General features: G+C 57.1%; 102 protein-coding genes and 3 pseudogenes (2 of these 105 running past the window's edge). 67 read left to right on the plus strand and 38 right to left on the minus strand.

The features are described 5' to 3' along the window. On the plus strand, nt 1–45 hold the 3' portion of the coding sequence (gene rnk / locus AP059_RS21065; protein WP_059766014.1) for a nucleoside diphosphate kinase regulator. It extends 369 nt beyond the left edge of the window; only the last 45 of its 414 coding nucleotides appear in the window; its start codon lies beyond the left edge, outside the window; its stop codon occupies nt 43–45. A gap of 3 nt (nt 46–48) precedes the next feature. Here rnk and AP059_RS21070 read toward each other — a convergent pair whose 3' ends face one another. Continuing rightward, nucleotides 49–2,898 (minus strand): class I adenylate cyclase, encoded by a 2,850-nt coding sequence (locus tag AP059_RS21070; protein WP_059766017.1) that lies wholly within the window; start codon nt 2,896–2,898, stop codon nt 49–51. A 183-nt stretch (nt 2,899–3,081) separates the two neighbouring features. Beyond that, on the minus strand, nt 3,082–3,351 hold the full coding sequence (locus AP059_RS21075; RefSeq protein WP_059766019.1) for a TIGR02647 family protein: 270 nt from the start codon (nt 3,349–3,351) through the stop codon (nt 3,082–3,084). Between the two features lie 402 nt (nt 3,352–3,753). Between AP059_RS21075 and oscA the strand changes: the two genes are divergently transcribed. From oscA to AP059_RS21110, 7 genes are all read left to right on the plus strand, one after another. Continuing rightward, the gene (gene oscA / locus AP059_RS21080) at nt 3,754–3,936 is read left to right on the plus strand and encodes a sulfur starvation response protein OscA (protein ID WP_047278876.1); all 183 of its coding nucleotides are present in this window, start codon (nt 3,754–3,756) and stop codon (nt 3,934–3,936) included. A gap of 66 nt (nt 3,937–4,002) precedes the next feature. Further along, on the plus strand, nt 4,003–5,016 hold the full coding sequence (locus AP059_RS21085) for a sulfate ABC transporter substrate-binding protein (RefSeq protein WP_059766021.1): 1,014 nt from the start codon (nt 4,003–4,005) through the stop codon (nt 5,014–5,016). Between the two features lie 91 nt (nt 5,017–5,107). Then, nucleotides 5,108–5,926 carry a sulfate ABC transporter permease subunit CysT gene (cysT, locus tag AP059_RS21090; RefSeq protein WP_048363803.1) on the plus strand — a complete coding sequence of 273 codons (819 nt, stop codon included), beginning with the start codon at nt 5,108–5,110 and terminating at the stop codon, nt 5,924–5,926. Between the two features lie 13 nt (nt 5,927–5,939). Next, nucleotides 5,940–6,812 (plus strand): sulfate ABC transporter permease subunit CysW, encoded by an 873-nt coding sequence (cysW, locus tag AP059_RS21095; protein WP_048363802.1) that lies wholly within the window; start codon nt 5,940–5,942, stop codon nt 6,810–6,812. 3 nt (nt 6,813–6,815) lie between these two features. Next, a complete protein-coding gene (locus AP059_RS21100; RefSeq protein WP_059766023.1) occupies nt 6,816–7,805 on the plus strand; it encodes a sulfate/molybdate ABC transporter ATP-binding protein in 990 nt (329 codons plus the stop codon). Between the two features lie 238 nt (nt 7,806–8,043). Then, on the plus strand, nt 8,044–8,508 hold the full coding sequence (locus tag AP059_RS21105; RefSeq protein WP_059766026.1) for a hypothetical protein: 465 nt from the start codon (nt 8,044–8,046) through the stop codon (nt 8,506–8,508). Between the two features lie 3 nt (nt 8,509–8,511). Continuing rightward, the gene (locus AP059_RS21110; RefSeq protein WP_059766028.1) at nt 8,512–9,012 is read left to right on the plus strand and encodes a hypothetical protein; all 501 of its coding nucleotides are present in this window, start codon (nt 8,512–8,514) and stop codon (nt 9,010–9,012) included. 54 nt (nt 9,013–9,066) lie between these two features. Here the strand turns inward: AP059_RS21110 and AP059_RS21115 are convergent, their stop codons facing one another. Both AP059_RS21115 and prlC read right to left on the minus strand, forming a co-directional pair. Continuing rightward, a complete protein-coding gene (locus AP059_RS21115) occupies nt 9,067–9,345 on the minus strand; it encodes a YheV family putative zinc ribbon protein (protein WP_048363798.1) in 279 nt (92 codons plus the stop codon). Continuing rightward, nucleotides 9,342–11,393 (minus strand): oligopeptidase A, encoded by a 2,052-nt coding sequence (gene prlC / locus AP059_RS21120; RefSeq protein ID WP_059766212.1) that lies wholly within the window; start codon nt 11,391–11,393, stop codon nt 9,342–9,344. Before prlC ends, AP059_RS21115 begins: the two co-directional genes overlap by 4 nt. A gap of 102 nt (nt 11,394–11,495) precedes the next feature. On the opposite strand from prlC, the gene AP059_RS21125 reads away from it, so the two are divergent. Both AP059_RS21125 and AP059_RS21130 read left to right on the plus strand, forming a co-directional pair. After that, nucleotides 11,496–12,044 (plus strand): gamma carbonic anhydrase family protein, encoded by a 549-nt coding sequence (locus AP059_RS21125; protein WP_059766031.1) that lies wholly within the window; start codon nt 11,496–11,498, stop codon nt 12,042–12,044. 22 nt (nt 12,045–12,066) lie between these two features. Beyond that, the gene (locus tag AP059_RS21130) at nt 12,067–12,711 is read left to right on the plus strand and encodes an HAD family hydrolase (protein ID WP_059766034.1); all 645 of its coding nucleotides are present in this window, start codon (nt 12,067–12,069) and stop codon (nt 12,709–12,711) included. Between the two features lie 57 nt (nt 12,712–12,768). Here the strand turns inward: AP059_RS21130 and AP059_RS21135 are convergent, their stop codons facing one another. Together AP059_RS21135 and AP059_RS21140 are read right to left on the minus strand one after the other, a co-directional pair. After that, on the minus strand, nt 12,769–13,248 hold the full coding sequence (locus AP059_RS21135; protein WP_059766036.1) for an Mpo1 family 2-hydroxy fatty acid dioxygenase: 480 nt from the start codon (nt 13,246–13,248) through the stop codon (nt 12,769–12,771). A 108-nt stretch (nt 13,249–13,356) separates the two neighbouring features. Then, nucleotides 13,357–13,776, minus strand: a pseudogene (locus tag AP059_RS21140) (ATP-binding cassette domain-containing protein); the annotation flags it as partial. Between AP059_RS21140 and AP059_RS21145 the strand changes: the two are divergent. Next, nucleotides 13,774–14,346: pseudogene (locus AP059_RS21145) on the plus strand (TauD/TfdA dioxygenase family protein); the annotation flags it as partial. The pseudogenes AP059_RS21140 and AP059_RS21145 sit on opposite strands and share 3 nt — an antisense overlap. Nucleotides 14,347–14,506: 160 nt before the next feature. On the opposite strand, the gene betT reads toward AP059_RS21145, so the two are convergent. The 5 genes from betT to hemF all read right to left on the minus strand — a co-directional run bounded on the left by betT (nt 14,507) and on the right by hemF (nt 20,006). Further along, a complete protein-coding gene (betT, locus tag AP059_RS21150) occupies nt 14,507–16,510 on the minus strand; it encodes a choline transporter BetT (RefSeq protein WP_059766038.1) in 2,004 nt (667 codons plus the stop codon). A 390-nt stretch (nt 16,511–16,900) separates the two neighbouring features. Further along, nucleotides 16,901–17,317: a hypothetical protein gene (locus tag AP059_RS21155; protein WP_059766041.1), complete on the minus strand. Its 417-nt coding sequence runs from the start codon at nt 17,315–17,317 to the stop codon at nt 16,901–16,903. A 515-nt stretch (nt 17,318–17,832) separates the two neighbouring features. After that, on the minus strand, nt 17,833–18,159 hold the full coding sequence (locus AP059_RS21160) for a DOPA 4,5-dioxygenase family protein (protein WP_048363793.1): 327 nt from the start codon (nt 18,157–18,159) through the stop codon (nt 17,833–17,835). 88 nt (nt 18,160–18,247) lie between these two features. Then, complete coding sequence (gene aroE, locus AP059_RS21165) at nt 18,248–19,069, minus strand: shikimate dehydrogenase (RefSeq protein WP_059766042.1); 822 nt, start codon at nt 19,067–19,069, stop codon at nt 18,248–18,250. 22 nt (nt 19,070–19,091) lie between these two features. Continuing rightward, nucleotides 19,092–20,006, minus strand: coding sequence for an oxygen-dependent coproporphyrinogen oxidase (hemF, locus tag AP059_RS21170; protein ID WP_048363791.1), 915 nt, complete (start codon nt 20,004–20,006; stop codon nt 19,092–19,094). 161 nt (nt 20,007–20,167) lie between these two features. Between hemF and AP059_RS21175 the strand changes: the two genes are divergently transcribed. Beyond that, the gene (locus tag AP059_RS21175; RefSeq protein ID WP_059766044.1) at nt 20,168–21,145 is read left to right on the plus strand and encodes an NADPH:quinone reductase; all 978 of its coding nucleotides are present in this window, start codon (nt 20,168–20,170) and stop codon (nt 21,143–21,145) included. 53 nt (nt 21,146–21,198) lie between these two features. Here AP059_RS21175 and AP059_RS21180 read toward each other — a convergent pair whose 3' ends face one another. Together AP059_RS21180 and dprA are read right to left on the minus strand one after the other, a co-directional pair. Next, the gene (locus AP059_RS21180; RefSeq protein ID WP_059766047.1) at nt 21,199–21,756 is read right to left on the minus strand and encodes an L-threonylcarbamoyladenylate synthase; all 558 of its coding nucleotides are present in this window, start codon (nt 21,754–21,756) and stop codon (nt 21,199–21,201) included. A gap of 36 nt (nt 21,757–21,792) precedes the next feature. Beyond that, entirely contained in the window at nt 21,793–22,899 is a 1,107-nt protein-coding gene (gene dprA, locus AP059_RS21185; protein WP_059766049.1) for a DNA-processing protein DprA, read from the minus strand. Between the two features lie 566 nt (nt 22,900–23,465). Between dprA and def the strand changes: the two genes are divergently transcribed. From def to AP059_RS21210, 5 genes are all read left to right on the plus strand, one after another. Next, nucleotides 23,466–23,972 (plus strand): peptide deformylase, encoded by a 507-nt coding sequence (def, locus tag AP059_RS21190; RefSeq protein WP_059766052.1) that lies wholly within the window; start codon nt 23,466–23,468, stop codon nt 23,970–23,972. Nucleotides 23,973–24,203: 231 nt separating this feature from the next. Continuing rightward, on the plus strand, nt 24,204–25,169 hold the full coding sequence (gene fmt, locus AP059_RS21195; protein WP_059766055.1) for a methionyl-tRNA formyltransferase: 966 nt from the start codon (nt 24,204–24,206) through the stop codon (nt 25,167–25,169). Beyond that, nucleotides 25,166–26,476, plus strand: a complete 1,311-nt coding sequence (gene rsmB, locus AP059_RS21200) for a 16S rRNA (cytosine(967)-C(5))-methyltransferase RsmB (protein WP_059766058.1) — start codon at nt 25,166–25,168, stop codon at nt 26,474–26,476. The genes fmt and rsmB overlap by 4 nt, the downstream gene beginning before the upstream one ends. Nucleotides 26,477–26,497: 21 nt before the next feature. Beyond that, the gene (trkA, locus tag AP059_RS21205) at nt 26,498–27,874 is read left to right on the plus strand and encodes a Trk system potassium transporter TrkA (RefSeq protein ID WP_048363784.1); all 1,377 of its coding nucleotides are present in this window, start codon (nt 26,498–26,500) and stop codon (nt 27,872–27,874) included. A gap of 12 nt (nt 27,875–27,886) precedes the next feature. Continuing rightward, a complete protein-coding gene (locus AP059_RS21210) occupies nt 27,887–28,201 on the plus strand; it encodes a hypothetical protein (protein ID WP_059766061.1) in 315 nt (104 codons plus the stop codon). 68 nt (nt 28,202–28,269) lie between these two features. Here AP059_RS21210 and AP059_RS21215 read toward each other — a convergent pair whose 3' ends face one another. Together AP059_RS21215 and AP059_RS21220 are read right to left on the minus strand one after the other, a co-directional pair. Next, nucleotides 28,270–29,157, minus strand: a complete 888-nt coding sequence (locus tag AP059_RS21215; protein WP_048364277.1) for a lysophospholipid acyltransferase — start codon at nt 29,155–29,157, stop codon at nt 28,270–28,272. A 149-nt stretch (nt 29,158–29,306) separates the two neighbouring features. Continuing rightward, complete coding sequence (locus tag AP059_RS21220; protein ID WP_059766063.1) at nt 29,307–29,864, minus strand: DNA-3-methyladenine glycosylase I; 558 nt, start codon at nt 29,862–29,864, stop codon at nt 29,307–29,309. Between the two features lie 81 nt (nt 29,865–29,945). Between AP059_RS21220 and glyQ the strand changes: the two genes are divergently transcribed. The 4 genes from glyQ to AP059_RS21240 all read left to right on the plus strand — a co-directional run bounded on the left by glyQ (nt 29,946) and on the right by AP059_RS21240 (nt 34,341). Further along, nucleotides 29,946–30,899, plus strand: a complete 954-nt coding sequence (gene glyQ / locus AP059_RS21225; protein WP_019828634.1) for a glycine--tRNA ligase subunit alpha — start codon at nt 29,946–29,948, stop codon at nt 30,897–30,899. Continuing rightward, complete coding sequence (glyS, locus tag AP059_RS21230) at nt 30,896–32,950, plus strand: glycine--tRNA ligase subunit beta (RefSeq protein ID WP_048402121.1); 2,055 nt, start codon at nt 30,896–30,898, stop codon at nt 32,948–32,950. Before glyQ ends, glyS begins: the two co-directional genes overlap by 4 nt. A gap of 9 nt (nt 32,951–32,959) precedes the next feature. After that, the gene (gmhB, locus tag AP059_RS21235) at nt 32,960–33,493 is read left to right on the plus strand and encodes a D-glycero-beta-D-manno-heptose 1,7-bisphosphate 7-phosphatase (RefSeq protein WP_059766066.1); all 534 of its coding nucleotides are present in this window, start codon (nt 32,960–32,962) and stop codon (nt 33,491–33,493) included. Nucleotides 33,494–33,570: 77 nt separating this feature from the next. Beyond that, nucleotides 33,571–34,341 carry a lysophospholipid acyltransferase family protein gene (locus AP059_RS21240; protein WP_059766068.1) on the plus strand — a complete coding sequence of 257 codons (771 nt, stop codon included), beginning with the start codon at nt 33,571–33,573 and terminating at the stop codon, nt 34,339–34,341. A gap of 214 nt (nt 34,342–34,555) precedes the next feature. Here AP059_RS21240 and AP059_RS21245 read toward each other — a convergent pair whose 3' ends face one another. Both AP059_RS21245 and AP059_RS21250 read right to left on the minus strand, forming a co-directional pair. Continuing rightward, a complete protein-coding gene (locus tag AP059_RS21245; RefSeq protein WP_059766070.1) occupies nt 34,556–36,178 on the minus strand; it encodes an MFS transporter in 1,623 nt (540 codons plus the stop codon). Nucleotides 36,179–36,268: 90 nt separating this feature from the next. Further along, complete coding sequence (locus AP059_RS21250) at nt 36,269–37,930, minus strand: GMC family oxidoreductase (RefSeq protein WP_059766072.1); 1,662 nt, start codon at nt 37,928–37,930, stop codon at nt 36,269–36,271. Between the two features lie 137 nt (nt 37,931–38,067). On the opposite strand from AP059_RS21250, the gene AP059_RS21255 reads away from it, so the two are divergent. The 3 genes from AP059_RS21255 (at nt 38,068) to AP059_RS21265 (ending at nt 45,300) form a co-directional block, all read left to right on the plus strand. Further along, on the plus strand, nt 38,068–38,955 hold the full coding sequence (locus tag AP059_RS21255; protein WP_059766214.1) for a LysR family transcriptional regulator: 888 nt from the start codon (nt 38,068–38,070) through the stop codon (nt 38,953–38,955). Nucleotides 38,956–39,187: 232 nt separating this feature from the next. Then, complete coding sequence (eprS, locus tag AP059_RS21260; protein WP_371260644.1) at nt 39,188–42,121, plus strand: autotransporter serine peptidase EprS; 2,934 nt, start codon at nt 39,188–39,190, stop codon at nt 42,119–42,121. Nucleotides 42,122–42,195: 74 nt separating this feature from the next. Next, nucleotides 42,196–45,300 carry an autotransporter serine protease gene (locus AP059_RS21265; protein ID WP_082706850.1) on the plus strand — a complete coding sequence of 1,035 codons (3,105 nt, stop codon included), beginning with the start codon at nt 42,196–42,198 and terminating at the stop codon, nt 45,298–45,300. Between the two features lie 72 nt (nt 45,301–45,372). On the opposite strand, the gene gyrB is transcribed toward AP059_RS21265, so the two are convergent. The 4 genes from gyrB to dnaA are packed head-to-tail and all read right to left on the minus strand — an operon-like array spanning nt 45,373 to nt 51,574. Next, nucleotides 45,373–47,790, minus strand: coding sequence for a DNA topoisomerase (ATP-hydrolyzing) subunit B (gene gyrB, locus AP059_RS21270; RefSeq protein WP_059766218.1), 2,418 nt, complete (start codon nt 47,788–47,790; stop codon nt 45,373–45,375). Between the two features lie 5 nt (nt 47,791–47,795). Further along, the gene (gene recF / locus AP059_RS21275) at nt 47,796–48,899 is read right to left on the minus strand and encodes a DNA replication/repair protein RecF (RefSeq protein ID WP_059766077.1); all 1,104 of its coding nucleotides are present in this window, start codon (nt 48,897–48,899) and stop codon (nt 47,796–47,798) included. 21 nt (nt 48,900–48,920) lie between these two features. Then, nucleotides 48,921–50,024 carry a DNA polymerase III subunit beta gene (gene dnaN / locus AP059_RS21280; RefSeq protein WP_048363774.1) on the minus strand — a complete coding sequence of 368 codons (1,104 nt, stop codon included), beginning with the start codon at nt 50,022–50,024 and terminating at the stop codon, nt 48,921–48,923. A 38-nt stretch (nt 50,025–50,062) separates the two neighbouring features. Then, the gene (gene dnaA / locus AP059_RS21285; protein WP_059766080.1) at nt 50,063–51,574 is read right to left on the minus strand and encodes a chromosomal replication initiator protein DnaA; all 1,512 of its coding nucleotides are present in this window, start codon (nt 51,572–51,574) and stop codon (nt 50,063–50,065) included. A 563-nt stretch (nt 51,575–52,137) separates the two neighbouring features. Here dnaA and rpmH point away from each other — a divergent pair. The 24 genes from rpmH (at nt 52,138) to cfaB (ending at nt 76,899) form a co-directional block, all read left to right on the plus strand. Then, on the plus strand, nt 52,138–52,272 hold the full coding sequence (gene rpmH / locus AP059_RS21290; RefSeq protein ID WP_003213577.1) for a 50S ribosomal protein L34: 135 nt from the start codon (nt 52,138–52,140) through the stop codon (nt 52,270–52,272). A gap of 16 nt (nt 52,273–52,288) precedes the next feature. Next, the gene (rnpA, locus tag AP059_RS21295; RefSeq protein ID WP_203302153.1) at nt 52,289–52,690 is read left to right on the plus strand and encodes a ribonuclease P protein component; all 402 of its coding nucleotides are present in this window, start codon (nt 52,289–52,291) and stop codon (nt 52,688–52,690) included. Further along, nucleotides 52,683–52,928 (plus strand): membrane protein insertion efficiency factor YidD, encoded by a 246-nt coding sequence (gene yidD, locus AP059_RS21300; protein WP_048402126.1) that lies wholly within the window; start codon nt 52,683–52,685, stop codon nt 52,926–52,928. Before rnpA ends, yidD begins: the two co-directional genes overlap by 8 nt. A gap of 2 nt (nt 52,929–52,930) precedes the next feature. Beyond that, nucleotides 52,931–54,616: a membrane protein insertase YidC gene (gene yidC, locus AP059_RS21305; RefSeq protein ID WP_048363771.1), complete on the plus strand. Its 1,686-nt coding sequence runs from the start codon at nt 52,931–52,933 to the stop codon at nt 54,614–54,616. Nucleotides 54,617–54,696: 80 nt separating this feature from the next. Then, entirely contained in the window at nt 54,697–56,064 is a 1,368-nt protein-coding gene (gene mnmE, locus AP059_RS21310; RefSeq protein WP_059766082.1) for a tRNA uridine-5-carboxymethylaminomethyl(34) synthesis GTPase MnmE, read from the plus strand. Nucleotides 56,065–56,873: 809 nt separating this feature from the next. Further along, on the plus strand, nt 56,874–58,766 hold the full coding sequence (gene mnmG, locus AP059_RS21320; protein ID WP_048402128.1) for a tRNA uridine-5-carboxymethylaminomethyl(34) synthesis enzyme MnmG: 1,893 nt from the start codon (nt 56,874–56,876) through the stop codon (nt 58,764–58,766). Continuing rightward, entirely contained in the window at nt 58,763–59,407 is a 645-nt protein-coding gene (rsmG, locus tag AP059_RS21325) for a 16S rRNA (guanine(527)-N(7))-methyltransferase RsmG (RefSeq protein WP_048402129.1), read from the plus strand. Before mnmG ends, rsmG begins: the two co-directional genes overlap by 4 nt. 18 nt (nt 59,408–59,425) lie before the next feature. Beyond that, a complete protein-coding gene (locus AP059_RS21330; RefSeq protein WP_048363768.1) occupies nt 59,426–60,217 on the plus strand; it encodes a ParA family protein in 792 nt (263 codons plus the stop codon). Between the two features lie 9 nt (nt 60,218–60,226). Then, on the plus strand, nt 60,227–61,099 hold the full coding sequence (locus AP059_RS21335) for a ParB/RepB/Spo0J family partition protein (RefSeq protein ID WP_048363767.1): 873 nt from the start codon (nt 60,227–60,229) through the stop codon (nt 61,097–61,099). Nucleotides 61,100–61,246: 147 nt separating this feature from the next. Beyond that, nucleotides 61,247–61,654, plus strand: a complete 408-nt coding sequence (locus tag AP059_RS21340; RefSeq protein WP_003437994.1) for a F0F1 ATP synthase subunit I — start codon at nt 61,247–61,249, stop codon at nt 61,652–61,654. A gap of 16 nt (nt 61,655–61,670) precedes the next feature. Beyond that, nucleotides 61,671–62,540, plus strand: a complete 870-nt coding sequence (gene atpB, locus AP059_RS21345; protein WP_047279004.1) for a F0F1 ATP synthase subunit A — start codon at nt 61,671–61,673, stop codon at nt 62,538–62,540. A gap of 120 nt (nt 62,541–62,660) precedes the next feature. Further along, nucleotides 62,661–62,918: a F0F1 ATP synthase subunit C gene (gene atpE, locus AP059_RS21350; RefSeq protein ID WP_002555987.1), complete on the plus strand. Its 258-nt coding sequence runs from the start codon at nt 62,661–62,663 to the stop codon at nt 62,916–62,918. Between the two features lie 57 nt (nt 62,919–62,975). Beyond that, a complete protein-coding gene (locus tag AP059_RS21355; protein ID WP_047279006.1) occupies nt 62,976–63,446 on the plus strand; it encodes a F0F1 ATP synthase subunit B in 471 nt (156 codons plus the stop codon). A 12-nt stretch (nt 63,447–63,458) separates the two neighbouring features. Then, the gene (locus AP059_RS21360; protein WP_059766085.1) at nt 63,459–63,995 is read left to right on the plus strand and encodes a F0F1 ATP synthase subunit delta; all 537 of its coding nucleotides are present in this window, start codon (nt 63,459–63,461) and stop codon (nt 63,993–63,995) included. 21 nt (nt 63,996–64,016) lie between these two features. Further along, a complete protein-coding gene (gene atpA, locus AP059_RS21365; protein WP_048363764.1) occupies nt 64,017–65,561 on the plus strand; it encodes a F0F1 ATP synthase subunit alpha in 1,545 nt (514 codons plus the stop codon). Between the two features lie 50 nt (nt 65,562–65,611). Further along, nucleotides 65,612–66,472: a F0F1 ATP synthase subunit gamma gene (gene atpG / locus AP059_RS21370; RefSeq protein ID WP_059766087.1), complete on the plus strand. Its 861-nt coding sequence runs from the start codon at nt 65,612–65,614 to the stop codon at nt 66,470–66,472. A gap of 27 nt (nt 66,473–66,499) precedes the next feature. Further along, the gene (gene atpD, locus AP059_RS21375; protein WP_019828667.1) at nt 66,500–67,879 is read left to right on the plus strand and encodes a F0F1 ATP synthase subunit beta; all 1,380 of its coding nucleotides are present in this window, start codon (nt 66,500–66,502) and stop codon (nt 67,877–67,879) included. Between the two features lie 45 nt (nt 67,880–67,924). Then, a complete protein-coding gene (locus tag AP059_RS21380; RefSeq protein ID WP_059766089.1) occupies nt 67,925–68,350 on the plus strand; it encodes a F0F1 ATP synthase subunit epsilon in 426 nt (141 codons plus the stop codon). A gap of 115 nt (nt 68,351–68,465) precedes the next feature. Then, nucleotides 68,466–69,833 (plus strand): bifunctional UDP-N-acetylglucosamine diphosphorylase/glucosamine-1-phosphate N-acetyltransferase GlmU, encoded by a 1,368-nt coding sequence (gene glmU / locus AP059_RS21385; protein ID WP_059766091.1) that lies wholly within the window; start codon nt 68,466–68,468, stop codon nt 69,831–69,833. Between the two features lie 266 nt (nt 69,834–70,099). After that, nucleotides 70,100–70,867, plus strand: a complete 768-nt coding sequence (locus AP059_RS21390; RefSeq protein WP_059766094.1) for a DeoR/GlpR family DNA-binding transcription regulator — start codon at nt 70,100–70,102, stop codon at nt 70,865–70,867. Nucleotides 70,868–70,876: 9 nt separating this feature from the next. Continuing rightward, nucleotides 70,877–72,712, plus strand: a complete 1,836-nt coding sequence (glmS, locus tag AP059_RS21395; RefSeq protein WP_059766096.1) for a glutamine--fructose-6-phosphate transaminase (isomerizing) — start codon at nt 70,877–70,879, stop codon at nt 72,710–72,712. Between the two features lie 125 nt (nt 72,713–72,837). Continuing rightward, complete coding sequence (locus AP059_RS21400; protein ID WP_256209974.1) at nt 72,838–73,719, plus strand: LysR family transcriptional regulator; 882 nt, start codon at nt 72,838–72,840, stop codon at nt 73,717–73,719. A 257-nt stretch (nt 73,720–73,976) separates the two neighbouring features. Beyond that, the gene (locus tag AP059_RS21405) at nt 73,977–75,305 is read left to right on the plus strand and encodes a serine hydrolase domain-containing protein (RefSeq protein ID WP_059766101.1); all 1,329 of its coding nucleotides are present in this window, start codon (nt 73,977–73,979) and stop codon (nt 75,303–75,305) included. A gap of 406 nt (nt 75,306–75,711) precedes the next feature. Beyond that, nucleotides 75,712–76,899 (plus strand): C17 cyclopropane fatty acid synthase CfaB, encoded by a 1,188-nt coding sequence (gene cfaB, locus AP059_RS21410; protein ID WP_059766104.1) that lies wholly within the window; start codon nt 75,712–75,714, stop codon nt 76,897–76,899. Nucleotides 76,900–76,957: 58 nt separating this feature from the next. Here the strand turns inward: cfaB and cls are convergent, their stop codons facing one another. Further along, the gene (gene cls / locus AP059_RS21415; protein WP_059766106.1) at nt 76,958–78,397 is read right to left on the minus strand and encodes a cardiolipin synthase; all 1,440 of its coding nucleotides are present in this window, start codon (nt 78,395–78,397) and stop codon (nt 76,958–76,960) included. A gap of 136 nt (nt 78,398–78,533) precedes the next feature. On the opposite strand from cls, the gene AP059_RS21420 reads away from it, so the two are divergent. Next, nucleotides 78,534–79,052 (plus strand): DUF3617 domain-containing protein, encoded by a 519-nt coding sequence (locus AP059_RS21420; RefSeq protein ID WP_059766108.1) that lies wholly within the window; start codon nt 78,534–78,536, stop codon nt 79,050–79,052. 45 nt (nt 79,053–79,097) lie between these two features. Here AP059_RS21420 and folE2 read toward each other — a convergent pair whose 3' ends face one another. Continuing rightward, entirely contained in the window at nt 79,098–79,994 is an 897-nt protein-coding gene (gene folE2 / locus AP059_RS21425; protein ID WP_059766110.1) for a GTP cyclohydrolase FolE2, read from the minus strand. 146 nt (nt 79,995–80,140) lie between these two features. Here folE2 and zigA point away from each other — a divergent pair, with 146 nt between their 5' ends. From zigA to AP059_RS21440, 3 genes are read left to right on the plus strand one after another with little or no spacing between them, the layout of a single operon-like run. Beyond that, entirely contained in the window at nt 80,141–81,349 is a 1,209-nt protein-coding gene (zigA, locus tag AP059_RS21430) for a zinc metallochaperone GTPase ZigA (protein ID WP_059766112.1), read from the plus strand. Nucleotides 81,350–81,375: 26 nt separating this feature from the next. Next, on the plus strand, nt 81,376–81,999 hold the full coding sequence (locus AP059_RS21435) for a DUF1826 domain-containing protein (protein ID WP_371260642.1): 624 nt from the start codon (nt 81,376–81,378) through the stop codon (nt 81,997–81,999). Nucleotides 82,000–82,039: 40 nt separating this feature from the next. Next, nucleotides 82,040–83,011 (plus strand): CobW family GTP-binding protein, encoded by a 972-nt coding sequence (locus tag AP059_RS21440; protein WP_059766220.1) that lies wholly within the window; start codon nt 82,040–82,042, stop codon nt 83,009–83,011. A gap of 260 nt (nt 83,012–83,271) precedes the next feature. On the opposite strand, the gene AP059_RS21445 is transcribed toward AP059_RS21440, so the two are convergent. After that, nucleotides 83,272–83,679, minus strand: coding sequence for a DUF3301 domain-containing protein (locus tag AP059_RS21445; RefSeq protein WP_059766117.1), 408 nt, complete (start codon nt 83,677–83,679; stop codon nt 83,272–83,274). 113 nt (nt 83,680–83,792) lie between these two features. Between AP059_RS21445 and pdxY the strand changes: the two genes are divergently transcribed. Next, the gene (gene pdxY, locus AP059_RS21450) at nt 83,793–84,665 is read left to right on the plus strand and encodes a pyridoxal kinase PdxY (protein ID WP_048402659.1); all 873 of its coding nucleotides are present in this window, start codon (nt 83,793–83,795) and stop codon (nt 84,663–84,665) included. 207 nt (nt 84,666–84,872) lie between these two features. Here the strand turns inward: pdxY and AP059_RS21455 are convergent, their stop codons facing one another. Then, the gene (locus tag AP059_RS21455; protein WP_059766119.1) at nt 84,873–85,358 is read right to left on the minus strand and encodes an acyl-CoA thioesterase; all 486 of its coding nucleotides are present in this window, start codon (nt 85,356–85,358) and stop codon (nt 84,873–84,875) included. 289 nt (nt 85,359–85,647) lie between these two features. Here AP059_RS21455 and AP059_RS21460 point away from each other — a divergent pair, with 289 nt between their 5' ends. Then, nucleotides 85,648–87,408, plus strand: a complete 1,761-nt coding sequence (locus tag AP059_RS21460; protein ID WP_059766122.1) for a cation:proton antiporter — start codon at nt 85,648–85,650, stop codon at nt 87,406–87,408. Nucleotides 87,409–87,463: 55 nt separating this feature from the next. Here AP059_RS21460 and AP059_RS21465 read toward each other — a convergent pair whose 3' ends face one another. The 3 genes from AP059_RS21465 to uvrD form a co-directional block, all read right to left on the minus strand. Further along, nucleotides 87,464–87,871 (minus strand): SMI1/KNR4 family protein, encoded by a 408-nt coding sequence (locus AP059_RS21465; protein WP_048402655.1) that lies wholly within the window; start codon nt 87,869–87,871, stop codon nt 87,464–87,466. Nucleotides 87,872–88,004: 133 nt separating this feature from the next. Next, a complete protein-coding gene (locus tag AP059_RS21470; protein ID WP_048363745.1) occupies nt 88,005–88,856 on the minus strand; it encodes a Tim44 domain-containing protein in 852 nt (283 codons plus the stop codon). Nucleotides 88,857–89,198: 342 nt separating this feature from the next. Continuing rightward, the gene (uvrD, locus tag AP059_RS21475) at nt 89,199–91,382 is read right to left on the minus strand and encodes a DNA helicase II (RefSeq protein ID WP_059766124.1); all 2,184 of its coding nucleotides are present in this window, start codon (nt 91,380–91,382) and stop codon (nt 89,199–89,201) included. 424 nt (nt 91,383–91,806) lie between these two features. Here uvrD and AP059_RS21480 point away from each other — a divergent pair. The 3 genes and pseudogenes from AP059_RS21480 to AP059_RS21490 form a co-directional block, all read left to right on the plus strand. Further along, nucleotides 91,807–93,483, plus strand: a pseudogene (locus tag AP059_RS21480) (putative bifunctional diguanylate cyclase/phosphodiesterase); the annotation flags it as partial. Nucleotides 93,484–93,639: 156 nt separating this feature from the next. Next, the gene (gene hexR / locus AP059_RS21485; protein WP_059766125.1) at nt 93,640–94,506 is read left to right on the plus strand and encodes a transcriptional regulator HexR; all 867 of its coding nucleotides are present in this window, start codon (nt 93,640–93,642) and stop codon (nt 94,504–94,506) included. A gap of 170 nt (nt 94,507–94,676) precedes the next feature. Further along, nucleotides 94,677–94,889, plus strand: a complete 213-nt coding sequence (locus AP059_RS21490) for a PA3496 family putative envelope integrity protein (protein ID WP_059766127.1) — start codon at nt 94,677–94,679, stop codon at nt 94,887–94,889. Here AP059_RS21490 and AP059_RS21495 read toward each other — a convergent pair. Continuing rightward, a complete protein-coding gene (locus AP059_RS21495) occupies nt 94,831–95,793 on the minus strand; it encodes a LysR family transcriptional regulator (RefSeq protein ID WP_059766129.1) in 963 nt (320 codons plus the stop codon). The genes AP059_RS21490 and AP059_RS21495 overlap by 59 nt on opposite strands. A 190-nt stretch (nt 95,794–95,983) precedes the next feature. Between AP059_RS21495 and AP059_RS21500 the strand changes: the two genes are divergently transcribed. The 4 genes from AP059_RS21500 (at nt 95,984) to AP059_RS21515 (ending at nt 100,103) form a co-directional block, all read left to right on the plus strand. Next, complete coding sequence (locus AP059_RS21500; RefSeq protein ID WP_019412168.1) at nt 95,984–97,399, plus strand: acetyl-CoA carboxylase biotin carboxylase subunit; 1,416 nt, start codon at nt 95,984–95,986, stop codon at nt 97,397–97,399. Nucleotides 97,400–97,410: 11 nt separating this feature from the next. Then, entirely contained in the window at nt 97,411–99,219 is a 1,809-nt protein-coding gene (gene oadA / locus AP059_RS21505; protein WP_059766131.1) for a sodium-extruding oxaloacetate decarboxylase subunit alpha, read from the plus strand. A gap of 222 nt (nt 99,220–99,441) precedes the next feature. Beyond that, nucleotides 99,442–99,831 carry a hypothetical protein gene (locus AP059_RS21510; RefSeq protein ID WP_059766133.1) on the plus strand — a complete coding sequence of 130 codons (390 nt, stop codon included), beginning with the start codon at nt 99,442–99,444 and terminating at the stop codon, nt 99,829–99,831. Beyond that, complete coding sequence (locus tag AP059_RS21515) at nt 99,828–100,103, plus strand: helix-turn-helix domain-containing protein (RefSeq protein WP_059766135.1); 276 nt, start codon at nt 99,828–99,830, stop codon at nt 100,101–100,103. The genes AP059_RS21510 and AP059_RS21515 overlap by 4 nt, the downstream gene beginning before the upstream one ends. 56 nt (nt 100,104–100,159) lie before the next feature. Here the strand turns inward: AP059_RS21515 and AP059_RS21520 are convergent, their stop codons facing one another. Both AP059_RS21520 and AP059_RS21525 read right to left on the minus strand, forming a co-directional pair. Further along, nucleotides 100,160–100,840, minus strand: coding sequence for a GNAT family N-acetyltransferase (locus AP059_RS21520; RefSeq protein WP_059766137.1), 681 nt, complete (start codon nt 100,838–100,840; stop codon nt 100,160–100,162). Between the two features lie 14 nt (nt 100,841–100,854). Continuing rightward, nucleotides 100,855–101,307: a GNAT family N-acetyltransferase gene (locus tag AP059_RS21525; RefSeq protein WP_059766139.1), complete on the minus strand. Its 453-nt coding sequence runs from the start codon at nt 101,305–101,307 to the stop codon at nt 100,855–100,857. A gap of 134 nt (nt 101,308–101,441) precedes the next feature. Here AP059_RS21525 and pdxR point away from each other — a divergent pair, with 134 nt between their 5' ends. Further along, nucleotides 101,442–102,989, plus strand: a complete 1,548-nt coding sequence (gene pdxR, locus AP059_RS21530; protein ID WP_059766141.1) for a MocR-like pyridoxine biosynthesis transcription factor PdxR — start codon at nt 101,442–101,444, stop codon at nt 102,987–102,989. A 105-nt stretch (nt 102,990–103,094) separates the two neighbouring features. Here the strand turns inward: pdxR and AP059_RS21535 are convergent, their stop codons facing one another. From AP059_RS21535 to aspA, 6 genes are all read right to left on the minus strand, one after another. Further along, nucleotides 103,095–104,195, minus strand: a complete 1,101-nt coding sequence (locus tag AP059_RS21535; RefSeq protein WP_059766144.1) for a polyamine ABC transporter substrate-binding protein — start codon at nt 104,193–104,195, stop codon at nt 103,095–103,097. A gap of 13 nt (nt 104,196–104,208) precedes the next feature. Continuing rightward, nucleotides 104,209–105,240, minus strand: coding sequence for a histone deacetylase family protein (locus AP059_RS21540; RefSeq protein WP_059766147.1), 1,032 nt, complete (start codon nt 105,238–105,240; stop codon nt 104,209–104,211). 201 nt (nt 105,241–105,441) lie between these two features. Continuing rightward, entirely contained in the window at nt 105,442–106,434 is a 993-nt protein-coding gene (locus tag AP059_RS21545) for an AraC family transcriptional regulator (protein WP_059766149.1), read from the minus strand. 90 nt (nt 106,435–106,524) lie between these two features. Then, nucleotides 106,525–107,529: an asparaginase gene (locus tag AP059_RS21550; RefSeq protein WP_059766152.1), complete on the minus strand. Its 1,005-nt coding sequence runs from the start codon at nt 107,527–107,529 to the stop codon at nt 106,525–106,527. A gap of 57 nt (nt 107,530–107,586) precedes the next feature. Further along, nucleotides 107,587–109,008: an alanine/glycine:cation symporter family protein gene (locus tag AP059_RS21555; protein WP_048363731.1), complete on the minus strand. Its 1,422-nt coding sequence runs from the start codon at nt 109,006–109,008 to the stop codon at nt 107,587–107,589. Nucleotides 109,009–109,458: 450 nt separating this feature from the next. Further along, complete coding sequence (gene aspA / locus AP059_RS21560; RefSeq protein WP_048363729.1) at nt 109,459–110,883, minus strand: aspartate ammonia-lyase; 1,425 nt, start codon at nt 110,881–110,883, stop codon at nt 109,459–109,461. A gap of 179 nt (nt 110,884–111,062) precedes the next feature. Between aspA and AP059_RS21565 the strand changes: the two genes are divergently transcribed. Next, nucleotides 111,063–111,968 (plus strand): LysR substrate-binding domain-containing protein, encoded by a 906-nt coding sequence (locus AP059_RS21565; protein ID WP_048363728.1) that lies wholly within the window; start codon nt 111,063–111,065, stop codon nt 111,966–111,968. A gap of 46 nt (nt 111,969–112,014) precedes the next feature. On the opposite strand, the gene AP059_RS21570 is transcribed toward AP059_RS21565, so the two are convergent. After that, nucleotides 112,015–112,584, minus strand: coding sequence for a M12 family metallo-peptidase (locus AP059_RS21570; RefSeq protein ID WP_059766154.1), 570 nt, complete (start codon nt 112,582–112,584; stop codon nt 112,015–112,017). Nucleotides 112,585–113,004: 420 nt separating this feature from the next. On the opposite strand from AP059_RS21570, the gene purE reads away from it, so the two are divergent. The 4 genes from purE to AP059_RS21590 all read left to right on the plus strand — a co-directional run. Beyond that, nucleotides 113,005–113,496 carry a 5-(carboxyamino)imidazole ribonucleotide mutase gene (gene purE / locus AP059_RS21575; protein WP_047279087.1) on the plus strand — a complete coding sequence of 164 codons (492 nt, stop codon included), beginning with the start codon at nt 113,005–113,007 and terminating at the stop codon, nt 113,494–113,496. A gap of 10 nt (nt 113,497–113,506) precedes the next feature. After that, nucleotides 113,507–114,592, plus strand: coding sequence for a 5-(carboxyamino)imidazole ribonucleotide synthase (locus tag AP059_RS21580; protein WP_059766156.1), 1,086 nt, complete (start codon nt 113,507–113,509; stop codon nt 114,590–114,592). Nucleotides 114,593–114,698: 106 nt separating this feature from the next. Beyond that, complete coding sequence (locus AP059_RS21585; protein WP_048363725.1) at nt 114,699–114,947, plus strand: GlsB/YeaQ/YmgE family stress response membrane protein; 249 nt, start codon at nt 114,699–114,701, stop codon at nt 114,945–114,947. 82 nt (nt 114,948–115,029) lie between these two features. After that, on the plus strand, nt 115,030–115,343 hold the 5' portion of the coding sequence (locus AP059_RS21590; RefSeq protein WP_059766158.1) for a DUF3299 domain-containing protein. It continues 223 nt past the right edge of the window; the window shows 314 of its 537 coding nt (coding positions 1–314); it begins with the start codon at nt 115,030–115,032; its stop codon lies beyond the right edge, outside the window.

Raw genomic sequence — 115,343 nt, forward strand, 5'->3', positions numbered from 1 at the left:
GCTGTTGAAGACCAGCCCAAAGACGGCGGCCCTTTCCCGGCCTAAGCCTCAGACCTGCGCCAGCGCCTCGTTGAGCGCCTGCTCCAGATCCGCCTTGTAGCGCAGGTATAGATGGCTCGGGCTGTGGCTTTCGCCCAACAGCCCCGACAAATCCAGATCAGTGATGTAACAGCGGTAGCGCTCGGTTTCGCGGCGCTGCCCGATAATCTCTCGCGCCACCGCGCCATACAGCTGATCGCCATGGTCCATTTGGCTGAACTCACGCTGATTGCAATACAACGTGACCCATTGCCCACCATGAGCGCCCTTGCCGATGATCGCCTGCACCTCGTAATAGGCGCTGTTCGCCGGGCTGACCGGTGCGCGCCGGGCTTCGATGCTACGCGCACGGCCAGTGCCTGAAGGCAATATCTGGTAATACAACACCTCAAGTGCAGCCACTGGGTTGTCCTCCTCAAGCGGTTGGCAGGCTTCACGGCGAAACAACAACGCTTGCACGAACCGTTGCAGCGGCACCAACAAGCTCAATTCGTCATGGAAAGGGACTGTTTGCTGCCACACCACATTGCACTCATCGAGCACGGTCAACTCGGCACGCCCGTCATTGAGCCGGTAAAACACCTGAATCGCGCCAGGTTTTGCTTTGGGCAGCATCAACCCAAGGTCATGCTCGCCCAACGCCATCGCATCCAGATGCACAGCCCGATAAGCCGGCACGCTCTGGCTCAAATACCCCACCAGCGCGGCGCTGTCGGCCAGCGCCACATGGCGCACTTCGCCTCTCGTCAGCTCCATGACGTGAAAACGCTGCTCCACTTGCACCACATAACTCACGGCGCGCCCGCTCAAACGCAAGGCTTGCGCCGTATTGAAGACGCCCTCCACCCGATGCGCGATAAATTGCGCACGGTTATGGCACACACAACGCACCCGCAACTCAGGCGTTTCACGGCCGTGCGGCTGGGCGTTGAGGTAATCGCTCAGGCAGTCGAACAATGCGTGCTCGCCGTCGAAGCGGCTGACGATCACTTCATTCCAGCTGTTGAGCGTGACTTGATCCAGCGTCAGCACCAGGTTTTCGCGCACCCCGGCGTAACTCAGCGAGTCGGTACGCTCGGTGGTCATCACAATGTTCATTTCCCGGTGGTGCTTGAGCGGGTCAATCCCGACGTTAACCACGATCAGCACCTGCGCCGGGATGCTGGGCCGCAGCAATTGCGTTTCATCGACCGCTGCCAGCGGTAAGACGATCAGCTGCTGCAAGCAGCCCAACAGGTTAAACAGCTCATACTCAGTAACATCCGTACTGCCCGGGTTCAACGCCAAGCGGGTGCTGCTGTCGATCACCCCATTGCGATGGCACCAGGCAAGCAACTCCAGCAGCGCAGGGCTGCGCCGGATGGCGGGCGTATGTTCCCACTCATGCACCGCCAGATTGCCGCGATACACCCCCCAATGGTGCTCACCGGGTTCTTTTTTATTGGGGGAGTGCACCAGCGTCAGCAGGTCTTGCGCCAGGTTGGGCGCGATACCCGGATTGATGTGATCAACCTTGCCCGCCTTACGCTCAAACGCGGCATACAACCGGCGGCCCAACACATTCAAGTCACGCTTATTGGTCAAGCCTGCCGCCTGTTCATCACGGGCAAACTGGCTTAAAAACCGATAGCTGTAATTCAACTCATGCACCAACGCCCGGCGCTCGTGAATGGCCTGCTCGGCCTTCCACAGGGGACGACTGTCGAGCCACGCCAATTGGCGCTGATCCCAGCCCCATTCTGTGGTCAATCGCGCCAGTAACTGGCGCTGCCACTGTGTGCCGCGCTGGGCGATGCTGGCGGTCAGCTTACGGTTCACTTTCAAGTACAGGCTGCGGCGCACCAGCTCCAGCCGATCCACATCGCCACGCGCCTTGAGGTACTGCTCAATGCGCCGGTACACCACCACGTAGGGGTCCAGCTCATCGAGGTCTAACTGATTGGCGTACACCGATTGTTTGAAACGCAGGCTCAGGCACTCAACCTTCGGGTGTTCGCTGGCATACACCTCAATCAGCAGCAGCTTGAGCACCGACTTGTAGGGTGACTCAATGCCTTTGAACAACTGCCACAAGCCAGCACCGACGAATTCCCCCGGCGGAATGCGCGCCAAATGCCCAAGATCGACGGCCTCATCGGCTCGAATAAAGCGCTTGGAGAGCAACGTGTGAGTGAATTGCGCGTAGTGTGATTCTTCACACGCGGGCACCCACCACCACATTGGCGTACGGCCCGCGAGCCAGATGGCGGTGCGATAAAACTCATCCAGCAGCAAGTAATGCTGCGTCGTACCGCAGTCATCCGTGCTTAAGCGGGCATCACGCTCACCGAGCGCAAAGCGTTGCCCGTCAATCAAAAAGAAATGGGCATCCGCCCCCAGCCCCGCCGCCCATGCCTCCAGCAATTGGCATTTTTTACGCAACTCATCGAGCGCCGACTCGCCAAGGTCCGGCCCATGACAGACCCACACATCCATATCACTCTGATCGGTCTGGGCCAGCGTGCCGAGGCTGCCCATCAAAAACAGGCCATGAATCGGCAACGCCGTCGTGGGCGTGCGCGCTTTATATGAAAAGGAGCGGGTCAGGCGCTGGGCTTCGGCGAGGCTGAGTGTGTCTGGCTCATAACCGGCCACCCCGGCAGGGGTGCTACCGGACACATAACCGGGCAATAAGGGATGGTTCACATGGAAAAAAAGAGGCAGCAGGCTTAAAACCGTTTGCTGACGCGGGGTCAAACCTTCCAGTGCGCGCAGCAGTCGCCCCTGATTGACGCGCAGAAACCTCTCGCGCAAATGAGTGAGTGTCTGCCGATCTATACCTTCATTCAGATTGATCTGAATTTCCTGGGTGCGCGTCATATCGAACTCAAACCGGCTCGCCAGGCGAGAAAGAGGAGGGAGGCAACGTAGGAAGGAGTCTACAGCGAGAGGGCGAAAAACCTTAGGAGGAAAGCTCTTTTGGCGTCAGATTTTTTGCTTACTCAGAAGGTATGCCCGCGGAATCATTCATGAGCAGAGCGATTCCGTGGGCGATCAGTGGCGTCAGGCAAGCTCTGCCAGTCGAACGGCAACAAAAGGCTTGGAGGTCAGAATGGACAACAGCGTTTGTACATGCTCGACAGCATCACGCCCCAGACTGGTGAGGTAACCGCCGTCAGCTTGAGTGATGAGGTCTTTTTCGTGGAGGCGTTTGGCGGCTGCAATCAGGTTCTTGTCAGCATCTTGATGGACTTTCAGACCCTCTTGAGTGCTGTTCAGATCAAACAGTGCAAGGACTTCCAGTTCGGCAACCAATTCAGGGGTAAACGACATAAGGACTCCAGACTATGCAGGAAGAGACGACAACGGCTCTAAGGTGAGCTTAGTTGGGCGGTCTGTCCAGTGGCAGTTCTCGCCATGATGGACCCGCGGGGGCAGTGAGAGCCTAGACGTAACCTGTAGTCGTTGCACGGACACGCCGGCTGCGATAGCGCGCCCAAGCCGCACTTGAGCCTGCTCTCTGAACCGCTCTGCCACTTCCAACGGTTTGATTTACAACCGCTTTGCCGCCGATCGCAGCCTGCGTGCCCGTGCAGCAACGAGCGAGCCAGATGAAAAATGACATTTCAGTTATATAAACATTCTTAAATAGTATTTTTAAGAATAATCGCGCCTCACTACTATTGCCTTCACGCCAGCACCCCCTCGGCACCCCCTATTTTCAGGAGCACCACCATGAGCGCATCTCTGCGTAGCGTTGACGGCCAGGACGAAGCCACCATTCTGCGGGAAATCCAGAGCGCGCTACGAGACCTGCGCTTCGGTGCCGTTGAAATCACAGTGCACAACGCACAAGTGGTTCAGATCGAACGTAAAGAAAAATTCCGCCTGCAAAACCCCGGTCAAAAAAATAGCTGAACCCCGTAGCGCTCATTTGAGCCACCCATAACAACTAAAAACACACGCAGTTTTGGAGCCTCACCTATGTCCCTACGCCGTTACGCTTTGGCCGCGCTGGCCAGTGCCATTTTTGCTGGCTCCGCTGTGGCCAAAGACTACGAGTTGTTGAACGTCTCCTACGATCCAACCCGTGAGCTGTATCAGGATTACAACGCCGAATTCTCCAACTTCTGGAAGCAAAGTCATCCGGGCGACACCGTCAAAATTCAGCAATCACACGGTGGTTCGGGCAAGCAAGCGCGTGGCGTGATTGATGGCCTGCGTGCTGATGTTGTGACCCTGGCGCTGGCCGGTGACATCGACGAAATCGCCAAACTGAACAAAGGCTTGCTCCCGGAAAACTGGCAAACCCGCCTGCCGGATGCCAGCACCCCGTACACCTCAACCATCGTGTTCCTGGTGCGCAAGGGCAACCCCAAAGGCATCAAGGACTGGGGCGACCTGACCAAAGACGGCGTATCGGTGATTACCCCGAACCCCAAAACCAGCGGCGGCGCGCGCTGGAACTTCCTCGCAGCCTACGCTTATGGCCTCAAGGCTAACGGTGGCGACGAAGCCAAGGCCAAAGAGTACGTTCAAACCCTGTTCAAACACGTCCCGGTGCTGGACACCGGCGCACGCGGCTCGACCATTACCTTCGTCAACAACGGTCAGGGTGACGTGCTGCTCGCATGGGAAAACGAAGCGTTCCTGGCCCTGAAAGAAGACGGCGGCGCTGACAAGTTCGACATTGTCGTGCCTTCACTGTCGATTCTGGCGGAGCCTCCTGTGGCCGTGGTCGACAAAAACGCCGACAAGAAGGGCAATGCCGAGATCGCTAAAGCGTACCTCGAACACCTGTACAGCCCGGCCGGACAAGAAATTGCTGCCAAAAATTTCTACCGCCCGCGTGATGAAAAGGTCGCGGCCAAATACGCACAACAGTTTCCCAAGCTGGAGCTTGTCACTATCGACAAAGACTTCGGCGGCTGGAAGACTGCTCAACCGAAATTCTTCAATGACGGTGGCGTGTTCGACCAGATCTACCAGGCGCAATAACCTGTGGGGCGGGGCCATTTGGCATCGCTGAAAGCTAGAACATTAAGCCCGCAATTGGTTTGCGGGCTTCGTGCGTTAAACAAGGACTTTTATGTCGCGTCGTATCTCCCCCGTCATACCCGGCTTCGGGCTGACACTGGGCTACACCTTGGTGTACCTCAGTCTGATTGTGCTGATCCCGCTGGCCGCCATGTTCGTACATGCCGCGCAACTGACCTGGGACCAGTTTTGGGCCATCATCAGCGCACCTCGCGTGCTGGCCGCGCTCAAATTGAGCTTCGGCACCGCCTTTGTCGCGGCGCTGATCAACGGCATCATCGGCACCGTGCTGGCCTGGGTCCTGGTGCGTTACACCTTCCCCGGGCGCAAAGTGATCGACGCGATGATCGACCTTCCTTTCGCCTTGCCGACCGCCGTGGCCGGGATTGCTTTGACGGCGCTCTACGCCCCCAATGGCTGGATCGGCCAGTTTGCTGCCGACCTGGGCTTTAAAATCGCCTACACCCCGATGGGTATCACCCTGGCGCTGACCTTCGTCACGCTGCCGTTTGTGGTGCGCACCGTGCAACCGGTACTGGCCGACATCCCGCGTGAAATCGAAGAAGCCGCCGCCTGCCTCGGCGCCAAGCCGCTGCAAGTGTTCCGCTACATTCTGGTGCCCGCCCTGCTACCTGCCTGGTTGACCGGTTTTGCGCTGGCCTTTGCCCGTGGCGTCGGCGAGTACGGCTCGGTGATTTTCATTGCGGGCAACATGCCGATGAAAACAGAAATCCTGCCGTTGCTGATCATGGTCAAACTCGACCAATACGACTACACCGGCGCCACCGCCATTGGCGTGATGATGCTGGTGGTTTCCTTCATTTTGCTGCTGCTGATCAACCTGATTCAGCGCCGCATCGAAAAACCGTGAAGGAGGCCTGACCATGTCCAACTCCATTTCGAGCACGTCCTCGGTCGCCAACGCGGCGCGCCGTGGCAGCCCGCGCTCACGCCGCCTGTTGATCGGCTTCGGCTGGTTGTTTTTCACCGTGTTCCTGCTGCTGCCATTGCTGATCGTGGTGTCCCAGGGCCTGAAACTGGGCTTCGGGGCGTTCTTCGACGCGATCCTTGAACCCGATGCCCTGTCGGCCTTGAAGCTGACCATCATCGCCGTGGTCATCTCGGTGCCGCTCAACGTGGTGTTCGGCGTCAGCGCGGCCTGGTGCGTGAGCAAATACAGCTTTCGCGGCAAAAGCATCCTCGTGACCCTGATCGACCTGCCATTTTCGGTGTCACCGGTGATTGCAGGTCTGGTCTACGTGTTGATGTTTGGCGCGCAGGGTTTTATCGGCCCGTGGCTGCAAGACCACGACATTCAGATCGTATTTGCGTTACCGGGCATCGTACTCGCCACCATCTTCGTCACCGTGCCTTTCGTGGCCCGTGAACTGATCCCGCTGATGCAAGAGCAGGGCACCCAGGAAGAAGAGGCCGCACGCCTGCTGGGCGCCAACGGCTGGCAGATGTTCTGGCACGTCACCGTGCCCAACATCAAATGGGGCCTGATCTACGGCGTAGTGCTGTGTACGGCGCGGGCGATGGGTGAATTCGGTGCAGTTTCGGTGGTGTCCGGGCACATTCGCGGGGTGACCAACACCCTGCCGCTGCACGTCGAGATCCTCTACAACGAATACAACCACGTCGCCGCCTTTGCTGTGGCCACCCTGTTGCTGATCCTGGCGCTCTTCATCCTGCTGCTCAAGCAGTGGAGCGAATCCCGTATTAACCGCCTGCGCGCCAGCGCCGCGGAGGAATAAACCATGTCGATCGAAGTCCGTAACGTCAGCAAGAACTTCAATGCCTTCAAGGCGCTGAACAGCATCAACCTGGACATCCAGAGCGGCGAGCTGGTGGCCCTGCTTGGCCCTTCGGGCTGTGGCAAAACCACCTTGCTGCGCATCATCGCCGGCCTCGAAACCCCGGACGAAGGCAACATCGTGTTCCACGGCGAAGACGTCTCCGGGCATGACGTGCGCGATCGCAACGTCGGTTTTGTGTTCCAGCATTACGCGCTGTTTCGCCACATGACGGTGTTTGACAACGTTGCGTTCGGCCTGCGCATGAAGCCGAAAAAAGAACGCCCAAGCGAAACCCGCATCGCCGAAAAAGTCCACGAACTGCTGAACATGGTGCAACTGGACTGGCTGTCGGATCGCTACCCCGAGCAGCTTTCGGGCGGGCAGCGCCAGCGTATTGCCCTGGCTCGCGCCTTGGCCGTAGAGCCTAAAGTGCTGCTGCTGGACGAACCGTTCGGCGCCCTCGATGCCAAGGTCCGTAAAGAGCTGCGCCGCTGGTTGGCGCGCCTGCACGAAGACATCAACCTGACCTCAGTGTTCGTGACCCACGACCAGGAAGAGGCGATGGAAGTGGCCGACCGCATCGTGGTGATGAACAAGGGCGTGATCGAGCAAATCGGCTCACCGGGGGAGGTGTACGAAAACCCGGCCAGCGATTTTGTGTACCACTTCCTGGGCGACTCTAACCGCCTGCACATTGGTGAAGACCAACATGTGCTGTTCCGTCCGCATGAGGTGTCGTTGTCACGTCATGAGATAGAGGACCATCACGCCGCGCAGGTACGCGACATTCGCCCATTGGGCGCGACCACCCGGGTGACATTGAAAGTTGAGGGTCAGAGCGAGCTGATCGAAGTGGAGGTGGTTAAAGACCACGACAGCCTCACCGACCTGGCACGGGGCGAGACGTTGTTCTTCAAGCCCAAGGTGTGGCAAAAACACGCCAGCGTGTAATCGTCGACAGTGACAAACAGGCCTGACGTCTTACGACGCTCAGGCCTTTTTATTGAACAACTCGCCGGTGAACAGACTTAAGTCACTGTTTAAACCTGCGCACTTATAACCCTTTGCGATTACGCCTGCCCCCCTGTCAATGTTGACAGTAGGCAACGCGACGCTCCGTTAATACGCTGTGGGCATGGCGCTGTTTGAAGTGCACCGATTCATTGACTGTCGCAAAGGCACACACCTGATGAACACTGATCGATATGATGATTCAACTGTTCTTCTACCGGCTACCGGCAACGTACAGGCCGAGATAAGCCTGGACGGCACCACTTACGCCTTTACTTCGGATTCAGTCACGCACTTCTATAACCCCAGCACCTCGCACTTCGGTATGTCTGGGGTATGTAACGAGTCCGATAGCGCCATTTTGCTGTGGATAAAAAAGGGCATACCGAATGGCGCTTATGCCTTGGGCCAAGCGAATCAGGATGTCTACATGAGCATTCGTTATCAACTGGCACAAACAAGAGCCACCGGGGGTCAAGTCGATATCACGGTGGATGTCACGCCTGAACGGCACCATTTCCAGGCGACCTTCGATTTTGTTGCGGGCCAACAAGATCAATTCAGAGTGACGAAAGGGACGCTTGATATTTCAAGGGACTTCGAGCCGGCCACAGGATTGATCGTGCCCGCGCAGAGGAAATAAACCATGTCCGAGCACATCGTTTTAATTCCAAAAACACCTGCCACTCACGCCCATGAGGGGGACTTTGAATGGGCGTTCGATGAGGAGAACATTCGCGCCACAGCCAACACTTTCTATTTGAGTGACTGGGGCACGGGAGAGGAACCGCTGTGGGTATTCTCCGGTTCAATAGGCGAAGTCGTTACCGATAACTATGTCGGCTTCTTATTCATGATCCCCTTTCTAAACGAAGATCCTCTAGAGCGTATGTACCTATTGGAAGATGGGTTGCAAGCGCAATACGCATACTCAATCCCGCCGCCGCCGCAATACCACGCCATTCGCCGCCACGAGGCAGATGAAGCCACATTGAGCGTAAAACTTGACCCTGGCGCAGGTACGGCACAAGCCACCTTCGACGCAACGTTCACGATCGACGGCATTCAGCAAAGCGCAATAGGTCGGTTTAGTCTCTTGCGCAACTATTTGGCATCAGAGCCAGGCCGCCACACTCACGCCTCATGAGGGTGATGCGGTGCCTTTGCAACACCGCATCACTGTGCTCAATGGGCGCAGGAACTAAGGCTTTTTCAGCTTCGGGTTCGGGTAAAACTGCACCGCCTGCACTTTAGGGTCCGGGGTTTTTTTCAGCGCTGAAACATTCACCCGCGTGCCCAGTTCTTTGGGTATCGACAACCCTTGCTCATTCAACGTGTCCGAGTAGCCACACGCCACGCACTCGCGGTGCGGCACCTCGTCTTCATTCCACATCATCAGCTTGTCAGGCTCGCTGCACGCCGGGCAGACAGCCCCGGCGATAAAGCGTTTTTTGGTCACGTTCACCGGTGCATCACTCATGCTGCCGCGCCTTCGGTCAGGCCGCTGTGACGCAACAATGCGTCAATCGACGGCTCACGGCCACGGAAGTCCTTGAACAGCTCCATGGGTGCCTTTGAGCCACCACGGGCCAGAATCGCCTGACGGAATGCCTTGCCGGTGTGCGGGTTGAACACGCCTTCTTCTTCAAAACGCGAGAACGCGTCAGCCGACAGCACCTCGGCCCACTTGTAGCTGTAGTAACCGGCCGCGTAACCCCCGGCAAAGATGTGCGCGAAGCTGTTAGGGAAGCGGTTGTAGGCCGGCGGACGCATCACCGACACTTCGTCGCGAATGCCTTCAAGCACCTGCGCCACAGTGCGGCCGTCTCCGTGGGTGGCGTGCAGTTCGAAGTCGAACAGCGAAAACTCCAGTTGGCGAACCATCATCAGCCCGGACTGGAAGTTTTTGGCGGCGAGCATTTTTTGCAGCAGGTCTTGTGGCAACGCTTCGCCGGTTTCGTAATGACCGGAAATCAGCGCCAGGCCTTCAGGCTCCCAGCACCAGTTTTCCATGAACTGGCTCGGCAACTCGACCGCGTCCCACGCCACGCCATTGATGCCCGACACGCCCGCGTGTTCGATTTCGGTGAGCATATGGTGCAAGCCGTGCCCGAATTCGTGGAACAGGGTGGTCACTTCATCGTGTGTCAGCAGTGCAGGTTTACCGGAGACTGCAGGCGTGAAGTTGCACACCAGGTTGGCCACCGGGCTTTGCAGCACACCCGCCGCCGTGCGACGACGGTCGCGGGCGCCGTCCATCCACGCACCGCCACGCTTGTTGGCGCGGGCGTACAAGTCAAAGAAGAAGCGCCCGATGTGCTGGCCGTTTTCTTTGATTTCGAACAGCCGTACATCCGGGTGCCAGGTGTCGAAGCCCTTGGTTTCAACAATGTCGATGCCGTACAACGTATGCACGATGTCGAACAGGCCTTTGAGCACGGTGTCGATGGGGAAGTAAGCGCGCAGGGCCTCTTGCGACACGCTGTAACGCTGCTCGCGCAGTTTCTCGCCATAAAAGCCGCTGTCCCAGCTTTTAAGCTGCGGGCAGCCTTGTTCGGCGGCATAGGCTTGCAACTGCTCAAGGTCGCGCTCGGCGAAGGGCTTGCTGCGCTTGGCCAGATCGCGCAGGAAGGTCAGGACCTGATCCGGCGTCTCGGCCATTTTGGTGGCCAGGCTCAGTTCGGCAAAGCTGCCGAAGCCCAGCAATTGAGCCAGTTCCTGACGCAGGTCGAGGATTTGTTCCATCACCGGACCGTTATCGAACTGACCGGCATTCGGGCCTTGGTCCGACGCACGGGTGCAATACGCCGCGTAGACTTCTTCGCGCAGGGCGCGGTCCTCGGCGTAGGTCATCACCGGGTAGTAGCTAGGGAATTCGAGGGTAATCAGCCAGCCGTCGAGGCCTTTGGCCTGGGCTGCTGCGGCCATTTGCGCCTTGGCCGACTCTGTCAGGCCAGCCAGTGCGGCTTCGTCCGTAATGTGCTTGGTCCATGCTTGGGTGGCGTCGAGCAATTGGTTGGAGAACGTACTGCCTAGCTCGGAAAGTTTGCTCTGCACCTCGGCGTAGCGTTTTTGCTTCTCGGCGGGCAGATCGATGCCCGACAGACGGAAGTCGCGCAGCGAGTGCTCAAGAATGGTTTTTTGCGCTTGATCAAACTCGGCCACCTGCGGGCTGTGCGCCAACGCGTCGAAAGCCTGGAACAGCGCACGGTTCTGGCCCATTTCTGTGGAATAGGCGCTCAATGCAGGCAAGCACGCCTCGTAGGCGGCACGCAGTTCAGCGTTGTTACACACTGCGTTGAGGTGGCTGACCGGGCTCCAGGCGGCGCCCAGGCGGTCGTTCAGCTCATCCATCGCCAACACCAGGCCTTCCCAGGTCGGGTTGTGGCCTTGTTGTTTAAGAATTGCTTCAATGCCGGCGCGGTTGTCGGCGAGGATCTGCTCGATGGCCGGCTGTACGTGCTCAGGACGGATCGCCGAGAACGGCGGCAGGTCGTAGGGCTGCAATAGAGGGTTGTTCTCGCTCACGTTTGGCACCTTGGCTGGAAGAAACATTGGGCCATCTTAATTACAATCGACGCTCTGCGCAGCACTCTGCCCCGCTATTACTGCTAAAGAAGGAAGCTATTTGTGTCCATCCGTCCGTTCCAGCAGCACACACCTTCATTGGGCGAGCGCGCCTTCGTCGACCGTTCGGCCGTGGTCATCGGCGATGTCGAGATCGGTGCCGACAGCTCCGTCTGGCCGTTGACCGTAATCCGTGGCGACATGCACCGCATCCGCATCGGGGCGCGCACCAGCGTGCAGGACGGCTGCGTGTTGCACATTACCCACGCCGGGCCGTTCAACCCCCAGGGTTTCCCCTTGCTGATTGGTGACGATGTGACCATCGCGCACAAAGTCATGCTGCATGGCTGTACCGTGGGCAGCCGCATTTTGATCGGCATGGGCAGCATCTTGATGGACGGCGCCGTGATTGAAGACAACGTGATTGTCGGCGCGGGCAGCCTGGTACCACCGGGCAAGCGTCTGGCCAGTGGCTTTCTGTATGTCGGCAGCCCGGTCAGGCAGGTGCGCGAACTGAGCGAAAAAGAGCAAGCCTTCTTCACCTACAGCGCGGGTAACTACGTAAAACTCAAAGACCAGCACTTGGCCGAAGGCTACCACCTGGCGCTTTAAGCCCACTTTTTAGGAGCCTTGCATGCATTATCAAAACCTATTGTTCGACCTCGACGGCACCCTGACAGATCCGCGCGAAGGCATCACCCGCTCGATCCAGTATGGCCTGAGCAAAATGGGGATCGACGAACCTGACCTGACCCAACTCGAACACTTCATCGGCCCGCCATTGCTGCAACAGTTCATGGCCACCTATGGTTTTAACGAGGCACAAGCGTGGGAAGCGATGGGGTTCTACCGCGAGCGTTTCGCGGTGACCGGGCTGTATGAAAATGAAGTGTTCGAGGGCGTCACGCCGTTGCTGCAAGAGCTGGTGGCGCAGGGTCGGCAGCTCTTTATCGCGACCTCGAAGCCGCACGTCTATGCCCGTGAAATCGCCCGTCACTTTGACTTCGCACGGCACTTCAAGGTGATTTACGGCAGCGAGCTGGACGGCACCCGCACCAACAAGGTCGAGCTGATTGCTCACCTGATGCACGAACAGGGGCTGGATCCGACGCAAACCTTGATGATCGGCGACCGCAAACACGACCTGATCGGTGCGCGGGACAACGGCCTGGATGCCGCCGCCGTGGGCTATGGGTTTGGCAGCTTTGAAGAGCTGAACGTGTTCGCCCCCAAATACCACTTCGAGACGCTGGCGCAGTTGCACCAAGCCTTCAAGTGACACAACACCCCGCAGGCTGCGATCTTTTGATCTTTAACAATCGCAGCCTGCGGGGGGTTAGCCCATCCGTGCTTCAATTTCGCGCTGTAAATCCTCGCGCCAGCCCAGCAAAAAACCCAACTCCACCACCACAAACAGCGGCCCGATGATCAGTCCGGTGACATCATCGATAAACGCCGGTTTGCGCCCTTCGTAGTAGTGCCCGACAAACTGAATCACCCACCCCAGCACAAACAGACCCATCCCCCAGCCCAACCAGACGCCGGTGCTCAACGCCGCCAGTGTGTGCCCCAGCCATACCGACAATCCCAACAGCAGCGTCATCAATACCCCCAGACGAAGCTCAAGGCGCAGGTAAAACACCGCACTGGCGACCATCAGCAACACCGCGGGCGAAATACCCGCCCACTGCGGGCGCGACAACAGCACTGCCACAGCCATCACTATTAGCGGGATACCCACAAAGTGGCTGGCAATATTGCGTTTATCGCGGTGGTAAGCCGCGTATTGGCTCAGGTGCTCGACCAGACTTTTCATGGAGAAAACTCTTTGGGGGAATGAGCGCAGTGTAATACGCCCGCGCAGAAGCTGGCGCAGGCTGCGACCTGTTGATCGTGAAAGATCGCAGCCTGCGAGACAGGTCTATCAGCACGCAATAAACGCCAGCGGCAAATTCCGGATCTGCTCACGCACCGGCCGCTGATAAGGCCCTTCGCAGGTCAATTCATGCAGCAGCTCTTCGCGCAGTTGATGAAACTCAAAACTGCTGCGTTGACGCAGATGTGGCAACGCAATGTTCACGACCTGCTTGATCCGCCCCGGACGCGGCTCCAGCACACGGTCCGCCAAAAAAATCGCCTCTTCCACGTCGTGAGTCACCAGCACCGTGGTGATTTTGGCCCGCGCACGGATCGCCAGCAGTTCGTCCTGCATGTGTTGGCGGGTCAGGGCGTCCAGCGCGCCAAAGGGCTCGTCCAACAGCAACATGCGCGGGCTGGCCACCAAGCCGCGAGCAATCGCCACCCGTTGCGCCATGCCGCCCGATAACTGATGCACAAAGGCACGTTCGTGGACGCCTACCCAAAAGCCTCGGTGCTGCGTTCGGTGCTGGCGCCAGCGTCAGGCGGCGACACCGTGTGGGCCAACACCGCCACGGCGTACGCCAAGTTACCCACAGACCTGCAACAACTGGCTGACAAGCTGTGGGCGGTGCACAGCAACGAATACGACTACGCCAGCGCCAAACCCGATGTCTCGGCCGAAAAGCTTGAACGTTACCGTAAGGTCTTTACCTCAACCGTGTATGAAACCGAGCACTCAGTGGTGCGCGTTCACCCGGTCAGTGGTGAAAAGAGCTTGGTGCTGGGGCATTTTGTGAAGCGCATCAAAGGCTATTCGCCAGCCGATTCGGCGCACCTGTTCAACCTGCTGCAAAGCCACGTCACCCGCCTGGAAAACACCGTGCGCTGGCGCTGGAATACAGGAGACGTTGCGATCTGGGACAACCGCTCGACGCAGCATTACGCCCTTGACGACTACGGCGTTCAAGACCGCATCGTGCGCCGCGTAACATTGCAAGGCGATGTACCGGTGAGCGTGCAGGGCCAGCGTAGCCAGACCACCAAAGGCGCGTAACACCTGGCCCGCGCAATCGTCTTGCGCGCACGGCACAGAGGGTCGGTGAGGGGGATGAATGCGATTGTTTGCAGGTCAGTCACTGCGCGTACCGCCAACCGCTGACAAGGCATAACACCTGCGAAAACAAGCCCGCCCATTGCGGGCGGGCTTTTTTCAATCAGCGCACCAAGTGCAGGAACTGCATGTGGCGCTCGTACTGGTCGAGGATGTCGTTGATGATTTGCTCTTTGGTGTAGCCGGTCAGGTCGTAGTCCTGGCTGCCTTCACTCAAGTGCACTTCAGCGCGGTAGTAACGGCGATTACGCAGTTGCTCTTTTTTGCCAAACCCGCCACGGGCGAAGGACGGCGTGAAATAGCCACGCATCTGCACCTGATAGATGAACGGGTGCTCTTCACCGTGACCGATCTCCAGGCTCACGTTGTCATTGGCCGGGTCCGGCTGGGTGACAACGTTAAGGCCTTTTTCACGGAACACCGCGCTCACTTCTTCAATCGCCGGGCGCACGGTGGTGTCCATGAAGCGGTACACCTCATCACGCGACGGGAAGTGCACGGCCTGGCTGAGGCGTTGTCGCCAACCGCCACGCCCACGACGCGAGTGCGAGACCGGCGCCAGGGAATGCATTTGCGCGATTTGCTTCTGCGATTCCAGATAGAACGCTTTGTGCAGGCCCCACATCATCAGCAACAAAATCAGCGAGAACGGCAACGATGTCAGCACCACCGCCGACTTGAGCGCATCAATGCTGCCCGAAAATAACAGCGCACTGGTGATCAGCGCCGTCATTGCACCCCAGAACACCCGCAGCCATTTCGGGCCGTCTTCGTCAGCGTTATTGCCTCGCGCCGAGAGGGTAGACAGCACCACGGTGCCGGAGTCGGCCGAGGTGACGAAGAACACAAAACTGATGAACACCGTCACGGCGATCACGGTTTTGCTCCACGGGTAGGTTTCCAACAGCAGGTACAAGGTGCGCGACGGGTCGTCGATGGCCGACTGACCGAGGGCAACCATGCCGTGGTTGAGCACTTGATCGATGGCGCTGTTACCGAAAATCGACATCCACGCCAGGGTAAAGCCCAGCGGGATCAGCAGCACGCCGAACACGAACTCACGGATGGTGCGGCCCCGGGAAATACGCGCAATGAACAAACCTACAAACGGCGACCATGCGATCCACCAGGCCCAGTAAAACACGGTCCAGCCACCCAGCCAGTCGCTCGGTTTGTCGTAGGCGTACACATCGAAACTCTTGGTCGGCAATGCGCCCAGGTAGTCACCGATGTTTTGCACCAGGGTGTTGAGCAAATGTTGGGTCGGCCCTGCGAACAATACAAACAGCAGCAGCGCACAGGCCAGCAGCATGTTGATGTCCGACATCACCCGCACGCCTTTGTCGACCCCGGCGATGGCCACCAGAATGGCCGCGCCCATCATCAACGTGATCAGACCCACCTGCACCCATTGGGTATGCGGCATGCCGAACAGATAGTCGAGGCCGGAGTTGAGGTGCAACACCCCAAAGCCCATGTCGGCACCCAGACCGAACACGGTCGCGATGATGCCGAAGCCGTCTACCGCGTAGCCGATAGGGCCATTGATTCGTTTACCGATCAGCGGGTACAGCGCCGAACGCAGCGCCAGCGGCAGGTTGTGGCGATACGCGAAGTACGCCAGCGCCATGCCGACAAACGCAAACACGCCCCAGCCATGCAAACCCCAGTGCAAGAACAGCAACTGCATGCCCTGGCGCGCGGCCTCGGCATTACCGGCCGGGCCTTGTGGCGGGTTGAGCATGTGGGTCAGCGGTTCGGACACACAAAAGAAAAACAGCGTGATGCTGATCCCGGCGGCGAACAGCATCCCCGCCCAGGACAGGTAACTGAACTCAGGTTCGTCGTGGTCGGCACCGAGCTTGATCTTGCCGTAGCCGGACAAGGCGGTGACGACCACGAAGATCAGATACAGGGTCATCGCTAGCATGTAATACCAGCCGACCGTATTGGCTGCCCAATTTTGCGCAGCCAGCAGCCATTCACCGGCCTCTGCGGGCATGCAAATCACTACCACGCCAAAGATCAGAATAAAGATCGCTGCGAAGTAAAACACGGGCGGGTTCATGCGGATCGTGGACGTCTCAGACGTCATGGGTACACTCATTGGATGTGCACCTTATAGAGGTAAAACGCGGGCAAAAAGAGCGGATTCGGCAAAGGTTAGCCTCCTGTTATGAGCGGGCAGCGGACCACCGTTTTAAGTTGAACGAGTATTCAAGTTAAACATGGATGGCCTTTTAGAACTAATCGCTGCCCACGGCTTCACGTCTAATACGTTAGCTCATGGCAAGGTATGACACATGGCCATGATCAACGTTCAGCCGTTGCCACAAGGGGCTATCAGCGCCATGAGACCGCTGGGAGAAGCGGCCGGATTTGAGCGTTGAAAATAATTCAAAAAAAAACCTCACGCCAAGAAGCTGATCAAAAAACAGTCAATTTTGAAGCGTTTGATCATGAATAGGTGCCGGTAGAAACCCGACGATCGACGCCACTATTTGAGGATGTTGACTCGTCTCGGTACCGACACCCACACAAGAGCGATAACAAACGCATAAAGCACAACGCCCACCACACTGAAAAATGTATCGAGCACATACCCAGCGATTATTAAAATACCCAGCAACGAAGCCAGCACCAGCCAGCTATTAAACATGATAAATACCGCTATTTTTAAACGGTATGAGGACGTGGACAACTGAGTGGAAATCAGCACTCCCACACCGGCCATAAACACCGCAACAAGCCCGACACCTAGCATTATTGCAACGTAAATAACTGCCGCAGGAACACCCGTCGTCTCTAATAAATTCGAAGGATTCTCGGATATATCACTGCTGGCCAAGTGCAAACTAAAGCAGCCCAATATAAAAAAAACTATAGACGCCCACAAAAACTTAGAACGATTCATCGAACACCGCGAGCTTTTTTCATCTAATTGCAGTCTGGCCTGTTAGCTGATTTACGACATATGGCCTATCACCGCTGGATTTTTTGTCTACCTGCTGCACACATTTGGTCAGCAGCAGCTAAAGCCTTTAATTCGACTTTTGAATAAACGCTCCAACCGTTGCGTTTACAAATGCTTCAAAAGTAGCAATACAGTCAAATTTGAATAGTTTCGAATTCTAGACGCCAGCGACATAGCAACCGGATTTGGCCTGCCCGGGGGAAACGATGCCCAGAATCTAGATTTTGGGCCGACGGTGAATAGTGCCCTCCAGAATTAAATTCAGGGTAAGCCGTAACATAGATCGCAGGCAATATTGTGCTCATTTAATAACCGTATATATATTCACCTAAGATTATTAAATCTAGATTCAACTACGAAATACAACCATGAGGAAGGAGCCCAACTTTATGTCAGACGCATCCCGATTTTAATAATCTACTCAAACTTATGCGCCGTAGGGCCTGCGTTCGCGTTCAAAAAACAGACAAATCCAGCGGCCGAATCGCCCCCATCCAGATCGCATGTTCGGTGTGATCCAGCAGGTCATTTCCAGTATCGGGGTGCAGAAAAACCACTAATCCACGCCGATTAAGCGCCAGCCACGGTAAGACCACGCCGATCAGTTCAGGGCCAAACGCAAGTTGGCAGCTCCAGTCCGGGTGCGGGCCAACCGGGCGTTGGTGGACCCGGCCCATCTGCACGTTAAATAGCTGGGTCGCTTCTTCGGCCAAAGCGCGTGCCTGATCGAGGGTCGAGGCATCGAAATATAGGTGAGCGTGGTAACCCTTGATGCGCTGCATAAAACCTCCAAGCGCCGTAACCGCAGGCTGCGTCCAGCGCCATAGCCGTCGTAATGATCGGACGCCGCCTGCGCTGGCGGCTACCGGTTTAGTTGGCCAACAATTGGCGCAAGTGCGCCAACGCAGGTGCGGTGTCCGGGCGCACCCCGCGCCACAGGTAAAACGCCTCTGCCGCCTGCTCTGCCAACATGCCCAGCCCGTCCATGACCGTGCCCGCGCCGTGCGCGCTGGCCCACACACAGAAAGGTGTTGGCTCTTTGCCATACATCATGTCGTAGCACAGGGTTTTGCCAGGCTCGATCAAGCTGCTGGCAATGGGCGGCAACTCTCCTGCCAGGCTGGCCGAAGTGGCATTGATGATCACGTCCACCGACTCAGCCAACCAGTCATAACCACTGGCCGAGACCGGTCCCAGGTCGCTAAACAGTTCGGCCAGCACTTCCGCTTTTTCGACGGTACGGTTGGCAATGATGAGCGAGGCCGGTTGTTCGGCCAGCAATGGCTCCAGCGCACCCCGCACTGCGCCACCCGCGCCCAATATCAGAATACGTTTGCCTTTGAGGCTAAAGCCCGCGTTGACCGTCAGGTCGCGCACCAAGCCTGCGCCGTCGGTGTTGTCGCCCAACACGTTGCCATCGGCCAGCTTGCTCAAGGTATTCACCGCACCGGCCCGCTGCGCGCGCGCGGTCAGTTGCGTGGCCAGGCGGTAGGCCTCTTCCTTGAATGGCACCGTAATATTGGCGCCACGCCCATCTTTGAAAAACGCGGTGGCGCAGCCTGTGAAGTCATCCAGCGGTGCGAGCAGGGTGTCGTACTGCATGGCCTGACCGGTTTGCTCGGCAAATAAGCGGTGCAGCACCGGCGATTTGCTATGGGCGATCGGGTTACCAAAAACGACGTAACGGTCCATCAGGCAAGCTCCTCGGGCAATGTCAGGCGTTGGCCAACCAATCGCGGTCTTGCAGGAAGTAATCGGTCAGACGCGCTTCGGGGCTGCCCGGCTCGGCCTTCCAGTCGTAGCCCCAGCGCACTTGAGGTGGCAACGACATCAGGATCGATTCGGTACGGCCGCCGGACTGCAAGCCAAACAAGGTGCCACGGTCGTAGACCAGGTTGAACTCCACGTAGCGGCCGCGGCGGAACTCCTGGAATTCGCGCTGCTGGGCGGTGTATTCGTCGTTTTTGCGGCGCTGAATGATCGGCAGGTAGGCATCGATGTAGGCATCGCCAATGGCACGAATGAAAGCGAAGCAGGTATCGAAATCCCACTCGTTCAAGTCATCAAAGAACAGGCCGCCGATGCCGCGCGGCTCGTTGCGGTGCTTGATGTGAAAGTAGGTATCGCACCAGGCTTTGTAGCGCGGGTAGACATCGGCACCGAACGGCGCGCAAGCCTGCTCGGCAATGCGGTGCCAGTGCACGCAGTCTTCTTCAACGGCGTAGTAGGGCGTCAGATCGAAGCCACCGCCAAACCACCAGACCGGCTCTTCGCCTTCTTTTTCAGCGATGAAAAAACGCACGTTGGCGTGGGACGTTGGCACATGCGGGTTGTGCGGATGGATCACCAACGACACGCCCAGCGCTTCGAAACCACGGCCTGCCAGCTCAGGGCGGTGAGCGCTGGCCGAGGGGGGCAAGCCGCTGCCAAAGACGTGGGAAAAGTTGACGCCACCTTTTTCGATCACATGGCCGTTTTCAATCACACGAGTCCGACCGCCACCGCCTGCCGGACGCTGCCAGGCGTCTTCCACGAAGCGGGTGCCGCCGTCTTCGGTTTGCAGCGCGTTGCAAATGCGGTCTTGAAGGTCGAGCAAGTAGGCTTTTACAGCCTCGGTGCGGGTAGTCATGACATCACCTTGAATAGGTCAAAGCTACGCGGCACTTCGTCAGAGCGGGGCCGGCGGCAAAGGGCGGCTAGCATAACACCGCCCCCGGCCTCATCGCAGTTGACGAAGATCACGCTTAAGCGTTGGATGTAGCCTTCGTGAAATCAGCGAGGACAGTGCAGATGGCTAAACGTATTCAGTTTCGGGCCCACGGCGGCCCAGAAGTGCTTGAGTTTGTTGACTACTCACCCGCCGAGCCGGGCCCGCAACAGGTGCGCGTGCGCAACCAGGCCATCGGTCTTAATTTCATCGATACCTATTACCGTGGCGGCCTCTACCCGCTGCCTGAACTGCCGTCCGGGCTGGGCAACGAGGGCGCAGGCGTTGTCGACGCGGTCGGCAGCGACGTGCACAACGTCAAAGTAGGCGACCGCGTGGCCTATGGCACCGGCCCGCTGGGGGCGTACAGCGAATTGCACGTGCTGCCCGCCGCAAATGTGGTCAAGCTGCCCGACGATATTTCGTTTGAGCAAGCAGCGGCCGTGATGCTCAAGGGCCTGACGGTGCAGTACCTGCTGCGTCAGACCTATGAACTTAAAGGCGGCGAAACCATTCTGTTCCACGCGGCTGCCGGGGGTGTCGGTTCAATTGCCTGCCAATGGGCCAAGGCGCTGGGTGTGAAGTTGATTGGGACCGTCAGCTCGCCAGAAAAAGCCGCACTGGCCAAAAAGCTTGGCGCGTGGGAAACCATCGATTACAGCCATGAAGATGTCGCTCAACGCGTGCTGGAACTGACCGACGGCAAGAAATGCCCGGTGGTGTATGACGGCGTGGGTAAAGACACTTGGCTTACGTCATTGGACTGCTTGTCGCTGCGTGGGCTGATGGTCAGCTTTGGCAATGCCTCCGGTGCAGTGACGGGTGTGAACTTGGGGATCTTGGCGCAGAAAGGCTCGTTGTACGTCACGCGCCCGACACTGGCGTCCTACGCCAACAGCCCACAAAACCTGCAAACGATGGCGGACGAGCTGTTCGACATGATCCGCAATGGTCATATCACCGTGGACATCAGCCAGCGCTTTGCCTTGAAAGACGCAGCCAAGGCGCAGACCGAACTGTCAGCCCGTCGCACCACCGGGTCGACCATATTGGTGCCCTGAGGGACCAAACCGCGTAGGAGCGAGCTTACTCGCTCCTACTTTTGTGTAAGGATTTACGCCGGGCGAACCACTTTGCCCGTCGCCAAATCACGAATCACGCTCGGGTTTTTACGCCCGCCCAGGTTGCCACCCAAAACGTGGTCGATTTGCCCACGGAAATACTGCTCCACCTTGAGTCGCGTGCGTGCCGCCGGCAGCCCGGCCGGGTTGGCAGACGTCGACACAATCGGCCCTACCAGCGAGCACAGCTCCCGCACCAGCGGGTGATCGCTCACGCGCAAGGCCACCGAATCGTGAATGCCGGTGATCCACTCGGGCAACAAGCCTTGGTGCGGCACCAACCAGGTGTTGGGCCCCGGCCACGTGCTGGCCATGCGGTCGAGCCAGTCCTGCGGGAAATCTTCAAACAAAAAGTCGAATTGGTGAATGTTGTCGGCCACCAAAATCAGACCTTTTTCCACCGGCCGCGATTTGATTGCCAGCAACCGCTCGATGGCCTCTTCATCCCATGGGTCGCAACCCAATCCCCAAACAGCTTCGGTGGGGTAGGCAATTACCGCGCCCGCGCGAATGGCTGTTGCGGCTTGCTGTACGCGCCAGGTGCTGATCATTGAATGTCTCCAGATGTGTGCTGTGCGCAAGTGTACTTAGCTGGCGCGAGCAAACCAACGCCCGGCCTCCAGCACCACGTGGCCCTCCAGTTCCAGTTCGGTCAGGGCGGCCAGCAGCGCGGGCAATTCCCAGCCACTGGCACTGGCCAGCCCTTCGCTGGTGTAAGGCGATGCCTGCAACAATTGCACGAGTGGATGACAGCTTGGCGTAAACATTCCACCTGTCGATAAGGGCATGGAGCGCCAGCCGTGCAACCCTTCCAAAATGTGTTCGATTGTTTCAACCAGCGTAGCCCCATCGCGGATCAATTGATGGCAACCACGCGCACCGGGGTGGTGGATCGAGCCAGGTATGGCGTACACCTCACGCCCTTGTTCGGCCGCCAGCCTGGCCGTGATCAGCGAGCCGCTGGCCACACTGGCTTCCACCACCAGCACGCCGAGCGATAAACCGCTGATGATGCGGTTGCGCCGCGGGAAATTGCCCGGTAGCGGTCCGGCGTCCAGCGGGAACTCAGAAACCACTGCGCTGCCGCTGGCAATCATTGCGTCGGCCAGCGCGTGATGGCGCTGTGGATAAAGTTTTTGCAACCCGGTGCCCAACACGCCAATTGTTTGCCCGCCGATGTCCAGTGCAGCCTGATGCGCCGCGCCATCTATGCCCAACGCCAAGCCACTGGTGATCACAAAACCGGCACCCGCCAATGCGCGAGAAAAGGCCGTGGCGGTGTCCAGAGCGGGCCGTGAAGCGCGTCGGCTACCGACCATCGCCAACTGCGGTTTTTCCAGAATAGATGGCTCGCCCGCCACGAATAACAGCGGCGGCGCATCGCTGAGTTCAGACAATAACGCCGGATAATCGCACTGATCATGCAGCAGCACATGGTGCTTGCAGCCCTCAAGCCAGCGCAATGCAGCGCTTGCACCGTCGCGAACCGCGGCGCTGCGCCGAGCCTCGGCGCACACCGCTGGCAGCCCCAAAGCACGCCACGCACTGGCCGGCGCGCTGAGCGCCGAACTGGCCGAACCAAAGGCACTGAAAAGCGTGGCGTAACGCCGGGGGCCAAGCTCGGGCAAGCCATGCAAGCGCAGTCGGGCTTCGAGCTCAGCAGGGGAAATACGGGAACAATCAGACAGCGACATAGGATCATCCTTGATCTGTTTCAGCAGCGTTACGCAATGTACAAGCTGTGGATAACTCTGTTGACAAGTTGTTGGGCAATCGCCGCAATCGCGACGATTGAGCCTGCTCATTCACTTGAAAAACAGCGTGCACACCCCACCTTAGTTGAACGATTCAGCCAGGCAGGGAAGGGGCCAATGGCCACTTGGCAGAATCGCCAGGAAGTGGGCAATTAAACTCAGGCCCTGTAAGCATCCGACTCACATCTAACGCAGGCGGGGCCTGAGTTTCTGGACCCAAAGGCAAGGGCATAACGTCGCCACACATGTCACATCTGCTGACACAGCCAGGGCCATTAGGTGGTTTCAAAGTGCTGCAAGCAGCGGCCAGCATGGCGTGCACCCCATGCAGCCCGGCAGCTAGTCGTTTCATCCGCGGGTGAATCCCTTTATTATGCTTGCTCGCGTGAAACGCCTGAACCCGAGCGGGTTCTCTCTGGAAGAGACGTTTTGCACAGGTTGCCCGAGTCCCCAGGACCCACCTGACAACCGTTATCAATCTTTCATACAGTGCAGCAATTACGCCTATGGCCATCCTTAACATCCTCGAATTCCCAGACTCGCGACTGCGCACCATCGCCAAGCCCGTGGAGGTTGTGGACGACGAAGTGCGTCAGTTGATCGATGACATGTTTGAAACCATGTACGAAGCACCGGGCATTGGCCTGGCCGCCACCCAGGTCAATGTGCACAAGCGCATCGTGGTCATGGACCTGAGCGAAGATCGCAGCGCGCCAATGGTGTTCATCAACCCGCAATTCGAAACCCTGACCGACGAGATGGACCAGTACCAAGAAGGTTGCCTGTCGGTACCGGGGTTCTATGAAAACGTCGATCGCCCGCAGCGCGTCAAAATCAATGCGCTGGACCGCGACGGCAAACCGTTCGAAATGATCGCTGAAGGCCTGCTGGCCGTGTGCATCCAGCACGAATGCGATCACCTCAACGGCAAGCTGTTTGTCGATTACCTGTCTAATCTCAAGCGTGACCGGATCAAGAAGAAGCTGGAAAAGCTGCACCGCCAGAACACTTGATCCCACTTGTCCAACGAGTGAAGCGGTTCTTGTAGCCGCTGCCGAGGCACGATGGCTGCGTTCGGGCGCAAAGCGGCCGTTAACATCCAGGCACCACCGATATGCCAGATGTACCGTGTCGCCGGGTTTTGCGACTGCTCTGCAGCCGTTTGTAACCCTCGCGTCTGGGCAGCGGCTACAGGTATCTCGCAGGATTATTCCCGCGCTCCCCCCATTCCAAGTGAGAAACCCATGACTGAGCCACTGCGCATCGTCTTTGCTGGCACCCCAGAATTTGCCGCTGAACACCTCAAGGCGCTGCTAAATACGCCTTACGAGATCGTCGCGGTTTACACCCAACCGGACCGTCCGGCCGGGCGCGGGCAAAAGCTGATGCCAAGCCCGGTCAAACAACTCGCGCTGGAACACAACATTCCCGTGATGCAGCCGCCGACTCTGCGAGCACCTGAGGCGCAAGCCGAACTGGCCGCGCTCAAACCGGACTTGATGGTGGTCGTGGCCTACGGATTGATCCTGCCGCAAGTGGTACTGGATATTCCGCGCCTGGGCTGCATCAACAGCCACGCTTCCTTGCTGCCACGCTGGCGGGGCGCGGCACCGATCCAGCGCGCCATCGAAGCGGGCGACGGTGAAAGCGGCGTGACCGTGATGCGCATGGAAGCCGGGCTCGACACCGGGCCAATGCTGCTCAAGGTAAAAACCCCGATCACCTCTGAAGACACCGGCGGCAGCCTGCACGACCGTCTGGCCGAGCTAGGCCCGCCTGCGGTGATTGAAGCCATCGCCGGGCTGGCGGCCGGTACGTTGCAGGGCGAAGTACAAGATGACAGCCTCGCGACTTACGCCCACAAGCTGAACAAGGACGAAGCCCGTATCGACTGGAACCGCCCGGCCAGCGAACTGGAGCGTCAGATTCGTGCGTTCAACCCGTGGCCCATTTGCCACACCACGTTGAAGGGCGAAGCCATGAAAGTGCTCGCGGCAGAAATACCTTACGTAAAACATGTGAATGCGCCAGGAGAAGTTATAGGCGCAACCAAAAACGGTCTTATCGTGAGCTGCGGGCGAGGTGCATTGTCGCTGACCTGCCTGCAATTACCTGGTGGCAAGGCGCTGAACTTCAGCGACTTTTTCAACAGCCGTCGTGAGAAATTCGCCATCGGCACCCTCCTCGGCGCAACGGAAACCGCTCAATGAACCCGCGTCTGGCCGCCGCCAAGGCACTGACCGCCGTGCTCAACGGCAAAGCCTCGCTTAACAGCTCACTGCCCTTGCAACTGGACAAGGTCGAGGCCCGCGATCGCGGCCTCACCCAGGACCTCGCCTTCGGCACGGCACGCTGGCAACCGCGTTTGTCGGCGCTGGCCAACAAATTGCTGCAAAAACCGTTCAAGGCCGCCGATGCGGACGTTGAGGCGCTGCTGCTGGTCGGTCTGTACCAACTGCTCTACACCCGTATTCCTGCCCACGCCGCCATCGGCGAAACCGTAGGCTGCGCCGACAAACTGAAAAAACCGTGGGCCAAAGCGCTGCTCAACGCCGTGTTGCGCAATGCGCAGCGTGAAAGCGAAACCTTGCTGACCGAGCTGGAACACGACCCGGTGGTGCGCACGGCGCATCCGCGCTGGCTGCAAAAATCGCTGAAAGCCTTCTGGCCTGAGCAGTGGGAAGCCATCTGCGCGGCCAACAACGCCCATCCGCCGATGATTCTGCGGGTCAATCGCCGTCATCACAGCCGCGATGCATACCTGCAATTGCTGATCGAGGCCGACATTGAAGCGCAACCCTGCACCTTCAGCCAGGACGGCATCGTGCTGGCCGAAGCCTGCGACGTGCGCAACCTGCCAGGCTTTGCCGAAGGCTGGATCAGCGTGCAGGACGAAGCCGCGCAATTGGCGGCCGACCTGCTCGACCTCGCACCCGGCCAGCGCGTGCTCGACGCCTGCTGCGCGCCGGGCGGTAAAACCTGCCACATCCTTGAAGTCGAACCCAAACTGGCTGGCGTGGTGGCAGTAGACCTGGAAGCCAAGCGCCTGGTGCGTGTGCGCGAAAACCTGGAGCGTCTGGGCCTGAGTGCCGAATTGATCGCAGCCGACGGCCGCGATACCGCTACCTGGTGGGACGGAAAGCCGTTCCAGCGCATCTTGCTCGACGCGCCTTGCTCGGCGACAGGCGTTATCCGACGCCATCCAGACATAAAACTGACACGCCAACCTGACGACATCGCCGCTTTGGCGACCCTGCAAGGCGAGTTGCTCGACGCAATGTGGCCGACGCTGGACGTCGGTGGCATCCTGCTCTACGCCACGTGCTCGACGTTGCCGACCGAAAACACCGAAGTGATTGAAGCTTTCCTGGCCCGTACACCGGGTGCGCGTGAGCTGGACATCGCCGGGCAGTTCGGCCTCAAGCAGCCGCACGGGCGCCAGTTGCTGGCCCAGCAAGGCGGGCATGATGGCTTCTATTACGCCAAGTTGATCAAGATCGCCGCCGCGCGCGGCTAATCGAGAACAGGAAATGACGGCATGAAAATCATCATCCTCGGCGCGGGTCAGGTCGGCGGCACATTGGCAGAGCATCTGGCCAGCGAAGCCAACGACATCACCGTGGTCGATACCGACGGCGAACGCCTGCGTGACCTCGGCGACCGTCTCGACATTCGTACCATTCAAGGCCGCGCCTCGTTGCCCAATGTGCTGCGTCAGGCCGGTGCCGACGATGCCGACATGCTGGTGGCGGTGACCAACAGCGACGAGACCAACATGGTCGCCTGCCAAGTGGCGTACTCGCTGTTTCACACCCCGACCAAAATTGCCCGGGTGCGTGAATCGGCCTACTTAAGCCGGGGCAACGAGCTGTTCGACAACGACGCAATTCCGGTCGACGTGTTGATCAGCCCCGAGCAAGTGGTGACCAACTACATCAAGCGCCTGATCGAACACCCCGGTGCCTTGCAGGTGATCGACTTCGCCGAAGGCAAAGCGCAGTTGGTGGCGGTCAAGGCGTACTACGGCGGCCCGTTGATTGGTCAGCAACTGCGCCAGTTGCGCGAACACATGCCGAATGTGGACACGCGTGTTGCTGCCATTTTCCGACGTGATCGCCCGATTACCCCACGGGGTGACACGGTGATCGAGGCTGACGACGAAGTCTTTTTCATCGCCGCACGCGCCAACATTCGCGCCGTGATGAGTGAAATGCGCCGGTTGGATGAAAGCTACAAACGCATCGTGATCGCTGGTGGCGGGCAAATCGGCGAGCGGCTGGCCGAAGCCATTGAAAGCCGTTATCAGGTCAAGATCATCGAGATGAGCGCCGCACGCTGCCGCTACCTGTCGGACACCCTCGACAGCACCGTGGTGCTGCAAGGCAGCGCGTCGGACCGCGATTTGATGCTGGAAGAAAACATCGCCGACGCCGACCTGTTTCTGGCCCTGACCAACGACGACGAAGCCAACATCATGTCCTCGCTGCTGGCCAAACGTCTGGGGGCCAAGAAGGTGATGACCATCATCAACAACCCGGCCTACGTTGACTTGATTCAGGGCGGCGAGATCGACATCGCCATCAGCCCGCAGTTGGCCACCATCGGCACCTTGCTGGCTCACGTGCGGCGCGGCGATATCGTCAGCGTGCACTCATTGCGTCGGGGTGCGGCCGAAGCCATTGAGGCGATTGCCCACGGCGACTCGAAGTCGAGCAAGGTGATTGGCCGCCGTATCGGCGAGATTCACCTGCCACCGGGCACCACCATTGGCGCGATCATTCGTGACGAAGAAGTGCTGATTGCCCACGACGCCACCGTTATCAATGCGGGCGACCATGTGATTTTGTTCCTGGTGGATAAAAAGCATATTCGCGACGTTGAGAAGCTGTTCCATGTAGGACTGAGCTTTTTCTAAGGAGCCGGACGGATGCTGGAATCACTGGAAAAAATGCTGGCCAAGGGTGTGGATAACTCACTGCTGCGCTTTGGCTTGGGCAAGGGGTATCTCGACCTTGGGGATAACCTCAAGGCGGCAGAGCATCTGCAATGCTGCGTAGGTTTTGATCCCAAGTACTCGGCGGCCTGGAAGTTATTGGGCAAGGCGTATTTGGCGGCCGGGGATCGAGCGGCGGCGCGCACCGCATGGGAGCAGGGCACTGCGGCCGCGCAGGCCCATGGCGACAAACAGGCCGAAAAAGAAATGAGCGTGTTTTTGAAGAAGCTGGATAAACAGCAGCCCTGACGCGGCCCGCTCGGCGTTAACGCAGGCTGCGATGTTCTGATCTGGAAAGATCGCAGCCTGCGCGGTTATCAGTACCAGCGCGCCTCGCCTGGCGGGCGCTTCTTGAAGCGCTTCATGCTCCACATGTACTGGCTGGGGTAAGCCCGCACGTATTTCTCTACCACCTTGCTCATGGCCGCGCACGAAGTGGCCGTGTCGGTGCTGTACATTTCTTCAGGCGCAGCTTGCAGAATCACCTTGAAGCCCGAGCCATCCGGCAGGCGCAGCGCGTGCAGGAACACCCCGACCGCTTTACCGCCTGCCAGCATGTTCGGTACAAATTTGCTGGTCAGGGCCATGGTGCCAAGGAACGGTACAAAAATACCCGCCGACTCGGCTGGCTCCGGGTCTGCCGGAATACCCACCTGACCACCTTTGCGCACCTCTTTGATGACACTCAGGATGCCTTCTTTGGTCGATGCCGCGACGCGGTTGCCCAACTGAACACGCTGCTTTTGCAGCAACTCGTCTACCGCTTTGAGTTTTGGCGGGCGATAGAAAATGATCGGTTTGCACTGGCTGCAATAGAAGTGGTTGAGCACTTCCCAATTGCCCAAATGGCTGGTGATGCCCACCACGCCTTTGCCGCTGGCCAACGCGTCTTTGAGCACGTCCAGCCCTTCGACTTCACGCACCAGATCAATGGAGCGCTGGGCCGGCCAGATCCACGCGCAGGCGCTTTCGGTCAGGCTTTTGCCGATGTCCTTGAGGCTTTGGCCGACCAGTTGCTCGCGGGCAACCGGGTCCATTTCAGGGAAGCATTTGGCCAGATTGATGCGCACCACATCGCGTGAGCGATTCGGCAGTTTCCACATCAGCCAGCCAATGGCCGAGCCCACGCGTTGCACCGCGCCCCACGGGAGCATGGCAAATAACCGCAAAGCCCCGACCAGCAGGGCGCCTTTAAACTTTTCCACAGGGTTTTCCCATTCAAAACAAACGGCTTTGTAGTCGCAGGCGAAGTACGAGGTGGCGATCAGTTGCCCAACAACCTCGCTATTGAAGGCCCTTATGGCCTTATCGCAGCCTTTGGCAGCGACTACAGTCAGTGCAATTGGCCCGTATTCTAACCGCCGTTGGCCAGCTGCGCGTAGCGGTCACAGGTGGTGGCGTGGTCCATGACCATGCCGCTGGCCTGCATGAACGCGTAACAGATAGTCGGGCCGACGAAGGTAAATCCGGCTTTTTTCAGGCCCTTGCTCATGGCTTCAGCCTGGGGTGTAACCGCCGGGAATTCATGGCGTTCAGTGAAGTGATTGATCTTCGGCTGGCCGCCCACGAACGACCACAAAAACTCCACCGGGTTGTCCAGCGCCAGCCAGGCGTGGGCATTGCGCCTGGCGCCCACCACTTTCAGGCGGTTGCGGATAATCCCCGGATCTTGCAGCAAGACCTCTATCTCGGCGTCCGTCATGGCGGCCAAACGCTGCACATCAAAGCCAAACATGACCTTGCGATAGTGCTCGCGTTTTTTTAAAACCGTGATCCATGACAAACCGGCCTGGAACCCTTCGAGCAATAACAACTCGAACAACCCGTGCGCATCGCGCAACGGCACGCCCCACTCTTGATCATGATATGCCGCGTACAAAGGGTCATCCGAACACCAGAAACAACGTGCCATACAGGCTCCAAGAGGTAGAGGCGCGACCGAATCGGGTATACTCCCGCTCTTTAAATCGCAGCCCAAGAAACAGGTGAATTTGTGAGCCAGCCTACGCCAGCAGTGCGTACCTTCCAAGACTTGATCCTCGCCCTCCAGCAATACTGGGCCGAGCAAGGTTGTGTGGTGCTTCAGCCCTACGATATGGAAGTGGGCGCCGGCACATTCCATACCGCTACTTTTTTGCGCTCTCTGGGCCCAGAAACGTGGAACGCCGCTTATGTGCAGCCCAGTCGTCGCCCGACTGACGGCCGCTACGGCGAAAACCCGAACCGCTTGCAGCACTACTACCAGTTCCAGGTGGTATTGAAGCCAAATCCGCCTAATTTCCAGGAGCTGTACCTGGGCTCGCTGAAGCACATCGGCCTCGACCCGCTGGTGCACGACATCCGTTTCGTTGAAGACAACTGGGAATCGCCAACACTGGGCGCCTGGGGTCTGGGCTGGGAAATCTGGCTCAACGGCATGGAAGTCACCCAGTTCACCTACTTCCAGCAAGTGGGCGGCATCGAGTGCTACCCGGTGACGGGCGAAATCACTTACGGCCTTGAGCGCCTGGCGATGTACCTGCAAGGCGTCGACTCTGTCTACGACCTGGTCTGGACTGACGGCCCGTTCGGCAAAGTGACCTACGGCGACGTGTTCCACCAGAACGAAGTCGAGCAATCGACTTACAACTTCGAACACGCCAACGTCGACAAACTGTTCGAGCTGTTCGATTTCTACGAAAGCGAAGCCAAGCGCCTGATCGAACTCGACCAGCCACTGCCATTGCCGAGCTACGAAATGGTGCTCAAGGCGTCCCACACCTTCAACCTGCTGGATGCGCGCCGGGCTATTTCGGTAACGGCCCGTCAGCAGTACATCTTGCGTGTGCGTACCCTGGCCCGTGCCGTAGCGCAGGCGTATCTCGAAGCACGCGCCAAGCTGGGCTTCCCGATGGCACCCCCTGATTTGCGTGATGAAGTGTTGGCTAAGTTGGAGGCTGCACAATGAGTGCTCAAGATTTTCTGGTTGAACTGGGCACTGAAGAACTGCCGCCAAAAGCCCTCAATACCCTGGCTGAAGCGTTCCTCGCCGGGATTGAAAAAGGCCTGCAAAGCGCTGGCCTGAACTTCACTGCCAAAAAAGTCTACGCCGCGCCGCGTCGTCTGGCCGTGCTGCTGACCCAGCTCGACACCCAGCAGCCGGATCGCAGCATCAACATCGACGGCCCGCCCCGTCAGGCGGCGTTCGACGCTGAGGGCAACCCGACTCAAGCCGCCCTTGGCTTTGCCAAGAAGTGTGGCGTTGACCTGAGCGAAATCGATCAGAGCGGTCCGAAACTGCGTTTCAGCCAGGTCATTGTCGGCAAGCCGACCGCCAGCCTGCTGCCGACCATCGTTGAAGACTCGCTCAATGATTTGCCGATCCCCAAGCGCATGCGCTGGGGCGCCCGTAAAGAAGAGTTCGTACGTCCAACCCAATGGCTGGTCATGCTGCTGGGCGACGACGTGGTCGATTGCACGATTCTTGCGCAAAAAGCCGGTCGTGATTCGCGCGGTCACCGCTTCCATCACCCCGAAAACGTACGCATCAGCGCGCCAGCCAACTACCTCGAAGACTTGCGCAAAGCCTACGTGCTGGCCGACTTTTACGAGCGTCGTGAACTGATTTCCAAGCGCGTGGCCGAACTGGCGACGATGCAGGAAGGGACAGCCATCGTGCCGCCAAGCCTGCTCGACGAAGTCACGTCGCTGGTTGAGTGGCCGGTGCCGCTGGTGTGCTCGTTCGAAGAGCGCTTCCTCGATGTACCGCAAGAAGCCCTGATCACTACCATGCAGGACAACCAGAAGTACTTCTGCCTGCTGGACGTGGACGGCAAGTTGCTGCCGCGCTTTATCACCGTGGCCAACATCGAGAGCAAAGACGCGCAGCAAATCATCTCGGGTAACGAGAAAGTGGTGCGCCCGCGTCTGACCGATGCCGAGTTCTTCTTCAAGCAAGACAAGAAGCAGACACTCGAAAGCTTCAACCTGCGCCTGCAAAACGTGGTGTTCCAGGCCCAACTGGGCAGCGTGTTCGACAAAGCCGAGCGCGTGTCCAAACTCGCCGCATTCATTGCCCCGCGCATCGGTGGCGACGCACAGCGCGCAGCCCGTGCAGGCTTGCTGTCCAAGTGCGACCTGGCGACCGAAATGGTCGGCGAGTTCCCGGAGATGCAAGGCATTGCCGGTTACTACTACGCCCTCAACGACGGCGAGCCTGAAGACGTCGCACTGGCGCTGAACGAGCAGTACATGCCGCGCGGTGCAGGCGCTGAATTGCCGGGCACCCTGACCGGTGCGGCGGTGGCCATTGCTGACAAACTCGACACCCTGGTCGGTATTTTCGGCATCGGCATGCTGCCCACCGGCAGCAAAGACCCGTACGCACTGCGCCGTGCAGCGCTGGGTATCTTGCGCATCCTGATCGACAAAAAACTCGACCTCGACCTGACTGAAGCCGTGAATTTCGCGGTGACCGCCTTCGGCGCCAAGATCAAGTCGGCCGGGCTGGCGGATCAAGTGCTGGAGTTCATCTTCGACCGCCTGCGTGCGCGTTATGAAGACGAAGGCGTGGACGTGGCCACTTACCTGTCGGTGCGTGCGTTGCAGCCAACCTCGGCGCTGGACTTCGATCAGCGCGTGCAAGCCGTTCAAGCCTTCCGTCAATTGCCGGAAGCCGCAGCCCTGGCCGCCGTCAACAAGCGCGTGTCGAACCTGCTGAGCAAGGTAGACGGCAAGGTCTCGACCCACGTCGAAGCCAAGTTCTTCGACAACGCCAGCGAGTTCTCGCTGTACTCGGCCATTCAAAAGGCTGACGAAGCGGTACAGCCGATGGCCGCTGCCCGTCAGTACAACGAAGCGCTCACCCGCCTGGCCGCCTTGCGCGAACCGGTGGATGCCTTCTTTGAAGCGGTGATGATCAACGCTGAAGATGCCAACGTGCGGGCTAACCGCTACGCATTGCTGGCGCGTTTGCGCGGTCTGTTCCTCGGCGTAGCCGACATTTCGCTGCTGGGCTAAGGGGCTGCCGTGAAACTGCTGATTCTTGATCGGGACGGCGTGATCAATCACGACTCCGACGCTTACATCAAGTCTGTCGAGGAGTGGTTGCCACTCCCCGGTGCGATCGAGGCCATCGCGCAGTTGAGCAAGGCCGGCTGGACGGTGGCGATTGCCACCAACCAGTCCGGTATTGCGCGCGGCTACTACGACATCGCCACGCTGGACGCCATGCACGCCCGTTTGCGGGCATTGGTGGCGCAGCAGGGTGGCGAGGTCGGCCTGATAGTGTATTGCCCGCACGGCCCTGATGAAGGCTGCGCCTGTCGCAAACCCAAACCGGGCATGTTGCGCACGATTGCCGAGCATTACGGTGCTGATTTACGTGAATGTTGGTTTGTGGGTGACAGTTTGGGTGACTTGCAGGCCGCAGAGGCCGTCGGTTCACAGCCTGTTTTGGTAAAAACCGGAAAAGGCGAAAAAACGTTCGAAAAAAATCTACCGGCTACTACCCTGATTTTTGACGATCTGGCGGCAGTTGCCGCACAACTTATCCACACATAAGGCATTTTTGAACACCTGCTGACATCCGTTGCCCAGGCCTGTTCACGAATGCGTTATCCGCAACGGTAAAAGCCTCTATGTCGATCTTGCAGGCCATCAGAACTTTTTTCTTTTACCTGCTGCTGGGCACCAGTTCGCTGCTGTGGTGCTCGCTGAGCTTTTTTGTCGCCCCTTTTCTGCCGTTTCGTGCGCGTTATCGCTTTATCAACGTGTACTGGTGCCGCTGCGCACTGTGGCTGACGCGGGTGTTTTTGAACATTCACGTTGAAGTGAAGGGCGCCGAGAATATTCCGAAGCGTCCGTGCGTGATTCTGGCCAACCACCAAAGTACCTGGGAGACGTTTTTTCTCTCGGCCTACTTTCAGCCGTTGAGCCAGGTGCTCAAGCGCGAACTGCTGTATGTGCCGTTCTTTGGCTGGGCGATGGCCATGCTGCGCCCGATTGCCATCGACCGTGACAACCCCAAAGCGGCGCTCAAGCACATCGCCAAGAAGGGTGACGAGCTGCTCAAGGACAACATTTGGGTGCTGATCTTTCCCGAAGGCACCCGTGTGCCGTTTGGCACGGTGGGCAAGTTTTCGCGCGGGGGCACCGCATTGGCGGTCAATGCTGAGCTGCCGGTCTTGCCGATTGCGCACAACGCAGGCAAATACTGGCCTAAAACCGGCTGGGCGAAAAAGCCTGGCACGATTGAAGTGGTGATTGGCGCGCCGATGTACGCCAACGGCACGGGCCCACGGGCGATTGCCGAGCTCAATGAGCGGGTGCAAGCCTGGAACGAACAGACGCAGCGCGACATGGGTTCACTGTCACCGGTTGCAGCGCCAGCGGATGTCGCACTGGGTTAGTGCGAATTGTGGATAACGTGTGCACAAGTTTTGGATTTCTTGCAAAAAACAGTCGTAACCCAATGATTTAAATACTTATTTCTCGGTATGACTTTTTAGCGGAAAACGTGCATAAGTTTTTCTAAGCAGAAAAAAACCGGCTAATTAGCCGGTTTTTTTGTGCCCGCATCCTCTGTAGGCGCGGGCTGAGGGGAGAGCGCAATAGCGCGCAGTCTCAAACCTTATCGATATCCACATTGCGGGTTTCTTTGAGGCACAGCACTCCCACCACCAGGCTGACACCGGTGATCACCACCGGGTACCACAGCCCGTAAAAGATGTCCCCGGTGTACACCACCAGCGCAAACGACACGGTCGGCAAGAAGCCACCAAACCAGCCATTACCGATGTGATACGGCAGTGACATGGAGGTGTAGCGAATACGGGTAGGGAACAGCTCCACCATCACCGCTGCCAGCGGGCCGTAGGTCATGGTCGCGATCAGGGTCAGCAGCACCATCACCAGCACCACCATCGGTTGGTTCACGGCACTCGGGTCCGCCTTGGCCGGATAGCCTGCGTCGGTAATCGCCGCGCGCATTGCCGCTTCGTCAAAGCCGGTGATTTTTTGCTCACCCACTGACACTTCAACTAGGGTGCCGGGCGCTGCCGCCACCGAGGTGTAGGGCAACCCTTGCTTGACCAGGAAGGTTTTGACTTTATCGCAGGGGCTGTCAAAGCGCGCCTTGCCAACGGGGTCAAACTGGAAGGTGCAGGTGGACGGGTCGGCCATTACCACGATTGGCGATTGGCGACTCGCGGTGTCGATTTGCGGGTTGGCGTAATAGCTCAGTGCTTTGAATAACGGGAAGTACAGCACGGTGGCCAGCAGCAAGCCCAGCATCAGAATCGGTTTACGCCCCACACGGTCTGACAGCCAGCCAAAGAAGATAAAGAACGGTGCACCAATCACCACGCTGATAATCAAGAGGGTATTGGCCTGCGCCGGGTCCATCTTGAGCATCTGCGTCAGGAAGAACAGCACGTAGAATTGCGCGGTGTAGAAGGTCACCGCTTGCCCCGCGTTGATGCCAAACAGCGCGATCAGCACGATCTTGAGGTTTTCCCATTTGCCGAACGACTCGCGGATCGGCGATTTACTGCCTTTGCCTTCGGCCTTCATTTTCACGAAGGCGGGCGACTCGTGCATGCTCAAGCGGATCCACGTCGAGATGCCCAGCAGCACGATGGAGAGCAGGAACGGCAGGCGCCAGCCCCACACTTCAAACTGGTCGCCGGTCAGGTAACGGCAGCCCAGCACCACCAACAACGACAGCAACAAGCCCAAGGTGGCGGTGGATTGAATCCAGCTGGTGTTAAAACCGCGTTTGCCGGGCGCCGCGTGTTCTGCGACGTAGGTGGCGGCGCCACCATATTCACCGCCCAGCGCCAGCCCCTGAAGCATGCGCAACAGCACCAGCATGATCGGTGCGGCAATGCCGATGCTGGTGTAGGTCGGCAGCAAGCCCACAGCAAAGGTCGATAAGCCCATCAGAATGATGGTCATCAGGAAGGTGTATTTTCGCCCGATCATGTCGCCTAACCGGCCAAACACCAACGCCCCGAACGGCCTGACCAAAAAACCCGCCGCAAAGGCCATCAAGGCAAAAATGAATGCGGTGGTGTCGTTAACCCCGGCAAAGAACTGTTTGCTCAGGACGGTGGCCAGGGCGCCATACAAGAAAAAGTCATACCACTCGAAAACAGTCCCGAGGGATGACGCAAAAATGATTTTTCGTTCTTCACGGCCTGTCGGCGCTTTCGCGACGCTGGCGGTTTGTGCGATGGAGTCTGACATTTTCAATGCCCTCGGCCCTTGGGGCCACAGTGATTATTGTTGTTGTCCACTGTCGGTTCCGGATGACTGCGACCGAAACCACGACCGCCTTCAGGCGACCGGTGTTGCTGCTGCGCGAAACTGTTCTACGGGTGTTTCTGCTGTCTGAATCGGGGTGTCGAGGATCAATTGCGCGGCTTTTTCGCCAATCATCAGGGTGGGTGAACAGGTATTGCCTGACACGATATCCGGCATGATCGAAGCGTCGGCCACCCGCAAACCCGGCACGCCATGGACGCGCAACTCAGCATCGACCACCGCCTGAGTGTCCTGGCCCATACGGCAGGTGCCCACCGGGTGGAAAATCGTCGTACCTATACGAGCGGCGGCTTCGTACAGCTGTTGCTCGGTTTGCAGGTCTTTGCCTGGCAGATACTCCTCGGGACTGAAGCCTTGCAGGGCAGGGCTGGCCACAATGTTACGGGTCAGGCGAATGGCATCTGCCGCGACGTTTAAATCGTCAGGGTGGCTCAGGTAATTAGGGTCGATCAGCGGCGCATCGTCCGGGTTGGCTGAACGAATATCCACGCGGCCCCGGCTCTTGGGCCGCAGGTTACACACCGATGCGGTAAACGCAGGAAAGCGGTGCAAAGGCTCGCCAAAGCGTTCCAGCGACAAGGGCTGCACGTGGTACTGCAAATTGGCGGACGGTTGCGCAGGGTCTGACTTTACAAACGCCCCCAATTGGCTGGGCGCCATCGCCAGCGGACCGCTGCGATCGTAGGCGTAACGCAGGCCCATGCCTAACTTGCCCCACAGGCTATTGGCCACTTGGTTGAGGGTGCGCGCATTGCTCAGTTTGAAAATCAGACGCAGTTGCAGGTGATCTTGCAGGTTGCCACCCACCCCAGGCAGTTCGTGCTCGACCTTGATGCCCAGGCTTTCCAGCAGTGGGCGCGGGCCAATCCCCGAACGCTGCAAAATGCCAGGCGAACCAATGGCGCCGGCGCACAGGATGATTTCACGTTGAGCTTGAATGTCATGCTCGCAGCCTTGCCAGCGGGCGCGTACATGGGTGGCGCGACCTGCGGTCAGTAGCACTTTGTTGACCTGCACATCGGTCAGAACGGTCAGATTTGGACGTTTGAGGATAGGCCGTAAAAAGGCTTTGGAGGCATTCCAGCGCACACCTGCGCGCTGATTGACCTGAAAGTATCCACAGCCCTGATTGTCGCCGGTGTTGAAATCGCCCACCGTGGGAATGCCGCTTTGCGCCGCGGCGTCCCGGAACGCATCGAGAATGGGCCATGAATAGCGCTGTTGCTCGACACGCCACTCACCGTCACCGCCATGCAAGTGCGCGTTGCCATCGCAGTGTTTTTCACTGCGCTTGAACAGGGGCAGTACGTCTTTCCAGGCCCAGCCCGGATTGCCCTGCTCAGCCCAGCGATCGTAATCACCCGCCTGCCCGCGCATGTAGATCATGCCGTTGATCGACGAGCTGCCACCCAACACCTTGCCGCGCGGATAGCTCAAGCGGCGCCCTTGCAACCCGGCCTGCGCCTCGGTTTTGAAGCACCAGTCGGTGCGCGGGTTGCCAATGCAATACAGATAACCCACCGGAATATGAATCCAGGGGTAGTTGTCTTGCCCGCCCGCTTCGAGCAGCAGCACCTTGTGGGCAGGATTGGCCGACAGCCGATTCGCCAGCACAGAACCCGCAGGGCCCGCGCCCACGATGATGTAGTCGTATACCTGAGTGGCTGATGGCATGAAGCACCTCGCGCCTGTCTTTATTTTTATTGTCCTACACCATCGTATTGATTAATTTCGAGATGAAAACGCGCGATTTTGCCCACGGCCTGTGCGTTTTTGCACAGTTGGCCCATACGCCGCACTCGGGGATGACCATGTTCGACTGGAATGACCTGCGCTACTTTCTGGAGTTACACCGCAGCGGGCGCTTGCTGACCGCCGCCAAACGCATGAACACCACCCACAGCACGGTGGCGCGGCACATTGACAGCATCGAGCGGCACTTGGGGGCCGCATTGTTTGTGCAGCATGCACAGGGGTATGAACTGACACCCGCCGGGCAGGCGCTGCTCAAACATGCCGAAGCGATGGAAAACGTTGCCCTGCTGGCCCAGGAAGAAATCACCCAGGCCATGACGCCGCTGGGCAAGATCCGTCTGGGCGTCACCGAAGGCATTGGCATCATGTTCATCACCTCACGCCTGCGCGGTTTGTTTGAGCGCTATCCGGGGCTGGAAGTGGAATTGGTCGCAGTTCCACGGTTTGTCAGCATCCTCAACCGTGAGGCCGAAATCAGTATTCATCTGGAGCGGCCCAACGCCGACATGTTGATCACGCGCAAACTCACCGATTACACCCTCGCGCTTTACGCCAGTCCCGCCTATCTGGAGCAGGCTCCGCCGCTCAACCACCGCGATGATCTGGCGCATCACCACTGGATTGGCTACGTCGATGATCTGTTGTTCAGCCAGGAGTTGTTATTTCTCAACACCTTCTGTCGCACGCCGACCGTGACATTTCGCAGCACCAGCGTGATTGCCCAGCAGCAAGCAGCGCGTGCCGGATTAGGCATCGCAGTGCTGCCCAATTACATGGCCCGCCACGACAGCGAACTGGTGCGGGTTTTGCCGCAAGAGTCCGTGCAGCGCAGCTACTGGATTAGCACTCGGCGCGAGTTGCACAAGTCGGTGAGGTTACGCGTGGTGTGGGATTTTTTGCTGGAGTTATGCACAGCCGAACAAACCATCCTGCTCGCACCGTGAACCCTTAACCGCTGCCGAAGGCGGCGTCCGATGACCTGGTCGTCGTAATCTTTGGGGTTTCGGGTAAAAACGCGAAACAGCCCACAGCTTGCGGTTAATTCCGGCAGAGGCCTGATGCCTGTTCTACAGTCACGCCCTTCAATCGGGTCTTCGCTATAGAAGCCCACGCTCTTATAACGATAAAAAGTGAGCTTTTATGAACAAGGACGTTCGTCGTGGCAGCGCCGCGCCTATGCTGTGCGCCAGCCTGCTGGTACTGCTTTCAACCCCCGCCCGCGCGCAGTATCAAGAACAGGGTACGCTCGGCGATGTCGCCAGTTGGCGCTCGGCCGAGTACCAACAGGATTGGGGCCTCAAGCGTCTGTCAGCCGATGCCGCTTACGCCGCAGGCATCACCGGCGCCGGGGTCAAGATTGGGGTGATGGACTCCGGTTTTGACGCCGGCCATCCCGAAGCCGCACGTTTTCATGCCGTGACAGCCAGCGGTCAATCCGCAGACGGCACACCGTTTTCAGTCAGTGGCCAGCTCAACCCGCGTAACGATTCCCACGGCACTCACGTCACGGGCACCATTGCCGCCGCCCGCGATGGCGTCGGCATGCACGGTGTCGCCTTTAATGCCGATCTGTATGTGGCCAATACCAATCAAAACGACAGCTTTCTGTTTGGCCCCAAGCCTGACGCCCTGTATTTCAAGGCCGCTTATAACGCGCTCGCCGATGCCGGGGTACGCGCCATCAACAACAGTTGGGGCAGCCAGCCCAAAGACGTGAACTACCAAACCCTCGACGGCTTGCACGCCGCCTATGCACAGCACTACAACCAGAACACATGGCTGGATGCTGCGGCCGATGTGTCGCGCCGTGGCGTGATTAACGTGTTCAGTGCCGGTAACAGTGGGGTGGCCAATGCCAGCGTGCGCTCCGCACTGCCGTATTTTCAGCCCGACCTGGAAGGGCACTGGCTGGCCGTGTCGGGGCTGGATAAAAACAATCAGCAAAAATATAACCAATGCGGTATCGCCAAATATTGGTGCATTGCCACGCCCGGCGCGCTGATCAACAGCACCGTTCCCGGTGACGGCTACGGGGTTAAATCCGGTACGTCGATGTCTGCCCCGCATGCCACTGGCGCATTGGCGTTGGTCATGGAGCGCTATCCGTATCTGAATAATCAGCAAGCCCTGGAAGTGCTATTAACGACCTCGACTCAACTGGACGGTTCGATCACCGACACGCCCACAACCCGTGTGGGTTGGGGTGTGCCCGATCTGGACCGGGCAATGAAAGGGCCGGGCCAGTTACTCGGCACCTTCGATGTGCAATTGGCGCCCGGGCAACAGGATGTATGGAGTAACAACCTGTCAGATACCGCCTTGGCGGCGCGCCAGAAAGAAGACGCTGCTGAGCACCAAGCCTGGCAACAAACCTTAATCGACAAGGGCTGGACTCATGGCCTGGCGAGCAACGCCAGTCAGCAAGAGCACACCGATTATGCGATTGGCATGGCCCGCGATGCGGCTGGCGCACAACGTGAATATCAGGGCAGCTTGATCAAGTCCGGCGCAGGCAGCCTGACGTTGAATGGCGCCAACACGTATCGCGGCGCCACCACCGTCAATGGCGGCAGGCTCAACGTCAACGGTTCGCTGGCCTCGAGGGTGACGGTTAACAACAGCGGTTCACTTGGCGGAACGGGCCGTGTTGGCGGATTGATTGCCAACGCGGGGGCTACCGTGGCTCCGGGCAACTCGATTGGCACCCTGCAGGTCGACGGCAATGTGACCTTCGAACAAGGTTCAACCTATGCCGTGGAGTTATCCACAGCCCACAGTGACCGCCTGCTCGTGAGTGGCGCAACCGTGCTCAATGGCGGTGTTGTGACGCTGGCGCTGGAAAACGACCCTGACGTCCTGACCCAGCCACAAGCACGCAGCATGCTCGGCCGTCAGTATCAAATCCTGCAAGCCGCAGGCGGGGTGCAAGGGCAATTCGCCAGCGTTGTACCTAATTACCTGTTCATCGGCGCCAGCCTCGATTACTCGGCCACGGCCGTGCAACTGGACATCGAGCGCAACGCCACCCCCTTTGCCCACGTCGCGGCGACGCCCAATCAGCGGGCCGTGGCGATGGCCAGTGAACAACTCGGTGCTGGCAATGCGGTGTATGAGAGCGTGCTGAGCGCGCCTTCCATCGCAGTGGCGCAAAGCGCGTTTCAACAGTTATCCGGTGAAATTTACCCGGCGCTGGGCACGATGCTGATCAACGACAGCCGCCAATTGCGCGACGCGGTAGGCGAACGTCTCAACCCGGCAGGCACCCGCAATGCGCCGCCAACAGCGCCTAGCGTGTGGATCAAAGCGCTTGGGGCATGGGGCAAAACCGATAGCCGCCACGACACGGCTGATTACACCACCTCGATTGGCGGCCTGCTGGCGGGCGTTGATGGGGCACTCGACGACAACACCCAATTGGGTGTGCTGGGCGGTTACAGCGACAGCTCGCTGAACATGGGCGCGGGTACGCATTCGCGCGCCACGGTGGACAGTTACCACGTGGGCACCTACCTCGGCCATACGCTGGGCGCCGTGCGCTTGAGCGGCGCAGCCACCTACAGCTGGCATCGCGCCGAGGTGAAGCGCGACTTGCACTACAACGACAACAGCGCCAAACAAAAAACCAAACGCGACGCACAAACCGTGCAGCTGTTTACCGAAGCGGCTTATCGCATGAACGTACCCGCGCTGAGCCTGGAACCGTTCGTCAATCTGGCGTACATCCATTTGAACAGTGACGGCTTTACCGAAAAAGGTGACGCCGCCGCGCTCAAAGCCAGCCAGGACCAGCGCGATGCCGTGCTTAGCACCGTGGGCCTGCGGGCGCTGAAAACCGTGCATATCGCCGCCCAGCCGCTGGAGCTGGCGGGCAGTGTGGGCTGGCAGCATGCCCTCAGCTCGGTCGATTCAGACGCGCATCTGCGTTTCGCTTCGGGTGGCCCCTCCTTTGCGATTGAAAGCTCGCCTCTGGTGCGCAACGCCGCACGGGTGGGCGCGCATGCGAGCCTGGCGATCAATCGTGATCTGCGGATCAATCTGGATTACAGCGGCCAACTGGCCACTCAGGAGAAAAGCCACGGAGTGGGCTTGAGCCTGAATTGGCAGTTCTGATGCCCCAACGTTCATCCCTCCCTGTGCCTCAAGGCGCAGGGCTAATCAGCAATCCACCAAGGAAGGTTACCGGCATGGAATCACTACGTGGGCAGCGTCTGCCTGTGCAAAAAAAACGCGCACTACCGTTTAGCAAGCGTGCGCTTTCAGTGAGCCTGGGGCTGGCGACCCTGAGCCTGCTAGGCCAGGCGCAAGCCGCACCTTATATAGAAGCAGGGCGGGGCGGGCAGCCTGACAGCTGGCGCAGCCCTGAATTCAAGGCTGACTGGGGGTTGGGCGCCATCAACGCGCAAGACGCTTACGCGGCAGGTTACAGCGGTAAAGGCGTCAAGCTCGGGATCTTCGACCAGCCGGTGTACGCCCAACACCCCGAATTCAGTAGCCCGAACAAAGTGGTCACCGTGGTGACTACAGGGATTCGCGAATACACCGACCCGTACATTGCGGTCAAAGCCGGTGACGCGTTTATTTACGATGGCAGCCCGTCCGCCGGCTCCAATGGCAAACTGGGCTCGCACGGCACCCACGTCGGCGGCATTGCCGCCGGTGACCGAGACGGCGGCCCCATGCACGGTGTGGCGTATGGCGCGCAGATCATCATGGCGGACAACGGCGACCCCGGCCCCGAAGACGGCATCATTCGCGGCAATGACGGTGCGGTGTACAAGGCCGGGTGGGATGCACTGGCGGCCAGCGGAGCACGGATCATCAACAACAGCTGGGGCATTGGCATCACCGATAAATTCAACCTCGGTGGCAGCAATCCGGCTTACCCGCATTTCACGGTGAACGATGCGCAAGCTCAGTTCGATCAAATCCTGCCATTGCTCGACACCAAAGCCGGGGGCGCTTACCGCGGCGCTATCGAATCCGCACGCAGCGGTATCGTGACAATTTTTGCCGCCGGCAATGACTACAACCTGAACAACCCCGACGCGATTGCAGGGCTGGCGCACTTTGTACCGGACATCGCGCCAAACTGGATCACCGTCGCCAGCTTGCAGCAAAACCCGGACAGCAACAGTACAACGCCTTACACCCTGAGCAAGTTCTCGTCCCGTTGCGGGTATGCGGCGAGTTTTTGTGTGTCAGCACCGGGTAGCACTATTTACAGCGCAATCATTGAAGGCACCACGCTGGAAAACATGACCGTCGGTTATGGCAACAAAAGCGGCACCTCAATGGCGGCGCCCCATGTGGCGGGCAGTGCGGCCGTGTTGATGGAGCGCTTCCCCTACATGACCGGTGCGCAGATCGCAGGTGTGCTGAAGTCCACAGCGACTGACCTGGGCGCGCCGGGCATCGACGAGTTGTATGGCTGGGGCATGATCAACCTGCACAAAGCCATCGACGGCCCGAGCATGTTGATTGCCGATGCCGATATTCCACAACCCTTGCGGGTTGAAGGGGCTTATGGCAACGGCCAGTTTGTGGCGGACTTGCCCGGTGTGGGCGCCCTCATCGATGCGGGTAAACCCACAGAACGACGTTGTAGCGACATCAGTTGTGGGCGTGATGTATGGCGCAACAATATTAGCGGGCACGGCGGGCTGACCAAACTCGGTCTCGGCACGCTGGTGTTGACCGGTGCCAACACCTACAGCGGCCCGACTGCGGTCAATCAGGGCCTGCTGGCCATCAATGGTTCGCTCAGCTCGGCCGTGACGGTGAACGCTGGCGGCACCCTGGGCGGCAGTGGTCAGGTCGCGGCGCTCACGGCGACCCACGGCGGCACTGTGGCACCGGGCAATTCCATCGGTACGCTGAACGTGGCGGGCGACATAACGTTTGAATCAGGCTCGACCTACGCCGTGCAGTTATCCCCTACCCAAAGCGACCGGATCGTGGCGGGCGGCAAAGCCACACTCAAGGGCGGCACCGTGACACTGGCGCTGGAAAATAACCCCGCGCTGCTAAGCCGCCAGCAAACCCAAAGCCTGTTGGGGCAACAGTTCGACATCCTGCAAGCGGCCGGCGGAATTGACGGCCAATTTGGCGACGTGTTGCCCAATTATCTGTTTATCGGCGGGCAACTCGATTACTCCGCCACGGCAGTGCAGTTGGGTATCGAGCGCAATGCAACCTCCTTTGCCAGCGTCGCGTTGACCGCCAATCAACGCGCCGTGGCGCAAGCAGCTGAAGGCTTAAACGCAGGCAACGCCGTCTACGAAGGCGTTTTGCTGTCACCTTCGGTGGCCAGTGCGCGTCAGGCCTATCAGCAATTGAGTGGTGAAATACATCCCGCGATTGCTACGCAATTGATCAACGACACCCGTCATCTTCGCGATGCCGTGGGTGATCGTCTTCGCCAGCACGACTTATACAGCGCCAGCCCAGAAGTAGCAGGGCAAAACAACGTGTGGGTCAAAGCCCTCGGTGCGTGGGGTAAAACCAACGCAGGCTCAGCCAATGCCAACTACACCACCTCTTTGGGCGGGATGTTGGTGGGCGCGGACGGTTTGATAAGCGATGCGACACGCCTGGGTGTGTTCACCGGTTATAGCCACAGCGGCCTGAACATGGGGGACGGCACGCATTCAACAGCCTCCACCGACAGCTATCACTTGGGTGCGTATCTGGGGCATGAAATTGACGCGCTGCGCCTGAGCGTTGGGGGTTCTTACAGCTGGAACCGCATCGATGTAAAACGCGAGGTGCAATTCGCCGACATCGATGCCAAACACAAAACAAAACGCGACGCCCAAACCGCGCAAGTGTTTACCGAAGCCGCGTATCGCGTTGAGTTGCAAACACTGGCGCTGGAACCCTTCGCCAACCTGACGTACGTGCATGTGGGCAGCGACAGCTTCCATGAAAAGGGTGGGGCAGCGGCACTGCAAGGTCGTCGTGACAATCGCGAAGCGCTGCTCTCGACCTTGGGCTTACGGGCCGCAAAAACCCTCACATTAGGCCGTGATCAACAGCTGGACGTAGCGGGGAGTTTAGGGTGGCAACACAACCTGAACGCCGTGCATTCGGATCAGGATTTGAGCTTTGTAGCGGGCAGCACCGCGTTTAGCGTGCAAAGCGTTTCATTGGCACGCGATGCAGCCGTGGTGGGCGCTCGGGTAGGCATGGCGCTGGGTAAAGCTACGCGCCTGGAGCTGGATTACAACGGCCAGTTAAGCAACAAAGAAAAGGCGCATGGCATGGGTTTGAATCTGAGCTGGCAGTTCTGATCGCCTGTATTGATCGCGCATAAAAAAGGCCAACGCTGAGCGTTGGCCTTTTTATTGCGCATTACACCCGCATCAGAAGTCCAGGTTGGACACTGCCAGTGCGTTGCTCTCGATGAACTCACGACGTGGTTCAACAGCGTCGCCCATCAAGGTGTTGAAGATCTGATCAGCACCGATCGCGTCTTCAATGGTGACTTTCAGCATGCGACGCACGCTTGGGTCCATGGTGGTTTCCCAAAGTTGTTCCGGGTTCATTTCACCCAGACCTTTGTAGCGCTGGATGGTGTGGCGCTTGGTGCTTTCGGCCATCAACCAGTCCAGTGCTTCTTTGAACTCAGTCACGGCCTTTTTACGCTCACCGCGCTGAATGTACGCGCCCTCGTCCAACAGAGTGCTCAGTTGAGCGCCCAGTGTCACAACGGTTTTGTAATCGTTGCTGCCGAAGAAGTCGCGGTTGAAGGTGATGAAGGTCGAGTGGCCGTGGGAGATCAATTCGACCTCTGGCAACCAGACGTTACGCTCACGGTCTTCACGCAGGCTGGCTTTGTACACCAGGCCCGACTTCTCGACCAGACGCAGACGGGCTTCGTACTTGCTCATCCAGTCTTGCATGGCCGCGTGGTCGCCCAATTGCTCAAGGGTCACGGCTGGCAGGTAGATGAAGTGCTCGGTCAGCTCTTGCGGGTACAGGCGCGACAACCGCTTGAGGGTTTTCATCACCATGCGGAAGTCGTAAACCAGACGTTCCAACGCCTCACCGGAGATGCCCGGGGCTTCTTCGTTCAAGTGCAGGCTGGCGTCTTCAAGCGCCGACTGGGTCATGTACTCTTCCATGGCCTCGTCGTCTTTGATGTATTGCTCTTGCTTGCCCTTTTTCACTTTGTACAACGGCGGCTGAGCGATGTAGATGTAGCCACGCTCGATCAGCTCAGGCAACTGACGGAAGAAGAAGGTCAGCAGTAGGGTACGGATGTGCGAACCGTCGACGTCAGCATCGGTCATGATGATGATGTTGTGATAGCGCAGCTTGTCGATGTTGTATTCGTCGCGGCCAATGCCGCAGCCCAGCGCGGTGATCAAGGTGCCGACTTCTTGCGAAGAGATCATCTTGTCGAAACGCGCTTTTTCAACGTTAAGGATCTTGCCTTTCAACGGCAGGATCGCTTGGGTACGGCGGTTACGTCCCTGCTTGGCGGAGCCGCCAGCAGAGTCACCTTCCACCAGGTACAGTTCGGACAGTGCCGGGTCTTTTTCCTGGCAGTCAGCCAGCTTGCCTGGCAAACCGGCGATATCCAACGCGCCTTTACGGCGAGTCATCTCACGGGCTTTACGGGCAGCTTCACGGGCACGGGCCGCGTCAATCATCTTGCCGACAATCAGCTTGGCTTCGTTCGGGTGCTCCAACAGGAAATCGGAGAAGAACTTGCCCATTTCCTGTTCCACTGCGGTCTTCACTTCAGAAGACACCAGCTTGTCTTTAGTCTGAGAGCTGAACTTAGGGTCCGGCACTTTTACCGAGATGATTGCGGTCAAGCCTTCACGCGCGTCATCACCGGTGGTGGCAACTTTGTGCTTTTTGGCCAGGCCTTCAGCTTCGATGTAGGTGTTGAGGTTACGCGTCAGTGCCGAGCGGAAACCCACCAAGTGGGTGCCGCCATCGCGCTGCGGAATGTTGTTGGTGAAGCACAACAGGTTCTCGTTGAAGCTGTCGTTCCACTGCAAGGCGATTTCAACGCCAATGCCGTCTTCACGCTGAACATTGAAGTGGAAGACTTCGTTGACCGGGGTCTTGTTGGTGTTCAGGTAATCCACGAATGCGCGCAGACCGCCTTCGTACTTGAACAGTTCTTCCTTGCCGCTGCGCTCATCCTTGAGGACGATGCCTACACCGGAGTTGAGGAAGGACAGTTCACGAATCCGCTTGGCCAGGATGTCCCAGCTGAAGTGGATGTTCTTGAACGTCTCTGCCGATGGCTTGAAGTGGATCTGGGTCCCCGTGGTTTCGCTTTCGCCCACGATTGCCATCGGTGCCTGCGGAACACCGTGTACGTAAGTCTGTTCCCAGATTTTGCCGCTACGGCGCACTGTCAGAACCAACAGCTCAGACAGGGCGTTAACCACCGAAACACCTACACCGTGCAGACCGCCGGATACTTTGTAGGAGTTGTCATCGAACTTACCGCCGGCGTGCAGCACGGTCATGATGACCTCGGCTGCGGAAACGCCTTCTTCTTTATGCACGTCTACCGGGATGCCACGACCGTTATCGCGCACGGTGATGGATTCATCCGGGTGGATGGTGATGGTGATGTCGTCGCAATGGCCAGCCAGCGCTTCGTCGATAGAGTTGTCGACTACTTCGAACACCATGTGGTGCAGACCGCTGCCATCGTCGGTGTCACCAATGTACATACCGGGACGTTTGCGTACGGCATCAAGGCCTTTCAGCACTTTAATGCTCGTTGAGTCGTACGTGTTTTCTTCGCTCAATGCCTTCACTCCCGATGGTCGTGGGTCTGGGTGATACAGCCCTGTTCCACGTGGAACAGCGCAACTGGCGTTTCCGTCTGCCAGCCTTCCCTCAATAATTCGTGATCTACACAGGTGATAAACACCTGGCAGCGTAAGTCTTCCAACAAGCGACACAGTGCTTGGCGATGCTGCTCGTCCAGTTCGGACGGCAGGTCATCCACCAGATAAATACATTGGCCACGGCGTGCCTGACTGACCAAATGCCCCTGGGCAATGCGCAACGCACACACCACTAACTTCTGCTGGCCGCGCGACAGAATCTCTGCGGCGTTGTGTGCGCCCAGCTTGAGGCGTAAATCAGCACGTTGTGGCCCAGCCTGGGTGTGTCCCATTTGCTGGTCCCGGTGGACGGACGCGGCGAGCACAGCGCTCAGCTCTCGGTCTTTGTCCCAACCACGGTAATAGCTCAGCGTTAACCCTTCGAGCTCAAGCAATTCGCTCAGGGTCTGCTCAAAGACTGGTTTCAAGGCTTTGATATAGGCGCGGCGGTATTCATCAATTTCAGCACTGGCCAGGCACAGTTCCCGGTCCCAGGCCGCTTGTGAAACGGCGTCGAGTGTACCATGCCGCAGCCATGAGTTCCGCTGCCGCAGGGCCTTCTGTAGCCGCTGCCAGGTCGACATGAAGCGTGGCTCGACGTGGAACACCCCCCAGTCGAGAAACTGCCTACGGATCTTTGGGGCACCTTCCAATAGACGGAAGCTGTCCGGGTTGATCAGTTGCAGTGGCAGTATCTCGGCCAATTGCGCTGCACTGCGCGCATTCTGGCCGTCGATACGGATCTGAAACTCTCCTTGACGGTCCCGCGAAATACCCAAAGCACTGTTTCCGCCTTCTGCCAACTCGACCTGACCGAACACGGTGCAAGCCTGTTGTTCATGCTGAATCACAGGATTGAGTCGCACACTGCGAAACGAACGCGCCAAACCCAACAGGTGGATTGCTTCCAGCACGCTGGTTTTTCCGCTGCCGTTATCGCCGTACAGGATATTAATGCGGGGGGAGGGAGAGAAGGTCACCGGGTGCAGGTTACGCACCGCGGTGACTGTGACACGACTGAGGGACATCTAGCGCAGGCTGTGCATAAGTTACAGGCGCATCGGCATAACAACGTAGGCCGAATCGTCGTTGTCCGACTCTTGCACCAGTGCACTGCTGTTGGAGTCGGAAAGGATCAGACGCACTTGTTCAGTGGTCATCACGCCCAGCACGTCCAGCAGGTAGCTCACGTTGAAGCCGATTTCGAGCGAGCCACCGTTGTAGTCAACGCCCACTTCTTCTTCCGCTTCTTCCTGTTCCGGGTTGTTGGCCTGGATTTTCAATTGACCGTTAGCCAGTTGCAGGCGAATACCGCGGTATTTTTCGTTGGACAGGATGGCCGTACGGCTAAAGGCTTCGCGCAACGCCTGACGATCACCGATCACGGTTTTGTCACCACCTTTAGGTAGCACGCGCTCGTAGTCAGGGAACTTGCCGTCTACCAGCTTGGAGGTGAACGTGAACTCGCCCGTGGTGGCACGGATGTGGTGCGCGCCCAATACGATGCTGACTTCACCGTCCGGCTCGGTCAGCAGGCGTGCCAACTCAAGGATGCCCTTACGCGGCACGATGACCTGATGGCGGTCTGGCTGGCCAATATCGGCTTTCATCGAGCACATCGCCAGACGGTGACCGTCGGTGGCAACAGCGCGGATGATGCCGGCGGACACTTCCAGAAGCATGCCGTTGAGGTAATAACGCACGTCCTGCTGCGCCATTGCGAAGCTGGTGCGCTCGATCAGGCGGCGAAGTTTGCTTTGCTGCAAGTTGCAGGTCAGCGAGCCGGGGCCTTCTTCAACCGTCGGGAAATCGTTGGCGGGCAACGTAGACAGGGTAAATCGGCTACGACCGGCTTTAACAACCAGTTTTTGATCGTCCAGCTTGATATCGATCAGCGCATCGTTCGGCAGGCTTTTGCAGATATCCATCAGCTTGCGCGCAGGTACGGTGATTTCGCCAGGCTCGGCGATGTCTTCTAGCTGAACGCGGCCGACCAGTTCGACTTCAAGGTCGGTACCGGTCAGCGACAATTGCTGGCCTTCGACAACCAACAGCACGTTGGACAATACCGGCAAGGTCTGGCGGCGTTCAACGACGCCTGCGACCAGTTGCAGGGGTTTCAACAGGGCTTCGCGTTGAATGGTGAAATGCATGGTCTAGTCCCTTGCCTTAATAAGCTGCGCTGGTGTCATCAGGTGGTCAGTGTACGCAGCAGGTTCTTGTAGTCCTCGCGGATGTCCGCGTCGGATTCCTTGAGTTCGTTGATCTTGCGGCATGCGTGCAAGACCGTGGTGTGGTCTCGACCGCCAAACACGTCGCCGATTTCCGGCAAGCTGTGGTTGGTCAGTTCTTTGGACAGTGCCATGGCGACCTGACGTGGTCGCGCTACCGAGCGCGAACGGCGCTTGGACAGCAGATCTGAAATTTTGATCTTGTAGTACTCAGCGACCGTGCGCTGAATGTTATCCACAGACACCAGTTTGTCTTGCAGCGCCAGCAAGTCTTTCAGGGATTCGCGAATCAACTCAATGGTGATGTCGCGGCCCATGAAGTGCGAGTGAGCAATGACTCGCTTGAGTGCGCCTTCAAGCTCCCGCACGTTTGAACGTATGCGTTGGGCAATAAAGAAGGCAGCGTCGTGCGGCAGATCGACTTTAGCCTGGTCGGCCTTTTTCATCAGGATCGCGACACGGGTTTCAAGTTCTGGCGGCTCGACGGCAACGGTCAGCCCCCAACCGAAACGGGATTTGAGGCGCTCTTCAAGGCCTTCGATCTCTTTAGGGTAACGGTCGCTGGTCAGAATCACTTGCTGACCGCCTTCAAGCAGGGCGTTGAAGGTGTGGAAAAACTCTTCCTGGGACCGCTCCTTGCGGGCAAAGAACTGAATGTCATCGATAAGCAAGGCATCGACCGAACGGTAGAAACGCTTGAACTCGTTGATCGCATTGAGCTGAAGGGCTTTAACCATGTCAGCTACAAAACGCTCCGAATGCAGGTAAACCACCTTGGCATTCGGGTTCTTTTTCAGCAGGTGGTTACCTACCGCATGCATCAAGTGCGTTTTACCCAAGCCAACGCCGCCATACAGGAACAGCGGGTTGTAACCATGTTTGGGGTTATCCGCCACCTGCCACGCCGCAGCGCGGGCCAGTTGGTTGGACTTGCCCTCAACGAAGTTTTCGAAGGTAAAGGTGCGGTTCAGGTAACTGGTGTGCTTGAGCGCGCCTTCGACTTGAACGGTACGTTGCTCAGCCCGGACCGGGGCCTGTTGCGAACTGGCGCCAGCCATCGGGTCGAAGCTGGCACGCGACGGTTCTTCGCTCGCTTGCGCAGCCTGTTTAGGCGCCGGAGCAGGCGCACTGACGGTATTGGCAGGTGCACTCGGAGCAGGCGCTGGCGCCTGTTGCGAGGCGGCGGCCGCCAACGGTGCATTGGGCGCTGCACGAGGTGCCGAGCTGCGTTTGCTGCCTATTAATAAGGACAACGCTGGCGCCATGCCATTGCTGTGCTCATTCAATAGCTCAAGTAAACGGCTCAGGTACTTCTCATTCACCCAGTCGAGGACAAAGCGGTTGGGTGCATACACGCGCAACTCGTCGCCTTCGGCTTCGACCTGTAGTGGACGGATCCAAGTGTTGAATTGCTGGGCAGGCAGCTCATCGCGCAAAAGCTCTACGCACTGCTGCCAAAGTTCCACTGACACGGATATCCCCTAAGTTGAAAGCCGGTGAGGCAAAAACAGGCGCCATTGTAGCGGTCACTCGCCCACTTATCCACATGTAGGTTGCCTGTCTATAAGGAGATATTCGGTTTTTATCCCTAAAAAAAGCGACAAATGGTCGGTGCGTAAGCTCTGTGGATAAGCGGGCCTAAGCCCATTGCACAAGTGGGGGTGAAACTCTGTGCATAAGTCGCCTGTGGATAAATAGCCCTTTCATGCACAGCTTTTCCGAAGGCGTGGCACAGGCAAAGCACGGCTTGTGGACAACCTTTCAATTCTCTATACACCTTGTTTTATATGGCCTAGCGCGAGTTATCCACAGAAGGTGGCCTCTATAAGAGTAGTAAGTTCTTTAAAAGAGCTTTAAATACTTCGTTTTTTTATTTCTATAGTTGGCAGGCAAAAGGTTTGCGTAAAAGCCTCGACATCTATTTACCAGGAAAGGCTGGTTGGAAATTGACCTATTGGCTTGCATTCTCTAGAATCGCCGGTCTCTTAAAACGGGGGCCATTCCGGCCCGTTGTGGACGAACCAGGTAGCACGACATGAAACGTACTTTCCAACCAAGCACTATCAAACGCGCCCGCACTCACGGTTTCCGTGCACGCATGGCTACTAAAAACGGCCGTGCCGTCCTGTCGCGTCGCCGCGCCAAAGGCCGTGCGCGTCTGGCAGTTTGATAATCAGACAATGGTGGTGAGTCAGGACTTCAGTCGGGAAAAGCGGTTACTCACTCCCCGACATTTCAAGGCAGTCTTTGACTCCCCCACCGGCAAGGTACCGGGGAAAAATCTCCTGCTCCTTGCGCGCAACAACGATCTGGATCACCCCCGCCTGGGGTTAGTGATCGGTAAAAAGAGCGTAAAGCTCTCCGTTGAGCGCAACCGCCTTAAGCGTTTGATGCGTGAATCGTTTCGTCTCCACCAGGATTTACTGGTTGGTTGGGATATCGTAATCGTCGCGCGCAAAGGTTTGGGTGACGTAGAGAACCCCGAATTGATTCAGCATTTCGGCAAACTCTGGAAGCGTCTGGCACGTAACACGCCAGTTCCAGCGGTTAAAACCGAAACTGTAGGGGTAGGCAGTCCTGATGCGTAAACTGGCACTCGTTCCGATCCAGTTTTATCGCTATGCCATTAGTCCTTTGATGGCCAGCCACTGCCGTTTCTACCCCAGTTGTTCCTGCTACGCGTTGGAAGCCATCGAAAATCATGGCGTTCTTCGCGGCGGCTGGCTGACCTTTCGTCGTTTAGGTCGCTGTCACCCGTGGAATCCCGGTGGTTATGACCCGGTTCCACCTATCCCTACCTCCCGTTCTTCTTCGATGGCCGAGTAATCATGGATATTAAACGCACGATCCTGATCGTCGCCCTGGCAGTCGTGTCCTACGTTATGGTTCTCAAATGGAACCAGGACTACGGTCAAGCTGCTCTGCCGACTCAGAATGTTGCCGCCAGCAGTACGACCGCGCCGGCTTTGCCCGACACGGTTCCAGGTAACAACGCTTCCAACAGTGCTGATGTCCCTAGCGCCTCTGCTGATACCAGCACGGTGACCGAAACACCGGTTGCTGCCAGCAAAGACCTGATTCATGTAAAAACCGACGTTCTGGATATTGCAATTGATCCACAGGGTGGTGACATCGCCCAGTTGCGTCTGCCGCTCTACCCGCGTCGCCAGGATCACCCGGATGTTCCGTTTCAGTTGTTCGATAACGGCAACGAACGCACCTATTTGGCACAAAGTGGCCTGACAGGCGTAGACGGTCCTGATGCACGTTCGTCGGGTCGCCCTGTTTTCAGCGCTGAGAAAAAGACTTATGAACTGGCTCCAGGCCAGGATCAAATGGTTGTTGATCTCAAATTCAGCGAAAACGGCGTCAATTACATCAAGCGCTTCACGCTCAAGCGTGGCCTTTACGATGTACAAGTCACTTATTTGATTGATAACGAGAGCGGCAAGCCGTGGAACGGCAACCTGTTCGCGCAATTGAAACGTGATGCCAGCTCCGATCCTTCTTCCAGCACCGCCACCGGTACTGCGACTTACCTGGGCGCCGCCCTGTGGACAAGTGCAGAGCCGTACAAAAAAGTGTCGATGAAAGATATCGACAAAGGCCAGCTGAAAGAAACCGTTCAAGGTGGCTGGGTTGCCTGGTTGCAACACTACTTTGTGACCGCGTGGATCCCACAGAAAGGCGATAACAACGTCGTTCAGACCCGCAAAGACAACCAGGGCAACTACATCATCGGTTTCACTGGCCCAACGTTGACCGTTGAGCCGGGCAAAACCGCTGAAACCAGTGCCACGTTGTATGCAGGGCCAAAAAGCCAGGGCGTACTCAAAGAGTTATCCCCAGGTCTGGAACTGACTGTCGACTACGGCATTCTGTGGTTCATTGCCCAGCCTATTTTCTGGCTGCTGCAACATATCCACAGCATCGTGGGTAACTGGGGCTGGTCGATCATCTTCCTGACCATGCTGATCAAAGGGATCTTCTTCCCGCTGTCGGCTGCCAGCTACAAATCGATGGCTCGCATGCGCGCTGTGGCGCCAAAACTGGCCGCTCTGAAAGAGCAGTTCGGTGATGACCGTCAGAAAATGTCGCAAGCGATGATGGAGCTGTACAAGAAAGAGAAGATCAATCCACTGGGCGGCTGCTTGCCGATTCTGGTGCAGATGCCGGTCTTCCTGTCCTTGTACTGGGTACTTCTGGAAAGTGTTGAAATGCGCCAGGCGCCGTTCATGCTCTGGATTACCGACCTGTCGATCAAAGACCCGTTCTTCATTCTGCCGATCATCATGGGCGCAACCATGTTCATCCAGCAGCGTCTGAACCCGACTCCGCCGGACCCGATGCAGGCCAAGGTGATGAAGCTGATGCCAATCATCTTCACCTTCTTCTTCCTGTGGTTCCCGGCTGGTCTGGTGCTGTACTGGGTTGTGAACAACTGCCTGTCTATCGCTCAGCAGTGGTACATCACGCGTAAAGTTGAAGCCGCTACCAAAAAAGCAGCTGAATAACTTACTCTGATGCGCACCACTCAAAACGCCCCCTAGTGGGGCGTTTTGCTATCCGTCACTTTTGTTTTGAGGCCTGTTTTATGAGTGTTCCGGCACAAACCATTGCCGCAGTAGCAACCGCCCAAGGCCGAGGTGGTGTGGGGATCGTACGTGTTTCCGGGCCACTCGCCCGGGCTGCGGCCCAAGCGTTTTGTGAGCGTGAGTTGAAACCGCGCTACGCCCATTACGGCCCTTTTTACGGAGAAAACCGTGAGGTGCTGGACGAAGGCATCGCACTTTATTTTCCTGGCCCCCACTCGTTTACTGGCGAAGACGTACTGGAACTCCAAGGCCACGGCGGCCCGATCGTGCTGGATATGTTGTTGCAGCGCTGCATCCAGTTGGGTTGCCGCCTGGCGCGTCCGGGAGAATTCAGCGAACGCGCATTTTTGAATGACAAGCTCGATCTGGCTCAAGCCGAAGCCATTGCCGACTTGATCGAAGCAAGTTCTGCACAGGCTGCGCGCAACGCATTACGTTCCTTGCAGGGCGCTTTCTCACAGCGTGTGCATAACTTGACCGAGCAACTGATCGGTTTACGCATCTATGTCGAAGCAGCGATTGATTTCCCGGAAGAAGAAATCGACTTTTTAGCAGATGGCCATGTGCTGGGCATGCTCGACAAGGTCCGTGAAGAGTTATCCACCGTTCAGCGCGAAGCGGGGCAAGGTGCGTTGCTACGCGATGGCATGACGGTGGTTATTGCGGGGCGCCCAAATGCAGGCAAGTCGAGCCTGCTCAACGCATTGGCCGGACGTGAAGCGGCGATCGTGACTGAAATCGCAGGTACCACTCGCGACGTGTTGCGCGAACATATCCACATTGATGGCATGCCATTGCATGTGGTCGACACGGCAGGCTTGCGTGATACCGACGATCATGTCGAAAAAATTGGCGTGCAACGGGCGCTCAAGGCCATTGGTGAAGCTGACCGTGTGCTGTTGGTGGTGGATGCCACGGCACCGGAAGCACAAGACCCGTTTGCTCTGTGGCCAGAATTTCTGGAGCAGCGTCCTGACCCTGCGAAAGTGACCTTGATCCGTAACAAGGCCGACTTGAGCGGCGAAAATATAGCGCTTGAGGTCAGCGCAGATGGCCATGTCACGATCAGCCTGAGCGCCCGCTCCACCGCAGGCCTGGACTTGCTGCGTGAGCACCTCAAAGCCTGCATGGGCTATGAACAGACCTCTGAGAGCAGCTTCAGCGCACGGCGTCGCCATCTGGAGGCCTTGAGTCATGCCAGTGCAGCGCTTGAACACGGTCGCGCGCAATTGACCCTCGCGGGCGCAGGAGAGTTGTTGGCTGAAGATTTACGCCAGGCACAGCATTCACTGGGCGAAATTACCGGGGCCTTCAGTTCCGATGATTTGCTGGGGCGGATTTTCTCCAGCTTCTGTATCGGTAAGTAACGACGTACTGTAGCCGCTGAGAGGCGTAGCGAGGCTTCGAAAAGGACCGAAGGGCTTCAGATTGCCGGTGCTGCTTCGCACAACCCATCGCAGCCTTGTACCGTGTCAGCGGCTACAGAGATCAATCATCTTGCTACCGTGACCCACATTCCTACTGAGTGACTCCTCCCATACGCCATTGATGCCGCCGCGAAGCTTGCGGCCAGTGCTTGATTACCCTGCAACAGGGGCAGATCTGTGCATCTCTGGAGTAAATTGCCATCATCAGCCCGATGTTTTTTGACCTTAATCTGCATCTTCACCGACGGCATGCGGGCCTGCCATTCATCGCCTTGATTCCTTCCTGATCGACTAAACGCTTGATGAATCCTTCATTCAGGCGGCTTTCGCCTGTCTGTGTATTGGCCCATTTACTCTTTTTCTGTGGAATAAGCCCTGTGCATAACTGGCCTTCAGGTCAGTGGGTAAGTAGGCCTGAAAACTGAAGATAACCACCCCTGTGGATAAGCACCTGTTTTACCCACAGGCTTAAAGCACTTATTCACGGCCCTCATTGGCACATGACCACAGACTTTTGAATCCCTGTACAGTACGTAGAATATGGCCTGTAGCAATCTATCCACAGAAATGTGCCTCAGTAGAAATAAACATAAAAACAAAGCTTTATAAATTTCTTCTCTATTTATTTATCTATCTTGCCCTTATCCACAGCTGGTTAAATTTTGTGCAAAGGGTTCTTTAAGAAGGGCGAAGTCCCTATACTTCGCGGTCTATCTAAAAAACCCCTAGTAACAGGCACGAGGTGCGTGGTGAATTTCCCTTCCCGTTTTGCAGTGATCGTCATCGGTGGCGGTCACGCCGGAACCGAGGCTGCACTTGCTTCAGCACGTATGGGCGTAAAAACCCTGCTGTTGACCCACAACGTGGAAACCCTCGGGCAAATGAGCTGCAATCCTGCGATTGGCGGGATTGGTAAAAGCCATCTGGTTAAAGAAATCGACGCCCTTGGCGGCGCGATGGCGATAGCCACCGATAAAGGCGGTATTCAGTTCCGTGTACTCAATGGCCGTAAAGGCCCCGCCGTACGCGCAACCCGTGCACAGGCTGACCGCATCCTCTACAAGGCGGCTGTACGCGAAATTCTGGAAAACCAGCCCAACCTGTGGATATTTCAACAAGCCGCTGATGACCTGATCGTCGAACAGGATCAAGTGCGAGGCGTAGTGACCCAAATGGGCCTGCGTTTCATGGCCGATGCCGTGGTTTTGACCACAGGCACGTTCCTCGGTGGACTTATCCACATTGGTATGCAGAACTATTCGGGCGGCCGGGCCGGTGATCCACCTTCGATCGCCTTGGCCCAGCGCCTGCGTGAGCTACCGCTGCGAGTTGGTCGCTTGAAAACCGGCACGCCGCCGCGGATCGACGGTCGCTCGGTGGATTTCTCGGTGATGACCGAGCAACCTGGCGATACCCCGATTCCCGTCATGTCGTTCATGGGCAACAAAGAACAGCACCCGGCGCAAGTCAGTTGCTGGATCACCCATACCAACGCACGCACCCACGAAATCATTGCCTCCAACCTGGACCGCTCGCCGATGTATTCGGGCGTGATTGAAGGGATTGGCCCACGCTACTGCCCATCGATTGAAGACAAGATTCATCGCTTTGCAGACAAAGAAAGCCATCAGGTCTTTATCGAACCGGAAGGCCTGACCACGCATGAGCTGTACCCGAACGGGATTTCAACTTCGCTGCCGTTCGACGTGCAAATCCAGATCGTGCAATCGATTCGCGGTATGGAAAACGCCCATATAGTGCGTCCTGGTTATGCCATCGAGTACGACTACTTCGACCCGCGAGATCTGAAGTACAGCCTCGAAACCAAAGTCATTGGCGGTTTGTTCTTTGCTGGGCAAATCAATGGCACCACCGGTTACGAAGAAGCGGGTGCCCAAGGTTTGCTGGCCGGCGCCAATGCGGCTTTGCTTTCACAAGGCAAAGAGAGCTGGTGCCCGCGTCGCGATGAAGCCTACATCGGGGTGTTGGTCGACGATTTGATTACCCTGGGTACTCAAGAACCGTATCGGATGTTCACCTCCCGCGCCGAATACCGGCTGATCCTTCGCGAAGACAACGCCGATATGCGTCTGACCGAAAAAGGTCGTGAACTGGGATTGGTCGATGACGCGCGTTGGGCGGCCTTCTGCACCAAGCGCGAAAGTATTGCGCTGGAAGAACAACGATTGAAAAGCACATGGGTGCGACCGGGTACGGAACAAGGCGATGCAATTGCTGCCAAATTCGGTACGCCATTGACCCATGAGTACAATTTGCTGAATTTGTTGACCCGCCCCGAAATCGACTACGCCGGTCTGGTTGAAGTGACCGGGCAAGGCGCTGAAGACCCGTTGGTCGCCGAGCAGGTTGAAATCAAGACCAAATATGCGGGTTATATCGATCGTCAGCAGGATGAAATTGCCCGTTTGCGGGCAAGCGAAAATACCAAACTGCCTGTGGATATCGATTACACGGTCATTTCCGGGCTGTCGAAAGAGATCCAGAGCAAGCTGGGCGCAACTCGCCCCGAGACCCTGGGCCAGGCATCGCGGATCCCCGGCGTCACGCCGGCGGCCATTTCCCTGTTGATGATTCATCTGAAAAAACGCGGCGCTGGCCGCACGTTGGAGCAAAACGCTTGAGTTCGCTGGTCACTGCACAACACGCCGAAGAGTTATCCACAGGTGCACGTCAACTGGGCGTCGAATTGACCGACATCCAGCACCAGCAATTGCTGGCTTATCTGGCCCTGTTGATTAAATGGAACAAGGCTTACAACCTCACGGCTGTGCGTAACCCGGACGAAATGGTGTCGCGTCATTTGCTCGACAGTCTCAGCGTCATGCCATTTATCGAAAACGGCCGCTGGCTGGATGTCGGCAGTGGTGGCGGCATGCCCGGCATCCCTCTGGCGATCCTGTTTCCTGAGTCGCAAGTGACCTGTCTGGACAGTAACGGTAAAAAAACCCGTTTTCTGACCCAGGTTAAACTCGAACTCAAACTGGACAACTTGCAAGTTATCCACAGCCGCGTTGAGGAATATCAACCGGCGTTGCCGTTCAACGGAATTGTGTCCAGAGCCTTCAGCAGCATGGAGAACTTCTCCAACTGGACGCGCCACTTGGGCGACAGCCAAACGCGCTGGTTGGCAATGAAGGGCGTTCATCCTGCTGATGAGCTGGTAGCATTGCCGACTGATTTTCGTCTCGATAGCGAACACGCCTTGACCGTTCCGGGTTGCCAAGGCCAACGCCATCTGCTGATACTGCGCCGCACGGCATGATTGGGAACGCACGCAAGAATGGCTAAGGTATTCGCAATAGCGAACCAAAAGGGTGGTGTGGGTAAGACCACCACCTGTATCAACCTCGCAGCATCGCTGGTCGCCACCAAGCGTCGGGTGCTGCTGATCGACCTCGATCCACAAGGCAACGCCACCATGGGTAGCGGTGTGGATAAACACGCGCTCGAGAACTCGGTGTACGACCTGTTGATCGGAGAATGCGACCTGGCTCAGGCCATGCACTACTCCGAACACGGTGGTTATCAGTTGCTGCCGGCTAACCGTGATCTCACGGCAGCGGAAGTCGTGCTGCTTGAAATGCAGATGAAAGAAAGCCGCCTGCGTACTGCGCTGGCGCCGGTTCGCGAGAGCTACGATTACATCCTGATCGATTGCCCGCCCTCACTGTCGATGCTGACTTTGAACGCGCTGGTTGCCGCCGATGGCGTCATCATCCCCATGCAGTGCGAATACTTTGCACTGGAAGGGTTGAGTGACCTTGTGGATAACATCAAACGCATTGCCGAGCTGCTAAACCCGAACCTGAAGATCGAAGGCCTGTTGCGGACCATGTACGATCCGCGCTTGAGCCTGATGAATGACGTTTCGGCGCAGCTCAAGGAGCACTTTGGCGGGCAGCTTTACGACACGGTGATTCCACGCAACATCCGTTTGGCCGAAGCGCCAAGTTATGGCATGCCGGCGCTGGCGTATGACAAAAATTCCCGTGGCGCGATTGCTTACCTGGCCCTCGCGGGCGAGTTGGTTCGTCGTCAACGTCGCAGCTCCCGCACCGTTCAGCCAACTTAAGGAAATCCCATGGCCGTCAAGAAACGAGGTCTCGGACGCGGACTGGATGCACTCCTGAGTGGCCCTACGGTCAGCTCACTGGAGGAGCAAGCGGTCAAGGTTGATCAAAGCGAACTGCAACATTTGCCCCTGGACCTGATCCAGCGTGGCAAATACCAGCCGCGCCGCGATATGGACCCGCAAGCCCTTGAAGAGCTTGCTAACTCCATCAAGTCCCAAGGGGTGATGCAGCCCATCGTGGTACGCCCGATTGCCGGCGAGCGCTTTGAAATCATCGCCGGTGAACGCCGTTGGCGCGCGAGCCAGCAAGCTGGCAAAGACACCATCCCGGCGATGGTGCGCGATGTGCCGGACGAAACCGCTATCGCAATGGCGCTGATCGAAAACATTCAGCGTGAAGACCTCAATCCGATTGAAGAAGCCATTGCCCTGCAGCGTTTGCAGCAAGAGTTCCAGCTGACCCAACAGCAAGTGGCTGACGCCGTGGGCAAGTCCCGGGTGTCTGTGGCTAACCTGTTGCGATTGATTTCGTTGCCGGAAGTGATCAAAACCATGCTCTCCCACGGCGACCTGGAAATGGGTCACGCGCGAGCTTTGCTGGGTTTGCCGGAAAACCAGCAGGTTGAAGGGGCGCGACACGTTGTCGCACGAGGGCTGACCGTGCGTCAGACCGAAGCCCTGGTTCGCCAGTGGTTGAGTGGCAAACAAGACCCCGTAGAACCGGTTAAACCAGATCCGGATATCACGCGTCTCGAACAAAGACTGGCTGAACGGCTAGGCTCTGCGGTGCAAATCCGCCACGGAAAGAAGGGAAAAGGCCAATTAGTAATTGGTTACAATTCTCTGGATGAGCTTCAGGGTGTGCTTGCACACATCCGCTGAAACAATTCCTCGTGTAGCGCGCAGTCGGAAATCACTACCTGACAGTTGAATAGGGAATTAAGCGCCCCTATACTCTGCGCGCATTTTGTCGGCACAAATTATGCCAAGTTCTTACTTTTGGCAGCCGACCTTTGAGGAGCAGATGTGATGGAAACACGCACGCCAAACCGCTTGCCGTTCCATCGCTTGGCGGTTTTTCCGGTTTTACTGGCTCAATTTGTCGTTTTATTGCTGGCTGCTCTGGGGCTCTGGCAATGGCATGGAGTCGTCGCCGGTTATTCAGGACTTTGCGGAGGCCTGATTGCTTTGCTACCCAATGTGTACTTTGCTCACAGGGCTTTCCGGTTTTCCGGCGCTCGAGCAGCGCAAGCCATCGTCCGGTCGTTTTACGCTGGCGAGGCAGGCAAATTAATTTTGACGGCAGTGCTGTTCGCGCTGACGTTTGCAGGTGTGAAGCCATTGGCGCCATTAGCAGTATTTGGCGTCTTCGTGCTGACCCAACTGGTCAGCTGGTTCGCTCCCCTGCTAATGAGAACAACACTTTCGAGACCTTAGGGCGTTTGAGGCAACCATGGCAGAAACAACCGCTTCGGGCTATATCCAGCACCACTTACAGAACCTGACCTTCGGGCAGCTACCTGATGGCGGCTGGGGCTTTGCTCACACCGTTGCAGAAGCTAAAGAAATGGGCTTTTGGGCATTCCACGTCGATACACTCGGCTGGTCGCTGTTTGTCGGCCTGATCTTTATCCTCGTTTTCCGCATGGCGGCCAAGAAGGCAACTTCGGGTCAACCAGGCGCATTGCAGAACTTCGTTGAAGTGCTGGTGGAATTCGTTGATGGCAGCGTCAAAGACAGTTTCCACGGCCGCAGCGCAGTTATTGCTCCGCTGGCGCTGACGATTTTCGTCTGGGTGTTCCTGATGAACGCCATCGACTTGATCCCGGTTGACTGGATTCCTCAGTTGGCCATTCTGATCACTGGCGATGAACACTTCCCGTTCCGTGCCGTACCGACGACTGATCCTAACGCTACCCTGGGCATGGCCCTGTCGGTATTTGCGCTGATCATCTTCTACAGCATCAAAATCAAGGGCATCGGCGGCTTCATCGGCGAACTGACCCTGCACCCGTTTGGCAGCAAGAACATCTTCGTTCAAGCGCTGCTGATTCCGGTTAACTTCCTGCTCGAATTCGTGACGTTGATTGCCAAGCCAATCTCGCTGGCACTGCGTCTGTTCGGCAACATGTACGCTGGCGAACTGGTATTTATCCTGATCGCCGTAATGTTCGGCAGCGGCCTGCTTTGGCTTAGCGGTCTGGGCGTGGTGCTGCAATGGGCGTGGGCTGTATTCCACATCCTGATCATCACCTTGCAAGCGTTCATCTTCATGATGTTGACCATCGTTTACTTGTCGATGGCGCACGAAGAGAACCACTAAGGCCCGCCTCGGCGAGTCTGGTGCCCCTCCTGCTTCGGTGGGAGGGCGTCGCAAAATGATTTTGTTTTACCGCTTTAATCTAAAAACCTAAACCATACGACGTAAAAGTCGGGAGGAAAGATGGAAACTGTAGTTGGTCTAACCGCTATCGCTGTTGCACTGTTGATCGGCCTGGGCGCACTGGGTACCGCAATTGGTTTCGGCCTGTTGGGCGGCAAGTTCCTGGAAGGCGCAGCGCGTCAACCAGAAATGGTTCCAATGCTGCAAGTTAAAATGTTCATCGTTGCCGGTCTGCTCGACGCCGTAACCATGATCGGTGTTGGTATCGCACTGTTCTTCACCTTCGCTAATCCCTTCGTTGGTCAACTCGCTGGCTAATCACTCGAATTGTCGAGTTGATTAGAGTGATGGACAACGAACGAGCGAGGTGTTGGCGTGAACATTAATGCAACCCTGATTGGCCAGTCCGTTGCGTTCTTCATTTTTGTACTGTTTTGCATGAAGTTCGTGTGGCCTCCGGTCATCGCGGCATTGCAAGAACGTCAGAAGAAGATTGCGGCTGGACTGGACGCTGCTAACCGAGCAGCTCGCGACCTGGAGTTGGCCCAAGATAAAGCGGGTCAACAACTGCGCGAAGCTAAGGCTCAAGCAGCTGAAATCATTGAGCAAGCCAAGAAACGCGGTACTCAGATCGTAGACGAAGCCCGTGAACAGGCTCGCGTTGAAGCTGACCGTGTGAAGGCTCAGGCTCAGGCCGAGATCGAACAGGAACTGAACAGCGTCAAAGACGCCCTGCGTACCCAATTGGGTGGCTTGGCTGTTGAAGGCGCAGAGAAGATCCTGGGTGCCACAATCGATCAAAACGCGCACGCGGAGCTGGTTAATAAACTGGCTGCTGAAATTTAAGCGAGGGCGATCATGGCAGAATTGACCACGTTGGCCCGACCTTACGCTAAGGCAGCCTTCGAGCACGCCCAGGCCCACCAGCAACTGGCCTCTTGGTCAGCCATGCTCGGCCTGGCTGCAGCAGTGTCGCAAGACGACACTATGCAGCGCGTGCTCAAGGCCCCGCGACTGACGAGCGCAGAAAAGGCCGCCACATTTATTGATGTGTGCGGCGACAAGTTCACTGTAGAAGCACAGAACTTCATCCATGTCGTTGCCGAAAACGACCGTCTCCCGCTATTGCCGGAGATCGCCGCTCTGTTTGACCTGTACAAGGCCGAACAAGAGAAATCGGTAGACGTTGAAGTGACCAGTGCTTTTGCATTGAACCAAGAACAGCAAGACAAACTCGCCAAGGTTCTCAGTGCACGACTCAACCGGGAAGTGCGCCTGCAAGTTGCGGAGGATGCCAGCCTTATAGGTGGTGTCATCATCCGCGCCGGCGACCTGGTTATCGATGGCTCGGTTCGCGGGAAACTCGCAAGCCTTGCCGAAGCATTGAAATCTTGAGTTTGAAGGGGCAGCAGAGCAATGCAGCAACTCAATCCTTCCGAAATAAGTGAAATTATCAAGGGCCGCATCGAAAAACTCGATGTGACCTCTCAAGCCCGCAACGAAGGCACTGTCGTCAGCGTATCTGACGGCATTGTGCGGATTCACGGTCTGGCCGACGTAATGTACGGCGAAATGATCGAGTTTCCGGGCAGCGTCTTCGGTATGGCGCTTAACCTTGAGCAAGACTCTGTAGGTGCCGTAGTTTTGGGCGCTTACACGACTCTGGCTGAAGGCATGAGCGCCAAGTGCACCGGCCGTATCCTGGAAGTTCCTGTTGGTAAGGAACTGCTGGGTCGCGTTGTCGACGCACTGGGTAACCCAGTTGACGGCAAAGGTCCGCTGAACAACACCGAGACTGATGCAGTCGAGAAAGTTGCTCCAGGCGTGATCTGGCGTAAGTCGGTAGACCAGCCTGTACAGACTGGCTACAAGGCTGTCGATGCCATGATCCCTGTCGGCCGTGGCCAGCGTGAGCTGATCATCGGTGACCGTCAGATCGGTAAAACCGCTCTGGCGATCGACGCGATCATCAACCAGAAAGACAGCGGCATTTTCTGTGTATACGTAGCGATCGGTCAGAAGCAATCGACCATCGCCAACGTGGTTCGCAAGCTGGAAGAAAACGGCGCGCTGGCTAACACCATCGTCGTAGCTGCCAGTGCATCCGAATCCGCAGCGCTGCAGTTCCTGGCACCGTACTCCGGTTGCACCATGGGCGAATACTTCCGCGACCGCGGTGAAGACGCGCTGATCGTTTATGACGATCTGTCCAAGCAAGCAGTGGCTTACCGCCAGATTTCCCTGCTGCTGCGCCGTCCACCAGGCCGTGAAGCTTACCCAGGCGACGTGTTCTATCTCCACTCCCGTCTGTTGGAGCGCGCATCCCGCGTTTCCGAAGAGTACGTAGAGAAGTTCACCAACGGCGCAGTGACCGGCAAAACCGGTTCCCTGACCGCACTGCCGATCATCGAAACCCAGGCTGGCGACGTTTCTGCGTTCGTTCCGACCAACGTGATTTCCATCACTGACGGTCAGATCTTCCTGGAATCGGCCATGTTCAACTCCGGGATCCGTCCTGCTGTGAACGCCGGTGTTTCGGTATCCCGTGTGGGTGGTGCCGCTCAGACCAAGATCATCAAGAAGCTGTCCGGTGGTATCCGTACCGCTCTGGCTCAGTACCGTGAACTGGCGGCATTCGCCCAGTTCGCTTCTGACCTGGACGAAGCGACCCGCAAGCAACTTGAGCATGGTCAGCGCGTTACCGAGCTGATGAAGCAGAAGCAATACGCACCAATGTCGATCGCTGACATGGCGCTGTCGCTGTATGCCGCTGAGCGTGGGTTCCTGACTGACGTCGAAATCACCAAGGTCGGTAGCTTTGAACAAGCGCTGATTGCTTACTTCAACCGCGATCACGCCGAATTGATGGCGAAGATCAACGTTAAAGGTGACTTCAATGACGACATCGATGCTGGCATCAAAGCCGGTATCGAGAAGTTCAAGGCCACCCAAACCTGGTAAGCCGCAGCGGGAGCCGCAAGGCTCCCGCTTGCTAACCTGATAGGTGTTACATGGCAGGCGCAAAAGAGATTCGCAGTAAGATTGCGAGCATCAAAAGCACGCAAAAAATTACCAGCGCCATGGAAAAAGTGGCGGTCAGCAAAATGCGCAAGGCACAAATGCGCATGGCTGCTAGCCGTCCTTATGCGGAGCGCATCCGCCAGGTTATTGGGCATTTGGCCAACGCCAACCCGGAATACCGCCACCCATTCATGATCGACCGTGCTGTCAAGCGTGTGGGTTATGTGGTTGTGAGCAGTGACCGTGGTTTGTGCGGTGGTTTGAATACCAACCTGTTCAAGGCTTTGGTCAAGGACATGGCGGTAAACCGCGAAAACGGCGTCGAGATTGATCTGTGCGTGGTCGGCAGCAAAGGTGCGGCTTTTTTCCGTAACTTTGGCGGTAACGTCGTTGCTGCAATCAGCCATCTGGGTGAAGAACCGTCGATCAATGACTTGATCGGCAGCGTTAAGGTGATGCTGGATGCTTACCTGGAAGGCCGTATTGATCGCCTTTCTGTGGTATCCAACAAGTTCATCAACACCATGACGCAACAGCCTACTGTGGAACAACTGATTCCACTGGTGGCGACCCCGGATCAAGGACTCAAGCACCACTGGGACTATCTCTACGAACCAGATGCCAAAGAGCTGCTTGACGGCTTGATGGTGCGTTACGTGGAGTCGCAGGTGTACCAGGCGGTGGTCGAGAACAGTGCAGCTGAACAAGCTGCGCGGATGATCGCAATGAAGAACGCCACTGATAACGCCGGTGATTTGATCAGCGATTTGCAGCTGATCTACAACAAGGCGCGTCAGGCTGCGATCACCCAAGAGATCTCGGAAATCGTCGGCGGCGCTGCCGCGGTTTAACGGTTCAAATATTCAGAGGATCCAGCTATGAGTAGCGGACGTATCGTTCAAATCATCGGCGCCGTGATCGACGTGGAATTCCCACGCGAAAACGTACCGAGCATCTACAACGCGCTGAAAGTACAAAGCGCGGCCGGAACCACTCTGGAAGTTCAGCAGCAGCTGGGCGACGGCGTGGTTCGTACCATTGCGATGGGTTCCACCGAGGGCTTGAAGCGCGGTCTGGAAGTCACCGACACTGGCGCAGCCATCTCCGTTCCAGTCGGTAAAGCGACTCTGGGCCGGATCATGGACGTTCTGGGCAACCCGATCGACGAAGCTGGCCCGATTGACACCGAAGAGCGTTGGGGCATTCACCGTCCTGCACCGTCCTTCGCTGAGCAAGCTGGCGGCAACGACCTGCTGGAAACAGGCATCAAGGTTATCGACCTGATCTGCCCGTTTGCAAAAGGCGGTAAGGTGGGTCTGTTCGGTGGTGCCGGTGTAGGCAAAACCGTAAACATGATGGAACTGATCCGTAACATCGCCATGGAACACAGCGGTTACTCTGTGTTTGCTGGTGTGGGCGAGCGTACCCGTGAGGGTAACGACTTCTACCACGAGATGAAGGATTCCAGCGTACTGGACAAAGTGGCACTGGTTTACGGTCAGATGAACGAGCCGCCGGGTAACCGTCTGCGCGTAGCACTGACTGGCCTGACCATGGCCGAGAAGTTCCGTGACGAAGGTAACGACGTACTGTTGTTCGTTGACAACATCTACCGTTACACCTTGGCCGGTACTGAAGTATCCGCACTGCTGGGCCGTATGCCTTCGGCAGTAGGTTACCAGCCGACTCTGGCTGAAGAGATGGGTACTCTGCAAGAGCGCATCACTTCGACCAAAAACGGTTCGATCACTTCGATCCAAGCGGTATACGTACCTGCGGATGACTTGACTGACCCGTCGCCTGCGACCACGTTTGCCCACTTGGACGCCACTGTCGTTCTGTCCCGTGACATCGCTTCCCTGGGTATCTACCCAGCGGTAGATCCACTGGATTCGACTTCGCGCCAGCTGGACCCTAACGTAATCGGCCAGGAACACTACGACACCGCTCGCGGCGTTCAGTACGTGTTGCAGCGTTACAAAGAACTGAAGGACATCATTGCGATCCTGGGTATGGACGAGCTGTCGGAAACCGACAAGCAGTTGGTATCCCGCGCTCGTAAGATCCAGCGTTTCTTGTCTCAGCCGTTCTTCGTGGCTGAAGTCTTCACTGGCGCTTCGGGTAAATACGTTTCCCTGAAAGACACCATTGCTGGCTTCAAAGGCATCCTCAACGGTGACTACGACCACCTGCCAGAACAAGCGTTCTACATGGTCGGCGGCATCGAAGAAGCGATCGAGAAAGCCAAGAAACTGTAATCCCAGCGCCCGGTAACGGGCGCTAATTTAGGTTGAGGCAATCAGATGGCTATGACAGTCCATTGCGATATCGTCAGCGCGGAAGGAGAAATCTTTTCCGGTCTGGTTGAGATGGTGATTGCGCACGGCAGCCTGGGTGATCTTGGGATCGCTCTGGGTCACGCTCCGCTGATCACTGAACTCAAGCCAGGTCCGATCCGCCTGATCAAACAGGGTGGGGATGCCGAGGTGTTTTACATCTCCGGCGGTTACCTCGAGGTTCAGCCGAACATGGTTAAGGTACTTGCCGATACCGTGCAACGTGCTGCCGACCTGGATGAAGCCTCCGCTCAGGAAGCCGTTAAGGCTGCCGAGAAGGCCCTGAACGAAAAAGGCGCAGATTTCGATTACGGATCTGCTGCTGCACGACTGGCCGAGGCCGCAGCTCAGCTGCGCACCGTCCAGCAAATCCGCAAGAAGTTCGGCGGCTAAGGCTCCTGCTTCATTGTGTGATTGATTAAAAAGGGTAGCCTCGGCTACCCTTTTTCTTTTTCCGCGAAATACTTTTTGGTCGCAGCCGCTGACCACCCAGGATTGGTAGCCAGTCATGTCTCTCGATATCGTCATTCTCGCCGCAGGTCAGGGCACCCGCATGCGTTCGGCCTTGCCCAAGGTATTGCACCCGGTGGCCGGCAATTCCATGTTGGGCCATGTTATCCACAGCGCCCGCCAACTCAAGCCAACCGGTATTCACGTAGTGATCGGCCATGGGGCTGAACTAGTCCGCGAACGTCTGGCCGCAGAAGACTTGAATTTTGTGCTGCAAGACAAGCAGTTGGGCACCGGCCACGCCGTGGCTCAGGCACTGCCGTTTATAACGGCACAAAACGTGCTGATCCTGTACGGCGATGTCCCGTTGATCGAAGTTGAGACCCTGCAACGCCTGCTCAAGCAAGTCGGCCCCGAGCAACTGGGCCTGCTGACCGTCAACCTGGCAGACCCGACCGGTTATGGCCGTATCGTGCGTGATGCCAGCGGCAAGGTCAGTGCCATCGTTGAGCACAAGGATGCGAGCGAAGCTGAACGCACAATCTCGGAAGGCAATACCGGGATTCTTGCGTTGCCGGCCCATCGCTTAGCGGACTGGATGAGCCGCCTGTCGAACAACAATGCACAGGGCGAGTATTACCTGACCGATGTGATCGCGATGGCGGTGAACGATGGTTTGGTCGTGGCCACCGAACATGCGCTGGACCCGATGGAAGTACAGGGCGCCAACGACCGCAAGCAACTCAGTGAACTGGAACGTCACTATCAGTTGCGTGAAGGCCGCCGTCTGATGGCATTGGGTGTCACCTTGCGCGACCCGGCGCGCTTTGATGTGCGCGGCGAAGTCAGCGTCGGGCGTGATGTGCTGATCGACATTAACGTGATCCTCGAAGGTCGCGTAGTGATTGAAGACGACGTGGTGATTGGTCCTAATTGCGTGATCAAGGACAGCACCTTGCGCAAAGGTGTGGTGGTCAAAGCTAATAGTCATCTGGACGGTGCCATCATGGGCGAGGGCAGCGATGCAGGCCCATTCGCCCGATTACGACCAGGTAGCGTGCTTGATGCCCGTGCCCATGTGGGTAACTTTGTTGAGCTGAAAAATGCCCACCTCGGTGAAGACGCCAAGTGTGGCCATCTGACGTACCTGGGCGATGCTGAAGTGGGTGCGCGCACCAATATCGGCGCCGGGACCATTACCTGCAACTACGATGGCGCCAATAAGTGGAAGACAGTGTTGGGCGCAGATGTATTCATTGGTTCCAACAACTCACTGGTTGCACCTGTGGATATCTCTGACGGCGCTACCACGGCTGCCGGTTCGACCATTAATCAGCACGTGCCCGCTGAACAGCTTGCCGTTGGTCGTGCACGCCAGCGCAATATCGAAGGCTGGAAGCGCCCCGTTAAGCTACCGAAGGCTTGAGAGGGTGTTATCCACACGCTAAAAAAGCATTTTGTGGGTAAGTTTGATTGTTACATATTTGTTAAAAATCAATCTGTTAGCTAAAGCCCTTATCCATGCCTTGTGGATAAGGGCTTTTTAATAACCCGCAAACAGGGCTTACACCCCTGCAAATCCTTGTCATGAAAAGTTATGCACAACCGCGCGTATGGAGTTTTTTGTTGACGAAAATTTTGAGATCGGGTTTCATTGCTTTCGTTATCTTTCGAAACGAAACTTAGGTCGTTATGTCCAAGCGCAATACGCCTCAACGCAGACACAACATTCTTGCCCTGCTTACTGAGCAAGGTGAAGTCAGTGTGGATGAACTGGCCAAACGTTTCGAAACTTCAGAGGTTACGATTCGCAAGGACTTGGCAGCACTCGAAAGTAATGGCCTGCTGCTGCGTCGTTATGGCGGCGCTATTACCTTGCCCCAAGAGTTGGTGATAGACCCCACTCAGCCGGTGTCTGCTTATAAACAAGCGATCGCTCGTGCTGCTGTGGCACTGATCAAAGAACACGCACGCATCATCATCGACAGTGGCAGTACCACCGCGGCGATGATTCCTCAGTTAGGCCAGCAACCTGGCCTGGTGGTCATGACCAACTCGTTGCATGTCGCCAATGCCCTCACTGAACTTGAGCACGAGCCGGTGTTGTTGATGACGGGTGGCACCTGGGATCCGCATTCCGAATCTTTTCAGGGCCAAGTGGCGGAGCAAGTGCTGCGCTCTTACGATTTCGACCAACTGTTTATCGGCGCTGACGGGATCGACCTGCAACGCGGCACCACCACCTTCAATGAGTTGCTGGGGCTGAGCCGGGTTATGGCTGAAGTCGCGCGTGAAGTCATTGTCATGGTCGAGTCCGACAAAATCGGCCGCAAAATACCCAATCTGGAACTGCCCTGGAGCAGCGTCCATACCCTTATTACTGATGATCGCTTGCCAAAAGACGCTCGCGAACAGATTCAGGCCCGAGGCATAACCTTGTTATGCGCGGCACTTAGTTAGGAGAACGTTATGTGTGGAATTGTTGGCGCAGTCGCTGAACGAAATATCACGGCCATTCTGCTCGAAGGCCTGAAGCGTCTTGAATACCGTGGCTATGACAGCGCCGGTGTGGCTGTTTTTACAAACAACGGCACACTGGAGCGCATGCGCCGAAATGGCAAAGTCGCTGAGTTGGAACAAGCCCTGGCCGGTGAACCGCTGGTCGGACGCCTGGGTATTGCCCACACGCGTTGGGCCACGCACGGTGCACCTTGCGAGCGCAATGCGCACCCGCACTTCTCGGGTTCGGACCTGGCTGTGGTGCATAACGGCATCATCGAAAACCATGAAGCCCTGCGCGAACAACTTAAAGGCTTGGGCTATGTGTTCACCTCGGACACTGACACTGAAGTCATTGCTCACCTGCTTAACCACAAGCTCAAAGACAACAACGATTTGACGGCCGCGCTCAAAGCCACCGTCAAAGAATTGCACGGTGCCTACGGTTTGGCTGTGATCAGCGCCAAGCAACCGGATCGTCTGGTAGCAGCGCGTAGCGGTAGCCCTTTGGTGATTGGCCTGGGTCTGGGCGAAAACTTCCTTGCTTCCGACCAATTGGCTCTGCGCCAAGTGACGGATCGCTTCATGTACCTGGAAGAAGGCGACATTGCTGAAATCCATCGTGACAGCGTGCAAATCTGGGATGTGACCGGCCAAAGCGTTCAGCGTGAAGCGGTGCAATACAGCGATGGTGCTGAAGCAGCCGACAAAGGCGAGTACCGTCACTACATGCTCAAAGAAATTCACGAGCAACCGGCTGTTGTGCAACGCACTCTGGAAAATCGTTTAGGGCAGGACCATGTGCTGGTTCAGGCTTTCGGCCCACAAGCGGCTGAACTGTTCGCCAAGGTGCGCAATGTTCAGATCGTTGCCTGCGGAACGAGCTACCACGCGGGGATGGTTGCGCGTTATTGGCTGGAATCGTTGGCCGGCATTCCGTGTCAGGTCGAAGTTGCCAGCGAGTTCCGTTATCGCAAAGTGGTGGTTCAGCCCGATACCTTGTTTGTTTCGATCTCGCAGTCCGGTGAAACGGCTGACACCCTGGCGGCATTGCGCAACGCCAAAGAGCTGGGTTTCCTTGGCAGCCTGGCTATTTGTAACGTCGGCATCAGTTCGCTGGTACGTGAGTCTGATCTGACCTTGCTTACCCAGGCAGGGCGTGAAATTGGTGTGGCATCCACCAAAGCCTTCACCACTCAATTAGTCGGTTTGCTGCTGCTGACCCTGTCATTAGGTCAGGTGCGTGGCACCCTGGAAGCGGGTGTCGAAGCCCAGTTGGTTGAAGAATTGCGTCGACTGCCAGCTCGTTTGGGCGAAGCGCTGGCAATGGACACCACGGTTGAAAAAGTCGCGCAATTGTTCGCTGATAAACACCACACCTTGTTCCTCGGCCGTGGTGCTCAGTTCCCGGTAGCGATGGAAGGAGCGCTTAAGCTCAAAGAAATTTCGTACATCCATGCCGAAGCCTACCCGGCGGGTGAGTTGAAGCACGGTCCATTGGCGCTGGTAGACAGCGACATGCCGGTGGTCACGGTGGCCCCCAACAACGAGCTGCTGGAAAAACTGAAATCCAACCTGCAAGAAGTGCGCGCCCGTGGCGGTGAACTGATTGTGTTTGCAGATGAGCAAGCGGGCATGACCAATGGCGAAGGCACGCATGTGATCAACATGCCGCACATCCACGATGTATTGGCGCCCATCCTTTACACGCTGCCGCTGCAATTGTTGTCGTACTACGTGGCCGTATTGAAAGGCACCGACGTCGACCAACCGCGTAACCTGGCGAAGTCCGTGACAGTGGAATAAACATCACCGGATTGATAAAACGTTAACCTTTCGACCCGCCCATGCGGGTCGAATCGTTACTGGCCTGCGGGCAACGGCCATAAGGAAAAGGCATGTTTCATAGCAACGCATTAAAACAATTGGATATGCAGGACCTTTCCATCGTTTTGCTGCTGATTGAAAACAGGAGTGCAAAGCGGGTTTCGGAAATATTGAACGTGAGTCAGTCGAGTATCAGCTACAGCTTGAAGAAGCTGCGGCATTGCTTTGACGACACATTGTTTGAAAACACAGAAGGGGCGATGCAGCCAACAGCGCGCGTATTGGCGATGAAGCCGTACTTGCAAAGCATGGTGCAGTGCATCAATCAATGTGCGAAAGAAGGCGTTGCGCAGGCGCCCTCCGTGCGTCAGTGGAATATCACGGCGCCCGAGTATTTTGAAATCTTGATGTTGCCTGCGTTGTTGCAGCACATCCGTGAAGCCGGTCGCAATTGGTCATTGAGTGTGAGCCGCTTGGGTCAGGATCTGCCCATCAGTCAGTTGTTAGCCGGTGAAACCGATGTCTGCTTCGGTTTCGGTCCTGGTTATCATCAGTTGCACCCTCTCTTGAGTTACCAAAGCCTGGGGGACGATTCTTTTGTGTGCCTGTCCAGCGTGCACAAGCACCAGGCCAAAACCACCTTGGACCTCAACGAATTCTGCGAGACACCGCAGGTATTTCCGACGCCGTGGTTGTCTGAAAAAAACATGGTGGATGACTGGCTGAGTAAACAGGGCCGCAGTCGCACAATCATGACGCGAGCCAACTCCTATCACGCCGGGGTCAATATTTTGCTTTCGGTGCCTGCGTTGATCGCCGTGCCCACGCACGTATTAAGCACGTTGAAAGTGCCGGACCAGATAAAAGTCTTAAAGCCACCGCCAGGTTTTCCGACCTTCACCCTGGACATGATCTGGTGCAAAGACAGAAACACCCAAAACGATTTCCATCAGTTGGAAGCGCTGGTGCAAAAAATCAAAAGGTGAATTTTGTTTTTTGAGACGGCTGAAGTACGCGCCACTGTAGGGTGAAGATGAACCTTACAGAGGAGCATCCCGATGCCAAATCCATTTAACTGGTAAAAGACCCGATTGAACGCCGTTGCTGGCGTGGCGTGAAGAAGGTCTATTTTGGCTATGCAAAGTCCTTCTTATCGCGCAAGGTGGCGTGCGGCCATGAATCGAAAAGGGAACATTCAATTCAGTACTGGGCCAATGTTACGTTCCTTTCATGGGGCTTTTACATGCTTAAGTTTTTTTCAAAACCCGCTCGCGCCAGTGCTTTTCTGCTCTCTTGCCTGGCGTCTTCCATTGCCTGTGCAGCCGACACCACATACCCGGATGCCGCTGCCAGTGACCCCGCCAAGATGGGATGGATGGTTGGTTCTCCGCCGCCGCCTGATCGAATTATTCGTTTTGCCGATGGCAGTTATTTCAAGTTTCCGGCCATGCGCTGGAGTGTTTCAAACTTCCGTCAATTGATGCCCACGACCAATGTGTCGCGTGGCTTGGGCGCCCCGGTGCCGCTGAATCGTGCATTACGTAAGGACATCGACGCGCTGACGTTTACCCCGACCGGTGCCAGTAAGCCCATGACGTGGGAGCAATCGCTGGCGGCCAATTACACGGATGGCATTGTGGTCTTGCATCGCGGCAAGGTGGTGTACGAACGCTATTTTGGTGTGTTGAATCCACAAAAGCAGCACGCAGCGATGTCGGTCACCAAGTCAGTGGTAGGCACGATGGGAGCGATGTTAGTGGCGGATGGCACGCTGGATGCCAATAAAAAAATCGTCGATTACATCCCCGAGTTGGCCAAGTCAGCGTTTGCCAATGCCACCTTGCGCCAAGTGCTCGACATGACCACCGGGCTCAAATTCAGCGAGGACTATGCAGATCCCAACGCTGAAGTCTGGCAACACGCAATGGCCGGTAATCCGCTGCCAAAACCTGCGGACTACACCGGACCGCAAACGTACATGGAGTACCTGCAAACCGTGCAGCCGTCAGGTGAGCACGGTAAAGCGTTCGCCTACAAAACCGTGAACAGCGATGTATTGGGCTGGGTGATTGCCCGTGTGACTGGGCGTAATGTTGCGCAGTTGTTGTCAGAAAGAATCTGGCAGCGTGTGGGCGCCGAACAAGATGCCTACTTCACCGTCGACTCCATCGGCACCCCGTTTGCGGGCGGTGGTTTGAATGCAGGGCTGCGGGATTTGGCCCGCTTTGGCGAGATGATTCGCAATGACGGCAAGTACTTGGGCCAGCAAATCGTCCCTAAAGCCGTGGTGGATGATATTCGAGCAGGCGGTGACAAACAGGCGTTTGCCCAAGCCGGTTATGACCAGCTCAAAGGCGGCAGTTACCGCAACATGTGGTGGGTGACGCATAACCCGGACGGAGCCTTTATGGCCCGCGGTGTATACGGTCAACGGATTTACATCGATCCGAAAGCTGAAATGGTGATCGTGCGGTTCGCCTCCAATCCGATTGCCAGCAACTCGGCCAATGATCCTGTGACCATTCCGGCCTTCGAAGCACTGGCCAAACAGTTGATCACTCACCCGCAGTAATCGTGCCTCGGCGCGATCTTTTCCAAAAAAGAAGATTGCGCCGGGTCGACGAAAGTTTCACCACTTCTGTTATATCGCAACTACATATCTCAGAAGTGAGAGCGTTCATACATGTCGATTTAGAGGTCGAGGAGGGTGGCCTTGAATCCCTTCCTCGTTTTCAACGCGCGAGTGCTCAGGCTTCTCAGCTGCATCGGTTGGGGGCTGGACTGGCGGGTTTAAGCCTCGTCGCGTGGGGTCTGGCGTTTTTTATAGACCTGTTTTCGCCTGAGTCGGTGTGGCCTTGCGGTACAACTTAAAAAAGGTTTCATCCGCTCTAGCCCATACCTTCTAGCCCGTGAGGCTGACAGTTTGCGTTAATCGACTACCCTTATTTTTTGACGTCTGAAATGAGGGAGGATGACTGATGCTCGCGCAACTGCCACCAGCTTTACAGAATCTTAAAATTCCACTTCGCCTGAAGCTCTGGGATGGACATGAACTGGATCTGGGGCCAACCCCCAGCGTGACCATTGTGGTCAAGGATCCGAAGATCGTTTCTGAGTTCATGCATCCCAGTCTCGACTTGTTGGGCAGTGCGTTCGTCGAAGGTCGACTGGAACTGGCTGAAGGGTCAATCAGCGAAGTCGTACGCGTGTGCGATGAACTCAGCCAAGCGTTGCTCGACGAGGATGATGACAGCACACCCGCGCGCAACTACCACGACAAGGCAACGGACGCAGCGTCCATTTCCTACCATTACGACCTGTCCAACGCCTTCTATCAGTTATGGCTGGACCGCGAGATGGTCTATTCCTGCGGGTATTTTGAGACCGGTGAAGAGAGCCTGGATGAAGCTCAGCAAGCCAAGTTTCGCCACTTGTGCCGAAAACTTCGGCTCAAGCCAGGTGAGTACTTGCTGGATGTCGGCTGTGGCTGGGGCGGGTTGGCACGTTTTGCAGCACGCGAATTCGGGGTCAAGGTGTTTGGTATCACCCTGAGCAAAGAGCAACTCGCGTTGGCTCAAGAGCGGGTCAAGGCAGAAGGTCTGCAAGACAAGGTCGATTTGCAACTGCTCGACTACCGTGACCTGCCACAAGATGGCCGCTTCGACAAAATTGTCAGCGTGGGGATGTTTGAGCACGTCGGCCACGCCAACCTGCGAGAGTACTGCCAAGTATTGTTCAACGCAGTGCGCGAAGGTGGTTTGGTGATGAACCACGGCATTACTGCCAAACACACCGACGGGCGCCAAGTGGGTCGCGGTGCGGGGGAGTTTATCGAGCGCTATGTGTTTCCTAACGGCGAATTACCGCACTTGTCGATGATCAGTGCACACATCAGCGAGGCTGGACTGGAAGTGGTCGATGTCGAGAGTCTGCGTTTGCATTACGCGCGCACGCTGGAGCATTGGAGTCAGCGCCTTGAACAAAACCTTGAGGCGGCTGCCAAGCAAGTGCCAGAGCAGACATTAAGGATTTGGCGTCTGTACCTTGCTGGCTGCGCGTATGCGTTTGCGCGTGGCTGGATCAACATCCATCAGATCCTCGCCGCCAAACCATATGCCGACGGTTCGCTTGAGCTGCCATCGACGAGGGCCGATATTTATCGTTGAACGGTCGAGATTTCGGTGATCGTCAAAGGGCCGTGTCACTCAGTGACACGGCCCTTTTTTATAGAACAGGCGAAACCAGGCGCGCCACACGCATGCCAAGTTGCTGCAAACGGTGCGTGGTTTTGATGTCGTCTTCGGTGATTTCACGCGCCAGGGCAAAGTCGTCCAGCAGCATATGTTCGACTTCGCGGGCAAACGCTTCGTCGACCGTCAGCAGCATCACTTCAAAGTTCAGGCGGAACGAGCGGTTGTCCATATTGGCGCTGCCGACTGCACTGATTTCGTTGTCGACCAGCACAACCTTCTGATGAATGAACCCTGGCTGGTAGCGGAACATTTTCACCCCAGCACGCACCGCCTCGAATGCATACAGGCTGGAGGCCGCATACACAATTTTATGGTCGGGCCGTGAGGGAATGAGGATGCGTACATCCACCCCGCGCAACACGGCAAGCCTCAATGCGGAAAAAACCGCTTCATCCGGCACGAAGTAAGGCGTTGTTATCCACACCCGTTCAGTGGCGGCATGGATGGCTTCAACAAAAAACAGTGAGCAGGTTTCGTACGGATCGGCTGGCCCGCTGGCTAGAAATTGGCACAGTACACCGCCTTCCGGGTAAGCCTGCGGCAGGATCAACGGCGGTAGTTTGCGCGCAGCCCAGAACCAGTCTTCGGCGAACGACTCTTGCAGGCAAGCCACCACCGGCCCGCAGACCTCGACGTGGGTATCGCGCCACGGAGACAGAGGCGGTTTGGCTCCCAAGTATTCATCGCCAACGTTATGCCCGCCGACAAACCCTTTCACACCATCCACCACAACCACTTTGCGGTGGTTACGAAAGTTGACCTGAAAGCGACTGATCCAGCCGCCGCGGGTGGCAAATGCTTGCGCTTGAACGCCCCCCGCACGCAATGATTCGGAATAACTATTGGGCAAAGAATGACTGCCAATGCTGTCGTACAACACATACACCTGCACCCCTTGAGCCGCTTTTTCGAGCAGCAGGGCATGCAGTTTCATTCCAAGGTCATCGTCATGAATGATAAAAAACTGCACCAGGACCACCTGTTCGGCGGTGCGGATGGCTTCAAAAATAGCGTTGAAGGTCGCTGTGCCATTAATCAGTAAGCTCACCTGATTGTTCGCCAGGCACGGCATGCGGCCTAACCTGGGCATCGCGCGCAAGGAGGTGTAGGCCTTTGAGTTACGTGCGGCAAGGGCTTCCTCGACCCAAGGTCGCCAGTCCAGATCTGCGATGGCTTCACGCATTTCCTGATTGGCCTGACGTCTGGCGCGGATGTAATCGTCGAAGGTGCTACGGCCAAAAATCAAATATGGGATGAGCGTGAAGTAGGGAATGAAGAACAATGACATGGCCCAGGCAATTGCACCTTGAGCGGTTCTCACGGTTAATACCGCGTGCACGGCGGCAATCAAACCCAAGGTGTGGATCAATAAAATCAGATAACCGAAAACGTGCGGGCCGAGATAATCCATGCGTATCCTTGCTCCTCAATGTGTGACGCTGCGTACTAAAAGACCACGTTGTGCAATGAATGTCCCTAAATGTTTGCTGATGCAACGCTTGCTGTTTTTCAACGTCTAACCCCCACATATGCGTAGGAGCTACTTGATGAATGTTCGTCTGCTTGGGCTGCTCATGGCCTGTGGTTTATCGATACCTGTGGCTCAAGCCCAAATGCTGCAACCGGGTCTTTGGGAGCTGACCACCAGCAATATGCAAGTCGATGGCCAACAGCTTCCTGACCTGCAAGTGATGTTGGGCCAATTGCAAACCATGTTGTCCCCGGAGCAACAGGCGCAATTGGAAAACCAAGGGATCACCGTTGGGGGTAAAGGTGTGCGGGTATGCCTGACGCCTGAGCAGGTCAAATCAGATGCAATCCCGCTGACAGATCCGAAGTCCGGTTGTAATCAGCAGATCACTGAGCGTAGTGGAAATCAGTGGAAGTTTCGCTTTAGTTGCCCAAAAGTCCAAGGCGCAGGGGTTGCCACATTTGCCAGCGACAGAGAGTTTAGTTCCCAAGTAAACGGCACGTTCAACGCCACGGGTGTTCAGCAAAAAGGCAGCATGGATACCCGTGCGGTATGGCTGGGCCAAAACTGTGGAACCGTCAAACCTCGTACATGATTCAAACTGTCCGCGCACTGGGCCCATCAGTACGCGGATCGCCCTCTAGGCATTTCGCCAATTCCAGCGACTCTCAGCCACCGCATCGTGGCTGTGCAAACTCTCGGCATGCACCACCTTAAGGTTGAAGCCTTTTATCCCCGCTGTACTTTTCAGCACGACATTCAAGCGTCGCGCAGCATCCTCACAAAACATTAAATTTTGCCCATTGGCTAATGCGAAGGCTTGTTCGTCTGCGCGTTTTACGGCTGTTTGTACTGCTGTGCCCAGGGCTGTTTCTGCTTCATCAATGATGTTGTTGATCGGAAAACTTTGCAGCTCGCGACCGAGATGCAGCTGCAAGTGAGCCGTGCTTCTCTGGCTATGCGGGGTAGCCACAATGCCTTGAGTACTGCCAAGCCATGTCAACACTTCGGCGTGATGGAGTGGTTTGTTCGCGAAGTCATCGACAAATTGTTGTTGGATAAGTTGGCGTGCTAACGCGGCTGAACAAGGGCAAGTGGATGAATAGTCCACGTCGATTTTTAGTTCCACGTGGAACATTCCATTTTTCAGTGAAGCTTCGATGCTGACTGGATAGCTCTTCCATCCACTTAATGCGCTGACTAATGCGGGTCGTTTCAACAGCACCTGCGTGTGGATTCTTAGGTAGGCACAGATGGATAAATCGTCATGCGAGTCCAAAAACTGCTGCAAAATTTTCTTCAAAAGTAGCGGGTTCAGAGCCTGCGAATCTAAAACTTCGAGCGCTAAATATAAGCGCGACATATGGATGCCACGTGCCTCGCCGTCATCAAGGCTGACACCGGCATCGGCGGTTGCGGCTAAACGCTGACCATTTATCACAACAGGCAGCGCAATGCCGCACATGCCGACCCATTCCAGCGGAACAGTTTGTCGGGCGTTTTGTGAGGCAATGTCGGGGAGAGTAAGGGCGTTCATAAAAGATTTCATCCAGGGGGAAGAGGGTAGCGTTACAAGATAACAATTCTAATGCTTTGTATTGTTATAATGTATCATTCGTGGCGATTTGATCATCGCCCCCACAAGCGGGCGCTTTGACCTGCCGACCCTGATGAGGAACTTCCATGCCTAATCGTCTACCCGTGACAGTGCTGTCTGGTTTTCTCGGTGCAGGAAAAAGCACCCTGCTCAATTACATTCTGCGTAACCGCGACAACTTGCGCGTCGCGGTCATCGTGAATGACATGAGTGAAATCAATATTGATGGTGCCCAGGTTCAGCGCGATGTGAGCCTGAACCGGGCAGAAGAAAAATTGGTCGAAATGAGCAATGGCTGCATTTGCTGCACCCTGCGTGAAGACTTGCTGGAAGAGGTCAGCAAACTGGCCAAGGAAGGTCGATTTGATTATTTATTGATCGAGTCCACAGGCATTTCTGAACCGCTGCCTGTCGCAGAAACCTTCACGTTTCGAGACGACGAGGGCCAAAGCCTGGCCGACATCGCGCGCCTCGATACGATGGTCACTGTCGTTGATGGCCTGAATTTTTTACACGATTACCAGGCCGCCGAAAGCCTTGGCACGCGCGGTGAGACATTGGGGGAGGAAGATGAGCGCTCGATCACTGATCTTTTAATCGAACAAATCGAGTTTGCCGACGTTATTTTGGTCAGCAAAATAGACCTCATCAGCCGTGTTGAGCGTCAGGAATTGATGGCCATTCTTCAACGACTGAATGCTCAGGCTGAAATCATTGCAATGGTCATGGGTGAAGTCCCGCTGAATAAAATTCTGGATACGGGGCGTTTTGATTTCGAGCGTGCAGCTCAAGCGCCGGGCTGGTTGCAAGAACTGCGCGGTGAACATGTGCCTGAAACCGAAGAATATGGCATTGCCTCGACGGCTTACCGGGCACGTCGACCTTTTCACCCGGAACGTTTTTTTAATTTTATTGATCGACCGTGGACGAACGGTAAATTGCTGCGCTCCAAGGGTTTTTTCTGGTTGGCCAGCAAGTACCAGGAAGCTGGCAGTTGGTCACAGGCGGGCGGTTTAATGCGCTATGGATATGCCGGGCGCTGGTGGCGATTTGTACCCCGTGATCAGTGGCCGCAAGAGGCAGATGCCAAGGCCGAAATCCTCAAAAAATGGCTGCCCGACACCGCTGACTGTCGTCAGGAATTGGTCTTTATTGGCCAACATATCGACTTCAATCAGCTCACACATGAACTCGATTCCTGCCTGTTGACTGATGAAGAGATGGCCTTGGGTGTAGAGGGCTGGCAGCAGATGAGCGACCCGTTTGGTGGCTGGTATGACGAGGTGGCCGCCTGATGAATGCCTTCGCTTGCAGCCCAAACATGACGATAAAACAGGTCTGTGGGGCCACTCCCCACATCCTCACGCGCGTACTGGATGAAGACGTCAATTTGGCCGTCTGGCAGCGCCACTTGCCTGTGCATATAGCTGATTTCAGCGATTTACTGCTGTCGTTGGATGAGCCTTTGGCGGATGCCTTGAGCCTGGAAATGAACGATGAAAACACTCAGCCCAACCTTCATGGGCTTGCCCACAGGTTCAACGATTTGGAAGGCTATGAAAGCTTCATGGCGGATGTTGCCTGGTTGGTCAGCGCCTACGCTTGTTTGTTAGGCGCCAAACGCATTGGGCTGCGTCTCAGGGCCTTGGATAAGGCCATGTGCCCACGCTTTCACGTTGATCATGTGCCAGCCCGCCTGATCACCACCTACGCAGGGCAGGGCAGTCAGTGGCTCGCCGAGGGCGTGATGGCACGTCAGCAACTGGGCCAGGCGCAGGCAGAGCCGACGCATGCAGCGTTGATTAAGCAACTGAACACGGGAGATGTGGCGCTGCTTAAAGGCGAAAAGTGGCAAGGCAACGAGGGTGCAGGGTTGATCCATCGTTCGCCTGCGCTGCAAGCCGGCGAACGACGGCTGATTTTGACCCTGGATTGGCTGGCCTGAGGCATATTGCAACCTTCAATCCCTACAGAAGCGTTTGATGATGCTGCACAACATTCCTACACATGTGATCGCCGGGCCGCTGGGCGCAGGCAAAACCAGTCTGATTCAACACCTGATGGCCCAGAAACCTGTGCACGAACGTTGGGCGGTACTGGTGAATGAGTTCGGTCAAATAGGTCTGGATGCTGCTTTGATGGGCCAAAGCGGTGATGCAATCGCTATTACTGAAGTCGCGGGCGGCTGTGTCTGTTGCGTGAACGGTGCGCCTTTTCAGATTGGTTTGAGCCGTCTGTTACGTCAGGCAAAGCCTGATCGCTTATTCATTGAGCCTTCGGGTCTCGGGCATCCTGCACAAATCCTCAAGCAGCTCAGCGCTGCGCCCTGGTTAGGTGTTTTAGCCTTGCAGCCGTGCGTAATAGTGCTGGATGCCGAGGCGTTAGCCTTGGGTAAACCGGTGCCTGCAACCCAACAAGAAGCCTTGAAAATGGCCGGTTTAGTGGTCATGAATAAATCTAATAGTGTCCAAAATGAGCAACGTGAGCAGATTGCATGCAGCCTGCCAAAGTGCCCTGTTTTATGGACCGAGCAGGGCTACATGCCGCTAAATACGCTGCCTGTAGCCACTATGAGCGATATTCATGCTGTGGATAACTCATTGATTTATAAGGATTTTAATTCAGTACTAAGCGTTTTTTCTGACCCGCAGACCCCTTTCGTGATGACGCAACAGCAGCCTGAGGCGTGGAGTATTGGCTGGAAATGGCACGCCTCACTGCTATTTGACCTGGTGCTGCTCAATCATTGGCTTCAGGGGCTGAACTGGCTGCGCGCCAAGCTCGTTGTGCATGCGCCCTCAGGGTGGTTTTCAGTCAATTGCCTCGAAAACAGCCTCCAATCCTGGAAAGCCAGCGAGTGGCGCACCGATTCGCGCATTGAATTGATCTTCGAAAGCCCTCAGGATCTGAATTCACTCAAAAAAGGGCTGCAAGACTGCCTCATTCATCCCCTGTAGGCATTCACGGTTAACGCGGGCGCACTTGCTGAATGAGCTGTCGGCCCTGATCGATTTCGGGGCTGATTTTGGATTAATACGCCATTTTGTACTGGTAAAGTTGTCCTACAATCCTTGTTTTTGCCATCTGTTTTAACCTCATTGAAGTGTCTATTTCAAAGGTTTCAGCGCTTTTGGCGGGTTTTACGAAAAGTTATCCACAGGGGAACTAAAAAAGGCGAGAAAGAGGCGCTCAGGCAGGGAGCGCTCCTCGAGATTCATCACTGGGGCGGTTTGGTGTGCTCCTGGCGCCATTGGCTCAGCTCTATGATTTTTGCGCTGGGGATGTCGCGATGCTCAGGCTCAGGTTGTGCTTGGAACGGGTAGGGTGCCAGCTCGATCTTCGCGCTGTGGGCACCAAATTGAGTGATGGTGCCAGCATGGCGTTGATCGCCGGTGACGGTGAACTCAAAGTTATACACACGGGCCAAGCGTCGATTGCCCTTGGCGTCCGCAATGAATCCGATTTTCTTGAGGGCCACGTTTTCATCGAGCAATTCGATGTCGAGCTTGTTGCAGTGCTGTTTGACGCGCTCCAGCGCTCGCTCGCGCATACCGTGGTTGTGCCACAGCCAGGCAGCAGCAGTGGCCAGTAGCATCAGCACAAACATATTTCCAAGGGTCAGCATGACGTGGGCTCCAACAGAATAGGCTCAGCTTAACTGCGTCTTCAGCCTGTCGTACAGGTTGCTTTTCGTCGCATACTGCGTGGCTTGAATCCACCCGCAGTCTGGAATCCGGCATGAAACGTACGCCTCACTTACTTGCTATCCAATCCCACGTGGTTTTCGGCCATGCCGGCAACAGCGCAGCCGTATTTCCTATGCAGCGCGTGGGTGTAAATGTATGGCCCTTGAACACGGTTCAGTTCTCGAACCACACTCAGTATGGTCAGTGGACTGGCGAAGTGCTGGCCCCTGAGCAAATTCCTGCGCTGGTTGACGGTATTGCCGCGATTGGCGAACTGGGTAACTGCGATGCAGTGTTATCTGGCTATTTGGGTAGCGCGGCACAGGGTCGGGCCATCCTCAGCGGGGTCGCGCGCATTAAGGCGGTTAACCCCAATGCGCTTTACCTGTGCGACCCCGTTATGGGGCACCCGGAGAAAGGCTGCATCGTGCCGTACGAAGTCAGTGATTTTCTGCTGAATGAGGCGGCCGCAGTAGCGGATTTTCTGTGTCCTAACCAGCTGGAACTGGACAGCTTCTGTGGTCGCCATCCGCAATCGCTGTTCGATTGCCTGGCGATGGCGCGCAGCATGCTGGCACGCGGGCCCAAAGCGGTACTGGTCAAGCACCTGTCATACCCCGGCAAGCCTGAAGAAAGTTTTGAGATGTTGCTGGTGACGAATGACGGGAGCTGGCACCTGCGCCGCCCGTTATTAGCGTTTCCGCGCCAGCCTGTAGGCGTGGGTGACCTGACGTCCGGCTTATTCCTGGCACGGGTACTGTTGGGAGACAGCCTGGTGGCCGCATTTGAATTTGCGGCATCGGCGGTGCATGAAGTGCTGCTCGAAACCCAGGCATGTGCCAGTTACGAGCTGCAATTGGTGCGTGCTCAAGACCGTATTGCTCACCCGCGTGTGCGCTTTGAGGCTACGCCGATCAACCTGTAATCCTTGCCCTAGGGGCATCGTCGAGCCCTGTAGGCGCTGCCGAGGCACAAGGCTGCTCGGGCGCGAAGCGGTCGTAAACCGGATGAGTGCGGTGTGTCTGAGGCACTGCGTTGAATGGTTTACCACGGCTGCGCCGCTGGACGCAGCCTCGCACTCCTCGTCAGCGACACGTTTTATCTGCGCGATGCTGGACCGGTGGCAAAAGGCCTAGACGGTTTCGTCTTTCAATTCCCGATAGCGTTTTTCCAGCTCCTGGCGGATCTGGCGACGCTGTTTGCCTTGAATAAAGCGGCGTTTGTCTTCGCTGTTAACGGGTTGCAAAGGCGGAACAGTCGCCGGTTTGCGGTCGTCGTCCACTGCCACCATCGTGAAAAAACAGCTGTTGGTGTGGCGCACCGAGCGCTCACGAATGTTTTCAGTGACGACTTTGATCCCCACTTCCATCGACGTGTTGCCGGTGTAATTGACCGAGGCCAGAAAGGTCACCAGCTCGCCGACATGAATCGGCTCACGAAAAATAACCTGGTCCACGGACAAAGTGACCACATAACGCCCGGCATAGCGGCTGGCGCACGCGTAGGCGACTTCGTCGAGGTATTTGAGCAGGGTTCCGCCGTGAACATTGCCAGAAAAATTGGCCATGTCCGGGGTCATCAAGACCGTCATCGACAGTTGGGCGTTTCCGGGTTCCATAGCAGCAGGCTCGCGGTAGTGTTGCAGCAGTGAAATGGGTATCTCTGTGGATACTTTTCGATTTTTTGAAACAGACAGGAACGGGACGCTACCGTTTGGGCTGTCGTCACGCTCTGGCGTACATGTTTCCATATATTGCGCCGCCTTTCTGCGTTAAGTCCCGGTGTTAACCTGCCAAAGCCCGTTTGACGGGTATTTCCTACACTTAAAACAGTCGATACATACTGCGAGACTCGCTGTGTCTGTCGTTCTGTTGTCGGGCAGCACCCACACAAGGAGGCGACACGCCATGCATGCCATCAGCTTTATTCAGGATCTGGCAGTCATCATGTTGGTCGCAGGTGTGGTGACTATTCTTTTTCACCGTTTTAAACAGCCCGTGGTGCTGGGTTACATCGTGGCGGGTTTTATTATTGGCCCGCACACGCCGCCATTCGGTCTGATTCATGACGAAGAAACCATCAAAACCCTGGCTGAGCTGGGGGTTATTTTTTTGATGTTCTGCCTGGGGCTGGAGTTCAGCCTGCGCAAGTTATTCAAAGTGGGTGCCACGGCCTTTATTGCGGCATTCATGGAAATCACCCTGATGATCTGGATCGGCTATGAAATTGGCCGATGGTTCGACTGGAACACGATGGATTCGCTGTTTTTGGGCGCCATTTTGGCCATTTCATCGACCACCATCATCGTTAAAGCGCTCAATGACCTGAAAATGAAAAACGAGCGCTTTGCGCAGCTGATTTTCGGTGTGCTGATCGTTGAAGACATTCTGGGCATCGGCATCATTGCGTTGCTGTCGAGCATTGCCGTCAGCGGCAGCGTCAGCCCGGAAGAAGTGTTCTCCACCGTTGGCAAGCTGTCGTTGTTCATGATTGTGGCGCTGGTCATCGGTATCTTGCTGGTGCCACGCGTTTTGGCCTATGTGGCCAAGTTTGAAAGCAATGAAATGCTGCTGATTACCGTGCTCGGGCTGTGTTTTGGTTTTTGCCTGCTGGTGGTCAAGCTGGAATACAGCATGGTCCTGGGCGCATTTTTAATCGGCGCGATCATGGCTGAATCACGGCAACTGCTGAACATCGAAAGGCTGATCGAGCCTGTGCGCGATTTGTTCAGCGCGATCTTTTTTGTCGCCATCGGTTTGATGCTCGATCCCGCCATCTTGTGGGAATACGCCTTACCCATTGTCGTCATCACCTGTGCAGTGGTACTGGGCAAGATGCTGTCCTGTGGGTTAGGTGCTTTTATCGCCGGTAATGATGGACGCACCTCTCTGAGAGTCGGGATGGGCCTCTCTCAGATCGGAGAGTTTTCGTTCATCATCGCGGCACTGGGCATGACCTTGCAGGTCACCAGCAGCTTCCTGTACCCCGTGGCGGTTGCTGTGTCTGTGCTGACGACCTTGATGACGCCTTACTTGATTCGTGCCGCAGATCCGCTTTCGCTCAAGCTGGCGCAGGTCATGCCAAATCGGGTGTCGCGGGTTTTTGCTTTGTATGGCGAGTGGCTGAGGAGCATCCAGCCCCAGGGCGAGGGTGCTTTATTGGCGGCGATGATCAGAAAAATCCTGCTACAGGTAGGCGTCAATCTGGCGTTGGTTATCGCGATTTTCTTTGCGGGCGGGTATTTCGCCCCCCGCATTGCAGATTATTTACAGGGCTGGGTGATGAAATCGAGCTGGCAAAACGGCTTGATTTGGGGCGCTGCCTTACTGTTGTCGTTACCGTTCCTGATCGCGGCATATCGCAAGCTCAAGGCGCTGTCGATGCTCTTGGCGGAGATGGGGGTTAAACCCGAAATGGCGGGGCGTCACACGCAACGCGTGCGCCGGGTGATCGCTGAGGTGATTCCGATCTTGTCGCTACTGGTGATTTTTTTATTGCTGTCGGCATTGTCTGCCAGCATCTTGCCGACCAATGAATTGCTGATCGTGATTGCGGTCGTGGCGGCGGGAGTGGCGGCAGTGTTGTGGCGCTGGTTTGTGCGCATCCACACGCGCATGCAAGTTGCGCTGTTGGAGACGCTGGACAATCACAAGGAGACAGGGCACTAGCGGCACTGTCCTGAGTTTTTGTAGGAGCGAGCAAGCTCGCTCCTACAAAAGAAAATCAGCTTTCCAGCCAGACATCCCGTGCCCAGTGCCAGACCGATTCCCAGGTTTCTTCGGTCACCAACTCTTCTTCTGCGGACCACAGCACCACGGTGCCATCTTCTTCCACGCAGTAATAGTCGTCGCCGTCCTGACAAATCGGGATCAGCTCACGTGGGACGCCAGCATCCCATGCGGTAGCTGCGACATCTGGCAGGTAGGTATGGGATTGTGGGTCGGTCACGGTGACCGGTTCCAGGCTGCCATACACCACGTCGCTGACGGTCAGCAGAAACTCTTTGAACACAAAGGGGATGTCGATGAACAGTTGTTCTTCGATTTCCACCAGTTGATCGTCATCAGGCAGTTCCAGAGGAACAGGCACAGGTTCGTTCTTTTCACGCAGTTCTTCGATGATCTCTTCCACGACCTCAATCCTCATACTCTATGGCGCGGTTTATATGACGCGCTTTATACAGTAGCTCGTTATAAGTGCAATCGTGAAATGCAAAGCCCCGGACAAGTCCGGGGCTTTGGGTGTTGCGTGTGGAGCGCAGGGATCAGCCGTTCTGACGGATACCGGCTACAAGCCAAGGTTGGTTTTCGCCTTGAGCGCGTTCCATGTTCCAGCTCTCGCTGAAGGTTTCGCCTTGGTCAAAACGCGACGTTTTCGAGAGGCCGCTGAAAGTCAGGGTCGCGATGGTTTTGTCGGCGCGATCATCCAGGCCGTCCAGCTGAACGGTCAGGTTATCGATGTAGGTTGAGTTGAAGCCATCACCCAGATCCGCGCGCTCACGCTTGAGGAAATCGAGCATTTGCGGGGTAACGAACTCGGCGATTTTATCCATTTCGTTGGCATCCCAGTGCTGTTGCAGGGACTGGAAATGGTTACGCGCGGCTTCAAGAAAGCTCTGCTCGTTGAACCACGCCGGGGCGTTGATCACCGGGCGTGCTGGCGCCGCTGAAGCACCGCCGCCGAAGATTGATGTTGGCGCAGGCTTGGCGTCGAATACTTCGCGCTGCATGGGTGCGTGACCCGCTGGCGCCATGTCAGCCTGTTGCTTGCGGCGACGAGCGGCGATAAAGCGGAAAATCACGAACGCGATGACAGCCATGATCAGGATGTCGAAGATTTGCATGCCCTGGAAGCCACCGCCCATGAACATGGAAGCGAGCAGGCCGCCAGCAGCGATGCCGGCCAGAGGGCCGAGCCAGCGAGAAGCACCACCGGCTTTTGCGGCTGCGCCGGCGGCAGCAGGGGCTGCGGCAGGAGAGGCAGGAGCGGCTTGGCGAGTTTGGTGGCTTGGGGCCGAACCAAAGCTTTTACCGCCGCCGAAGCGCTTGGCGTTTGCGTCGAGGCTCATCGTCAAGCCGATGCACAACGCCATGGCGATGCTAAGAAAACGTTTCATAAAGGGAATTCCCATTTGTGGATGACACGCGCGCCATGTTGCACAGGTGAGGTGTGACTGGCTAGCAGTGAAATGTTTCGGGCTTTTGCCTAAATATGAGTAGGACGGTTCCCGATATCGTGTAGTTCACCTTGGGGTCGTCGAAAAGCCAGCTCGTATCGCCGCCGTGAAAACGGATAACAGCAGAGGGAGAGGCCACGCTTCAGGATGAAGACTGGCCCGGGCCTGGAGCTCGCCCTCAGTGCTGCAACGTTGGCTGACAACAAAGCCCGGATTGTCCAGAAAGAACAAAGTCTGAGCCTATATTGCCTACCTTATCGTCCGATGCCTGTCGGGTTGCTGTCAGACCGCCTCAAGTTTGGCGTAGCCCATCATCAGCCACTTGCTGCCTTCGTCGAAGTTAACCTGCACCCGCGCCTGCGCGCCGGCACCTTCGAAGTTGAGGATCACGCCTTCACCGAATACCGCATGCTTGACCATCTGTCCCAGTTTGAATTCGGTTTCCGGGATCTCCGAACCGCCAAACAGGGTGCTGGTGTTTTGCTGTTGACCGCCGCCGAAAGGGCGACTGACGCTGTTGGACAAGCGCACTTCTTGAATCAGCCCTTTTGGCACTTCACGTACGAAGCGCGAAACCTTGTTGTAGGTTTCGCTGCCGTAAAGGCGTCGGGTTTCAGCATAGGTCATGACCAGGTTTTGCATGGCGCGGGTGATGCCCACGTAGGCAAGGCGGCGTTCTTCTTCAAGACGCCCCGGCTCTTCCAGGCTCATCTTGTGCGGGAACAGACCTTCTTCCATCCCCACCAAAAACACATACGGGAACTCCAGACCTTTGGCGCTGTGCAGCGTCATCAGCTGGATACCGTCTTCATGCTCTTCGGCTTGCGTGTCACCGGCTTCCAGCGATGCATGACCCAGGAACGCGGCCAGCGGCGTCAGCTCCTCGTCCTCTTCGTTGCTCTCGAAGTTACGGGCGGCGCTGACCAGTTCCTCAAGGTTTTCTACCCGGGCCTGGCCTTTTTCGCCTTTTTCTGCCTGATGGTAAGCAATCAGTCCGCTTTGCTCGATCACGGTTTGAGTCATCAGATGCAGCGGCATCTCCATGACTTTTGCCGCGAGGTTCTCGATCAGTTCAACAAAACCTGTGATGGCGCCTGACGCGCGGCCAGGCAGCGCTTTGTTGGCAATCAACTGGCGCATCGATTCCCACATCGACACGTCGCTGTGGCGTGCGTGTTCACGAATCGCTTCGACTGTTTTTTCGCCAATACCGCGAGCCGGGACGTTAATCACCCGCTCTAGCGCAGCATCATTCCCACGGCCTTCGAGAAGGCGCATGTAGGCCATCGCGTTTTTGATTTCAGCCCGTTCGAAGAAGCGCTGGCCCCCATAAATACGGTACGGAATGCGCTCGCGCAGCAGCGCCTCTTCGAGTACCCGCGATTGGGCGTTGGAGCGGTACAAAATAGCGATGTCTTTATGAGCAAGGCCGGTTTTAAGCGCACTCTCAATGGTTTCGACCACGTAGCGGGCTTCGTCGTGCTCGTTGAAGGCGGCATACAAATTGATTGCTTCGCCGTCGCCGCCATCGGTCCACAGCTCTTTACCCATGCGCCCGGTGTTGTTGGCGATCAGGGCGTTGGCGGCTTTGAGAATGCCGGCAGTGGAGCGGTAGTTCTGCTCCAGACGAATGGTTTCGGCGTCCGGGAAGTCCGTGGAGTACTGGTAAATGTTTTCAATTTTCGCGCCGCGCCAGCCGTAGATGGATTGGTCGTCGTCGCCGACCACCATCAGGCTGTCTCCACCCTGGGCCAGCAATCGCAGCCAGGCATATTGAACGGCGTTGGTGTCCTGAAACTCGTCGACCAAAATGTGCCGGAAGCGTTTTTGGTAATGCGCGAGCAAGCCCGGGTTATCGCGCCACAGGTCCAGCGCGCGTAACAGCAACTCAGAGAAGTCGATCACGCCTGCGCGCTGGCAGGCGGCCTCATAGGCTTCGTAAATGCTGCGCATGGTGGCCAGGAACAAATCGCCACTGGCCTGGATGTGTTGTGGACGCAGACCTTCGTCTTTTTGACCGTTGATAAACCACTGCGCCTGACGCACTGGCCAGCGTTGTTCGTCTAGCCCCAGTTCACGAATCACACGCTTGACCAAGCGTTGCTGATCATCGCTGTCCAGAATCTGGAAGGTCTGGCTCAACCCGGCTTCTTGCCAATGGGCACGCAGCAGGCGGTGCGCCAGCCCGTGGAAGGTGCCAACCCACATACCGGCCGGGTTGATACCCATCAGCTGCTCGATGCGGTGACGCATCTCGGCAGCGGCCTTGTTGGTGAATGTCACCGAGAGTACGGAGTGGGGGGACGCGTTTTCGACCTGGATCAACCAGGCGATACGGTGCACCAGCACACGGGTTTTGCCGGAACCTGCGCCGGCCAGAACCAACTGACGCCCGACACTGGCCGTGACGGCCTGACGTTGGGCATCGTTGAGGGAATTTAACAAGAGAGAGAGATCATCGCGCATCGGCGCATTCTAGGGTGCTGGCTCAAACCGGGCAAACTTCTATCCTGTTCGGGCTGGCCGTCTGTCGCAGCGCTGCGGTGAGTGTTTTAAAAGAACCGCAGGTGCGCACTTCAATTACAGGGTCTTGTTTCGTCTGTTTAATGACGTGTCTCAGTTTGGTCACGGGCCTGGCTTGTGTATGCTCGGGCAACATTTTTTGGCTCATCCACTGATAAGAATATTGCCGATGATTCAGAGTTTTAGCGCGTCGGGTGTGGCATTGGGCACCGGGCTCGGTTTTTTTTTGGCGCTGCTGGGCGTTGTCGGCTGGCGAGCCAGTCAGCGCCGCCAAGGAGGGCGCTTGGCACCTCCTGTATGGCCTGAAGTGTTGCAGCAGGCTCAGGGGCACAACGTGCAGCGCACTGCACCGGCGTCGTGCGAGGTTGAGCAACGGCGTTTGGCGGCCACCGTGTTTGAAGCGGCCAGCGAAGGCATTGTGATCCTCGACCCCGATTACCGGATGTTGGCGGCCAATCAGGCGTTTTGTCGCATCAGTGGTTACGCCGTCGAAGAGCTGGTCGGGCGGCGTGTGAACGAACTGGCATGCAGTCGTGATGCCCGCCGTCACTTTCCAATGATCCAGCCGGTGCTGGATGAGCACGACCACTGGCAGGGCGAGTTGGTCGAAACGCGCAAAAGCGGTGAGCTTTACCCGCAATGGCTGCAACTTAAAGTCGTGCGTAATGATGACGGGCGTATCAGCCACATCGTGGCCTTTGTCAGCGACCTGTCAGCGCGGCGTATTTCTGAAGCCCGGGTGCGCCATCTGACGCATTTTGATGAACTCACAGGGCTGGCCAATCGCCTGTTGTTCAAAGAGCGGCTGGAAGAAGCCAATCAGCGTGTGCGCCAAGGTGCCCGCAACCTTGCGCTGCTCTACATCAACCTTGATCGTTTCAAGCTGCTCAATGACAGCCTGAGTCCCGAACTGGCTGACCAAGTGCTGCATAAAGTCGCTCGACGCCTGACCAAAGCACTGCCGGAGGCAGACACCATTGCGCGGCTCTCAGGTGATGAATTCGCTGTGTTGTTCGATGCGTACGGCAGCCTGACGAGTCTGGCGCGTGTGGCGACCCGGCTATTGGCCAAAATAAGCCGGCCATTGGTGATTGACGGGCATGAACTGGTCATCAGCGCATCAATGGGTATCAGCTTGTTGCCTGACAGCGCACGGGACATCGCCACGCTGGTCAGCCAGTCCAACAAAGCCATGCAGCAAGCCAAACACTTGGGCGGCGGCACGTTTCAGTTTTTCAGTCATAGCCTGCAAGACAGTACCCTTGAACGCTTGCAGCTGGAAAACCAACTGCGCAAGGCAATTGCCGACCAGCAACTCAAAGTCTTCTACCAACCCAAGCTGTGCCTGACCACAGGGCGTTTGCACGCGGCGGAGGCGTTGGTGCGCTGGGATCATCCACAACTGGGCAGCGTGCCCCCGAGTGATTTTATTGGTTTGGCCGAAGAGACCGGCCTGATTGGTGCCATTGGCGAGTTTGTACTGCGCCAGGCGTGTCATCAGGCGTGTGAGTGGCAACGCGAAGGGCTGGCGCCGATACGGGTATCGGTCAATTTGTCAGTGCATCAATTGCGTCAGGGCAAGTTGGTCAGTTTGGTGCGTCAAGTGCTGGAAGAGAGCGGGCTGGCGCCTCATTGCCTGGAGCTGGAACTCACTGAAAGCCAGTTGCTGGACAGTGTTGATTCCATTGTTGCGACTTTCCAGCAACTCCACGAGTTGGGGGTAAAACTGGCGATTGATGACTTTGGCACGGGGTATTCGTCCCTCAGTTACCTCAAACGGTTTGCTGTGGATTACGTAAAAATCGATCAAACATTTATTCGCGGTGTCGGCCGCTCGGTCGAGGATGAGGCGATTACCAAAGCGATTATCGCGATGGCCCACAGCCTGGATTTAAAGGTTGTAGCCGAAGGCGTGGAAGACGACGTGCAGCTGGCGTTTCTCAAGGCGCAGCAGTGCGACGAGGTGCAGGGATATTTGATCAGTCGCCCCATTAATCCTTCAGCTTTAGGTGATTTATTACGCAGCAATGTAGTCTTTTTGTAGTGCTAAAAAGGGCTACATAGAGCTTTGGTAGCCTGTATTGGGGGTAAAACGCAGGTGTACGCGACGTATTGGTTGGGCAGAAATCGAATTCTTGTAGTATAACTACAAGATTGCTACATCTCTGGTACCTCACCTTTTCAGACCGAGTCCTGCCCTTTGAACTTGCTGCAACATATCGCCCAGTCACGCCACTTGTTACGTAAATCGGAACTCAAGGTCGCCGATCACGTGCTGCTTGATCCTGCGGCTGTAATGCACAGTTCCATGGCCGACCTTGCCCATAACGTCGGTATCAGTGAGCCCACCATCGTGCGCTTTTGCCGGGCGATTGGGTGTACCGGGTTTCAAGACCTGAAACTCAAGCTGGCGCAAAGCCTGGCGGCGGGTGCCAGTTTTGGTCAGTTCGCCATCCATGAAGACGACTCTGTCGCTGACTACAGCCTCAAAATTTTCGACACCACGCTGCACACCCTGATGGACGTGCGTGAAAAGCTCGACCCTGTGGCGTTGCAGCGTGCCGTGACCGCCATGTCTCAGGCTCAGCGTGTCGAGTTTTATGGCTTTGGTGCCTCGGGTGCCGTGGCGGCCGATGCGCAGCACAAGTTTTTCCGTTTGTTGCTAACGGCAGCGGCCTATTCCGACCCGCACATGCAGGCGATGTCGGCCGTGACCTTGAAGCCCACCGACGTGGCCATCTGCATCTCGCAGTCAGGTCGCTCCAAAGACTTGCTGATTACCGCCAATTTGGTGCGTGAAAGCGGCGCAACATTGATCACGTTATGCCCCAGCCAAACGCCATTGGCAGAGTTGGCCACCGTGAACCTGGCCATCGATGTTCACGAAGACACCGAAATCTATACGCCATTGACCTCGCGCATCGCCCACCTGGTGGTGATCGACGTGCTGGCAATGGGCGTGGCAATGGCCCGTGGCCCGAGCCTGGTCAACCACCTCAAGAGCGTCAAACGCAGCCTGCGCAGTTTGCGCCTGTCGCCAAAATCGCTGAAAAACCACGACGATTAACCCCGCCTAAATACCTCGCAGGCGGCGATTTTTTGATCGTAAACAATCGCAGCCTTCGCCAGCGCCTACAGAGGTCGTACCGGGTTCATTCTTTTGTCATTGGGGCTTCGCTCAATTGTCACAAACAAAGTCCATCGTAAAGCTCCCGTACACGCCTTGGGAGACTCGAAATGGCCCAGCCTTACGAAGAACGCAACAGCGCCGTCAAAACCCGTCGTCAACAGGAAGACCAGCGCCGCATGGCCTTCCGGCGCGCGATTGAAGACCATACGGACCAGCGCTTATTGCGCCTTGAAACGGCCGACTACCCCGACCTCGGCGCCATCAATTACTGGCAAGCGCCACCGGTAAATGGCCGTCGAAGCGCTCAACCAGCGCGCTGATTTGCTGACGCTCGCTGCGAATAAAGCCTACGAACGCATGCGCCACCGGTGACAGGCGTTTGGCTTTTGCCTGCACCACGCACCAACTGCGATACAGCGGCAATTCTTCGACCGGCAGCTCACGCAGCAAGCCGGTCGCCAGCTCCAGGCTGACAGCGTGGCGCGTCAACAGCGCCACGCCCAACCCCGCCACCGCACATTCACGCTGAGCATCGGTCGAGGCCACCTCCAGCGTGTGTTTGAAGTGCACGCGTTTCTCTTTGAAATATTCTTCGCACGCCCTGCGCGTGCCAGACCCTTGCTCGCGCATCAGCAGCGTGAAGGGTTCCAGCTCTTGAAGTTGTAAGGTTTCGCGCTGGCCCAAGGGGTGATCGGGCGGCGCAACAGCAATGATCGGGTTATTCAAAAACGGCAAAAATTCCAGACCCATGTCCAGCGGCACCATCGACATGATCACCAGATCGTCGCGGTTGTCTGAAAGTCTGCGCACCGCTTGTGCCCGATTGACCACCGTGAGTTGCAAATTGACTTCGGGGTGCAGGCGCTTGAACGCCGCAAAAAGATGCGGCACAAAATATTTCGCACTCGACTCCACGGCCAATTTCAGCTGCCCTTGTAGCGAACCGAGCAGGTCGGACAGCTGCATATCAAGGTTTTCCAGTCGGTCAAAAATATCGCGACTGGCCCGCTGAAGCGCTTCAGCGGCCTCGGTCATGTACAGCTTTTTGCCGACGTAATCGAATAAAGGCTGCCCAACCAGTTCTTCAAGCTGGCGAATTTGTAGACTTACGGCGGGTTGCGTCAGCGACATTTCTTCTGCTGCACGGCTGTAAGAGCGTAAATCACACACTTCATTGAATACCTGAAGCTGCCTAAAAGTGATACGCATCAATGACTTACGCATTTTTATAAAATTATCCGAAGCGACAAGTGATCTGACTATAAGTTGTTACTTATGCACGACCCAAGAATTATTGATTTTTGTTTATCAATGCGTGGGTCTAGTGTGACGACACAACGGTTCAGACACATTTGGACACGTGCCGACCTGGTCTAGCAGGTCGTTTGTTCCATGGGCTTTAGGGAAAATCCAAGTGATAAAAAAGATCCTGATCGCCAACCGCGGAGAAATTGCCGTCCGAATCGTGCGTGCCTGCGCCGAGATGGGCATTCGCTCTGTAGCGGTCTATTCCGATGCTGACCGGCATGCCTTGCACGTCAAGCGCGCCGACGAAGCACACAGCATTGGCGAAGACCCGCTCGCCGGTTATCTGAACCCACGCAAACTGGTCAACCTGGCGGTAGAAACCGGCTGCGATGCCTTGCACCCCGGTTACGGTTTCCTGTCAGAAAATGCCGAATTGGCTGACATCTGCGCCGAGCGCGGTATCAAATTCATCGGCCCGGCTGCCGAAGTCATTCGGCGCATGGGCGATAAAACTGAAGCCCGCCGCAGCATGATCAAAGCCGGTGTGCCGGTCACGCCGGGTACTGAGGGCAACGTGGCGGATATTCACGAGGCGTTGCTTGAAGGTGAGCGCATCGGCTACCCGGTCATGCTCAAAGCCACCTCGGGCGGCGGCGGCCGCGGGATTCGTCGCTGCAACAGCCGCGAAGAGCTGGAGCAAGCGTTTCCGCGGGTGATCTCCGAAGCCACCAAAGCCTTTGGCTCGGCTGAAGTGTTTCTCGAAAAATGCATCGTCAATCCCAAGCACATCGAGGCGCAAATTCTCGGTGACAGCTTTGGCAACGTCGTCCATCTGTTCGAGCGCGACTGCTCGATTCAGCGCCGCAACCAAAAGCTCATCGAAATTGCCCCCAGCCCTCAGTTGACCCCGGAGCAGCGCGCCTACATCGGCGACCTGTCCGTGCGCGCCGCCAAGGCCGTGGGCTACGAGAATGCGGGCACCGTGGAGTTTCTGCTCGCTGAAGGCGAGGTGTACTTCATGGAGATGAACACGCGGGTGCAGGTGGAGCACACCATCACCGAAGAAATCACCGGCATCGACATCGTTCGCGAGCAAATCCGTATCGCTTCCGGTTTACCGCTGTCGATCAAGCAAGAAGACATTCAGCACCGCGGCTTTGCCCTGCAATTTCGGATCAACGCCGAAGACCCGAAAAACAACTTTCTGCCCAGCTTCGGCAAGATCACCCGTTACTACGCCCCCGGCGGCCCCGGCGTGCGCACCGACACGGCGATCTACACCGGCTACACCATCCCGCCGTATTACGACTCCATGTGTCTGAAACTGGTGGTGTGGGCGCTGACGTGGGAAGAGGCGATGGACCGTGGTTTGCGCGCCCTCGACGACATGCGTCTGCAAGGGGTCAAAACCACCGCCGCCTACTACCAGGAAATTCTGCGTAACCCGGAATTTCGCAGTGGCCAGTTCAACACCAGCTTCGTAGAAAGCCATCCTGAACTGACCAACTACTCGATCAAGCGCAAACCCGAAGAGCTGGCACTGGCCATTGCTGCCGCCATCGCTGCCCACGCAGGCCTGTGAGGAAAAGAATAATGAGCAAAAAGATTTTTGTAACCGACACCATCCTGCGTGACGCCCACCAGTCGCTGCTGGCCACCCGCATGCGCACCGAAGACATGCTGCCCATCTGCGACAAGCTCGACAAAGTGGGCTATTGGTCGCTGGAAGTCTGGGGCGGCGCGACCTTTGACGCCTGCGTGCGCTTCCTTAAAGAAGATCCGTGGGAGCGCCTGCGTCAGTTGCGTGCGGCCTTGCCCACTACCCGCCTGCAAATGTTGTTGCGTGGCCAGAACCTGCTCGGCTACCGCCACTACAGCGACGACGTGGTCAAAGCCTTCGTCGCCAAGGCGGCGGTCAATGGCATCGACGTGTTCCGCATCTTCGACGCCATGAACGACGTGCGTAACCTGCGCGTCGCCATCGAGGCGGTCAAAGCGGCCGGCAAGCACGCTCAGGGCACCATCGCCTACACCACCAGCCCGGTGCACACCACCGAAGCGTTTGTGGCGCAGGCCAAACAAATGGAGGCGATGGGTTGCGACTCGGTGGCAATCAAAGACATGGCTGGCCTGCTGACCCCTTTCGCCACGGGCGATCTGGTCAAAGCGCTGAAGGCTGAAATCAGCCTGCCGATCTTTATCCACTCTCACGACACTGCTGGTCTGGCTGCCATGTGCCAGCTCAAAGCGATCGAAAACGGCGCAGACCACATCGACACCGCGATCTCCAGCTTTGCGTGGGGCACCAGCCACCCAGGCACCGAGTCGATGGTGGCCGCCCTTAAAGGCAGCGAGTACGACACCGGCCTCGACCTGGCACTGTTGCAGGAAATCGGTTTGTACTTTTACGCCGTGCGTAAGAAGTACCACCAGTTTGAAAGCGAATTCACCGCCGTCGACACTCGCGTGCAAGTTAACCAAGTACCGGGCGGCATGATTTCCAACCTGGCCAACCAGCTCAAAGAGCAGGGCGCGCTGAACCGCATGAGCGAAGTGCTGGCCGAAATCCCGCGTGTGCGCGAAGACCTCGGCTACCCGCCGCTGGTAACGCCGACCTCGCAAATCGTAGGCACTCAGGCGTTCTTCAACGTACTGGCGGGCGAGCGCTACAAAACCATCACCAACGAAGTGAAGCTCTATCTGCAAGGCGGCTACGGCAAGGCGCCGGGCGTGGTGAATGAAAAACTGCGTCGTCAGGCCATCGGCAACGAAGAACTGATCGACGTCCGTCCGGCTGACCTGCTCAAGCCCGAAATGGTCAAGCTGCGCGGTGAGATTGGTGCATTGGCCACGTCCGAAGAAGATGTGCTGACCTACGCCATGTTCCCGGACATCGGGCGTAAATTCCTTGAAGAGCGTGCTGCGGGCACGCTCTTGCCTGAAGTGCTGTTGCCGATCCCGGAAGCGGGCGGTGTCAGCAAGGCGGGCGGCGAGGGTGTACCGACTGAATTTGTAATTGACGTGCACGGCGAGAGCTACCGCGTAGACATCACTGGTGTAGGCGTTAAAGCTGAAGGCAAACGTCACTTCTACCTGTCAATCGACGGCATGCCCGAAGAAGTGGTGTTCGAGCCGCTCAATGAGTTTGTCGGTGGCGCTTCCAGCAAGCGCAAGCAAGCCAGCGAACCTGGTCACGTCAGCACCGCCATGCCGGGCAACATTGTCGACGTACTGGTGGCCGTGGGCGACACGGTCAAAGCCGGCCAATCGGTACTCATCACCGAAGCCATGAAAATGGAAACCGAAGTGCAGGCCGCGATTGCAGGCAAAGTGGTAACCATCCATGTGATCAAAGGCGATCGCGTCAACCCGGGCGAAATCCTGATCGAAATCGAAGCCTGATGCGCCGTTGATCCAAACGCTTTAAACCTCGGGGGAGCATGTGCTCCCCTTTTTTTTGCGTGCAATTTTCAATCTGCACGTTAATGCAGATATCACTCAAGGTAAGTTCTTTATTCTGTATTTAAATGCAGGTTGAGGCAGGATAAAGATCCGCAAGTGCACTATATTGCAGTCATTACAGGCTTTTTCGAGTTTTATGTGCATTAAATTGCAGGTGAGAAAATGTTTCAGCTGACCTTACAGCTCTACAGTGCTGGCCAATGGCAAGACGCGATGACCTTGGTTTTTCCTGAGCCGGAGAAAGAGCTCGATGGGCCGTGCCGTTTTGGTTACAAGCAGGATTATCTGCTGCAAAACCTGGAGTCCGTCGACAGCCCCTTCATAGCGTCAGTCAGTGCTCGTGTACCTCTGGGGTGGGATGCGCAGCACTTGAGAAAAGCGCCAGCTTTCTTGCATGACATTGCGCCAGCCGGGGCCGCAAAAAAAATCCTGATCAAGCAAATAGGGCGGGAAAAACCCGATGCGCTGGGGTTGCCGCGCGTGACGATGGACCACCCGCAAATTGCGCTCAAGCATCTTGATCATCATTTGCGCGAATGGGGTTTGAAATGACGATTTCGATTGATGCGCGAAGCCTGAGAATCGAGGCCATTGAGGCTGATTTGGCTCAGGGGAAAATTACCTTGGGCGCCGCCGTTAAGCGGCTGCGGGTAGAAGTCACACAATTGCAGCAAACCCAATTTGCCCGAATGTGCAAAATTTCGGTGCGCACATTGATTCAAATCGAACACGACGAAGGCAATCCCACGCTCAAGTCCCTGAATGCCGTGTTCAAACCCTTTGGTCTGCAAATGGGTGTGGTTCGGCTGTCTCGCAATTTCTAGCTGCGCCTAAGCTCCAAAAACGCCCAACAGTCCTTGCTGGGCGTACTGATCATTTTTTATACAGCAGATGCCCTGCATTCTTCCAGAGACTTGATTTGGCCGCTTTTTGGCTGGTTATCCAGTGCCAGCCATTTTTCGAAGCCTGCCGCAACAGGTGACCATTGCGTACTGATTATGCTGTACCACGTAGTATCCCTATTCTTGCCTTTTACCACCATATGCTGGCGAAATACGCCTTCGAATGTGTACCCCAATCGTACTGCTGTACGTTTGGAGCGGGCGTTGTCATTGTTGCACTTCCATTCCAGGCGACGATTGCCCAGTGCAAAGGCTTCTTTGGCTAGCAGGTAGACGGCTTCGGTGCTTTTGGGCGAGCGTTGCATCGGTGCACCAAATGCCACATGGCCAATTTCGATACGCCCGTGTTCCGGCACGATGCACATCAGGCTAAGCAGGCCCTGTGCCTGATCGTTGGCACTGTCGATTACGGCATAGAAATGCGGGTCGGCGCTGGCGGCATTTTTTTCAAGCCAGGCATCAAAGGCACTGCGTTCCGGGAAAGGGCCGTAAGGCAAGTAATCCCACAGCTTGGGATCGCTCTCGGGTCCCTGTAAGGCTAGCCATAAATCGTCGCCATGCCGGGCTGGATCGAGTTTTTCCAGACGTATATATAGCCCTTCAAGTGTTCGGTTATCCGGGATTGTGGCCGGTTGCCAGTGTTGTAGAGATTCGGACATGGCGTGCTCCTTATTTATGACAAGGCTTTACGAAATTGGATGAAGCCAGGGCGATCCGCAATACGTTCATACAACCGAATGGCCGTGGCATTGGTTTCTTGGGTCAACCAATGCACTTTGGCGCACTCCAGCGCGCGCGCCTGCGCATAGACGTGTTCGATCAATTGGCGACCGACCCCGGTGCCACGCAAGTGCGGGCTTACGTACAAGTCTTGCAGGTAGCACGAGTTGCCAATGCTCCAGTTAGAGCGATGAATAACGGTCTGCACCATGCCCACCGCTTCATCGTCTTGCCAGGCAAGGGCCAGATGAGTGGGTTCGGCCGGGTCCATGAAACGTTGCCAGGTGGATTGGCTGACGTCGGCGGGCAACTCGGTTTTGTAAAACGTAAGGTACGCCTGCCAGAGTGGCATCCACACATCGTGGTCGGCGTCAGTGGCGGGTTTGATCTGGATGTTGGCGGTCATGAAGCTATTCCTTAGCGATTCAAGAGGTCTGGACTTCGCACCTACAGAGAATGTTCTTGGCGAATGCCTGCATCCTAGGCAGGCTATTGGCTCGTTGTAAGAGCCATTAACGACCCATTTCGTAGGTCCAATGCATGCCTGATTCAGCCTTGCCTATCGCTTTCAACCCTGCGGGTATCGAGCTTGATCCTAAAAAAGGATTGAGCCGTCAGTTGTATCAGGCGTTACGCGAGCGGGTACTGGACGGTCGATTGAGTGGTGGCGCGCGTTTGCCGGCCAGCCGTGACTTAGCGGCAGCGCTGGGTATTTCGCGCAATAGCGTGGTGCGCGCCTACGATCAGCTGTACGCCGAAGGCTTTATAGAAGGCCGGATTGGAAATGGCACCTACGTCGTGCAATTACCCCAAAAAGCGCAGGCGCCAAAAAAGTTGTCCACCAACTTGTCCACAGGGTTTTCAACAGGGTTACCCACAGGTTTATCCACAAAATCGCCTTTTTTACCTGTAATTACGTCCAGTAAAGTTATCCACAGCACAGCGCTGCACAAGGTCTCAAGACACTCTCTGGACCTGCCTCCCAGCGGGCCGCCGCGCGCTTTTCGGGTGGGCATTCCGGCTTTTGATTTGTTCCCGTTTGAGGTCTGGAGCAAGCTGCAAGCCGCTTTTTGGCGTAAGCCGGATTTGCAGCAACTGTGTTACGGCGACCCGGCCGGGGATGAGCGTCTGCGCGGGCTCATTGCCGCGTATTTACGTACATCGCGGGGTTTATCCTGCTCTGCTGAACAAATTTTGATCACCTGCGGCGCGCAGCAAGGAATTAGCCTTTGTGCACAGTTGCTGGTGGAGCTGGGTGAGGGCGTGGCGGTGGAAAACCCCGGCTACCACGCGGCAGCCCAAGCGTTCGCAATTGCGGGTGCTCAAGTGCTGGGGGTGCCGGTCGATCAGGAAGGCATGAAGTGTGATGCTTTAGCAGGCCTGCCGACTTGCCGATTGGCCTACGTGACACCGTCCCATCAGTACCCGTCGGGGGTGACCATGAGCCTGGCGCGACGCCTTGAGTTGCTGGCGTGGGCTGAGCGCACGCAAGGCTGGATTGTCGAAGATGATTACGATGGCGAATACCGTTACAGCGGCGCGCCGTTGTCGCCATTGGCCGCGCTGGACCGTACCGGGCGCGTCATTTACGTCGGCACGTTTGGCAAGGTCGCCTTTCCGGCGTTACGCCTCGGTTATCTGGTATTACCCCACGCTCTGATTGAACCCTTCGCCCAGCGTCGCTCGCTGGACATGCGCCATTCGGAGGTCAGCACCCAGGCGGTCATGGCCGAGTTTATGGCCGCAGGGCATTTTCAGCGTCACATCCGGCGCATGCGGCGCGCCGCGTTGAGTCGGCGTAATACCTTGCTGGCGCATTGGCCAAAGGGAGTTGAGGGCGTAGGAGAATTACCGGACATCGTGGCAGGTTTGCACGTCACCGTGCCGGTCAGCAGCCTTGAGCGCGAGCATATATTGCTGACGCAGGCCCATCAGGCACAGGTAGAAATCAACGGTTTGAGCCGCTATTGGCTGCGCGACTCGGTCGAGCCTGTGGATAACCGTGCCGGTTTGGTGCTGGGGTTTGCGGGTGTGCCCGAGGCGGATATCCGCGCGGCGTTAGCGCGGTTGAGCAAGGTCTGGAGATGAGCAACGCGCAGTCGCATTCGCAGGCTGCGAAGGGTTGCTTAGCAACCCGTTTATCGAAAGTACCGCTGACCTTTTTCCGCCTGGGCCGTGACTACGGAGCAGGGATTACGTGCCCGATTTTATTTTGGTCCACGCCCGTGTGCGCGCTCGCTCGGCGTCACGCGGCAGCGGTGTGAGGGTGTAAAGCGTTTCCATCGCCGCTTCGGTGGGGTACAGGTTCGGGTTATTGCGAATGCTTGGGGCCACTCGCTCTGTGGCGTCTTTGTTGGGGTTGGGGTAGCCGACAAAGTCACTGATCGGCGCAATCACTTTGGGTTGCAGCAAGTAGTTGATGAAGGTGTAGGCGTCTTCGGTATTTTTCGCCCCTTTAGGGATCGCCAGCATGTCGAACCAGATCGGCGCGCCTTCTTTGGGTAAGCGCATGTCGACCGTCACACCATTTTTAGCCTCTTTGGCGCGGTTAGCCGCCTGCGAAAAACTGCCCGAATAACCGACGGCCACACAAATGTCGCCATTGGCGATGTCGGCCATGTATTTGGAGGAGTGGAAGTAGGTCACGTATGGGCGAATTTTCAGCAGCAGGGCTTCAGCCTTGGCGTAGTCCTTGGGGTTGTTGCTGTTGGGCGGTAGCCCCAAATGTTGCAGCGCCAGCGGCAATATTTCTGAGGGCGAGTCCAGCAACGCCACGCCGCATTGTTTGAGTTTGCTGATGTTCTCTTCTTTGAAAATCAGGTCCCAACTGTCGACGGGGGCGTTCTCGCCCAGCGCGGCCTTGACCTTGTCCGGGTTGAACCCGATCAGAATCGTGCCGTACATATACGGCACGGCGAATTGATTGCCGGGGTCGTTGGCTTCAATCAACTTCATCAGTTTGGGATCAAGGTGGTTCCAGTTCGGGAGTTTGCTGCGGTCCAGCGGCTGGAACACCCCCGCTTCGATCTGCTTGGCCAGAAACACATTGGACGGCACCACCACGTCATACCCCGAGTTTCCCGTGAGCAGCTTGGCTTCCAGCGCTTCGTTGGTGTCGAAAATGTCGTAGATGAGTTTGACCTGGGTGTCCTTTTTGAAATCCACCAGGGTTTGTGGGGTGATGTAGTCGAACCAGTTGTACACGCGCAAGGTGCGGTCTTCGGCGTGTACGGCGGTGCTGAGCAGCGCGGTGGCGCAGAGCACCGGGGTAAAGAAACGCGTCAGGGTATTCATTGTTGTTATGTCCTCATTGAGCGCTCAGGAAGCCTTCAAGCACGTTGACGGCGTTGACGCCGATCTCTTCTACCGCGTAACCGCCTTCCATCACAAACAGCGTCGGCTTGCCCAGGCGCGCAATGCGTTCGCCCATGCGCACGTAGTCCGGGCTGTCGAGTTTGAACTGGGAAATCGGGTCATTTTTAAAGGTGTCGACGCCCAGTGAAATCACCAGCACATCGGCGTTATACCGCTCTACCTCAAGGCATGCCTGCTCCAGTGCGGCGCTCCAGCGGTCCCAGGCGGAGCCTGCGGCCAGCGGGTAGTTGAAGTTGAAACCTTCTCCCGGCCCTTCACCGCGCTCGTCTTCGTAACCCAGAAAGAACGGAAACTCGGCCTCTGGGTGGCCATGAATTGAGGTGAACAACACATCGTTGCGCGCGTAGAAAATCGACTGCGTGCCATTACCGTGGTGGTAGTCCACGTCGAGAATGGCCACCGTGCGCCGGCCTTGATCGAGGAAGGCTTGAGCTGCGATGGCAGCATTGTTGAGGTAGCAATAACCGCCCATTAAATCGCTGGCAGCGTGATGGCCCGGTGGGCGACATAGGGCGAAAGCGCTGTGAGCGCCGCGCTGAATTTCTGCTTGTGCTGTCAGTGCTACTTGCGCCGCGCTGTAGGCCGCTTGCCATGTGCCCGCCGTAATCGGCGCGCCACCGTCAAAGCTGTAGTAACCCAACTGGCCGTGCAGGCTGGTCGGGATGATCGGACGTAAGGTGCGAGCGGGCCACGTGTAGGGCAACAGGTCGCCGTCGCGGCCATGTTCGGCCCAGCGCGCCCACGCCCCCTGGAAGAAATCCAGATACGCCGCCGTGTGAATGCGTTCGATGGGGTCGCGGCCAAAGTCGCGGGGGGCTTGTACCGGGCCCAGCTCACGGGTTTTAACCCGTTGCAGGATGTGGTCGGCGCGCGAGGGCATTTCGAAGCAGGGCATGAGTTGCCCGTCCATCAGCTCACAACGGCCGTGATGCAGGTGGTGATCGTCTGAATAGATCGTCAGCATTTTCTTATTCTCCGCAGGCGTAATCGGTGATCTACAGTCTTGCGGGGTCGCGGGGTTCAGAGAACGGCAGGAGCGGCCAAAAGGGGATTGATATGGCCAAAATGATTGACCGAAATTCGCCCCTGAGCGGATCAACGTGCTCCACGTCGCAGGGGTCGAAGGCGACGCTCGGCGGCGCAAACATCGTAAAAAGCAGGGTGTTCAAGCGCGGAACTGGCTCGGTGATACGCCGCTCCAGCGCACGAAGGCGTGGCGAAAGCTCGCGGTTTCGCTGAACCCCAGGGTGTCGGCAATCCGGTAAATCGGCCATTGGGTTTCATTGAGCAGCAACTTGGCGCGCTCAAAGCGCAGGTCGTCGAGCAGCATTTGATAGCTGCACCCCATGTCATGCAGGTGCCGGCGCAAGGTGCGGGGCGAGCAGTTCATTTGTTGCGCCAGGCCCTCAAGCCCCGGCGCGGCATGCAGCTGCGCTGCCAGCAGTTGGCGGATGCGGTCCAGCCAGGACTGGCGCCCCGTGAACTCAAGGTTTTGTTTGCGGCAGCGCTCCGCCATTGCCTGATGGGTCACGGCATCAGCCAGGGGCAGCGGCATATCAAGCCAATGCAGGGCAAAGCCGAAGGCGTTGTCGGGGGCTTGGAAGGCGTGCGGGCAATCGAAGTTGTCCGCGTAGCGGGCGTGATAGTCCGGCGCGGGGTGAGCAAAGCGTGCGCCTAAAAGAGGCAATGGGCGGCCGAGCAGGTCTTCGCAAATCACCTTGAGCGAGGCCAGGCACAACTCGGTGTTGAACACCGCCAGCTGCGGGTTTTCACGATAGCCCGCAGCGCAGAACCACACCGCGCCGTCTTCGAGACTCAGGCTCAGCTCAAAAAGTGTTCCCAGCAGCGCCGGGTAGCGTAAGGCCAGGCGCAAAGCGTCACCTAAGGTGGCACTGGTGAGCAGGGCGTAACCCAGCATGCCGTAGGACGAAACATGCATGCGCCGGCCCAGCTCCAGGCCGATTTCCCGGCGGATGGCCACGGCGTTGGCGCACACGCGCATTTCCTGATTGGTGGTGATGCGCGTGTCGGCACGGCTCAAGTCCGCGGCACGTATACCGCTGCCTGCCAGCAGCGCTTCGCTGGGCAGGCCTTCGGCCTTGAAGGTGCTGAGCACCAGCGACACCGCGTTCAGGGTGGTGAGATGGGAATGCAGCATGCTCGCTTCCAGCGTGAAGGTGCTGTAAGCGAGCAAGTTGTGTGCCGAGGTGGGGAAGGGTCGCTGCGACGGGAGAATGACGCAGGTCGGTTAAACCAACTCCCCACACACATCCAGCTCAACCAAACGGCGCACTTCGGCCAGTGGCAAATCGGCGCCCAGCAACGCGTGCAGCTTGCCGAACACCGCTTCGCGGGTCATGCCGCCCCCTGACAACACCCCCGCGTCACGCAAGCGACTGCCCGCTTCGTACACGTCCAGCTCCACGCCGCCTTCGTGGCATTGCGTAATGGCGACGATCACGATGCCGTTTTCCTGCGCCCGTTGCAGGCTGGCCAGGAATGCGGGGTCATCGCTGGGACCGGTGCCGCTGCCGAAACATTCCAGCACCAAGGCTTCGATGCCACTGTTGAGCAGCGCATCGAGCTGCGCTGCGCCGATGCCCGGCACCAGCGGCAGCACGCCCACGTTGGCAAGGTGCTTGGGCCGGTTGTAGAGCAGCTCGCTCGGCACGTAGTCGGCCGCTGTCCCACCGCCATTGCGCAGGAGTGACACAAACGGGTTGCGCCCGAAGCTGCGCACTTTGGCGCAACGGGTCGGTGCCATCAGCGTGCCGTGGAAGTACAACTGCACACCGTTGGGCTGACCTTGAGCAAGGGCTGTCAATGCGCCGCTGACGTTCTCCCAGGCATCGCTGTGCGGCACGCCCGCAGGCAACATGGAGCCGGTGAACAGTACAGGGGCTGGCAAGCCAATCAATTGAAAGCACATCGCCGCAGCGCTGTAGGCCAGTGTGTCAGTACCATGCAGGACCAATACCGAATCGCAGTCTTGCTGATCAATGGCTTCGATAATCGCCGCACTCAGGCGCAGCCAGTAGGCGGGCGTCATGTTGGCGCTGTCGATCAGCGGGCTCATTTCGCGAAAGCACCACTGCACCACGTTCAGGTCAGGTTGGCTGGCGAGGTACTCGCCCATGCGCGCTTCAAACCCCGAGGCGGGCGCAAGGCCATTGGCACTGGCTTGCATGCCGATAGTGCCGCCGGTGTAGAGCACCATGACCCGTTTGGCAGCGTTGGAGGTGGCAACAGTCATTGATAAGTCCCCATAAGCAAAAACGCGGCGGTTCTGTTCAGAACCGCCGCGTCAGTGTCAGCGTTTTGTGTCTTCGACCTTGGCGGCCGGTGTCGGCGGCCAGGCCTTCACGTCCAGATCCAGGTCCGAGAATTTACTGGAATCGAACACCGGTGTCTTGATCCCTGCACGACGTTGGTCGTCGTAGTCCTTGAGCACGCGCATGCAGATTTTGAACAGCATGGCCAAGGCAATCAGGTTCACGAACGCCAGCAGGGTCATGGTGATGTCGGCAAAAGCGAACACGGTTTGCAGGTTTTCAATCGAGCCCCACACGATCAGCACCAATACCAGCGCGCGATAACCGATGAGTGCTTTGCGGTTTTCACCGATCAAAAAGCGCAGGTTGTTTTCGCCCAGGTAGTAGTTGTAGAGCATCGAGGTGAACACGAATAACGCCAGCGCCACGCTGATGAACACGCGGCCCCACTCGCCCACCACGGCGGCCAGGGAGTTTTGGGTCAGGGCAATGCCGTCGCCTTCAAAGCCTGGAGTGTAAAAGCCGGACAGCAGAATCAGCAGCGCCGTACAGGTGCAGATGACGAAAGTGTCGAGGAACACGCTGAATGCCTGAACCACGCCCTGAGCAACCGGGTGTTCCACATCCGCCACGGCGGCCACGTTCGGGGCGCTGCCCAAACCGGCTTCGTTGGCGAACACGCCGCGTTTAACGCCCATCACGATTGCGCTGCCGATCAGGCCGCCAAACACCGGGTCCATGCCGAAGGCGCTTTTCACGATGTGGCCGAGCATGGCCGGGACTTGGTCAAATTGCAGCACGATCACGTACACCGTGACGGCGATGTAGGCCAGGGTTTTGACCGGCACCAACAAGTCGGCGACCGAGGCGATGCGTTTGATACCGCCGATAAACACCAGCCCCAACAGCACGGCAATGGCCACACCGGAGTAGTTCACGTCAAAACCGAAGGCGTCTTGCAGCGAGTGCGTCACCGCGTGGGCTTGCAGGCCCATGAAGGCGAAGCCAAAGGTGACCAGCAGCAACACGGCCATCAGCTTGCCCATCCAGGCTTTGCCCAGACCGTGCTTCATATAGAAGGAGGGGCCGCCACGCAGCTGGCCTTCGGCGTCGCGGCGCTTGTACAACTGGCCAAGGGTGCATTCGATGAGGCTGCTGGACATGCCGACCAGTGCGGTCACCCACATCCAGAACACGGCACCGGGGCCACCCAGGGTTACGGCAATGCCGACGCCGGCAATGTTGCCCGCACCCACACGGCCCGCCAGGCTGAGCATCAGGGCTTGAAAGGAGCTGAGTTGGCCAGCGCTGCTGCGCAGGCTGTCTTTGAACACCGCAAACATGTGCAGGAAGTAACGAAACTGAACGAAACGCGAGCGGATCGTGAAGTAGCCACCGAGCCCGACCATGAGCACGATTAGCACTTTCCCTGAGAGGAAGTCATTGATGACTTCAAGCATGGATTATTCCTCGCTGTTTTTATCTGATGGCAAAACGGCCAGATCGAAATATCGCGTTACACCCGTGTGTGCAGGGCATAAACGTAGGCGATCAAGGCGACCCTGGCCATGTTGCTGCTTGGTTTACGATGCTGTTTGCGCAGTGCCGCTGGCCGCTGTAGCGGGGCCGATGCATGGCAAGAGGGCGGGCACTATACCTAGGCGCAGTGGAAGCGTCTGCATAAGCCATTGATTTTTCATATACATGCCGTCTGAAAATTCACTTTTTAGGGCGCTGTCATTCCTGTACGCGCGCGTGATCGCGATGGATGCGCCGCGGACGCCGCCTTCGGCAACCGTTACGTAAGTAACGCCAAATCGCAGGCAAAAAAAAGGGCCCGCAGATACATCTGCAAGCCCTCAAAAGGTGAGAGGTGTCTAGTCCCTCGACCTGGTGAGCGTGTTACAGCATCAGGCCTTTAAAGGCACCAGACGCGGAGCAATCATGTTTTCCGGGCGCAGGATGTCGTCGAGCATGGCGTCGTCGAGCAAGCCTTCTTCGCGCACCAGTTCCAGCACGCCGCGGCCGCTTTCAAGGGCGATACGGGCGATGCGGGTGGCGTTTTCATAGCCGATGTACGGGTTCAGTGCCGTCACCAGACCAATCGAGTGTTCGACCAGCTCGCGGCAGCGCGCTTCGTTGGCGGTGATGCCGACGATGCAGTGTTCGCGCAGCATGTCCATTGCACGTTGCAGCAGGCGGATCGAGTCGAAGATCTTGAAGGCGATCAGCGGTTCCATCACGTTCAGTTGCAGTTGACCACCTTCGGCCGCAATGGTCAGTGCCAAGTCGTTACCGATGATCTGGAACGCCACCTGGTTAACGGCTTCCGGGATAACCGGGTTGACCTTGCCAGGCATGATCGAGCTGCCTGGCTGACGCGCTGGCAGGTTGATTTCGTTGATGCCGGTACGTGGGCCGCTGGACAGCAGGCGCAGGTCGTTACAAATCTTCGACAGTTTGACCGCAGTACGCTTGAGCATGCCGGAGAACAGTACGAAGGCACCCATGTCGGACGTGGCTTCGATCAAGTCGGCCGCAGGCACCAGCGGGTGACCGCTGATGGTCGCCAGGCGGTTGACGGCCAGCAGTTGATAGCGCGGGTCGGCGTTGATGCCGGTCCCAATCGCCGTGCCGCCCAGGTTCACTTCGGTCAGCAACTCTGGCGCCAGTGTTTTAAGGCGAGCCAGGTCTTCACCCAAGGTGGTGGCGAAGGCGCGGAACTCTTGACCCAAGGTCATCGGTACGGCGTCTTGCAATTGGGTGCGGCCCATCTTCAATACATGGTTGAACTCAACGCCCTTGGCAGCGAACGCCTGAATCAGGCTGTCGAGGCTGGCCAGCAGCGCGTCGTGACCCAGCAACAAGCCCAGGCGGATGGCCGTCGGGTAGGCGTCGTTGGTGGACTGCGCCATGTTGACGTCGTTGTTAGGGTGCAGGTACTGGTACTCGCCTTTCTGGTGGCCCATGGCCTCCAGTGCGATGTTGGCGATCACTTCGTTGGCATTCATGTTGGTTGAAGTGCCAGCGCCGCCCTGGATCATGTCCACCACGAACTCTTCGTGGAAATCGCCGCGCACCAAACGGGCACAGGCTTCGCTGATCGCCGCGTGCTTGGGTGCACTGAGGTGGCCCAGTTCGCGGTTAGCATCTGCCGCGGCTTGCTTGACCATGGCCAGGGCCACAACCAACTTTGGGTAATGCGAAATCGGAACGCCGGAGAGACGGAAGTTATTCACCGCTCGCAGGGTCTGGATGCCGTAATACGCTTGAGCGGGTACTTCGAGTACGCCAAGCAGGTCTTTTTCAGTGCGGAAAGATGCAGCGGAGGACATGATAGAAATCATCTCGATAAGGACCCGGTATAGGCCGGAACGCTGCGAATCCTAGGCTTGCGGTCTATTTTGGGCCAATGCCTTTAAACACTATCCTATGCATAAACGGCATAATGGCGACGTGACGCGACAAGCGCGTCGGACGTGTGACCCAAATTGGTGCGCCTCTGGGAGGCTCGATGAATCTCGAAAGTAAATGGCTCGAAGACTTCAGTGCTCTTGCCGCCACGCGCAGTTTTTCTCAGGCGGCGGAGCGTCGTTTTGTGACGCAGCCGGCCTTCAGTCGACGTATTCGCAGCCTTGAATCCGCGCTGGGGCTGACGTTGGTGAATCGTTCCCGCACCCCGGTGGAGTTGACTGCGGCCGGTCAGCTGTTTTTGGTCACGGCACGCACCGTGGTTGAGCAACTGGGCGAGGTGTTGCGTCACCTGCACCACCTCGAAGGCGGGCAGGGCGAGGTCATGCAAGTGGCGGCAGCGCACTCCCTGGCGCTGGGTTTTTTCCCGCGCTGGATCGCTCAATTGCGCAATGAAGGGCTGAACATCGCGACGCGTCTGGTTGCGACTAACGTCGGAGACGCGGTGCATGCATTGCGCGAAGGCGGCTGCGATTTGATGCTGGCTTTTTACGATCCTGACGCCGCTTTGCAAATGGACCCGGAAATTTTCCCGTCTTTGCACCTGGGCAATACCGAAATGTTGCCCGTGTGTGCGGCGGATGCAGACGGCAAGCCGTTGTTTGACCTGGAAGGCGATGTAAGCGTGCCGTTGCTGGCGTATAGCGCGGGCGCGTTTCTGGGGCGGTCAGTCAATTTGTTGCTGCGCCAACGCAGCCTGCGTTTCACCACTATTTATGAGACCGCTATGGCGGACAGCCTCAAGAGCATGGCGCTCGAAGGATTGGGCATTGCGTGGGTGCCGCATTTAAGTGTGCGGGCCGAACTGGCGCGCGGTGAATTGGTGGTGTGTGGCGGGCCTCAATGGCACGTACCGTTGGAGATTCGCCTGTATCGCTGCGCCTTGGTGCGTAAGGCCAATGTGCGGTTGCTGTGGCGCAAGCTGGAAAGTGGTACGCAGCCTGAGTGAGGGTGACCTGGCTTTGCCCAAACGGCGCAAAGCCAGGTGGCGGGCGTTATTCAAGTTTGCCTAGAAAGCTTTTAATGCGATCGCGGTTGATGGTGCTGAAACGCAAAAGGCTGCCGCTGCCCACTTCATCGCCTGTGGCCATGTAGCTTGAAAGCACATTGCCTCGGTTGGCAGGGTCGGGGGTTTGCATCACGCCGGTGTGTTTGGCATTAAAGGTGTGGCCTACCTCATGCGCAATGGTGGTGGCGTCAACGGTGGAAGCAATCACCGAGTTGCCTGCATTAACGCCGGACTGGGCCGCACCCGCGACGGAGTCAGTGATAAAGCCATCAATGACCAATATGTTGCGGTCAGTTTGATAGGGGGTCACGCCGATGTCTTTGGCGAACTGGTTAGCCACGGTGTTCCATTCATTCACTTTCGTGGCGGTATCAGGGCTTTTGTAGTCGAAGTCAGTGACGCCCGGTACGTATTCGTAGAGGTTAACGTTGATTTGACGACCACTGATGTTGCCCAGCTCTTGCACGAAATGATCGAAGTTAAAGGTTTTGAGGTTTTGATAGGTGGCGTCAGAGACGCTGTTGTGGATGAACGCATTGAGGTTGATGGGGTTCATGTAACTCCTCCTGTGCATGACTGGCTGAGGGCTGAATGTCGCGGGGTGCCATGAAGGCATCGCATGGCCCCGGGTGAAGCTGAAGGTTAGAGCGGCGCAGTGCATTTCGCAGCTGACTGGATTCGCTACGAGTCGTGGCTCTTTTCGCGGCAGCAGGTAGCCGCGTGCCAGGTTTTTGCGGGGCGTTGCCGGCTGTTCATGGCTTGACCTGAAGGTCAGTAAAACCGGGCGTTTGTGGGATTTAGAGGGGCGCAGACAGATGGTCACCAAAGGTGCTTTTAACGCACTTCTTTGGGGTATACTGCGCGGCCTTCGGCTGGCTTGACCGGCCTTAATTCCTATAACAAGCCACGTCGGATCCCCCACGTGGCTTGTTGTTTTTTGACGCGCCTGCGGGCGCCCAAGAGAAGAGGCGCGACGATGAGTGCACTGGTAGGCGTGATCATGGGCTCCAAGTCCGATTGGTCCACCCTCAGCCACACCGCCGATATGCTGGAAAAACTCGGCATCCCTTACGAAGTGAAAGTGGTCTCTGCCCACCGCACTCCGGATCTGCTGTTCCAGTATGCCGAAGAGGCCGAAGGCCGCGGCATCGAGGTCATCATTGCCGGTGCCGGTGGCGCAGCCCACTTGCCCGGCATGTGTGCCGCGAAAACCCATTTGCCGGTGCTTGGTGTGCCCGTGCAATCGTCGATGCTGTCGGGTGTCGACTCGCTGTTGTCCATCGTGCAAATGCCGGCGGGCATTCCGGTTGCGACACTGGCCATCGGTAAAGCCGGCGCAATCAATGCGGCGCTGCTGTCCGCCAGCATCCTGGGCGCCAAGCACCCCCAATTCCATACCGTTTTGAAAGCATTCCGTGCTGAACAGACTGACAGCGTGCTGGACAATCCAGACCCGCGCCTGGCCTGAGGTTTTAACGATGAAAATCGGTGTAATCGGTGGCGGCCAGTTGGGTCGCATGCTGGCTTTGGCGGGGACCCCGCTGGGCATGAACTTCGCTTTCCTTGATCCGGCTCCCGACGCCTGTGCGGCGTCTTTGGGTGAACATATTCGTGCTGACTACGGCGATCAGGACCACTTGCGCCAATTGGCGGATGAAGTCGACCTGGTCACGTTTGAGTTCGAAAGCGTACCGGCTGAAACCGTGGCTTTCCTGTCGCAATTTGTACCGGTTTACCCGAGTGCCGAAGCGTTGCGCATTGCCCGTGATCGCTGGTTTGAAAAAAGCATGTTCAAAGACTTGGGCATTCCGACCCCGGCCTTTGCCGACATCCAGTCCCAGGCAGACCTGGACGCCGCCGTGGCCAGCATCGGCCTGCCCGCAGTGCTCAAAACCCGCACGTTGGGTTACGACGGCAAGGGCCAGAAAGTGCTGCGCACCCCTGCCGATGTGGTGGGTACGTTTGCCGAGCTGGGCAGCGTAGCGTGCCTGCTGGAAGGTTTTGTACCGTTCACGGGTGAAGTGTCGCTGATCGCCGTGCGCGGTCGTGATGGGGAAACACAGTTTTACCCGTTGGTGCACAACACCCACGACAGCGGCATTCTCAAGCTGTCGGTGGCCAGTACCGATCACCCGCTGCAAGCTTTGGCTGAAGACTACTCCAGCCGTGTGCTCAAGCAGCTGGATTACGTGGGCGTGATGGCGTTCGAGTTCTTTGAAGTCGACGGTGGCCTTAAGGCCAACGAAATCGCGCCGCGTGTTCACAACTCGGGGCACTGGACCACAGAAGGCGCCGAGTGCAGCCAGTTTGAAAACCACCTGCGGGCCATTGCAGGCTTGCCGCTGGGTTCCACGGCCAAGGTGGGCGAAAGCGCCATGCTCAACTTTATCGGCACGGTGCCGCCGGTTGAGCAGGTGATTGCGATTGCCGACTGCCATTTGCACCACTATGGCAAGGCGTTCAAGGTGGGCCGCAAGGTCGGTCACGCCAACCTGCGCTGCGCTGACATGGCGACCTTGCAAGCGCAGATCCTGCGCGTTGAAGCACTGATCGACCACGCGTAAGACGAACATCGGCGGGAACCATTCGGTGGCCGCCGCTCTCTGATGGCGTGATGCCAAAGTGCTGACTAGGCTTTGGTTTAACGCCATCTATAGAGAGGAAGCGCCCATGGGCATCATCGGAACCATTTTTATCGGCTTGATCGTTGGCCTGCTGGCCCGTTTCCTGAAACCGGGCGATGACAGCATGGGCTGGATCATGACCATCCTGCTGGGTATCGGCGGTTCGCTGGCAGCCACGTATGGCGGTCAGGCGCTGGGTATCTACAAGGCGGGCGAAGGTGCCGGTTTCATCGGTGCAGTCGTTGGCGCTGTGATCTTGCTGGTGATTTACGGCATGGTCTCGAAAAAGAACTGATTGAGTGTCGGGTTCTCTCTGCGCCAGCCGCAGAGAGGGCTAGAATGCGCGGCGTCCCCAGTCCTTCTTAATTGAGCCTGCCATGCGCCGTCTTGTACTGACCTTTCTTTTGCTGGGCGCAAGCCTGGCCCACGCGGCTGATCTGCCGGAAACCGACTGGCTCGACCTGATGCCGAAGTCGGATCAACTGGCCCTCGAACAAATGCCTGAAATCGACCATGACTCGCCTGAAGCCCAGGGGACGTTTACCGATAAAGGCGGCCTGAAACAAAGCAAGGGCCTGCCGGCCGTGATGTATTCGAGCAAAACCGTGGCCAGCATGAATGGCAAACGCATCCGTTTGGGCGGTTACCCGGTGCCCCTGGAAGCCGATGCCAAAGGGCGCAGCACGCTGTT

Origin of the sequence: Pseudomonas sp. TAA207 (assembly GCF_001529285.1) — a bacterium.
Taxonomy (GTDB): Bacteria; Pseudomonadota; Gammaproteobacteria; order Pseudomonadales; family Pseudomonadaceae; genus Aquipseudomonas; species Aquipseudomonas weihenstephanensis.

Coding starts and splice junctions, on each gene's coding strand:
- uvrD (WP_059766124.1), bottom strand. CDS start 91,382: ATGCGCGATGATCTCTCTCTCTTGTTAAATTCCCTCAACGATGCCCAA.
- AP059_RS21340 (WP_003437994.1), top strand. CDS start 61,247: ATGGAAACACGCACGCCAAACCGCTTGCCGTTCCATCGCTTGGCGGTT.
- AP059_RS21110 (WP_059766028.1), top strand. CDS start 8,512: ATGTCCGAGCACATCGTTTTAATTCCAAAAACACCTGCCACTCACGCC.
- AP059_RS21210 (WP_059766061.1), top strand. CDS start 27,887: ATGCTGGAATCACTGGAAAAAATGCTGGCCAAGGGTGTGGATAACTCA.
- AP059_RS21390 (WP_059766094.1), top strand. CDS start 70,100: ATGTCCAAGCGCAATACGCCTCAACGCAGACACAACATTCTTGCCCTG.
- cfaB (WP_059766104.1), top strand. CDS start 75,712: ATGCTCGCGCAACTGCCACCAGCTTTACAGAATCTTAAAATTCCACTT.
- mnmE (WP_059766082.1), top strand. CDS start 54,697: ATGAGTGTTCCGGCACAAACCATTGCCGCAGTAGCAACCGCCCAAGGC.
- hemF (WP_048363791.1), bottom strand. CDS start 20,006: ATGACTACCCGCACCGAGGCTGTAAAAGCCTACTTGCTCGACCTTCAA.
- AP059_RS21380 (WP_059766089.1), top strand. CDS start 67,925: ATGGCTATGACAGTCCATTGCGATATCGTCAGCGCGGAAGGAGAAATC.
- rpmH (WP_003213577.1), top strand. CDS start 52,138: ATGAAACGTACTTTCCAACCAAGCACTATCAAACGCGCCCGCACTCAC.
- AP059_RS21555 (WP_048363731.1), bottom strand. CDS start 109,008: ATGCTTGAAGTCATCAATGACTTCCTCTCAGGGAAAGTGCTAATCGTG.
- oscA (WP_047278876.1), top strand. CDS start 3,754: ATGAGCGCATCTCTGCGTAGCGTTGACGGCCAGGACGAAGCCACCATT.
- AP059_RS21360 (WP_059766085.1), top strand. CDS start 63,459: ATGGCAGAATTGACCACGTTGGCCCGACCTTACGCTAAGGCAGCCTTC.
- AP059_RS21565 (WP_048363728.1), top strand. CDS start 111,063: ATGAATCTCGAAAGTAAATGGCTCGAAGACTTCAGTGCTCTTGCCGCC.
- eprS (WP_371260644.1), top strand. CDS start 39,188: ATGCTGTGCGCCAGCCTGCTGGTACTGCTTTCAACCCCCGCCCGCGCG.
- AP059_RS21550 (WP_059766152.1), bottom strand. CDS start 107,529: ATGACTGTTGCCACCTCCAACGCTGCCAAACGGGTCATGGTGCTCTAC.
- AP059_RS21245 (WP_059766070.1), bottom strand. CDS start 36,178: ATGTCAGACTCCATCGCACAAACCGCCAGCGTCGCGAAAGCGCCGACA.
- AP059_RS21435 (WP_371260642.1), top strand. CDS start 81,376: ATGACGATAAAACAGGTCTGTGGGGCCACTCCCCACATCCTCACGCGC.
- AP059_RS21570 (WP_059766154.1), bottom strand. CDS start 112,584: ATGAACCCCATCAACCTCAATGCGTTCATCCACAACAGCGTCTCTGAC.
- AP059_RS21255 (WP_059766214.1), top strand. CDS start 38,068: ATGTTCGACTGGAATGACCTGCGCTACTTTCTGGAGTTACACCGCAGC.
- atpB (WP_047279004.1), top strand. CDS start 61,671: ATGGCAGAAACAACCGCTTCGGGCTATATCCAGCACCACTTACAGAAC.
- aspA (WP_048363729.1), bottom strand. CDS start 110,883: ATGTCCTCCGCTGCATCTTTCCGCACTGAAAAAGACCTGCTTGGCGTA.
- AP059_RS21240 (WP_059766068.1), top strand. CDS start 33,571: ATGTCGATCTTGCAGGCCATCAGAACTTTTTTCTTTTACCTGCTGCTG.
- recF (WP_059766077.1), bottom strand. CDS start 48,899: ATGTCCCTCAGTCGTGTCACAGTCACCGCGGTGCGTAACCTGCACCCG.
- zigA (WP_059766112.1), top strand. CDS start 80,141: ATGCCTAATCGTCTACCCGTGACAGTGCTGTCTGGTTTTCTCGGTGCA.
- AP059_RS21075 (WP_059766019.1), bottom strand. CDS start 3,351: ATGTCGTTTACCCCTGAATTGGTTGCCGAACTGGAAGTCCTTGCACTG.
- atpE (WP_002555987.1), top strand. CDS start 62,661: ATGGAAACTGTAGTTGGTCTAACCGCTATCGCTGTTGCACTGTTGATC.
- AP059_RS21220 (WP_059766063.1), bottom strand. CDS start 29,864: ATGGCACGTTGTTTCTGGTGTTCGGATGACCCTTTGTACGCGGCATAT.
- cysT (WP_048363803.1), top strand. CDS start 5,108: ATGTCGCGTCGTATCTCCCCCGTCATACCCGGCTTCGGGCTGACACTG.
- AP059_RS21175 (WP_059766044.1), top strand. CDS start 20,168: ATGGCTAAACGTATTCAGTTTCGGGCCCACGGCGGCCCAGAAGTGCTT.
- atpA (WP_048363764.1), top strand. CDS start 64,017: ATGCAGCAACTCAATCCTTCCGAAATAAGTGAAATTATCAAGGGCCGC.
- fmt (WP_059766055.1), top strand. CDS start 24,204: ATGACTGAGCCACTGCGCATCGTCTTTGCTGGCACCCCAGAATTTGCC.
- AP059_RS21420 (WP_059766108.1), top strand. CDS start 78,534: ATGAATGTTCGTCTGCTTGGGCTGCTCATGGCCTGTGGTTTATCGATA.
- folE2 (WP_059766110.1), bottom strand. CDS start 79,994: ATGAACGCCCTTACTCTCCCCGACATTGCCTCACAAAACGCCCGACAA.
- AP059_RS21085 (WP_059766021.1), top strand. CDS start 4,003: ATGTCCCTACGCCGTTACGCTTTGGCCGCGCTGGCCAGTGCCATTTTT.
- AP059_RS21180 (WP_059766047.1), bottom strand. CDS start 21,756: ATGATCAGCACCTGGCGCGTACAGCAAGCCGCAACAGCCATTCGCGCG.
- AP059_RS21070 (WP_059766017.1), bottom strand. CDS start 2,898: ATGACGCGCACCCAGGAAATTCAGATCAATCTGAATGAAGGTATAGAT.
- AP059_RS21545 (WP_059766149.1), bottom strand. CDS start 106,434: ATGCTGCATTCCCATCTCACCACCCTGAACGCGGTGTCGCTGGTGCTC.
- trkA (WP_048363784.1), top strand. CDS start 26,498: ATGAAAATCATCATCCTCGGCGCGGGTCAGGTCGGCGGCACATTGGCA.
- AP059_RS21400 (WP_256209974.1), top strand. CDS start 72,838: ATGCAGGACCTTTCCATCGTTTTGCTGCTGATTGAAAACAGGAGTGCA.
- AP059_RS21130 (WP_059766034.1), top strand. CDS start 12,067: ATGCATTATCAAAACCTATTGTTCGACCTCGACGGCACCCTGACAGAT.
- AP059_RS21100 (WP_059766023.1), top strand. CDS start 6,816: ATGTCGATCGAAGTCCGTAACGTCAGCAAGAACTTCAATGCCTTCAAG.
- betT (WP_059766038.1), bottom strand. CDS start 16,510: ATGAGTGTACCCATGACGTCTGAGACGTCCACGATCCGCATGAACCCG.
- AP059_RS21540 (WP_059766147.1), bottom strand. CDS start 105,240: ATGCTGACGATCTATTCAGACGATCACCACCTGCATCACGGCCGTTGT.
- atpG (WP_059766087.1), top strand. CDS start 65,612: ATGGCAGGCGCAAAAGAGATTCGCAGTAAGATTGCGAGCATCAAAAGC.
- AP059_RS21265 (WP_082706850.1), top strand. CDS start 42,196: ATGGAATCACTACGTGGGCAGCGTCTGCCTGTGCAAAAAAAACGCGCA.
- AP059_RS21535 (WP_059766144.1), bottom strand. CDS start 104,195: ATGAATACCCTGACGCGTTTCTTTACCCCGGTGCTCTGCGCCACCGCG.
- AP059_RS21515 (WP_059766135.1), top strand. CDS start 99,828: ATGACGATTTCGATTGATGCGCGAAGCCTGAGAATCGAGGCCATTGAG.
- glmU (WP_059766091.1), top strand. CDS start 68,466: ATGTCTCTCGATATCGTCATTCTCGCCGCAGGTCAGGGCACCCGCATG.
- AP059_RS21495 (WP_059766129.1), bottom strand. CDS start 95,793: ATGCGTAAGTCATTGATGCGTATCACTTTTAGGCAGCTTCAGGTATTC.
- AP059_RS21525 (WP_059766139.1), bottom strand. CDS start 101,307: ATGACCGCCAACATCCAGATCAAACCCGCCACTGACGCCGACCACGAT.
- AP059_RS21105 (WP_059766026.1), top strand. CDS start 8,044: ATGAACACTGATCGATATGATGATTCAACTGTTCTTCTACCGGCTACC.
- AP059_RS21455 (WP_059766119.1), bottom strand. CDS start 85,358: ATGGAACCCGGAAACGCCCAACTGTCGATGACGGTCTTGATGACCCCG.
- dprA (WP_059766049.1), bottom strand. CDS start 22,899: ATGTCGCTGTCTGATTGTTCCCGTATTTCCCCTGCTGAGCTCGAAGCC.
- AP059_RS21155 (WP_059766041.1), bottom strand. CDS start 17,317: ATGAATCGTTCTAAGTTTTTGTGGGCGTCTATAGTTTTTTTTATATTG.
- AP059_RS21440 (WP_059766220.1), top strand. CDS start 82,040: ATGCTGCACAACATTCCTACACATGTGATCGCCGGGCCGCTGGGCGCA.
- aroE (WP_059766042.1), bottom strand. CDS start 19,069: ATGGACCGTTACGTCGTTTTTGGTAACCCGATCGCCCATAGCAAATCG.
- cysW (WP_048363802.1), top strand. CDS start 5,940: ATGTCCAACTCCATTTCGAGCACGTCCTCGGTCGCCAACGCGGCGCGC.
- AP059_RS21115 (WP_048363798.1), bottom strand. CDS start 9,345: ATGAGTGATGCACCGGTGAACGTGACCAAAAAACGCTTTATCGCCGGG.
- AP059_RS21250 (WP_059766072.1), bottom strand. CDS start 37,930: ATGCCATCAGCCACTCAGGTATACGACTACATCATCGTGGGCGCGGGC.
- oadA (WP_059766131.1), top strand. CDS start 97,411: ATGAGCAAAAAGATTTTTGTAACCGACACCATCCTGCGTGACGCCCAC.
- AP059_RS21405 (WP_059766101.1), top strand. CDS start 73,977: ATGCTTAAGTTTTTTTCAAAACCCGCTCGCGCCAGTGCTTTTCTGCTC.
- AP059_RS21330 (WP_048363768.1), top strand. CDS start 59,426: ATGGCTAAGGTATTCGCAATAGCGAACCAAAAGGGTGGTGTGGGTAAG.
- AP059_RS21460 (WP_059766122.1), top strand. CDS start 85,648: ATGCATGCCATCAGCTTTATTCAGGATCTGGCAGTCATCATGTTGGTC.
- AP059_RS21160 (WP_048363793.1), bottom strand. CDS start 18,159: ATGCAGCGCATCAAGGGTTACCACGCTCACCTATATTTCGATGCCTCG.
- AP059_RS21445 (WP_059766117.1), bottom strand. CDS start 83,679: ATGCTGACCCTTGGAAATATGTTTGTGCTGATGCTACTGGCCACTGCT.
- yidC (WP_048363771.1), top strand. CDS start 52,931: ATGGATATTAAACGCACGATCCTGATCGTCGCCCTGGCAGTCGTGTCC.
- AP059_RS21335 (WP_048363767.1), top strand. CDS start 60,227: ATGGCCGTCAAGAAACGAGGTCTCGGACGCGGACTGGATGCACTCCTG.
- pdxY (WP_048402659.1), top strand. CDS start 83,793: ATGAAACGTACGCCTCACTTACTTGCTATCCAATCCCACGTGGTTTTC.
- AP059_RS21520 (WP_059766137.1), bottom strand. CDS start 100,840: ATGTCCGAATCTCTACAACACTGGCAACCGGCCACAATCCCGGATAAC.
- AP059_RS21490 (WP_059766127.1), top strand. CDS start 94,677: ATGGCCCAGCCTTACGAAGAACGCAACAGCGCCGTCAAAACCCGTCGT.
- AP059_RS21580 (WP_059766156.1), top strand. CDS start 113,507: ATGAAAATCGGTGTAATCGGTGGCGGCCAGTTGGGTCGCATGCTGGCT.
- rsmB (WP_059766058.1), top strand. CDS start 25,166: ATGAACCCGCGTCTGGCCGCCGCCAAGGCACTGACCGCCGTGCTCAAC.
- def (WP_059766052.1), top strand. CDS start 23,466: ATGGCCATCCTTAACATCCTCGAATTCCCAGACTCGCGACTGCGCACC.
- purE (WP_047279087.1), top strand. CDS start 113,005: ATGAGTGCACTGGTAGGCGTGATCATGGGCTCCAAGTCCGATTGGTCC.
- glyS (WP_048402121.1), top strand. CDS start 30,896: ATGAGTGCTCAAGATTTTCTGGTTGAACTGGGCACTGAAGAACTGCCG.
- AP059_RS21510 (WP_059766133.1), top strand. CDS start 99,442: ATGTTTCAGCTGACCTTACAGCTCTACAGTGCTGGCCAATGGCAAGAC.
- AP059_RS21585 (WP_048363725.1), top strand. CDS start 114,699: ATGGGCATCATCGGAACCATTTTTATCGGCTTGATCGTTGGCCTGCTG.
- glmS (WP_059766096.1), top strand. CDS start 70,877: ATGTGTGGAATTGTTGGCGCAGTCGCTGAACGAAATATCACGGCCATT.
- cls (WP_059766106.1), bottom strand. CDS start 78,397: ATGGATTATCTCGGCCCGCACGTTTTCGGTTATCTGATTTTATTGATC.
- AP059_RS21135 (WP_059766036.1), bottom strand. CDS start 13,248: ATGAAAAGTCTGGTCGAGCACCTGAGCCAATACGCGGCTTACCACCGC.
- dnaN (WP_048363774.1), bottom strand. CDS start 50,024: ATGCATTTCACCATTCAACGCGAAGCCCTGTTGAAACCCCTGCAACTG.
- AP059_RS21470 (WP_048363745.1), bottom strand. CDS start 88,856: ATGAAACGTTTTCTTAGCATCGCCATGGCGTTGTGCATCGGCTTGACG.
- atpD (WP_019828667.1), top strand. CDS start 66,500: ATGAGTAGCGGACGTATCGTTCAAATCATCGGCGCCGTGATCGACGTG.
- yidD (WP_048402126.1), top strand. CDS start 52,683: ATGCGTAAACTGGCACTCGTTCCGATCCAGTTTTATCGCTATGCCATT.
- pdxR (WP_059766141.1), top strand. CDS start 101,442: ATGCCTGATTCAGCCTTGCCTATCGCTTTCAACCCTGCGGGTATCGAG.